Origin of the sequence: Burkholderia latens (assembly GCF_001718795.1) — a bacterium.
Taxonomy (GTDB): Bacteria; Pseudomonadota; Gammaproteobacteria; order Burkholderiales; family Burkholderiaceae; genus Burkholderia; species Burkholderia latens_A.
The window spans coordinates 1-115,343 of sequence record NZ_CP013438.1 but is presented as its reverse complement, the minus strand read 5'-3'; the positions used below and the strand labels follow the sequence as shown (position 1 = coordinate 115,343).

The following is a 115,343-nucleotide window of genomic DNA, read 5'->3' as shown; positions in this document are numbered from 1 at the left end:
AGCACGGCTGCTCGGCGGGAAGATTCAGACGGCCGGACGCGCCCGTCGTGGGTGCCGACAAGACGTCGGGCTGCCGGAGATACTGCTGCTGCAGTTGATCGAGTTGCTGCTCCTGGCCGCGGTTCGCGACGGGAGGCCGTGCGCCCGGACTCGCAGGCTGAGCGTGGATGGCCAAGCTGAACCACAACAGGTTCGCGGCACACAGGGTGCGCGCCGCGCGGATCGAGAGAAACATTCCGAATACGTCTACGTGCTGGTACAACGGGAAGGAAAGGTGTCGATGGATCCGCCACCCCGTCACGCGTGCCTGGCATACGATCCGCGACCCGTGTTGCTGATTCGCCGAGCACCGGGTGAACGATCTGAAAACGTCTCACGGTGGCAGCCGTTTTTTACGGTCCGACCATCCGCCGATGGGGCGAATTTTATTTTCCAATTCTAACGATTTGGCCTATGCGCGAATATGGGACAACGACTCGAAAATTTATTGATTAATAGAACTCGTATTATGTTTTTTCTTTTTTTAATATTTCTTTCGTTCGTGTCCTATGCAACCGCGAGCAATACTCGAGCGAGGTCGACCGCTACCGCGTTCGACGTTTCGAAGTGCGGTTACTTCTGCTGACTCCGCTCGCAGGCGAACAGGTAACCCAAGAACCGTCGCAATCAGCGAACGGCGACCCAGGCCATGCGCCTGGACCAACGTCGAAATTCACGCGTGCAGCAAAGCGGGCCCGTAAGCTCGATCGGGCTGTTGCGGCGCTGGATTGACGGTCCCGGCGCTGCGATCCGCAAATTTGCCGCCGCCAATCGCCGCCCGGCCGATCAGGTGGTGTCAACTGGCAGACAGGTGCTATCAATACCGCGTCGCGCTGATGGCGCCCTCGTCGCGACACACACCGCTCGCTTGAGTCACGCGGCACGTCGCAACAGCTTCGCATGACCTGTAGCTCACATCCCCGCTCCGCCGCATCACCGCCGATCCTTTTTTGCAGATTTGAGACTTGTCATATTAGAAAATCAACATACGTACGTTTAATTACTTTTTTGCAACATTAATTAAAAGATAATTAGCGATATATCTACTTTTTTATCACCCATACAGACATCAAGGCAAATATCGACTATTGCGTTGAATATTAACCACACTCATGCAATACTTAATTTAAGAACCGACCTCGTCGATCCGCTTACATTAGTAGTACATATCTGCAAAAACACGGAATTGATTACCCGCGGCACGCATGGCATAGCGTTCGATGCGGCACGGCTCGCCTGTCAGCGCGCCTTCCGCCGATCAAGTGCTCGGCTCGCAACCGGGCCCGCCCCGCCGTAAGCTCCGAGCGAACAATCGGGCATGCGGAACGGGCCGATGACACTTCGAATACGGAACGACCCAACTCGGAAAGAGACGCGATATGGATACACAACTGCACGGTCAATTTAGCTGCGTTGTCAGAACGGTGTTTGTCGGCGTGGCCCTCTCGATGGCTTCCGAAACCGCGTGGTCCGTGTGTACGTTCAGCGTGCTCGGAGAAACCGTTTCATTCACTGAATGGAAGCTCCCACGCGACAAGTTTGTGGGAACGTCGCAAAAGAAGAATCTGCCGACGCAGAGTTTCCTTTGCGACTATGGGTACATTAAGACAACTGCGCGTGTTGTAGGCGGGACGCTCGCTCCGGGCTATACCAATGTGTATGAGACAGGGATCAGGGGACTAGGCATCCGATTCTATGGCTTCGTACCCACGCCGTCGCCGAGACCATTCGAGCCAAACCTATGGGCCACCGCAGTTGCCGCACCTTTCTCCCGGACAATCAACGCAGGATGGCCATTCACGAATAAATTCAGCGCGGCGGCCGAACTTGTCGTGATCGGTTCGCTTGGAACAGGCACCGCCACGAATCTCCCGCATATATCGGTTCAGATGGAGGCGGATCCTGGTAAGCCGATAGCGACATACAAACTGCGTGTCGATCCGCCAATCAAGATCGAAGCGCAGGCCTGCAGGGTTGCCACTCCCGACGTGAACGTGACGATGCCCAGAGGCGTCACGTACTTGCTCGATGGGCCAGGGTCCTCGGGTGGCGCCACGGGATTCAATATCGTGCTCGACAACTGCCCGGCCGGACTGGCCGTGCATGCGACGTTCGCCGATGCAAGCAACCCCGCGAACCGCTCGGACATACTTTCGCTCGCGCCCGAATCGACCGCCTCCGGCCTCGGTTACCAAGTGTTTTTCCGATCGAAGGCCGTCCGTTACGGCCCCGACACGTCAGCGGCAGGCGCGGATAACCAGTTCATGATCACCGATTCCGCGACGCCGTCGATCACCGTGCCGCTGGCGGCCAAATACGTGAAGACGTCGAACGATGTCCAACCCGGCACGGCAATCGGCCGGATTTTCTTCAACATGTCCTATCAATGACGAGATGTCCGTGCTTCGTTGGATACGCACTTGTGATCATTCAGCGCCGAGCCATGCATGACGGTATTCACGCACCACATTTGACCCAGCGGGAGTTGAGCTGAAGCGAAATGCTTGTAGTCGATTCGATCCGGCATCGTCCGGAGGCCCGCTCAGCCCGAATCCGATGCAGAGCGCTTCGCCATTGCAACGGGCTGCGACCGGACCGCCGACGCCAGTTGCGTGCGCGCATCACGGGCCACGCGGTTGAACGCCACACGCTGCGCGCCCTTCAGCTTCGTGGCTTGGGCTGCTTGCACGAGTTTGATCGGATCGACCAGGCGCGCATGCCGGCGAACCTCGAAGTGCAGGTGCGGGCCGGTGGCGCTGCCCGTGCTGCCGACCGCGCCGACGCGTTGACCACGCACGACGCGCGCGCCGGTTCGCAGTGTCGGCTCGAATGCCGACAAGTGCGCGTAGTACGACGTGTAACCGCCGTCATGGCGAATCACCACGTACTTGCCGTAGCCGCGCGGCTCGGTGCCGATGAACGTCACGACACCGCGCTCCGACGCACGAACCGCGCGCCCGGCCGGCGCCGCGAGATCGACGCCCGAATGCATGTGACGCACACCGCTCACCGGATGCACGCGTGCGCCGAACCGGGAACTGATACGCGTCGCGGCGACCGGCATCGCGAAGCGCGAACCGGCGAGCGGCATGCCGTCAAGGTCGTAATAGGCGCCCGGCGATCCGGGATGAGCGGCGAACCACACGGCCGTGACCCGCTGGCCGCGAAAGCGGATGTCGAGCGCCGTCACGCGCACGCGGCCCGCCCGCTTTGCATCGCGGTTTGCCTCGAATGCCACGCGGAAAGTGTCGCCGTCCGTGCCGCGCTGCTTCGGATCCATCCGGCCGGCCAGCACACGTACGATCTGTGCGGCGACGCCGGCCGGCAGATCGGCGCGCGCCAGCGAAGCGCGCAGACTGCCGACGATCGCTCCGGCGTACGCGCCGCGATCCGGCTGCGGCAACGTGAACGGCTCCGCGGATGCCAGATCGGTCGCAGCTTGCGAGAACACCTGCTTTGAACCCGTCGCGGGCAATGCAGACGCCAGCCCGTAGTCGAACCGCGACGCATAGCCGCGTTCGACCGCATCGCGCGCGGTATCGCACAGCACGCGATATGCAATGCAAGCACCGAAACGCATCGCCGGAGCATCGTGCTCGCCGCGTGCGGGCACGTTCAACGCATGCGACATATAGGCGATGTCGAGCGGCACGGCGGACGATGCATGCAGCCCGCCCCACGTCGTGCGCGCGGAATTGAAGAAAGGCACGTCGCCAAGGTCGGGGGCTTCCGTCGTTGCGGGCGCCACATGCGCGGCATCGTGAAACGCCAGTGCTGCCGCCTGCGCACCGGCCACGCAGACGGCCGTGACAATCCCGCACAGTAACGCAGCGTGTATCGGGAAACGGCGAACGCCGCGTGATGCGGGGTGACCTTGCTCGCGTGCGACACGGAAACGCAGGTCTGACCGCATGACGTCGTCACTCGCTATTCAATGAAAATCAAAAAAACCGGATATCGCTGACGATCGATCGTCGCGGTCCGGCTACACGAAAGCGAGTGTATCGGCGTGGCCGCAACGGATGAATAGGACGTGTCTGATTTGATTTCAAAGCGATCTAATACCCCTACCAAATCAACTCAGCCCGAACGCGATGCATTGGCGCAATAGCCGCCGTGCCGTGTACAGTCGAGGGTTGCCGGTATGCGACACGTGCCGAGCTCCGTATCTCCAAAACCGAAATCCCGTCATGTTCTCCGACACTCTTCATCCGGAACGCTGGACGTTCCTGTGGAACGCGTTGTCCACCCTCTCCGTCAAGCTGTCCGCCGCGGTGGCGCTCCTCGTCGCCGGCTGGTGGCTGTCGAAACGTATCGGCAACTGGCTCAACCGGCTGCTCTCGAACAAGGAGCGCGTCGACGATACGCTGCGGCCGATCCTCTGCGACGTCGCCGTGTGGGGCATCCGCATCATCGCGATCGTCGGTGCGCTGTCGCAGCTTGGCATCGAAACTGCCAGCATCGTCGCGGTGCTCGGCGCGGCCGGCCTCGCCATCGGGCTCGCGCTCCAGGGCACGATGCAGAACATCGCGGCCGGCATCATGCTGTTGCTGCTGCGGCCGTTCAAGGTCGGCGACTACATCGACGGCAGTACGGGCGTCGCGGGCACCGTCGAAGAGGTCGGCCTCTTCATGACGCGGCTGACGAAGCCGGACGGCATCTGCGAATACGTGCCGAACAGCGCGCTGTGGGGCAGCCCGATCCGCAACTACACGCGCAACACGACGCGCCGTCTCGATCTCGAAGTGGAAGTGTCGGTGCACGACGACATCGACCGCGCACTGGACGCACTGCGTGCGCTGGCCGAAGCCGATCCCGACGTGCTGAAGGATCCCGCCCCGGACGTGATGGTGATGCGCTTCGACGACAGCACCGCAATCGCCAACATGCGCGTGTGGACGCACACCGACAAGTTCTGGGCGATGCGCTGGCGCCTCGCGCGCCAGGTGCGCAAGACGCTCGACGATGCGAATTGCGCGCTACCCATCCGCACGCGCGAACTGCATATCGTGCACGAAGCCGAACCACAGATACGGCTCGGCAATCCGCGCCGCACGACGGCATCGTAACGGCACCGCGCACGGCCGCGCGGCATCGCGTTGCTGTACTCGGGCCTGCGCCGTTATATCGCGACGATAATCACGCAGCGCATTGTCGCCGGTCTGTACGTGAACACCGAGATTGCTCCGTGCGGCGTAAAGCACCTTTCGCCGATCGCACCGCGCTGATGAGGGCCGTCGGAAACGCGGTCCGCCGATATCTTTGCTTTTCGCTTATTCGTTTCATACGACGCTCGCGGCATCCGCCAAGCGGCGAATCGGCGCTCCGCTCGCTCCTTTGGTACATCCGTTGTCTTAGCTGCCACGGGCTGGCGAACGCCGAGCGTGTGCTTTCGCACCGCAGCGCTTTCCTCGCCGTTTTTCCCGTTCCGCGCTCCGTCGTTCCGGGTTTCCGGACGCGCAAAAACCCCACGAAAACAAGGATATTTCGCGCGTGCGACACGGCTTTCGAGTTCGGTTATATTACGCGCCCCTTGCCGTCCCGCTCCCGCCAGACGCATCGCGCGCGGCCCATGTCGACTTCGGCTGAAATGCCGCCCGGCGAAGCTTGCCGCACGGGCCGGAACGCGTTGCCCGCGACCGCGGTGCACGCATCCGCATGACCGCACGGAGCCGATCCGAAGGTGTCCTTCGCAATGGCTTCCCGTGCGCAAATGCGACGGTGCACGCGACCGATCCGGAATTCCGGATTCGCGGTCCGGATCTCCGGATACCGAAACCGGCCGCGATTCGGCACGTCCGGACGAGATGGCAAACCGATGCATCCAAGTTGAAAAAGGGATCTGCTGTGATCAAAACGTTACGGGTAATACTGTCGGCGATTGCGCTGTGCGTCGCCGCGTCGTCCGCGCACGCCGCCGATACGAAGAAGGTCGACGTCCTGCTGGTGGGCGGCGGCATCATGAGCTCGACGCTCGGCGTGTGGCTGCACGAGCTTCAGCCCGACTGGTCGATGACGATGGTCGAGCGCCTTGACGGCGTCGCGCTGGAAAGCTCGAACGGCTGGAACAACGCCGGCACCGGCCACTCGGCGCTCGCGGAACTGAACTACACGCCGGAGAAAGCGGATGGCAAGATCGACATCTCCAAGGCGATCGAGATCAACGAGTCGTTCCAGATCTCGCGCCAATTCTGGGCATGGCAGGTCCGCCAGGGCGTGCTGAAGAACCCGCGCTCGTTCATCAACTCGACGCCGCACATGAGCTTCGTGTGGGGCGACGACAACGTCCGCTTCCTGAAGAAGCGCTACGACGCGCTGCAGGCGAGCCCGCTGTTCCGCGGAATGCAGTATTCGGAAGATCACGACCAGATCAGGCAGTGGGTGCCGCTGATGATGGAAGGCCGCGACCGTTCGCAGAAGGTCGCCGCCACGTGGACGCCCATCGGCACCGACGTGAACTTCGGCGAGATCACGCGCCAGTTCGTCGGTTACCTGAAGACGCAGCCGAACTTCACGCTGTCGCTGTCGAGCGAAGTGCGCGAGATCGCGCGCAACGCGGATGGCACGTGGCATGTGTCGTGGGTCAAGCTGCATTCCGACGAACCGCCGCAGGCCGTCGACGCGAAGTTCGTGTTCATCGGCGCAGGCGGCGGTGCGCTGCACCTGCTGCAGGCGTCGGGCATCCCCGAGGCGAAGGACTACGGCGCGTTCCCGGTCGGCGGCTCGTTTCTCGTCACCGACAACCCCGAGGTCGTGAAGCGGCACCTCGCGAAGGCGTACGGCAAGGCGTCGGTCGGCTCGCCGCCGATGTCGGTGCCGCACCTCGACACGCGGATTATCGACGGCAAGAAGATCATCCTGTTCGGGCCGTTCGCGACGTTCTCGACCAAGTTCCTGAAGAACGGCTCGTACTTCGACCTCGCGAAGAGTACGAACCTGCACAACGTCGCGCCGATGATGCGCGTGGGCGTTGACGAATTCCCGCTCGTCCAGTATCTGGCCGGCCAGTTGATGCTGTCCGACGACGACCGCTTCAACGCGCTGAAGGAATACTTCCCGGATGCGAAGAAGGAAGACTGGCGCCTGTGGCAGGCCGGCCAGCGCGTGCAGATCATCAAGCGCGACCCGAAGAAGGGCGGCGTGCTGAAGCTCGGCACCGAGATCGTCAGCTCGCAGGACGGAAGCATCGCGGGGCTGCTCGGCGCATCGCCGGGTGCGTCGACGGCGGCGCCGATCATGCTGAACCTGATGCAGAAGGTGTTCAAGGACAAGGTCGCGACGCCCGAATGGCAGCAGAAGATCCGCCAGATCGTGCCGAGCTACGGCACGAAGCTGAACGACAGCCCGGCGAAGGTCGTCGAGGAATGGACCTACACGAGCGACGTGCTGCAGTTGTCGCCGCCGCCGAAGATCGACCTGACGGCGCCGTCGCAGGCGACGGGCGGGGCGCCGGCGCGACCCGCGAAGGCATCGGCCGACATGGCGCTGTAACGGATCCGGCTGCGTTTCGCCGCATCGGACGGCCGCCCTTCGGGGCGGCCGTTTTTCATGGCGAATGCGTGCGGCGCCGCACGCAGCCGGTCGCGGCGCTCCCACCGGCTGCACACGGACGTTCGTGCGCAGCCGGTCCGCGCACCGTGCCGCCCACTGGCGCCCCCCGCATCCGCTAGAATTGCGGGCACGCGCGACGCCGTCGCCACCCGATCCACCATCCGCATCGCCGCGGTCCACGCGACCGCCGGTGCGGCCCGCGCCCGAGCCGCGCGAGCGCCGCGCCTCGCTGCCGCGCCCGCCGGGCGCGCCACCAACCGAATTCAGCTGGAGAATGACCGTGTTTACCTGCCGAAACCAGAGCTGCGGCACGCAGTGGGAGACGTCCGACGTCGTCATCAAGGACGAGGGCCAGGGGCTGCTGTTCCGCTGCCCGCTCTGCGGCGCCCGCAACTATCTCGAGCGCTTCGAGGACGACGAAGGCAATGTCGTCTACGAGCAGATGGAAGGCCGCCCCTACCTCGGAGACCTGTCTTGACGCAACCGACCGCCACGCCGTTCAGCGCGCTGCCGCTGACGCCCGCCGCGCTCGCGAACCTCGCGCAGCTCGGCTATGTCGACATGACGCCGATTCAGGCCGCGAGCCTGCCGATCGCGCTCGCCGGCCATGACCTGATCGCGCAGGCGAAGACGGGCAGCGGCAAGACCGCCGCGTTCTCGCTCGCGCTGCTCGCGCGCCTCGACGCGCGCCGCTTCGACGTGCAGGCGATGATCCTGTGCCCGACGCGCGAACTCGCCGACCAGGTCGCACAGGAAGTGCGCCGCCTCGCGCGCGCAGAAGAAAACGTGAAGGTGCTGACGCTGTGCGGCGGCACGCCGATGCGCCCGCAGGCGCAGAGCCTCGAACACGGCGCGCACATCGTCGTCGGCACGCCGGGCCGCATCATGGATCACCTCGACCGCGGCAACCTGAAGCTCGATGCGCTCAACACGCTCGTGCTCGACGAAGCCGACCGGATGCTCGACATGGGCTTCTTCGACGACATCGCGAAGGTCGCGCGGCTGTGCCCGACCACGCGCCAGACGCTGCTGTTCTCGGCGACCTATCCGGACGGCATCGCGAAGCTGAGTCAGCAATTCCTGCGCAATCCGAAGGAAGTGAAGCTCGAGGAGCGCCACGACAACAGCAAGATCCGCCAGCGCTTCTACGAAGTGACGGAAACCGAGCGGCTGCACGCGGTCGGCCAGCTGCTGAATCACTACCGGCCGATCAGCACGATCGCATTCTGCAACACCAAGCAGCAATGCCGCGACCTGCTCGACGTGCTGCACGCGCAGGGGTTCCATGCGCTCGCGCTGCACGGCGAACTCGAACAGCGCGAACGGGACCAGGTGCTGATCCAGTTCGCGAACCGCAGCTGCTCGGTGCTGGTCGCAACCGACGTCGCCGCGCGCGGGCTCGACATCGCGCAGCTTGAAGCGGTGATCAACGTGGACGTGACGCCCGACCCCGAAGTGCACGTGCACCGCATCGGCCGCACTGGCCGCGCGGATCAGGAAGGCTGGGCGCTGAGCCTCGCCAGCATGGACGAGATGGGCCGGGTCGGCGCGATCGAGCAGGCGCAGAAGCGCGAGGTCGAATGGCATTCGCTCGCGGAACTGAAGCCGACCGGCACCGACACGCTGCTGCCGCCGATGGAAACGCTGCAGATTCTCGGCGGCCGCAAGGACAAAATCCGCCCGGGCGACGTGCTCGGCGCGCTGACCGGCGACGCCGGGTTCGACGGCAAGCAGATCGGCAAGATCAACGTGACCGAGTTCTCGACCTATGTCGCGATCGAGCGCGGCGTCGCGCGCGATGCGCTGCGCAAGCTCAATGCGGGGAAGATCAAGGGCAAGCGGGTCAAGGTCCGGTTGATGGACGACGAGTGATCGCAAGCGGTGCGGCCGTCACGGCGGCCGCGCCGCCTTTACGCCAGCTCGGGATATCCGTGCGCGGCGGCGTCGCGCGCGAGCCGCTCGATCGCGTCGTATGCACTCGGCAGCAATCGTGCGAAGCCCTTCAGCCGCAGCTCCACCGCCCGTTCCGCATCGACCGCGACTGCATGGTCGAGTGCATCCTGCAACGCCTCCACCCGACTTTCCTCTAGCGTCTTCGACGCAATGAGCGGCAACCCCGGCGCCGAAGCCGTCGCGCCGATGACGCGGATCCCGTTCAACCATTCCGGCAGCGCGTCGCGCACATACGCGAACGTCACGCAGTCGATCGCCGCGCAGTCGGCATCGCCGTCGGCCAGCGCGCGCAACACGTTCGCGTGCGAGCCGAACGACTGTACCGAACCGAAGAAACGGCCGCCGGACGCATGCGGCGCAACCGCGTGCCGCAACGCGTTCATCCCGCTGTGCGAATCCGCGCCGTTGAATGCAGCGCGCAATCCTCGACAGGCTGCCAGCGTCGTCGCGCCTTCCGCATGCACGTGCGCCGACACGACCAGCACGCTGCTGTAGCACGCACCGTCGCAGCCGGGCGCATCGAAGGCCGGCGTTGCAATCAGGTGCACGGCATCGCGCAAGCCGAGCATCCGGTACGGATAACCGCACGTCTGCGATAACAGCAGATCGTTGCGCCGCCACAGTGCGTGCAGATCCCCGAACGGCTCGTCGAGCAGCGCCACGCCGCCGGGGCCACCGGTGCGCTCGAACGCAGCGAGCGCGTCATGCAGAAGCGCGCGCCACGGCGCGGCGTGGCGCGGCGTCACGTTGTACATCGGCAGGGCGGCGATCCATTGGCTCATGCGCGCATTCTACGCATCGATCCCGGATTCGACGAGGACGGTTCGGGCATTTCGCGCCGAATCCGGCTTCCAGTCGCGGCTTCCCATGCTTATCGACCGCGCAGCGATAAGCAAATGCAAATTGCTTGGTTGGCGCGACCGACCGGCACGGTTAGCGTTCCAGTATCGCGATCGTCTTGCGCGAGTCGCGATACCCGTCGGCCAATCGCATCGCGTCCTGCACCAGGGCGCGATCGTCCGCTGTCCGTATCACCCGTACCGCCCGATTTGTCCCGCCTGAGCATCATGGCCGAATACTTCGACGTCGACCACGCGCGCGCGATCGCTACGCTCGGCGCCCGCCTCACCGCCCGCACCGAGTGGCCGACCTGGCTGCTGGTTATCGCGATCTACGGCGGCTGGCTCGCCGTGCTGCTGCTCGTGCGTCGCGCGCACTTGTCGCTCGGAGCCGCAACACCGCTGCTGATCGTGCTGGGCGCGTGGCACATGTCGTTGCAACACGAACTGCTGCACGGCCATCCCACGCGCTCCGCGTTCGTGAACCGGTTGCTCGGTTTTCCGCCGTTGACGATCTGGTATCCGTACACCCTCTATCGCGACACACATCTCGATCATCACCGTGACGAGGATCTCACCGTTCCCGGCGTCGATCCTGAATCGAACTACGTATCGCGTGCACAGTGGGGGCGATTGCCGACCTGGCGCCGTGCGCTCGTCGTTGCGCGCACAACCTTCATCGGACGATTCGTATTCGGGCCGCCGACGAGCATCGCTGCGATGTTCGCCGACGCATTGCGCACGTTCCGGCGCGGCGACTTCCGCTATTTGCCGATGTGGGTGACGCACGCCGTATGCGCGGTCGCGCTGCTCGCGTGGCTGCAGCGGGAAATCGGCGTACCGTGGTGGTACTACCTGCTCGCGGTCACATGGCCGGCGCTGTCGATCGCGATGATCCGTTCGCTGTTCGAGCATCGCGCCGCGCGACATCCGAAGGCACGCATCGTGATCAACGAGGCCGGCCTCGCGATGCGGCTGCTGTACCTGAACAACAACTATCACCTCGTTCATCACGACCTGCCGAAGCTGCCGTGGTACGACCTGCCGCGCGCGTACCGGATGCGGCGCGACGTGTATGCGGAAAAATGCGGCGGCTTCGTGATTCGCGGCGGCTATCGCGAACTGCTGACCCGCCATGCGTGGACACCGACCGACGCACCGGTGCATCCGTTCGACCACGGCACCGCGTCGCTGTCGACCGGGAAAGGCGTGAAGGTCGCCGCAGTCGACGGTTGCCTGCAGATCAGTACTTGAACCGATCGCTCCGTTTTGCTTCGCCGTGAAGCCGCCCGTTCCGTTGGCGGCGTTCGCATGGCCGCGACGCAGATTTCGCGCGCGCTCCTTACGAAAACCTGACAGCGAAGCAAGATCGGCGAATTGCCAATTGCGCCGGCAATGTCCAGAATGACCGCTCGTCCGGAGCTTGCGACAACGGTTCGCGCCGGGTCCCGCGGCCGCGCCGCCCTTCCCCATACGACGATGCAACCGAATCCCTCGCCCGGCGCAATTCGCTCGATGGGCAACGACTGGTCCGTCTCCGCGATCACCGCCGGCTTTCTGGCGGTGCTGATTTCGTATGCGGGCCCGCTCGCGATTTTCTTCCAGGCGTCACAGGCCGCGCATGCGTCCAACGAAATGGTCACGTCATGGGTCTGGGCGATTTCGATCGGCGCCGGCGTGTCGGGGCTGTTCGCGAGCTGGAAACTGAAAGTGCCGGTCGTGACCGCGTGGTCGGCGCCCGGCACCGCGCTGCTCGTCGGCCTCTTTCCGCAATTGACGCTCAACCAGGCCGTCGGCGCGTACATCACCGCTGCGCTGATCATCCTCGCGATCGGCGTCACCGGCTATTTTGATCGGCTTGTCCGGCACATTCCGCGCGGCCTCGCATGCGGGATGATGGCCGGCATCCTGCTGCCGTTCGGCATGCATGCGTTCCTGGCCACGACCGCGCAGCCGGTGCTCGGCTTCGGGATGATCGCCGCGTACGTGCTCTTCAGGCGCCTCCTGCCGCGCTACAGCATCGTGCTCGTGCTGCTGACGGGCGCCGCGCTCGCGACGCTGCTCGGGATGACGCACGTCGGCAACGTGACGCCGAGCTTCGCGCGGCCGATCTTCATCGCGCCAGCGTGGACGCTCGGCACCACACTCAGCCTCGCGCTGCCGCTCGTCGTCGTGAGTCTTACCGGCCAGTTCCTCCCGGGGATGACGATCCTGCGCGTGTCCGGCTATCACACGAGCGCGCGGCCGATCATCGCGGCAACCGGCGTAATGTCGCTCGTCGTCGCGTGCTTCGGCGGAATCACGATCGTGGTCGCGGCGATCACGGCCGCGCTGTGCACCGGCAAGGATTCGCACGAGGATCCGGATCGCCGCTACGTCGCAGGCATCGCGAGCGGCGCGATTTATCTGATCGGCGGCTTCTTTGCGGGGACGATCGTCACACTGTTCTTCGCGCTGCCGAAAGCGTTCGTCGCGATCCTCGCCGGACTTGCGCTAATTGGCGCGATCGGCGCGAACGTGCACGGGATCTTCGAGGACGAGGACCATCGCGAAGCGTCGGTGATCACGTTTCTCGCGACCGCGTCGGGGATGACGTGGCTCGGGCTCGGTTCGGCATTCTGGGGGATCGCGATCGGATCGGTTTCGTATGCGGTGTTGAGCAGGGTAAGGGCGCGGCGGGCGAACTGAGCGGGTGCAACGTCTGCCCTCACACGGGCACCGAGCCGCATAAGTGCCGTCAGAACGCGATCGGGCCATGCACGCGTCGGCAGATCCGGCGCGTGCCGACCTCGTCTATCGATATCGACGCATGATCGACGCCGCGCGCATCGGGCTCGCATTACGCGTGCGCCGCACGCGCGCGCACCAGCGCAGCGAGCGCCTCCGCCGGCCCGGTCGCACCATGAACCTGCTCCGACACGCCAGCCTCCACATCGATCTGCCCGGCGTTGTGCGCGTCGTACAGATCGACGATCAGTTGCGCATGACGTTCGCTGAGCCCGGCGCGCAACAGCGTCGCGGTCCAGGCGTCGCGCGGAAGCGCTTGCGCGACGATCCGTCGACCCGCCGCCGCGCCGAGCATGTCCGCGATGTCCTGCACGCTCACGCGCTGCGGCCCCTCCACGCTGACGATACGCAGCCCGCTTCCGGATTCGGCCCGATCCGCCAGTAACCGCGCTGCCGCGATCCCGACATCGGGCGCCCAGACCGCCGGGAATACCTTGTCGACCGGGTGATGAAAGCTCGGCAGCACGCCGGTTGCGAGCGCAACCGGCAGCACACGCGCCCAGTTTTGCAAGTGCTCGGCCGAGCGGAGCAGCGTGAGCCGCGTCGGAACAGTCTTCAGCTCTTCTTCCAGACGACGAAAGAGCCGCGTGATGCCCGTGTTGCCGTCACGCTCCGCGCCATAGTCCGACAGCGCAAGTAGCGCCCGAGGCGGGTTCGCCGCGAGGGCGCCCGTCACGACGTCGATCGTGTGGGTCATCGTCGCGGCCGGGTCGCTGTCGGCGTCAGGCACCGGACACAGCATTTGCACGGCCTGCGCGCCGTCGATCGCCGCCGCGACCGCACGTGCGTCGGCGAGGTCGGCGATCGCGACGTCGCAGCCGAGTTGCGCGAAGCGCTCGCGCTGGCGTGTGTCGCGCAATACCGCGCGCACGGGTTGGCCTGCGTGACGCAGTGCCGTCACGGTCGACAAGCCGACGTTGCCGGATGCTCCGAATATCACGAACACGATCCGCTCCCGGGGGATGAAGGTGACGTGATTGTCGGCGCTCACGGCCGACGCGACGCACACGGATGGATGATCCGGACAGGAACGGATGACGGAACAGCAGGCTTGCGCGCAGCGTGCGGCCGGCCGGGGCATTTCATCGGCAAGCCGTCGGAAGATGGCGTCCGTGCCCGGGCCCGCCTTCACCGCACACATCGACGCGCGGGGAACGATGCGCGCCGGACATATCGCCGATCGCGGATGGATCAGCCAAGCGCCCGCCGACGCCGTGCATCGATCGTGCTCAACGGCCGATCAATCGTCGTTACCGCCGTATGCGAGCCTCAGCCCGCCGCGCGCGCCGGAGCGCGCGATCTCGGTTGGCGTCGCGCCCAGCACGCGGTTCATCCAGTTCGCCATGTGACTCTGATGCGCAAAGCCGGCTTCGAGCGCGATCTGGCTGATGCTCAGACGCCCCTCGAGCAACAACGTCTTCGCGCGCTCGATGCGGCGCCGCACGACATACTGATGCACCGGCATCCCGAGCGTCTCGCGAAACAGCACCTTGAAGTGCGGCACGCTGATCGACACGAGCGCCGCGAGTTCGGCCAGCGTCATCCGCCGTTCCAGATTGGCCTCGACATAGTCGATCACGCGCGCGGCGGCCTTCGGCGCAAGCGTGCGCCTGCGCTCGCGGAACGCCGGCTGGCTGTCGACGAGCCGCGCGACGAGCGCCGTGCACAGGCTCTCCGCATAGAGCGGATCGGAGGCGTCTTCCGCTTCGAGCTCCGCGGCCATCGCCCAAGCGATGTGCTGCAGCCGGGGATCGCGCACCTGCAGCCGCCGGCGGATCTGCGCCTGCGCCGGCTTCAATTCGAGTTGCTCGAACGTGCGCCGCACGAAGGTGTCGCTGAGCGCGATGTGCAAGATCCGGCAATCGGCGCTGTCGGTCCACTGGCCCGGCAGCCCGGCGGGAATCACGTCGACGTCGCCGTGCGCCTGGATGCGCGACACGCGCTCGCCGTCGCACACGCAATCCGCGCGAACCGGCGAGCCGATATGCACGCCGATGCGGTGATGGTCGGCAGCCGGAATCCGGTAGGTGCCCGCGCGGATCTGCAGCAGCGACGCACCGAAACCACGCCAGCCGAGCCCGCGGCTGGAGCGCAGGCTGACCGGTACGCCGTTGTCGGCCGGCGCCGCGAGAATCGGATCGCTCATGGTTCCCCTCCACCAGATCGGGTGTCGAACGCGCATTGTGACGCTTTTTCGGCGCACTTGCCGAACCCGCGCGGCCGCTGCGGCACCGGCCCGAAAAAGATCATCCGTTTTTGCTCACGCCGATCCGGGCATGCGCGCCGGCGGCCGCCGATACGCGTACGCTGGCTTCATCCGACACCTACGGAGCCTGCCATGCCCGATTGCTGCCCGCGTCGCGCGCCGTTCACCGCACCGCCGCCGTCGCGCGCGACGCCTGCCGCGTCACGTCCGCGCGCGCTTTCCGATTCCCGTTTATGGCGCATCCGCGGTGCAGTTGCCGGATGGTGCCTTCGCACGATCGGCTGGTACCGGCTCGAGCGGCTGCTCGCTTCGATTCCCGACAGCAACGACGATTTCGGCATCGCGTGAGCCGGAAAACGCGCCGGGGCACACGCAAATCTCGTCCAGCTACTTCCGACGCCGCTCGTGCGGCGTTACCGATGCGCCGTCGATCACCGGCGCGCCCTGCCTGATCAGAAAATCGCGGAACAGCCCCGTCACCTGCGAGATGCGCCGGTCGGCGAGCGTGATCACGTACCACTCGCGCACGATCGGGTTGCCGGCAAACGGCAGCTGGCCAAGCAGTCCGGTACGCAGTTCGAGTGCACACGCGTGCAACGACAGGAACGCGACGCCGAGGCCCGCTTCTGCCATCTGCTTGATCGCCTCGTTGCTCGACAGTTCGGATCCCACATGGAAGCGGTAGCCGGCCGTCTTGAACAGACTCTCGACGGTCGAGCGCGTGCCGGCGCCGCGCTCGCGCACGAGCAGATGCGCCGATTCGAGATCCTTCAGCGCGACGCGCTTGCGCTGCATCAGCGGATGGCCCGGCGCGGCGACGAACACCATCGGATGCTTCGCGAACTCGACCGCATGCGTGCGCAGTTCTTTCGGTGCGCTGCCCATCACCGCGAGATCGATTTCATGCGTCGCGAGCATGCGGATGATGTCGTCGCGATTGCCGACCTTGAAATACGTCTTCACGTGCGGACGCGTCGCGGTGAATTTCACAAGCAGCGGCGGAATCAGGTACTCGGCCGTCGTGATCGCACCGATCCGCAACGTGCCGCCGAGATCGCCGGTCAGCGCCGCCACTTCGTCGCCCGCCTCGCTCCACAGATGGAGGATCTCGCGCGCATACCGCGCGACGATTTCGCCGGCGGCGGTCAACTGCACGCCGCGCCCCACCCGCTGCAGCAGCGCCGCGCCCACGGCCTCTTCGAGGAGGCGGACCTGCAGCGAAACCGCCGGCTGCGTCAGGTTCAGCTCCTCGGCGGCACGCGACACGCTGCCCAGCCGCGCGATCATGTCCAGCGCCTTCAGTTGCCGAAACGTCGCAGTCTTTCCTATAAGTGAATACATATGAGTCGCTTATAAACATTAAATTGTTCGCGTAGGTTCGAAACTATATCGTCGGTTCTTGAGCAATGTCATCCGAATCGTCATCAGCGGGAGCCACAACATGGACACCATCACGCCTACCCTTGCCACGGAGCGCGCAGCGCGCGCGCCGCGCATCGTGATCGTCGGCGGCGGCGCCGGCGGCCTGCAGCTCGCCACGCGCCTCGGCGACACGGTCGGACGCCGCGGACAAGCCGACGTCGTGCTCGTCGACCGCTATCCGACGCACTTCTGGAAGCCGCTGCTGCATGAAGCCGCATCGGGCCATCGCGACCCGGCATCCCACACGATCGAATACGCTGCGCAGGCGAAGCGCCACGGCTTCCGCTTCGTGCAGGGCGCGTTGGAGCGGGTCGACCGCGCAGCCCGCACGGCGACGATTGCCGCGGTCCATGATGCGGACGGCACGGAGATACTGCCGCAGCGCGAACTCGGCTACGACGATCTCGTGCTGGCCGTCGGCAGCGTGACGAACTTCTTCAACGTGCCGGGCGCCGCGCGCCACGCCTTGCCGCTGGAGAACCTGGATCAGGCGGAGGACTTCCGTCGCAAGTTCCTCGCGGCGTGCACGAAGGCGAACCATGCGGCCGAGCAGCAGCCCGCACGACGCGCCGCACCGATCTGCATCAACGTGATCGGCGCGGGCGCGACGGGCGTCGAACTGGCTGCGGCGCTGCGTCACGCGATCCAGCAGCTGACGACGTATCGCTTCAAGGCGCTCGTATCGGCGCGCGACGTGCACATCCGGCTGATCGAAGGCGGCCCGCGGATTCTGCCGGCGCTCGACGCGCGGCTGTCGGCGAAGATGCACGCGCAATTGCGCACGCTGAACGTCGACGTGCTGACGGATACGCGCGTCGCAGAAGTCGGCGCGGAAGCGGTCACGACGGCAACCGGCAAGCGGCTGCCGAGCGACATCACGATCTGGGCGGCCGGCGTCGCGGGCCCCGCGATCCTGCGGGAACTGGGGGACATCGCGCTCAACCGGTCGAACCAGGTGATCGTGACCGATACGTTGCAAACGCCTGACGATCCGCACGTGTATGCGTTCGGCGACTGCGCCGCATGCCCGTCGGCCGACGCGAGCGGATTCCTGCCGCCGCGCGCGCAGGTCGCGCACCAGCAGGCCGTGTATCTGGGCGATGCGCTCGCGCGCCGCCTCGCCGGCAAGCCCGTCGCGCGCTTCACGTTCCGCGATGCGGGCACCGTCGTGTCGCTCGGCCACGCTGGCGCCGTGTTTCAAGGCGATCTCGGCATGCGTTCCCGCTCGTTGATCGTCGACGGGCTGGCCGCGATCGGCCTGTACAAGTTCCTGTACCGCAAGCATCTGTTCAGCGTGTACGGGCTCAAGCGCGCGCTGTTCCAGTCGCTGAGCCACTGGCTGCAAAGCCGCAACCAGCCGTCGATCAAGCTGCACTGAGCGCGGCCGATACGCGGCGCCTTCGTCACGGCATATCGGGCACGTATCGCCCGATATGCCGTTTTTATGTCCGCGCATGGACGGTGCATTCGTATCGTGCGCGTCTCTGGTGCATCGCATTGAAGCGAGGCGATACGACATACAACGCGCGCGATCCGCGCATCGCGCCGTAACCCGCGCGCACTCGGGCTGGGTGCATGACTCATTAGCCCGAGCGTATGAGTCACATATAAATATTAATTAGTCGTATTTTCGGGATCGACGCTAAGGTGTGTGGCATTCCCGTCCGCGAACGGATCGTCACGTGTCAGGAGAGGAATCACCGTGGTCATTGAAGCCATCGTCACCCGTCTCGATGCCGCATTCGCGCAGATCGAGGCGACACCGGATTCACATGAATCGCGCAATCAGCGCGATGCGATCATCCAGTGGCTCGACAGCGCAGCGGAGCAAGGATATCGGCTCGGCCTCGTCACGACGCTGCCGGCCGCCCGGCTCAGCGACATGTTCGAAGGTCAGTTCGGCCGCGCTAACCTCGACCGCTTCTCGGTCGTCGTGACGGACGCTCATCAGCAGGACTCCATGACAAGGCAGCATCCGTTCGACGTCGCGCTGCAGGCGCTGGGCGTGCCGCCCGAGCGCGCGGTAGCCGTGGCAAGCAGCGAACCCGAGCGTCGCGAAGCGGAGACGTTCGGCCTTTCGCGATGCGTGCGCATCACCGATACGGTGCGCTCGATCGCCTCGGCGGATCTGCACTGATCGTCGCGCGTTCGTCCGGGCCGGGTCGCACCGGCCACCTGACGCACGCCCGCGAAGCTGCGCTTCGCGCAGGCTTGCTTGCCGCTCAATGCTGAACTGGCGTGCTCGCGCGTGCGAGCGGGTTCGCCTTCGGCTGCGCGGCGACGCGAGCCTGTGTCGTGGCGACCGCCGCATGTTGAACCGTGGGCGCCTTTGCGCTGGCGGTTGCCGGCTGCGATTTTGTCCGGGCCGTCGCGTGGGCACGTGCGACGGCCGGCATGCTCGGCTTCGAGCGAACGCGGTGCAGCGCGGGTTTCACGGCGACCGCATGGCTCGCTGCGACAGGCGCTCGCCTGGTTTGTTCGGCGTATGTCTTGACATCATGGTCGCTCATCCACGATTCGGTGTATGCGGCCGATGCCGGATGCGACAGCATGAAACAGGCAATCGATGCGACGAGAAAAGCACGAATATGCGTGCGACGATTGAATGCGGTAATGACGGATGCTCCTTGCGATCTGGCCTGACGCGCGGTGTCGGCGCGGTCGTGGCCGCACGATAAATGACGGCATTCGCGATCGCAAGCGTTCAAACGGCCAGTCGAACGATTCTTAACGTTTGAAACATCACGTGCGCATTTGGTCTGTTGCCGCGCGATCTCGCAGCAGCCGCACGGCCGATAACGGTCGCGGCCCGCGAATTTCGTGCACGCTTGAAACGGCATCGTTCAAGTGTGGCATCCGCCGGCCGTTAAACCTCGAATGCAGATCCGTTGCGAACCGCGAACTCCGATCCGGCGACGATGTCGAACCAGCATCGTCGGAGAGCGCCATGAAACACGCCGTATCGTTCGCGATCCTGATTCTGTTCGCTGCTGCGAGCTTGCCGGCCGCTGCCGGCACGACCATCGGCGGCACCGCCACGCAGGCACCGCAGCAGTTGAAAAACTGCGTGCCGTCGCGTACGTCGTCCGGCAACACGTCCGACACCCGCGGTGCATCGAAAGCCCCGCCGATTCGCGTATGTGCAGGCGATTCCGACACACAGCTGAACCTGCCGTGGTTCATCACCGACGTACTCACCGCCGTGGATACGCATCAGTCACCGCGCGACCTGCTCCGCAAAATGCGCGACGACTTCTGAACCGGCGCCGCCCGGCACCCCGCATCTGTCCGACACGCCCGTCAACAAAAGCCGCTCCGCGCGCTGCTGAACATCGCTGGCGCCGATTCGGCGCAACGGCGAGCTCGGTCGCTGGAGGTGACGTGCTACGCAAATATTTCCTGTTGAGCATCAATCGGCCACAGACACCATTTGTTGAATATTGTTATTTCGTAATCGAGCATCACGGCATATACTTGCCGCGCACCCTCCTCGTGCCAAGAGACGGTGTCTTGGATCCCGACCGTACAACGATGCGGTCGGGGTTTTTTTCGATGTGCGACGCCAATATACATGCATAATCGATGTATGTTAGGGAGAAACGCATCGACCTCGACGATTTCGCCGCGATGCCGCGTCATACGATGCGCGAGCGTGGAGTCGTCCCGCGCGCCAATTGCGGCGCGCATTACCGTGCCCCGGCCAGGTACGGCGAATGCTTCGCGTCCATCCATCGACCGGTTCGACCTGCATTCCCATGCGTACAACAACAAATACGACCCGAGGAACCTCCACGCCGACGCCGGGCTCGAAGCCGGCATTCGAGCGCAGCGGCGTGTGGCCGCATATCGTCTTGCTCGTTACCGTGGTCGCCTGCATGCTGGTGCTCGTGCTGGCGCTCATCGTGGCCGAGCGTCTGGCGCGCCAATCGGTTGCACGGCACGAACGGGTTGTAGCAAACGACATCGTCGTCTCCGTCAATCACATCCTCGACGGGATTCGCTCGCGGCATCCGGACGAATTGAATGCGCTGGTCGGCCGACCGTGCACGGCGATCTTCCGCACGCTGGCCGAAATGGGCACGCACCTGCGGTATCTACGCGCGGTCGCGCTCGCCAACGACGGCCGCGTCACGTGTTCGTCGGCGCTCGGGCCGATCGACGTGCCGCTCGACGCATACCTGCACGCTCCGGAGCCGGGAATGACGGCCGTCGCGCTGATTCCGCAAACGCCGTTTCAGCGTCAAACGCCGGTGCTCGCGGCATTTCGCGCGACTGCCCCCCGCTCGGGCGTGCTCTACCTGGTCGAAGGCGACTATGTCGCGGACATGCTCGCGCACGGCACGCGCTTCGGTGCGGAAACGGCCACGCTGACGGTCGACGGCGCGGGCGGCATCGATCAGCATGGCGGGTTCGTGCCGCCGTTCGGCGCGGCGCCGAACGGCGGCAGCGCGATCGCTTCGCGTACGTGGCCGTTTACGGTGTCCGTTACGTCGTCGCAGTCGTACGTATCGCAAGTGACCCGGCACTATCGGCTGACCTGCATCACGATCGCACTGCTGGTGAACGGGCTTGTCGCCGTGACCTACCTGCTCGCGATGGCGCCGCGCCGGCTGCTGCTGAAGGCCGTACGCAATGCACTGAACCGCAACGAATTCCATGTCGTGTATCAGCCGATCGTCGACGTGCGCACGCGACGCACCGTCGGCGTCGAGGCGCTGCTGCGCTGGCAGCACCCGAAATGGGGATCCATCAGCCCGGCCGTGTTCGTCCCGCAGGTCGAATCGAGCGCGATTCTGCCGAAGATCACCGAATTCGTGCTGCGCACGGCCGTCGCGGAGTTGACCGACATCGCACCGCCGATGCCGCTGCGCATCGCGATCAATATCGCGCCGAAGGATCTGGAACGGCCGCGCTTCGCATCGATCGTCGAAGACGCGATTCGCCGGCTTCCGCCAGGCTTCACGCTGGTGCTCGAAGTGACCGAGCGCATCATGCTCGAAAAGAATGCGCGCACCACGGCGCTCTTTGCCGCACTGCGCGCGGCCGGCGCGAAATTCGCGATCGACGACTTCGGCACGCATCACAGCAATCTCGACATGCTGTCGCGCTTTCCGTTCGACTACGTGAAAATCGATCGCCAGTTCATCTCACAGCTGACGACGGGCAACGCGCGGCTCATCGAAGGGATCGCCGCGCTCGCGCACCACTACGGCCTCAAGATCATTGCCGAAGGCGTCGAAACGGAAGAGCAGCACCGCGCGCTGCATGCGGTCGGCATCCAGTATGCGCAGGGCTATCTGTATCAGCGGCCGCAACGCGCGGAACACCTGAAGCGGGACGGCATCGCGATGCCGGTCTGAGCGACGCCCGGCGCGCCGCGCATCGCGGCAGCGGGATCGATTCGGCGATGTCGCGTCGGCAACGTCACGCGAATGCTCGAACATTGACGCCCACCGTCAGCGCCGCGCGCAAAGGCCGCGCATTGCCGCGCCGAACGGTTCCATCAACGTCCGTCACGCATGCCGGCCTGTGCCATTCGCATAAACCTTGCCGCCGCGTGTCCGCGTCGCGGCACGCCGCAATGAGGGCGCGTCCGCTTTGCTTCGCCGCTTCCGCGGCGCTCTTCTTTTCCGATCCCGATCGACGCACGACCGAGCATGAACCCCTGGCGCTGTCATGGAATTCGCAGCGCAATAGCTACGTAGAACGAGTTCTCCGATGACGCCAGACCAGCCGCTCCCCCCCGTTTCGAATCATCAGCCGGCCGCGCACGACCAGCCGCTGCTCGACCGTTTCGCCGAATTCCGCTTCCAGACGGTCGTCGCCTCGATCACCGACTACGCGGTATTCATGCTCGACCCGCACGGCAACGTCGCGACGTGGAATACCGGTGCGGAACGCATCAAGGGATACCGCGGGGACGAGATCATCGGCACCCATTTTTCGCGCTTCTATCCGGCAGATGCAGTCGCCGCCGGCGTACCCGCGCATGCGCTCGAGGCAGCAGCGGCATACGGCCACTTCCAGGACGAAAACTGGCGCTTGCGCAAGGACGGGTCGCGCTTCTGGGCCAGCGTGACCATCACCGCCGTGCGCGACGAGTCGAACGAGCTGCGCGGTTTCATCAAGATCACGCGGGACATGACGGAGCGCAAGCGCGTCGAGGAACTCGAGACGGCCACGCGACGGCTGGACGTCTTCATCGCGACGCTCGCGCACGAATTGCGCAACCAGCTCGCGCCGCTGCGGCATACGATCGGGATCCTGCACAGCCTGCCGCCGTCCGAACTGGGTCCCACGCTCACGCAATGCAAGGACATCGCCGATCGCCAGATCGGCCAACTGGTGCGGCTCGTCGACGATCTGCTCGACATTGGCCGCATCAAGTCCGACAAGGTCGAACTGAAGAAGGCGCCGCTGAACGTACGCGATATCGTCTATCGCAGCGTGCAGGGCATTCAGCCGAAAGTCGATGCGCGCGGCCAGCAGATTTTCGTGCGGCTGCCGCCGGCGCCCGTGATCGTGAACGGCGACGACGCGCGCCTCGTGCAGGTGCTATACAACCTGCTCGACAACGCGTCGAAGTATTCCGCGAACGGCGAGCGCATCGAAATCCACGTGCGCACCGAGGCAGATGCGGCGGCGATCGATGTGGTCGATCGCGGGATCGGCATCGTGCCCGGCGCGCAGGAGTCGATCTTCGACCTGTTCGAACAACAGAGCGGCGCGGGACGCTACGCGGCCGGCGGGCTCGGCGTGGGCCTCGCGATTTGCCGGAAATTCGTCGAACTGCACGAAGGCAGCATCACGGCGCACAGCGCAGGCATCGGCAAGGGATCGTCGTTTACCGTTCGGCTGCCGATCGCGCGGCAGCACGAAGGTGTGGACTCGAGACCGGCTCCGCCGATTGCTTCGGCAGCGCACCCGTTGCGAATCCTGATCGTCGACGACAATCACGAAGCGGCCGATACGCTCGGCATCCTGCTGCAGATCAAAGGGCACACGACCCGCGTCGCATACCACGCGCGCGAGGCGTTGCCGCTGGCGCGCGAGTTCGCGCCGCACCTGATGCTGATCGATTTGAGCATGCCCGACGTTACCGGGTTCGAGCTGCTGCACGAGTTGAAGGCGACCGGCGCCGCGCCTGATGCGATGTATGTCGCGCTGTCCGGCCACGTGCGTTCGTCGGATCGCAAGGATACCGAAGACGCCGGCTTCCACGATCATTTCGCGAAGCCGATTCCGATCGATTCGCTCGACGGCTTGCTTGCGCGGGTCGAGGACGATGCGCGGCGCCGCGGCACGCTTTGACGATGCGCGCGCCCATTGCGATCCTGCTGCGCGCCGCGCATTGGCATCTGCGTACCGGCAGTATCGTCACGGGCGGGAACGTACCGGCGCGCATCCCGCACGACGCGCGCCGCGGTGATCGAATTCCCGGATGGACAAGACACAACGGCGACGCTGTCGCCGCTCGAAGGCAACGCACACGAACTTGCTGCCGACGGATACGTCACCTCCGTGCGCCATCCGGTCACCGTGCGCCGCCGACGCCTTCGTGCGGTCGACCATTCCCGCACCGCGGCGCAGGGCGCGCGGCGACTTCCTGCCGCCTGATGCCATCGACGCCGCGTTCGGCGGGATCGGGGCGCAGGCGCTAAAATCCGCGGCCTGGGCATCCATGACGAGCAAGCGTTTTGACGGAGTTCGAGCAGGGTTTCATTCTCACCCGCCACTGGCGGGACACCGCATCCGGCATCGAGATCGAGTTCTGGCTGGCAACCGAACACGGCCCGCGCCGCGTACGGTTGCGCCCGCAGGAAGCCGTCGCGTTCGTGCCGGCCGACCAGCAGGCGCTCGCCGAACACGCGCTGGCCGGCGAACGCGATGCCGAGTTGCGCCCGCTCGCGCTACGCGACTTCCGGCAGCGCCCCGTCGTCGGACTCTACTGCCGCCGCTATCGCCATCTGTCCGGGCTGCAGAAACGCCTGTCGGCGGCCGGCATCGACGTCTATGAAGCGGACATCCAGCCGCCCGACCGCTACACGATGGAGCGCTTCATCACCGCACCGGTGCTGTTTCGCGGCACGGCGAGCCGCGACGGCACGCTCGTCGACGGCGAACTGAAACCCGCGACCGGCTATCGTCCGACGCTGCGCTGCGTGTCGCTCGACATCGAGACGAGCGTGCACGGCGAGCTCTATTCGATCGCGCTCGAAGGCTGCGGGCAGCGGCAGGTCTACATGCTCGGGCCGCCGAACGGCGACGCGCGGCGCGGGATCGACTTCCGCCTCGACTACTGCGACAGCCGCGCCGAGATCCTTACGCGGCTCAACGACTGGTTCGCGGAACACGATCCCGATGCGGTGATCGGCTGGAACCTCGTACAGTTCGATCTGCGCATCCTGCATGCGCACGCAGAGCAATATGGCGTGCCGCTGAAGCTCGGGCGCGACGGCAGCGTGCTCGAGTGCCGCGCGCACGGCCAGCAGCCCGACCACTTCTTCGCGGGCGCGGCCGGCCGCCTGATCCTCGACGGCATCGACATGCTGAAATCGGCGACGTGGACGTTCCCGTCGTTCAGCCTCGAATACGTGTCGCAGTCGCTGCTCGGCGAAGGCAAGTCGATCGACAATCCGTATCAGCGGATGGACGAGATCCAGCGGCGCTTCGATCACGACAAGCCCGCGCTCGCACACTACAACCTGAAGGACTGCGAACTCGTCACGCGCATCTTCGACAAGGCCGACCTGCTGTCGTTCGCGCTTGAACGCGCGACCGTCACCGGCCTGGCGGCCGATCGGACCGGCGGCTCGGTCGCCGCGTTCACGCACTTGTACCTGCCGCGCATGCATCGGCTCGGGTATGTCGCGCCGAACCTCGGCGACGTCGTCGGACAGAACAGCCCCGGCGGCTTCGTGATGGATTCGCGGCCCGGCCTGTACGACTCGGTGCTCGTGTTCGATTACAAGAGCCTCTATCCGTCGATCATCCGCACGTTCCTGATCGATCCTGCCGGGCTCATCGAAGGGCTCGCGCATCCGGGCGACGATGCGTCCGTGCCCGGCTTTCTTGGCGCGCGCTTCTCGCGCACCGCGCATTGCCTGCCCGACATCGTGCGGCGCGTGTCGGAAGGCCGCGACGAAGCGAAACGGCAACGCAACGCGCCGCTGTCGCAGGCGCTCAAGATCATCATGAACTCGTTCTACGGCGTGCTCGGCTCGACCGGCTGCCGGTTCTTCGATCCGCGCCTTGCGTCGTCGATCACGATGCGCGGCCACGAGATCATGCACCGGACGCGCGAGCTGATCGAGGCGCAGGGTTACGAAGTGATCTACGGCGACACCGATTCGACGTTCGTGTGGCTCGGCCGCGAGCACGACGACGACGCAGCGGCCGCGAAGGGGCGCGCACTCGTCGAACACGTGAATCGCTGGTGGCGCACGCATCTGCGCGATCGCTTCGGGCTCGAAAGCGCGCTCGAACTTCAATACGAACGCCATTACCGCCGCTTCCTGATGCCGACCGTGCGCGGTGCGGAGGAAGGCAGCAAGAAGCGTTACGCCGGCCTCGCTCGCGCGGCGAACGGCGGCGACGATCTCGTATTCAAGGGGCTCGAAACGGTGCGCACCGACTGGACGCCGCTCGCGCAGGAATTTCAGCGCGAGCTGTACCGGCGCGTGTTCAAGCGCGAGCCGTACCAGGATTTCATTCGCGACTACGTGCGGCGCACGCTCGCCGGCGAATACGATGCGCAACTGATCTACCGCAAGCGGCTGCGGCGGCCATTGAGCGAATACCAACGCAACGTGCCGCCACACGTGCGCGCCGCGCGCATCGCGGACGAGTTCAACCACGCGCACGGCCGGCCGCTGCAATATCAGCGCGGCGGCTGGATCAGCTACGTGATCACGACGGCCGGCCCGGAGCCGCTCGAAACGATGCGCTCGCCGATCGACTACGCGTTCTACGTGAGTCGCCAGTTGCAGCCGGTTGCCGACGCGATCCTGCCGTTCCTGCGCGACGACTTCGAACGCGTGATTTCAGGGCAAGGGCAGTTGTTCTGACGCCAACGGCCGGCCCGCGCCCGGCTTGCGGCCCGCCGCTTGAAGCCGGGACGTAAACGGCCACCGTGCCGGCAGCACGCCCGTCCAGCTAAAATACCGCGCTGCCGCGCCTCCCGCCGCGGCCGGAGGACACTCACATGACCGCACGTCGCGGTGCCGCGGTCACGATCGCGCCCGGCCACGAGACAGCCAGCCTGTCCCAGGCCCAGAAAACGTTCAACACGCTCGTCAAGCACATCGAAAAGCGGCGCGAGCGGCTCGGCGCGTGGGAAGCGGTAACGCCGGCGTTCCAGAAGAAGTTCGTCGACACGCTGCTGCCGCTCGAACGGGAATCGACGGCGCTGCGGATCAAACTGATCCAGCTGCTTGACGACGCGTTCCTGCGGAAAGGCTTGAGCAAGGCCGAGCAACGCACGCTGTCGGACCTGATCGCCGACATGGCCGGCGACTTGCTGAACGTCAGCGACGACCCGGCGCTAAAGGCCGTCTACGACCGGCATCGCGCGGTCGAGCACGGCGGCAACGCGGCAATCGATGCCGAACCGGCAAAGCCGGCGCCTGACGCGGATCCGGAACCGGCCGAGGATCTCGACTCGCTGTCTCCCGACGAACTCGCCGCGCGGATGCAAGCGGAACTCGACGCGCAGTTCGAACGCGACATGGCCGCCCACGCGGCCCGCGAAGCGCAGCGCGCGCAACGCAAGAAAGCGCCGAAGCAATCGGCGGCACAGGCCCGGATCGAAGCCGAGCGGGCCGAATCGAACAAATCGATCCGCGCGATCTATCGCAAGCTCGCGAGCGCGCTGCATCCCGATCGCGAATCCGATCCGAACGAACAGGCTCGCAAGACCGCGCTGATGCAGCGCGTCAATCACGCTTACGACAACGGCAAACTGCTGCAGCTGCTGGAATTGCAACTGGAGATCGAACAGATCGACCGGCGTGCGATCGACGGCCTCAGCGAAGCCCGACTGATGCGCTACAACGGGATCCTCGACGAACAGCTGCGCGAACTGGATCAGGAGCTTCAGCACGTCGAGAACGATTTCCGGCGCACCTACGGCATCGCTTCATCCACCAAGGTCGCACCCGACACCGTGATGCGGATGCTCGCGCGCGACATCGCCGGCATGCAGCGCAGCAACCAGGATCTGGCCGTCGCGCTGCGAGAATTCGAGGATCCGGACAACGTCCGCCAATGGGTGAAGGACATGAAGCGGCGGCCTGCATCGTCACGCTTCGACGACGACGCGTATTGACCGGCCGCGCATGCGTCACCGCACGTCGCCGATGCCGCCCATCAGCATCATCAACTGCTCGCGCAGCCATTGGCTGCCCTGATCCTGATCGGCGCTGCGATGCCAGTAGCAGAAATATTCGAGCGCCGGCATCTCGAACGGCAGTTCGAGAATCCGCGCCGGATAGCGCTGCAGCAGCCGGAGCGGCGCGGTCAGCGCAAGATCGCTGCGCATCGCGATCAGCGGCGCGACCATGTAATGCTGCACGCGCATCTGGATCGTGCGGCGCAGCGCGAGCCGCGTCAGCTCCGCATCGACATGCCCGCTGCCCTTGCGGCGGCTCGACACGTGGATGTGCCCCATCGACAGGTAGTCGCCCATGGTCAGCGTGTCGCCGTCGAACGGATGGTCGTCGCGGATCATGCACGCGTAGCGGTCGCGCACGAGCAGCGCCTGGTGCAGGTGCGGATCGCCGATCAGCGGCGCGTCGATCGCGATGTCGACGGAGCCGTTCGCGAGCGCGGTGGCCACTTCGCGGCGGTCCATCGTGTAGCTGCGCACGTGCATGCCGGGTGCGTGCGCGAGCAACAGCTCGCCGAGTGCCGGCAGAAGCAGCGCTTCGGTCAGGTCGCTCATGCTCAAGCGGAACACGCGCTCGGACGACGCCGGATCGAACACGTCGCCTTCGTGCGCGCTCGAATCGAGCAGTTGCAGCGCTTCGCGCACGCGGCCGACAATGTTCTCGGCCAGCGGCGTCGGCATCATCCCGCCCGGTGTGCTGACGAACAGCGGATCGTTCAGTGTCTTGCGCAGCCGCGCCAGCGCGTTGCTGACGGCCGGCTGCGTGAGGTTCAGCACCTCCGCCGCGCGCGTCAGGTTGCGCTTGTTGTAGATCGCGTCGAACACGACGAACAGGTTCAGATCGATCTTGGATAGCCGCATCGCCGGATCTCCTGGAGCCCGCGCCGCTCAACCGCGCGGCGGCCGCGTCAGGTACGGTTCCGTCGAGCCGCGCACCGCGTCCTTGATCTCCATCCGTGCAATCGCCTGCAGGTGCACTTCGTCCGGGCCGTCCGCGAAGCGCAGCGCGCGGCCCCAGGTCCACAGATCGGCGAGCGGCGTGTCGGGGCTCAGGCCCATAGCGCCGAACACCTGCATCGCGCGGTCGCACACGTCGGTGTACACGGTCGGCACGAGCGCCTTGATCATCGAAATTTCCTTGCGCGCCGCCTTCGCACCGACCTTGTCGATCATCCATGCGGCCTTCAGCACGAGCAGCCGCGCCTGGTCGATCTCGATGCGCGAGCGGGCGATCCATTCGCCGATCGTGCCGTGCCGGTTCAGCGGCTTGCCGAACGCCTCGCGCGACTGCGCGCGGTCGATCATCAGTTCAAGCGCGAGTTCCGCCGCGCCGATCGAGCGCATGCAATGATGGATGCGGCCCGGGCCGAGGCGCGCCTGCGCGAGCGCGAAACCGCTGCCTTCTTCGCCGAGCAGGTTGCGCGCCGGCACGCGCACGTTGTCGAACGTGATTTCGCAGTGACCTTCCGGTGCATGGTGATTGACGACCGTGATGTTGCGCACGACGGTCACGCCCGGTGTGTCGCGCGGCACGAGGATCATGCTCTGCTGCCGGTGCGATTCCGCTTGCGGATCGGTCTTGCCCATCACGATGAAGATCTTGCAGTTCGGGTGCGCGGCGTTCGTAATGAACCACTTGCGGCCGTTGATCACGTAGTCGTCGCCGTCGCGCTCGATGCGCGTCGTGATGTTGGTCGCGTCCGACGATGCGACGTCGGGCTCCGTCATCGCGAACGCCGAACGAATCTCGCCGCGCAACAGCGGCAGCAGCCACTGTTCGCGCTGCTCGGGCGTCGCGAACATGTGCAGCAACTCCATGTTGCCGGTGTCCGGCGCGTTACAGTTGAACACCTCCGACGCCCAGCTCACGCGGCCCATGATCTCTGCGAGCGGCGCATATTCGAGATTGGTCAGCCCCGTGCCCGGCTCGTCGTCTTTCAGGTGCGGCAGGAACAGATTCCACAGTCCCTCGCCCTTTGCGCGTTCCTTCAGCGCTTCCATGAACGACACGGGATACTGCCCCGCATGCACTTCGTCGTTCCACTGCCGGATGCGCGGCACGACGTGCGCGTCCATGAATGCACGCACGCGTTCGCGCAGTTCTTCTACTTTGGGGGTGTAGCCAAAGTCCATGATCGACTCCTCGAGATTCCGTGTTTCCGTTCGTTCAGATCGTCAGGCCGCCGTCGACGACGATGCATTCGCCGGTCGTGTAGCTCGCCGCATCCGACACGAGATACAGCACGGTGCCGGCCATCTCGCGCGGCTCCGCGTGGCGGCGCAGCGGAATCCTGGTCATCCAGGTTTCGTAGATGTCCTTGTCGGCGAACAGCGCGCCCGCGAATTTGGTCTTCGTGAGGCCCGGCAGCAGCGCGTTCACGCGGATGCCCAGCGGCCCGCATTCCTTCGCGAACGCCTTCGTCATGTTGACGACCGCGGCCTTCGTGATCGAGTAGATGCCCTGCCGGTCGCCCGGCTGCAACGCATTCACCGACGCAGTGTTGACGATCGCGCCGCCGCCCTGCGCCTTCATCAGCTTGCCGGCTTCGACCGACATGAAGAAGTAGCCGCGAATGTTCACGTCGACGGTCTTCTCGTACGCGGCGAGATCGGTGTCGAGGATGTGCCCGAAATACGGGTTCGCGGCCGCGTTGTTCACGAGGATGTCGAGCCGGCCGTGCCTGGCGCGGATCGCCTCGAACGTCGCGGCGATGTCCTCCAGACGCCCGACGTGGCACGCGAGCGCCTCCGCGCGGCCGCCCGTCGCGACGATCGCATCTGCGACCGCCTGGCAGTCGTCGAGCTTGCGGCTCGACACGATCACGTGCGCGCCCTGCTGCGCGAGCAGCTTCGCTATCTCCTCGCCGATGCCGCGGCTCGCGCCCGTCACCAGCGCGATCTTGCCCGTCAGGTCGAACAGGTTCGTTGCCATGTTGCTGTGCTCCTCCATTGATGTGTTGTCGTGTCGCGGCCGCGCGACGCTGGCGACGCTGCCGATGTCCGCGCGTTCAGCGATGCGGGTCGATCACGCCGACGGCCATCTCGGCCAGCCGGCCGGCCATTGCGCCGACGCGCAGCGCTTGCTCGCTCGATGCGTTGCCTTGCAGCGCACGCGCCTTCACGCCCTGCGCGATCGCGGCGAGCCGGAAGAAGCTGAACGCGAGATAGAAATGCCAGTCGCGAATCGGCTCGATCCCGCGCAGTTCGCAATAGCGGGCGACGATCGCCGCTTCATCCGGAATCCCGAGTTCCGCGCGATTCTGGCCCGCGAGACCGCGCACCTGCCCGCCCGACGGCAGCCGCAGGCACATGCAAAAATATGCGAGATCGGCGAGCGGGTTGCCGAGCGTCGACAGTTCCCAGTCGAGCACGGCCTGCACGCGATAGTCGTCGCGCGCGAACATCAGGTTGTCGATCCTGAAGTCGCCGTGCACGAGCGCGGGGCGGCCCGTGTCGTCCGGGCAGGCTTTCGGCAACCAGTCGATCAGCGCCTCCATCGCATCGAGGCGTTCCGTCTCCGCCGCGCGATACTGCTTCGTCCACACGCCGATCTGGCGCTCGAAGTAGTTGCCCGGGCGGCCGTAGTCGGCAAGACCGACCGCGTCGACGTCCACGTCGTGCAGCGCGGCCATCGTGCGGAGCAGCGCGTCGTAGCAAAGCGCGCGATCGGCCTTCGGCAACTCCGGCAGCGCCGGGTCCCAAAAGATCCGGCCGTCCTCGAAGCTCATCACGTAGAACAGGCTGCCGATCACGTCGCGGTCTTCGCACAGGTGATACGGACGCGCGACCGGCACCGCGGTGCCCGACAGCGCGCTCAGCACGCGGAATTCGCGATCGACAGCATGCGCGGACTTCAGCAGCTCGCCGGGCGGCTGGCGGCGCAGCACATAGCGGCCGCTCTTCGCGTGCAGCAGAAACGTCGGGTTCGACTGGCCGCCGGCAAACTTCTCCATGTCGAGCGGGCCTTCGAAACCCGGCACGTGCGCTTCCAGATAGCGCGTGAGGCGGGCTGCGTCGAGGGGTTGGGAAGCGTTTGTCATCGTCGCGATCGTTCGTAGGATCAGCCGTACGTGCGCCATGCATGTCGTTCGGGATCCTCGAGATGCGGGATGCCGTTGAACGACGCCAGGTGGAACGCGTCGGCGTTGAAGAAAAACTGCGAAAGACTGCTGTTGCGGATCTGCAGGTTCAGCGCGATCGCGCTCGACGGCGGTGCGGCAAGCACTTGCTGCACGGTCACCGCGATCGGGCCGCCCGAACTCACCGCGAGCACGCGCTGGCTGCCGCCGGTGCGGATCGCGGCGCGCGCGTCCGCCACGCGCCGCTGGAAGTTCGCCCAGGTTTCGGGCGCGGCGTTGCCAAGCTTGTCGTCGGCCCACAAGTGCAGCACCTGCCGCAGCGCGCGAAAATGCTCCTTCATCGAGCCGCCCGCGAGCCGCGCAATCTCCGGATAATCGCTCGCCGCGGCGGCGAACAACCCGTGGAAGTCGTATTCGTTCAGGCCCGGATGGCGATCGACGTGCACGCCTTTGCTGCCCATTCCGCGCAGGATCGCGGCGATCGTCTGCGCGTGCCGGTTCATCGTCCCGCAAATCACGCGGTCGAACGTCAGCCCCTGCCGCGCGAAGTATTCGCCGAGCCACGCGCCCTGCTGCTCGCCGGCGGCGGACAACCGGTCGTAATCGTCCGTGCCGAACGACGCCTGCCCATGCCGTACCAGAAAGAGTTCAGCCATTTGCCTGCCTGCCGCGTGAGTAAACCGAAGACCCAGCATAGCGACCCAGTCCACATTTTTGAAATTTATTTTCTGAATCGTTTGGTATTCATCCTGTGAATTGGCAGGTTGGAGCGTATTCAGACAATGCGCTTGCAGTTCCTTTCGGCATCTCCGCGTCGCGGCACGCGAATTGCGACATTCGCCCCCGTCATGTCACCACGTTCAGGAGGGATGCGATGCTCGGTACGATTCTTATCATCGTTCTGATTCTGCTGCTCATTGGAGCGTTTCCGGCGTGGCCGCACAGCCGCGAGTGGGGCTACTGGCCGTCGGGCGGCCTCGGGCTGGTCGTCGTCATCGTCGTGATACTGGTGCTGATGGGGCGGATCTGACGGCTTCCACCACCGGCAGGCGGTGAGAGACGAGCAGCTCGCGCCGTGTCGCCCGCGCTTCCCTGCCGAACCTTGCGTCGTGGCTTCTTTACACGACAGGGTCGGCAAGGATACGCAGCTTACCGCACGCCCCTGCCCGTCACTGACCGCCTTCCAGCCGCAGTTGGAGCCGGCTCTTCACCGAGGTCACGCCCGCCACTTGGCGGGCCGCCTCGACCGCAGCGCGGTCCTGCGCTTCATCGGTGATCAGCCCGGCCAGCGTCACGTCGCCCGTTCTCGCCCGCGCGAACACCGTGATCTCGGCGTTGCCGAGCCCGGGCGCCTTCATCACGGCCTGACGTACCTTCTTTGCGAACGCGCGATCGGCAGCCCGCTCGGCCTTCTTTGCTGCGCGCGGCGACGCGTTCGGCGTCGACGCGGACGCAACGGCGGCGGCGGTATCGGACTGTGCATGGCCGAGCATCGGCGACAGCGCCACAAAACCTGCAACGACGATGGCAAAACGGTGCGTCATCTGATTTCTCCTCAACGGTAACAAACGGAAAATGGCAGATCGCCAGCGTTCAGGCGGCGGCGCCTGTCAACGCGTGCACGCGGCCGCGATCCCGGCCGCGCGGCACCGCGAGCGCAGTCAGCGCGCGTTCGTCGGCGTGCAGCGCGAGCGCGAGCGTCGCGCGCACGTGATCGACAAATGTGCGGACCTTCGCATCGACGAAGCGGCGCGATGCATACATCACGTACACGTCGAGCATCGTCAGCCGATAGTCGGGCAGCACGCGCACGAGCCGGCCGCTGCGCAGATCGTCGATGACCGAATAGATCGCGAGCGACCCGATGCCGAGTCCGGCATGCAGCGCAATCGACAGCGACTCCGGCGCATTCGCCTGGAACGGCGCATCCGGCACCGTATGTGCGATCGTATCGCCCGCCGTGCCGTGCAGCCGCCATTCGCCGTGTGCCTCGGCGGGCGTGTCGAGACGCAGGCAGGTATGGTTCGCGAGATCGGCCGGTGTCGCCGGCGCGCCGTAGCGCTCCAGATAGGCACGCGACGCGACCAGCACACTGTGCGACGTCCCGCACGAATGCGCGATATAGCCGGAGTCGGGCAGGCTCGACGCGGTAACGATCGACACGTCGTAGCCCTCCTCGACGAGATTCGGCATGCGTTGCGAATAAGTCATCTCGATCGCGACTTCTGGAAAATTCCTCTGATACGCGATGGCTGCCGCGGTCACATGGCTCTGCCCGAGGCCGGGCATCGTATGCACGCGCAGGCGCCCGTATGGACGCACCAGCGCGTTGCGCGCCTCGTCGTTGGCGCGATCGACGTCGCCGAGGATGGCCAGCAGACGTTCGAAGTAGCGGCGCCCGCTGTCGGTCAGCGCGATCTTCCGGGTAGTCCGGTGTAACAGGCGGATCCGAGCGTACGCCTCCAAGCTCGCGATGGCCCTCGACACCTGCGCGGTGGCGACGTCGGTCTGCTTCGCCACGGCCGTGAAGCTGCCGGCCTGCACGACGCGCACGAACGTCCGCATGTTCTCGAGCATGTCCATTTCGACCCATCGTCCTTACGGCGCCCACGCGGCGCGCTGCCGCCGGAGCGGCGACGCATTCAGTGGTACCGATTGTCGGGCAATCCGTGCCGCATCTTCAGCCCCCCGAGCGGGGGGCTGAAGTGTGTGCACGTCACGTGGAATGCTTGACGTTTGCATCGACGGCGGCCTGCAGCGATGGCTCCGCCGCGGGCGTCACCAGAACGATCTTGCCGATATGACGACCGGAATCCATCAGTTCGTGCGCGGCACGCGCATCGCGCAGCTCGAACAGCCGGAACACCTGCGGCTTGACGACGCCTTGCCGGATCAGCGGCCACACGGCGTGCTCCAGCTCGCGGATGATCTGCGCCTTCTCGTCGTAAGTGCGCGAGCGCAGCGTCGAGCCGATGTGCGTCAGCCGCTTCGTCAGCATCGGGAACAGGTCCAGTTCCTTCGCCGGGCCGTTGATCACGCCGATCTGCACGATGCGGCCGTTCAGCGCGGCCGCCGCGAAATTGCGCGCAACGTAGTCGCCGGCGATGATGTCGACGATCACGTCGACGCCGCGGCCGTCGGTAAAGCGCGCGACCGCATCGACGAAATCCTCGCTGCGGTAGTCGATCGCATGATCGGCGCCGAGACGCAAGCTCGCGTCGCGCTGCGCGTCCGCGCCCACGGTCGTGATGATCTTCGACGCGCCGAACGCCTTCGCCAACATCGTCGCCGTCGTGCCGATGCCGGACGCGCCGCCGTGAATCAGCACGCTTTCGCCGGCCTTGAACCCGCCGCGCTGAAACAGGTTCAGCCACACCGTCATGAACGTCTCCGGCATTGCCGCCGCCTCCGTCATGCCCAGCCCCTCCGGAATCGCAAGCGTATTGCTTTCGTTCGCGACGGCGTATTCCGCGTAGCCGCCCCCGGGAATCAGCGCGCACACGCGATCGCCGGCCGTGAAGCGCGTGACGTCGCGCCCGACCGCAACTACTTCGCCCGCGACCTCGAGGCCGGGAATGTCGGAGGCGCCGGGCGGCGGATCGTACAGCCCCTTGCGCTGGAACACGTCCGGGCCGTTGACGCCAGCCGCGTGAATGCGGATCAGCACTTCGCCGGCACCGGGCGACGGCACCGCACGGGTAGCCGGCACGAGCACTTCGGGGCCGCCGGGACGCACGATCTCGATCGCAGTCATGTCGGTGGGCAGCGGTTTCACGTCATCAATCACGATATGATCCTCAATGTTCGTCGATGCGCGCTCGGTTCACGGGCCTTCCCGGAATCGCGGCATCGCAAGGTGTGTGAACGGAGTCTAGGGGCGATGCTGCGCGCGCACACGCAGCGAATTGCCGGTCGGGGAATGCAAAAATGCATCAGTCGGGACATACGATGAACTGGGACGATGCGCGCGTCTTTCTCGCGATTCATCGCGAGCGCACCCTGCGCCGCGCTGCGCAGACGCTCGGCATCGATCAGGCAACCGTCGGGCGACGGCTCGCGACGCTCGAGCACATGCTCGGCGCGACGCTGTTCCTGCGCTCATCGAAAGGCTATCTGACGACGCCAGTGGGCGAACTCGCATTACGCGCCGCCGAAGCGATGGAGCAGCATGCGCACGAGCTGGTGCGATTGACACACGGCGTCGACCGCAGGCTCGCAGGCGAAGTGAAGATCACGACCACCGACGCACTCGCGCTCGAATTCGTGATGCCGTCGATTGCGCGACTGCACGCGAAGCATCCGGACGTATCGGTCGCGTTGAACACGTCGACGCAGATCCTCAACCTCGCAACGCGTGAAGCCGATATCGCGATACGCACGGTGCGGCCCGCAAATCCCGATCTCGTCGCCCGCCGGCTCGCACGCTGGGACATGGGTCTGTTCGCGTCGCACGACTACCTGCACCGGCATGGCGAACCCGAGCGCGGCAACGCGTTCGCGGGGCACGACCTCGTCGTCTACCAGCCGTACATCGACGCGAGCCGAACCCCGACGATCGCAGGCGAGCCGATCCGCGGCGGCCGGATCGTCGCGCGCACGACCTCCAACCTGATGATGCGTGCCGCACTGCGCTCGGGCCTCGGGATCGGCGAGATTCCGGTTCACATGGGCGCGCGCGACGGTCTCGCGCGCGTGTGGCCGGAGCGCGTTCGCGCGGCGCCGTACGAAGTGTGGCTCGTCACCCATCGCGACCTGCGCCACACCGCGCGGATTCGCGCGACGATCGACGAAATCTCGGCGTCGTTCGCCTAGCATCGCTGACGCCGGCCGCGCACGGACGGTGGCCGCTCATTCATCGTCGGGCCGCACGCGCGACGCATCGAGCGCTAGCCCGCTGCGTACGGCCTGGATGCGCGACGTGACGTTGAGCTTTTCGAAGATGTTCTTCAGATGCCACTTGATCGTCTCGGGCGCGACGCGCAGCGCTCGCGCGATTTCCTTGTTCGACAGCCCGCGCGCCACGTAGTCGAGGATCTCGGCCTCGCGCACGCTGAGGTTGCCGGCCGCGCCCGGGCGGCCCGCCGGTGTCGCGCTCGCGGCGCGCTGCGCGTCGAACGCGCGCAACAGTTCGCGCGGATACCATGCGCCGAGCGCAGGAAAGCGGTCGATCTGCTTCTGCACCCGCGCGAGCATCCGCTCTACCGCCGCGCCTTCGTCGACGAAGGTGTGCACGAGCCCGTTGCCCTGGCCGTATTCCAGTGCGCGGGCGAGCGTCGCGAGCGCCGCTTCCTCGTCGCCTGCCAGCTCGCATGCCACCGCGCGCAACACCGCCGCCTGCGCCGCTTGCCAGTCGAATCCGCGTGCGGCGAGCACGTCGTGCACGTCCGCCATGACCTGCGCGGCTTCGTTCGCGCGGGCGTCGGCGAGCAGCAGCCGCGCATGCGCGGATCGCGCCATCTGCCACGTCTCGACCTCGCTCGACGTCTCGTCCGGCGCCGTCGCGGGCACCAGCGATGCGAGCGCACGCCCCACGCGATGTGCCTGCGTCGGCTTTCCCGCGCTTAGATGCAGACGCACACCGGTCGCCATACAACCGACACGCAGCCGCAGCCATTGCCGACTGCATGCGATGTGATCGGCCTCGTCGAGTAGCTCATGTGCACGCGCGTCGTTCCCCGACTGGAACTGCAGCAACGCGGCGGTCTGCACAAATCGCAGCAGCGGCCCGAGCGAGCACGCCTGCATCGCGATGTCGAAGCGGTCGGCCTGCGCGCTGCGCACTTTCGGCCAGTCGTTCCACTCGTAGTAGATTGCCGACAAGTAACCAGCCGACAGTGCCGTGGCCGCCGACAGGCGTCCCGCCGCCCGCTCCGCGGCACGCAGCGCGGCTTCGAACGTCTTCGACGCGTTGTGCAGGCGACCCGCGACGAATTCCGCGAGACCGGACATGTTTTGGCGATACACGTTCGCGAACAACGGCTCGTGGCCGGACGCCGCGCGCTCGGCGCGTGCGCGGAGCGCCAGCGCGTCGTCGAGGCGTCCTGCGTAGGCGAGGCCGAAACTCAGTGTCGTCTGCCCGATTTGCTCGATCCACGAGCCCGCCGGCGGCTCGGCCGCAAGCACGCGTTCGCCGAGGTGCAGCGCGGCGGTGCTGTGGTCCGACAGCGCAGTAACGAGCGAGCGCACCGCCAGCAGCTCGGTTGCGGTGACGGCGTCGGTATCGAGCCGCCCCGCGCCGACGTCGCTCTCCAGCGCCTCGAGCGCGCGGCGCGCGTCGATCATCTGCATCGACAACGCGAGCGCCCACGCGTGCGCAATACGCAGCCGCAGGCGGCCGGCGAGCGCTGCAACAGGCAGGCGCGACACCCAGTCGAGCACGGTGCGCACGTCGCTCGATGCGATGAGCTTCATCGCACATGCTTCGACCCAACCGGCGGCCGTGTCGAAATCGCCGGCCGCGAGCGCGTGGCGGACAGCGTCCGGCCACTGCCGCTCGGCTGCGTGCCACGCACTTGCGCGGCGATGCAGGACGGCAACCGCTGCAGGCTCGCGCAGCGCAAGTTCGTCGCGCAGATACTGCAAAAACAGCGCGTGATAGCGATAGCGCCGGCGATCGCCGTCGATCGACCGGATGAAGAGGTTGCGTGCGCTCAGCCATTCGAGGCAGTCGAGCGCATCGTCTCGGCCGGTCAACGCGTCGCACAATGCCGGCGTGAGCCGATCGAGCACGGCCGTATACAGCAGAAAGTGCCGGATCGTGTCCGGCACCTGCGTCATTACGTTCTCGTTCAGATACGTTGCGATGCCCGCGCGCGCGTGGCTCACCTGTTCGGCGACGCGCGCCGCGTCGCTGTCGCCTTGCAGCGCGAGCGCCGCCAGTTGCAAGCCCGACACCCAGCCTTCGGTGGCCACGCGCAGGCGTTCGACGTTTTCCGCGTTGAGCGGCTTGCCGGCGATCCGCTCGAAGAAGGCGCGCGTCTCCGTATCGTCGAAGCGCAGATCGTTTTCGTCGATACGCACGAGCTGGTCGCGCGATTCGAAGTAGCTGAGCGGCAGCGCCGGAAGCGATCTGCACGCCAGCACGACGTGCAGGTTCGACGGCGCATAACGCAGCAGTTCGAACATCGCGTCGTGGACGACCGGCGATGACAGCCGATCGAAGTCGTCGAGCATTACGAACAGCTCGATGCCCGAATGCTCGAGCTCGTTGAGCAGTTCGTCGAATACGGTCTTCAGCGGAATCAGCGCGCGGTCCCGCAGCAACCCCTGCGCGCGCACGCCGACGCCGCCGGTCGCATCGACGATCGCCGCCACCACATACGACGAGAAGATGGACGCATTGTCGTCGTCCCGGTCAAGGCTCACCCACGCGACCTTCGTGTCCGATGCGACGAGCGCGCCGCGCCATTCCGCGAGCAGCGTCGTCTTGCCGTAGCCGGCCGGCGCGCAGACGAGCGTCAGCCGGCGGTCGAGCGCGCGCTGGAGCCGTCCCAACCGCGCGATGCGCGACACGATGCCTCGGGCGGACGCCGGCGCGAGCTTGGTGCGCACCAGTACTTCAATGGTGTCGGCGTCCGCGCGGGCGGCCGGTTGACTGCGGTTCCTCGGCGTCATGCTGTTCCCGTTCTCCTCGCGCTGTGCGCATGTGCGTCGACCCGGAAAGCGGCGCCCGCGGCGCGGCCGGATGCCCGGCCGAGGTGCGCTGCACGCCGAAACAGCATAGCGATTCGGCCCCGCCCGTCATAAGTAGGTGATGCCCGGACCGGGGCGCGCTGCTCGCGCCGCGTCACGAGCCACGGTAAAGGACCCGCATTGTTCTCGAACGAATGCCGGTTGTTCAGCCCCCCATTCGGGGGGCTACCTTGCGTGGAGAAGTCGCTTCATCCTCGACGCACCACACACGGTAGTGGCCGGCGCTGGCCACCGTCGCCGTTGCAGTACTTTCCGTTCGGGAGTTGCCATGAACCGTCGCAACGTCGTCACCGCGTTTTTCGATCGATATCGCCAGCATGACGTCGACGGCATGCTCGCGCTGTTCGCGCCGGATGCCACGCTCGACTACGTGCCGATCGCCGTGACCGGCCCGGCAGTATTGGAAGGCAAAGCCATCTGGGCAGCGCTGCTCGATGCGTTTCCGGACCTGAGCAACGAGGTCGATGCGATCCATGCGGACGAAGCCGGCCGTCATGCCACCGCGGAAGTGACAATTGGCGGCACCCAGGCGCGAGAATTCGCCGGGATCCAGAACCGCCGGCGGGCGTTCTCGCTCCGACATGCGTTCGTGTTCGAGTTCGATGCCGACGGCCGCGTCACGCGGCTTGCCGCTTACTGGGACAACGTGCGGCTGTTCGAGGATCTCGGCAAGACGTCGCTTGGGTAAGGACCTCCGGATGACGCACTTCAGCGTGGCGCACACCGGAAAGCCCGACGCGCCGCCAGCTGCGCCATGCGGGTGCGCGCGGCCGGCGCGCGCGCTCCGCGCTGGCCGCTCACTCCGGCTGGTAGCGCTCGCGCAGTGCGCGCTTGTTGATCTTGCCCACGCTCGTCTTTTCGATCGAGTCGACGATCATCAGGCGCTCCGGCACCGCGTAGCGCGAAATCAATCCGCGATCGGCCACCTGCTTCACATGCGCCTGCAACTCCGCCGGCTCGACGCGGCCTACATGCTCGTCAACGAGCACGACGAGCGCTAGCGGCCGCTCACCCCAGCGCGCGTCCTTCACGCCGATCACCGCCGCTTCCCGCACGGCGGGATGGCGCGACAGGATGTCCTCGAGTTCGAGCGACGATACCCATTCTCCGCCCGTCTTGATCACGTCCTTGATCCGGTCGGTGATCTGCAGCCGGCCTTCGGAATCGATGACGCCGATATCGTTCGTATGCAGGTAGCCGCCCGCCCACAGCGCTGCAGACGCCTGTGCATCGCCGAGATAGCCCTGGGTCGCCCAAGGCATCCGCACGACGACCTCGCCCGCCGATCGCCCGTCGTGCGGCACGTCGCGAAACTGCGCGTCGACGATACGCAGGTCGACGAGCGGCAATGGCAACCCTGCTTTCGTCCGGCGCGCGATATCGTCCGCGGGCCCGTCGGCGGCTGCACGCGGCGGATCGATCTGTGCGATCGTCATCAGCGGGCACGTTTCCGACATTCCGTATCCGGTGTAGACCTCAATACCGCGCGCGAGCGCCGCCCGTGCCAGTCCTTCCGGCAACGGCGAGCCACCGACGATCACCTTCCACGACGACAGGTCCGTCGCCGCCGCCGCCGGGCTGTCGAGAATCATCGCGAGCAGCGTCGGCACGCAGTGCGAATACGTCACTGCTTCGCGCGCGATCAAGGCGAGCAGGCCCTCCGGCGAATAGCGCCCCGGGTAAACCTGCTTGAGGCCGAGCGCGGTCGCGATATACGGCATCCCCCATGCATGCACGTGAAACATCGGCGTGATCGGCATGTAAACGTCGTCCCGGTGCACGCGCCCGCGATCGCGAGCGCTCGACAACGCGGCCATGCCGGCCAGCGTATGCAGCACGAGCTGCCGATGCGTGAATGCGACTGCCTTCGGTAGCCCGGTGGTGCCCGTCGTATAGAACGTCGTCGCACGAGTCTGCTCGTCGAAGTCGGGGAACGAGAAATCGGGCGAACCGCCCGCGACGAGTCGCTCGTATTCATCGGCGAAGCCATCGGGCAGGTCGATGTCGTCGCCGTCCGCGATCAGCACGAAGTCCGTCACGGCGGTCAACCGGTCGCGCATGCCCGCCAGCAACGGCAGAAAATCGCGGTGCACCAGCACGACACGCGCGTTCGAATGATTGAGCGTGTACAACAACTGATCCGGGGACAGCCGGACATTGGCCGTCATCAGTACCGCGCCCATCATCGGAATCGCGTGGTAGCACTCGAGGTAGCGGTGGCTGTCCCAATCCATCATGGCCACGACGTCGCCAGTGCCGACGCCGAGCGCCGCGAGCCCGCTCGCGAGCTGACCGATGCGATGCCGGAACGTCCAGTAGTCGTGCCGGACCCGATCGCCGAACACGATCTCCTGCTCGGGCCGCGTCGCGAGCGGCGCATGCAGCAGTTGCTTGATCAGCAGCGGATATGCCTGCGCAGCCGGGACCACCGCATCGTCCGGCGTCTGGTATGACGAATTCATGAATGCCTCCATAAGCGACCTGGCCGGTCGTCACGATTGCGGCCACGATACCGGACGGGTCGGGTTTCGCGCCCCCCCTGTTCAGGGGGAGGGGCGTCCGCGAAATGGCTCCGCGTTTGGCCTTTCGTACGAACATCGCGGCGGCCGCGGCGAACGCCCCACCTGTTCGGGGGGGCGTTCGCCGCACCACGGCGTTGTACGATTCATCGCAGCGTGTAACCGCGTCGCGGGTTCCGTTCGCACGTCGGCGCATCAGCGGAAGGCCGACGCGGCCGGCTCGGCCATGCGCATCGAGACCGCACGCCGCCTACCTGGGCCGCGCCCTGCACCCATCCCCGAAAAGGAGCAACCATGACTTCCGAGACGACGCAGATGGACCGAACGCCCGCTCCCGACCCCGCCGAGAACAATGCGTTCTTTCCGTCGCCGTATTCGCTGTCGCAATACACGTCTTCGAAGACGGATTTCGACGGCGCGAATTACCCGAACCCGTACACCGGCGGCAAGTGGAAGGTTCTGATGATTGCGACCGACGAGCGCTACGTGCTGATGACGAACGGCAAGATGTTTTCGACCGGCAATCATCCGGTCGAGATGCTGCTGCCGATGCATCACATGGACCAGGCCGGTTTCGAAGTCGATGTCGCGACGCTCTCGGGCAATCCGGCGAAGCTGGAACTGTGGGCGATGCCGAACGACGACGAAGCCGTCCAAAGCACGTACCGGAAGTACCTGCAGAAGCTCAAGACACCGCTGAAGCTGTCCGACGTGCTCGAGAAGAACCTCGGCAAGGATTCGCCGTATATCGCGGTGTTCATTCCCGGCGGCCACGGCGTGCTCGCCGGCATTCCGTACAGCAAGGACGTCAAGCGCACGCTCAATTGGGCGCTCGACAACGACCGGTACATCGTCACGCTGTGCCACGGTCCCGCGTGCCTGTTGTCCGCCGCAATCGACGAGGCGCCGGACCACTACCCGTTCAAGGACTACGAGATGTGCGTGTTTCCCGATGCGCTCGACACCGGTCCGAATCTCGACATCGGCTACATGCCGGGCCCGCTGCCGTGGCTCGTCGCAGACCGTCTGCAGAAGCTCGGCGCCAACGTGCTGAACAAGGACATGACCGGGCGCTGCCATCAGGACCGCAAACTGATCACGGGCGACAGTCCGCTCGCGTCCAACGGTGTCGGCAAGCTCGCCGCCGCCGCGTTGCTGAAGGAGGTGGGGAACTGACGTCGTGCGCCGCGCGCCGGGGCGGTGTTCCGCCCGGGCGCGCGGCTTGCCGCTCGTCGGCGCGCGACGCGAGGATGGCACTCCTGCCATCCGCGATCGGCTGCCGTAAAGCCGCACCGCGCACGATTTGGGCCGCCGAACCCATTAAACCGAACACCTCCGGTTATCAATTGATCGAAAAGATTCAATAGACGATGTGTCGTCCGGCGCCCGATGCTGGGCCGGCCCGTGAACTCGGCGTCATTGCAACGCCGCGCACGAACCCGGAGCGAGACACATGCCTACCGATCACCGTCAACGACGCCACACGCGTTAGCTACTGTGCGCGCTGTCGTTCATCCTCTACGACGACCGCGTCAACCTCGCAACCGCAGCCGGCGCGATCAAGGCCGAACTCGGGGTGTCCAACACCGAGCTCGGCATCGCGTTCTCCGCGTTCGCGTATTCGTATGCGATCTGCCAGATCTTCGGCGGATGGATCGCCGACCGCTTCGGCTCGCGCATCACACTGATCGGCTGCGGGCTGATCTGGGTCGCATCGACGTTCATGACAGGGCTCGTGCACAGCCTCGCGCTGCTGTTCGCCGCGCGCTGGCGGCAGGCGCGCGGCAGCGGCGCGACGTTCATCGCATGGTTGCGCGCAAGCTGGGCCGTGCTGTCGGTGCTGACCGGCCTCGTCACCCATACGTGGCAACTCCTGACGCTCCGGTTCATGCTCGGCGTCGCCGAAGGCGGAATGCTGCCCGTCGTGCTGACGATGGTCAGCCAGTGGTTTCCCGATCGCGAGCGCGGCCGTGCGACAGGGCCATGACATCGGCGAAGCCGTGCTGCGCCACCTGATGACCGACGCCGCACGCGCGCACGTACCCGTATCGCTCGCCGTACTGCACGGCAATCCCGCACGGCGGCTTTACGCGCGCGTCGGCTTCACCGTCGTATCGGAAACGGAAGCGAGCGCAAGCATGATCTGGCGTCCGTGAAGCCGTTCTGCGTTTCGACGCCGCGCCGTCGCATGCGCCGACGCGCTCCGCCCCGTCACGGCGTCCACCGATAAACGGTGATGCTGTTCCCCTTCACATTGTTCTTCGTCACCACGTATTCGCCGTTCGCACGCCGATACGCTCGGACGCTGTACATCGCGTCGATCGCGCTGCTCGTATCGACGGTCGCGGGACTCGTGTTGACGAGCGTCGTATCGAGATTGCCTGTATCCAGATTGAACGCATCGATGTTCGGCCACAGCGGCCCGCTGCTGCTGAACCAGTAGCCGACGAACAGATGATTGCCGGCCGCGTCGATCGCTTTCGCGCCGCCGTGCGGCAGCGTGATCACCGGATTCGGATTCGTCGTGTTGCCCGCGAGCCAGCCGTGATACACCTCGATGCGCGTGCCGATCGACGTCCAGTCCGTACTCCCGACGACGCCCTGCGCGAGCACCATCGTGTCGCTGTCCGCGAGATAGACGATCCGCGTCAGCGGCTGCATGCTCGCCGGAATCGGCGTCGGCACGCCGGGCCCCCACGACGGCTTGCCGCTCGCATCGAAGCCGGTCAGCGGATAGTGGTAAATGGCGCCGGTCTTGTCGAGGCCGGCCCATACACCTCCCTTGCTGTCGACGCTGAAACCGGCCGACACGCGCCGCGTCGTATTGAACGCGGCGCCGGGGATCGATCCATCCGGAATCGCGACGTAGCCGTTGGCCGCGTTGAAGTGGAAGAAGTAGTAGACGGGCGGATTCTGGCCGGCCGCAACAAGAATCCGGTTCGCGCCGACCGCCGTCAGCAGCCCGAAGTGCTCGTCGCGCTGCGTGTCCCTCATGTTGATGCGCGGGTCCGACGGATACGTGAACGGATCGACGGTGTTCGCGACGAATGTGCCTCCCGCGGCGCCGCCATATATGTGCGTGCCGCTGTAGAACAGCGCGCCGTCGGTGACCGGATCCGGCGCGGCGATCCCTTCGAAGTTGAGCGACTGCAGCGTCCAGCGCAGGTTTCCGGTGCTGCTGTATGCGTGAATGTCGGTTGCGCCGTTGCGGCCGAGATCCCAGCTTCCGCCCCACGGGTTGTTGAGCACGTACAGGTTGCCGCCGGTGTCCTTGCCGATGCCGGCAATCCGCGTGAAGCGCTGCGCGCCGACCTGCCCCTTGGCGCCCGTCGTCGTGTCGAGATAGCCGCCGCGCACGCCGAACGTGCCGGCAAGTGCCGGCCGGCCCGACACCGTATAGCGCTTGATGTTCATGTCGGGGCCTTCGTCGCCGATCAACAACTGCGCGGCCGCCGCATCGTAGAAGAGCGCCGACGGCCGCGCCCCGGCGGCCAGCCGGATCGTGTTCAGCAGCGCACCGGAAGGGCTGAACTCGACGATCGAACCCGTGCTCTTCTGTGCGACCCACACGTTGCCCGCGCCGTCGACGGCCAACGCGCCCGGCGACGACACGCCGATGTCGCGCTGCCACACGCCATCGGTCGTGAACACCCGCACGCGATTGCCGTAGAAATCGCTTGCATAAAGCAACGAGCCAGCCGTCGCGAGCCCGGTGACGACATCGATGCGCGGCTGGTTGGTCGCCGCGGTGATCTGAATGAGCTTGTCGCGGTAATGGGTCGCGCAGTTGTAGCGCCCGACCGCACCGCTGCCGTAACCGCTGCCGGGCTGCAGCGCGACGAACAGCGACGTCGCATTGCCGGTGATCGCGCTGCCCTGGAATTCGGAGTGCGTGCCGATCGAGCCGGCGCTCTTGCCGTTCTGGTAGATCGCAACGCCGCCTTCAAACTCGTCCCACATCGACGCGGTGTAGATCACGCCTTCGGGCGCGACCCACATCGAGCGCGCGACGTTGCCGACGTGCGCGGCGAGCGTGCCGTAGGTGTTCGCGATCCAGTCGGTCGTGTTGCCGGCGTTTCCGGCCGGCGCGATCACCGCAATCGCCGCGGCCAGCAGCACCGCCTGAAGCGCTTTTCTGACGACCATGGCTGAGACTCTCCTGAATGGTGAAGTCATTCACACGAGACGCGTCCGCACGATCCGGCAATCGGCGATACGCAAATACTTCCGGTCGATCATGCGGTGCGGTCGGTATTACATCGACATCGCGCGTTAGTCCGGTAACCGCACGGCCGACAATAACTTCATATAAATCGAAAAAAATTGCGGAGTGCTCGCGTAGCAGCGAGTGCCGCGACACGACAGTGAATGTTCACTCACGCATATCGGCCGATATCGGGAAGACCGGGCTTTAGCGCGGGGATTGATGCCACCGGCTCAAATGCGGTGCGACTGGAAGGGCGGAGGAGATGTCGGCGAAGCGGAAAATCGCCGGAAAAGGGTAACGAAATACCCACGTGAAAATATCGCGCCGGCCTGAATCGCTGTCGAATTCAGGCCGGCAAACATCATTTACACGCGAAAATCACGCGGACGTCGCCGTGTCGCGCACCTCCACCTGCTTGATCCCGCCGCCGCCCGCGTCCGCGTCGTCGCGCGAATCGCCGAGCTGGCCTTCCCACTTCGCAACCACGGCCGCCGCGATCGAGTTGCCAACCGCGTTGGTCGCAGAGCGGCCCATGTCGAGGAACATGTCGACGCCCATGATCAGCAGCAGCCCGGCTTCCGGCAGATGGAACTGGTTGAGCGTCGCCGCGATCACGACGAGCGACGCGCGCGGCACGCCGGCCATCCCTTTCGACGTGACCATCAGCATCAGCAGCATCGTGATTTGCGTGCCGAGCGGCAGGTCGATCCCGTACACCTGGGAAATGAACAGCACCGCGAACGTGCAGTACATCATCGAGCCGTCGAGGTTGAACGAAAAGCCGATCGGCAGCACGAAGCTCGAGATCTTGCGATTCACGCCGAACCGGTCGAGCGCGTCGAGCAGCTTCGGATACGCGGCCTCGGAGCTCGCCGTCGCGAACGACAGCAGGAACGGCTCGCGAATCAACCGGATCAGCGTGAACGCGCGCTTGCCGAGGAACGTCACGCCGGCGAGCGTCAGCACGCCCCACAGCAGCGCGAGTGCGAGATAGAAGCTCGCCATGAACTTCGCGAACGTGAGCAGGATGCCGAGCCCTTCCGTCGTGACCGTGGACGCCAGCGCGGCGAACACCGCGACCGGCGCGAAGCCCATCACCGCGCCGGTCACTTTCAGCATGACCTGCGCGAGATCGTCGATCACGGCAGTCAGCCGCTTGCCGGCTTCGCCGAGCGCCGACAGCGCGGTACCGAAGAAGATCGAGAACACGACGATCTGCAGGATCTCGTTGTTCGCCATCGCCTCGGCGATCGACTTCGGCACCAGATGGACGACGAAGTCCTTCAGCGTGAATGCGCTCGTCTTCAGGTTGAGCGTGGCATCGGCGGCCGGCAGCGGCAGGCTCAGGTGGCTGCCCGGCTGCAGGACCGTCGCGGTCACGAGCCCGAGCACCAGCGACGTGGCCGATGCGATGAAAAACCAGCCGAACGCCTTCACGCCCACGCGGCCGACCGACCCGCTGTCGCCCATCTGCGCGATGCCGACCGTCAGCGTCGCGAACACCAGCGGCGCGATGATCATCTTGATCAGGCGCAGGAACACGTCGGACAGCAGCGACACGTAGCCGGCGACTTCCTTGGCCATTTTCGGGTCGGGAAACGCGCTATGACAGGCGTAGCCCACGGCGATACCCAGCACCATCGCGATGACGATGTACCGGGTGATGTTGTGCTTCTTCTTCATTAGCAATCCAGATTACAGAACGTGTGTTTCCAACGGCAGGTCAATCGCCGGTATTGAATTGGGCGGAATGCCGCGCGCGGCGCGGGCCGCGTCAAGTACCGGAGCTCGTCGGTGGGCAGCGCCAACGCGAACAGGGTCGGCATTCTATCGCAAACGCCGCACAATCTTTCAGACATGAAAGCGACAAGTGGGGAGTGGCCCCGGAAAGAGATCAAGCGCGACGGCAGGAGGCTGCCCGCGACACCGGGCGGCGACGCGTCACGCCGCAGGCGAGCCCGTTCGCGGCATGAACCGGCACAGGCACAGCGGCACCACGACCAGCGCGGCACCGGCGATGAACGTGGCCGATGCACCGTAGCGCACCCATAGCGTGCCGGCGATGCTGCTCGCAAGCAGCATGCAGATGCCGCCGATCAGGTTGAACACGCCGAATGCGGCGCCGCGCAAGGCGGCGGGCGACGTTTCCGACACCATCGCGGCGAGAATGCCTTGCGTAAAGCCCATGTGCAGGCCCCACACTGCCACGCCCGCGAACATCGACAGCGTAGACGCGCCGATACCGAGCAGCAGGTCGGCCACGATCAGCAGCAGCATGCCGACGGCGAGCAGCACGCGGCGATCGAGCCGGTCCGACAGGATGCCGACCGGCCATGCGGACAACGAATACGCGACGCTCATCGCAACCATCACGGCCGGGATCCATGCGGCATCGAGCCCAGTCTGCTGCGCGCGCAGCACCAGGAACGCCTCGCTGAAGCGCGCAAGCGTAAAGGTCGCGCCGGCCGCGACGACGAACCAGTAGTTGCGCGGAAACCCGGTCAACGCGCGCCAGCGCAGCGGCGAGCGGAATCCGCGCGCCGGCGTGTCGCGGTCGGGTTCGCGCACGCCGAAGACAATCAGCGCGATCGCGATGAACGCGGGCACCGCGGCGAACCACAGCACCGTCCGAATGCGGTCGCCGAACCACAGCATCAGCCCGATCGCGAGCAGCGGGCCGAGAAACGCGCCGACGGTATCCATCGACTGGCGCAGCCCGAAGCACGCGCCGCGGATTTCAGGCGGGGCAACGTCGGCCACCAGCGCGTCGCGCGGCGCGCCGCGAATTCCCTTGCCGACACGATCGAGCAGGCGAGCCGTCACGACGACGCCCGGCGTGGAGGCCAGCGGAAACAACGGCTTCGTCAACGCCGCGAGCCCGTAGCCGAGCAGCAGCAGCCCCTTGCGGCGCCCGAGCCAGTCGCTGATCGCGCCGGAGAACACCTTGACGATCATCGCAGTAGCTTCGGCCGCGCCCTCAAGCACGCCGAGGGCGGCGACGCTCATGCCCATCGTCGTCACCAGATAGATCGGCAACAGCGCATGGACCAGCTCGGACGACAGGTCCATGAACAGGCTCACCAGCCCCAGCGCCCATACGGTTCGTGGAATCGGCGGCTTTCCGGCACTCCGCGACGGTGTGCTCATCATGGAGTCAGTCCGTCGTGTCCCGCGCGAGCTTTGCATGCCGCCGCGCGCGGTCGTTCACGATCTGATGGCGCTTGTGATCCGTCATCTTCTTCCAGCCGCGCGCTTCTTCGCGCGTTCGCAGGCACGCGACGCAGTAACCGGTGCGGCCGTCGAACGAACAGACGTCGACGCAAGGAGACTTGACCGCCATGCTCATCGCTCCCGCGCCGTTCGCACGACTTCGACAGTGACGTGCGACAGGTTCCGGAATCGCTGCAGCACGCCGTGATAAAAGCGCGCGTCCCGCGCCGGATCGTCCGTCGTCACGGACACCACCGCACTCATGTGTCCCGGTCCGAGCCGCCACACGTGCAGGTCGCCGACGCGGTCGCCGTGGCCTTCAATTGCGCCGCGCACGTTGTCGGCGAGACGCCGGTCCGGGTTCGTGTCGAGCAGGATGGCGCCCGTGTCGCGCATCAGCCCGTACGACCAGTTTGCAATCACGAGCGCGCCGATGATGCCGGCGAGCGGATCCATCCACACCCAGCCGAACGCGCGCGCGAGCAGCAGCCCGACGATCGTCAGCACGGACACGGCCGCATCGGCGATCACGTGGACGTAGGCCGAGCGGATGTTGTGATCGCGTGCTGCCGCCGCGGTCGCGCCGTGGTCATGGTCGTATTCGTCGAACGCCAGCTCATGCTCGCGGCCGTTCACGCGGACGATCGCATTGAATGCGTGCGGCTCGGGAATCGCTTCCATCGATTCCAGGTAGCCGCCGCGATCGCGCATCGCGAACGTCTGGCGCGTGCCGTCGGCACGGATCGTCGTCACCGACACAGCGCTCGCATCGACAGGCTTCGTGTCGTGCGTCGCGGGCGCGATGCGAAATACGGGCGGCACGCCATCCTCGAACACCGATACGACGAACGCACCGTGCCGATCGAAGATCCGATGCGTCTCGGCTTCATCGTCGTGGTCGTGATGATTTTCATGCGCGTGCCCGTGGTGATGACCATGGCCGTGGCTATGGCTATGGCCGTGATGGTCGCCGCTCAGCAGCCACACGCTGGCGATGTTGACGAGCAGCCCGGCAATCGCGAGCGGAATCGCCTCGCCGAAGTGGATCGGCACCGGCGCGAGCAGGCGCGCGACGGCCTCGTAGCCGATCAGCAGCGCGATCATCGCGAGCACGATTGCGCTCGTGAAGCCTGCCAGATCGCCGAGTTTGCCGGTGCCGAACACGAAGCGCGGGTCGTTCGCATGCTTGCGCGCATAGGTATAGGCGAGCGCGGCGATCAGCATCGCGCCGGCATGGGTCGACATGTGCAAACCGTCGGCGATCAGCGCCAGCGAGCCGAAAATCGACCCGCCGGCGATCTCGGCCACCATCATCGCCGCACACAGCGCAATCACCATCCAGGTCCTGCGTTCGTTCTGCTCGTGCGCGGCGCCGAGAAAGATGTGATCGTGCCCCGCGCCGAAGGCGTCGTCGCTGAAATTGCTCATTCCGCCCTCGGTTACTTGAAATAGCTGTGAACGACTTCGATCAGCTGCTCGGTCGCGCTGCCTTCGTCTTCGTGATGTTCGGCATCGACCAGATGGCTGCGGATGTGATCCTCCAGCACGACCGCGAGCAGGCCGTTCATCGCGCCGCGGCCACTCGTGATCAGACGGAGGATTTCGTTGCAACCGCGCTCGTCCTCGAGCGCGCGTTCGATCGCTTCGACCTGTCCCTTGATGCGGCGGACACGATTCAGCAGCTTCTGCTTTTCCTTGATGGTGTGGCTCATGGGGATCCCTTCATATACCGGGGGGGACTATATCGCAATTTGCGCTTCCGTATAGGGGGGAGGGGTATATCCGCGTAAATTGGACGAATGCGAGTCGCGTGCAGTCCGCGGGGCCGCTGGGTCCACGTCGCGCGCACGATCAACGCAATCTTGTAGAAGTCATCACTCATGAGTAGCATTTGCTACATGGATATACTGACGACCTGGTCGCTGCTCGTGCTGACCCTTCCCACCGAAAACGCCACGGCGCGGATGCGGTTCTGGCGTGCGCTGAAGTCGAAGGGCTGCGCGGTGCTGCGCGATGGCGTGTATCTGCTGCCGTGCACCGAAACGCACGACGACACGCTTCGCGAGCTGGCCGCCGCGATTGCCGAGAGCGGCGGCGCCGCGCATCTGTTGCATGCACCGAGCCTGGACGCGTCGCAGGAGCGGGAATTCCGCACACTGTTCGATCGCGGCGACGACTACGCCGCCTTCACGCAGGCGCTTGCAGACGCCCGCAAGACGCTCGCGGGACAGTCCGCGCCCGAGCTTGCCCGGCTGCTGCGCCGCGTACGCAAGAATTTCGACACGCTCCGCGCAATCGACTACTTCCCCAACGATGCGTCCACCCGCGCGGAAGTCGCCCTGCAGGATTTCGCCGCGCTCGTCGACACCGTGCTGTCGCCGGGCGAACCGCACGCCGCCGAGCGCGCGATCCGTCCGCTGGCGATCGCGGACTACCAGGGGCGCACGTGGGCGACGCGCCAGCGCATGTGGGTCGATCGCGTGGCCAGCGCGTGGCTGATTCGCCGCTTTATCGACGCGCAAGCACGGTTCGTCTGGCTCGCATCGCCGGCGGACTGTCCGGCCGACGCGCTTGGCTTCGATTTCGACGGCGCGGCGTTCACCCATGTCGGCGAGCGCGTGACGTTCGAGGTTCTGCTCGCGAGCTTCGGGCTTGCCCAGGATCCAGCCCTGCTCAGAATCGGACAACTCGTGCATTCGCTCGACGTAGGCGGCCCGGCCGTGCCCGAAGCGGACGGCTTCGAGGCCGTGATGGCCGGCACGCGTCAACGCACGGACAACGACGATCAACTGCTCGACCAGATGAGCGCGGTGCTCGATGCGCTTCACGCGCATTTCGCAGCGAGCGCAAAAAGCGAAACCGGAGGACGGTCATGACCACGACGGTAACGGCACAGGCGCCCGGTTACTCGCTGGGCCAACTGGTCAGATACATGTTGCGGCTCGGTGCGCTCGGCTTTGGCGGCCCCGTCGCGCTGGCCGGCTACATGCGGCGGGATCTCGTCGAGCAGCGCCGATGGATTACCGAAGCGGACTACAAGGAAGGCCTCACGCTCGCGCAGCTCGCACCGGGGCCGATGGCCGCCCAACTCGCGATCTACCTCGGGTTCGTCCACTATCGGGTGCTCGGTGCGACGCTGGTCGGTTTCGCGTTCGTGCTGCCGTCGTTCCTGATGGTGCTCGCGCTCGGATTTGCATACTCGCACTTCGGCGGTCTGTCGTGGATGCAGGCCGTCTTCTACGGTGTCGGCGCGGCGGTGGTCGGAATCATAGCGATGAGCGCGTACAAGCTCACTACCAAAACCGTCGGCCGCGACAAACTGCTGTGGACGATTTTCCTGACGCTTGCCGCCGTGACCTTCATCACGGAATCGGAAATCGCGTGGCTGTTCATCGTCGCCGGGCTCGTCGGCTGGCTGTGGCGCGCGCCGCCCAAATGGCTGAACAAGGGCGGTTTGAATGCGGTCGCCGCCGCGAACCTGCCCGCAGCCAGCGGCCTGCTGGCCGGCATCGACGTGCCGCAGCTCGTGCAGATCGGCGCGTTCTTCATGAAGGCCGGCGCGTTCGTGTTCGGGTCGGGGCTCGCGATCGTGCCGTTCCTGTACGGCGGCGTCGTCACCGAGCATCACTGGCTCAACGACAAGCAGTTCGTCGATGCGGTCGCCGTTGCAATGATCACGCCGGGGCCGGTCGTGATTACCGTCGGCTTCATCGGCTATCTGGTCGCGGGCCTGCCCGGCGCGATCGTCGCGGCGCTCGGCACGTTTCTGCCGTGCTACCTGTTCACCGTAATCCCCGCACCGTACGTGAAGAAGTACGGGCACTTGCCCGGCGTCAAGGCGTTCGTCGACGGCATCACGGCGGCGGCCGTCGGCGCAATCACGGGCTCCGTGCTGGTCATCGCGAAACGCTCGATCGTCGACGTGCCTACTGCCGTCGTGGCCATCGCAACCGTGTTGCTGTTGTGGCGCTTCAAGAAGCTGCAGGAGCCGGTCATCGTCACGGCGGCCGCGCTGTTCGGGCTCGTCGCATATCCGATGCTGCATCACTGATCTGCATCGGCGGCGATGTTCGCCGGTGCCGGACGCCGTTCGTTCGGCGGAGAGCGCGGACAGCGGCTTCCGGGCGGGCGCGGTATCGCGGTCAACCCGTCGCTCGGCGCGCACGTGGTGACCCGCGGCGATGAGATGTGCGAAGAACGGATTGCGCGTGAGCGGGCCGAGTTCGCCCGGATCGCGTCGGCGTGACCGGCTGCCCGGCCGATCGCGGTGCGCACCAGTTTGCTGCGTCTTGGCCGCGGACGCCTTGCGCGCAGCCAAACGCCCGGCGCTTGCGTCGTGGCGTTCGGCCCGGACGCGCACCCGTTGTACTTTCCGCTGACGAACGTTCACGTCCGCGCCGTTCCGCGCGGCGCCGTGCTGACTACACGGCGCCCGCGCCAGTACACCCGATCGGGAACACCCGCGAACGAAACTTGCTCCGTCACTGCCACGAACGGCCTCGGCGTGCGGCCGCGACGATCGCGCGCTCCGCGCGAAAAGGGGGCAATTTGAAGCCGCTCAGCCATCGTGTGCCGGTCATGCCGGCACTCCCGGTCGTCCTCGTTCATTTTCGCGACGACGAGGCCGACCATGTCGGCCATGTCGCCGACACGCTGCGGCAACTCGGTGCGCAGATCGCCGAACTCAAGGGAACGCGGCTTGCGGGCGTCTTCCGTCCGACGCAGCGTTACCCTGCACACCGATACATGATTCCGGACGATACGCTCACACTGGCCCAGGCGCACACGCTCGGGGTGAAATCGGTACGCGATCTGTTCGGGGGCGTCGTCCCGTTTCCGTTCGTCGCGACCAAGGTCATCGCGCATCGTCTCGTCGAAGGCGCGCAAGCGAAGCCCCCCGGCTGGTCCGCTGCATTCGCCAAAAGCACTGCGTCGCTGACGCTGCCGGGTTACTCGGCGTTTTCGCGCGACGATGCGCGCACCGCCGTACGGCTGCTGCTGAACGACGGGCGTGTACGGATCAAGCGGCCCGATGGGATCGGCGGAACGGGCCAGGCGCTCGTGACCGACATGGCTGAAGCGGAAACCCAGCTTGCCGCGCTCGACGACCGCGCGCTGCGTACCGGCGGCGTTGTCGTCGAGCGCAATCTCGACGCGATCGAGACGCTGAGCGTCGGGCAAGTCATGCTGGACGATCTGGTGGCGAGTTACTGGGGCGTGCAGCATCTGACCGTGAACAACCACGGGCATCACGTCTACGGCGGCACCGATCTCGTCGTCGCGCGCGGCGGCTTCGACGTGCTGGCACAGCTCGACGTCACGCCCGACGTGCGCGACGCGATCGGGCGAGCATGCGCATTCGACGCCGCGGTGCAGCGCGATTACGCGGGATTTTTCGCGTCGAGGCGCAACTACGATGTCGCGTTCGGCACCGATGTGCACGGCGTGCGGCACTGCGGCGTGCTCGAGCAATCGTGGCGGATCGGCGGCGCAACCGGTGCGGAGATCGGCGCGCTGCGCATGTTCAGGGCGGATCCGCAGGTCGACGCCGTGGCTGCATCGACCCGCGAGATCTACGGCGACAATCCGGCGATACCGGCTGGCGCGCGCGTCGTCTATCGCGGAGTCGATCCCCGGGCGGGCGCGATCACCAAGTACTACACGGTCGACCGCCATCCGATACGAAGGAGCAGCAAGACATGACAGCGGAGCACTATCGCGTGCAGATCAAAGTCCAGAACGGCTACCTCGACGGTACCGTGCTCGCGCCGAAGACCACCGTGGCCGGCGTTCTGTTCGTGCACGGTTGGGGCGGCAGCCAGGAACAGTATCTCGAGCGAGCGCGGCAGGCGGCGGCGCTCGGTTGCGTCTGTTTGACGTTCGATCTCACCGGGCACGGGCGCACGTTCGAGCAACAGCAAAACGTCACGCGCGAGACCCATCTTCGCGACCTGCTCGCCGCTTACGACACGCTGGTCGATCATCCGCTGGTCGATCGCGACGCCGTCGCCGTGGTCGGCAGCAGCTACGGCGGCTACCTCGCGACCATCCTGACGGAACTGCGTCCCGTACGCTGGCTGGGGCTGCGCGTACCGGCGCTCTATCTCGACGACGGCTGGAATACGCCGAAGCGGGCGCTGCACGTGGAACACGACCTCGTCGCATATCGCAAACGCATCGTGCCGGCGTCGGACAACCGCGCGCTGCGCGCGTTGGCCCGATTTGCCGGCGACGTCCTGCTCGTCGAATCCGAGCATGACCAGATCGTGCCGCACACGGCGATCGCCAGTTATTTGCAGGCGTGTCTGTCTGCCCGCTCGATGACGTACCGCATCATCGAAGGCGCCGATCATGGGCTGTCGGATACGGCGAGTCAGCACGCGTATACGGCGCTCGTGGAGAAGTGGCTGGCCGAGATGATCGGCGGGCGGCGGGCGGGGGTACGCGGTGCGGCTGAGGCTGGGCCGGTGGGGGGGTAAGGACGTTCCATCGGCTCGATCAGCGTACTTGTCAGCTTCGTTCGAAATTCAGTTACGAAACCCAATTTCTGGTCGTTCCTGCGCCTGCAAGACGTGACGGCTCCGGCGCCGTCACATGCCGCCTGCGCCGAATACCATCACCATTCGCATCAAGGAAAACATCCGAAATTAGTCGATCTGCCGGACCGCTGCCCCCTGTGCCAGTCGTCTTTTGACGCCCGCGAACGCCAAGCCGGCCAGAGCGATGGATCCACAATAGAACAGCAGCGCCGTAACGTCCGTTCCGAGGCGCGAGAACACGAACCCGACCACCAGCATGCCCAATCCGAGGCCGGTGCGCTCGGCAACGTACGAGATGCCGATTACGCGATCGCGCGACGCGGCCGGTGTCGATTGCAGGAGCGAATAGTAGATTGTCTCCGTGGCGGCGTCGAAAATGCCTGCCAGCAAGACGAAGCCCAACATTCCCGGCATGCCGCCCACTTCGAACACGCCGAGGAAGCATGCGAAGGTCAGGATTAGCAATACGATGAAGTACGGCTCGAGCGGCTGTTGACGCGATTCGAGACGCTCCAGCAAGCGCGGCGTCACCGCCGCGGAGACGAGCCGTCCGACGCCCCACACCGCCATCAGCCAGCCATACAGAAACGCGGGCTGATTCGCGTCGAACAGCTGCGACTTGATCGGGAAGCCGACATTGTGCGTACCGGAGCCGAACGCTTCGACGAAGCGCGCGCCGATCACCAGCATCACGACGACCGGCAGATAACGTGCCGCGCGTGGCAGTGCGCCCGCCTCGGCAGCAGCGTGTGTCTCCTCGGTCGGTCGATGTCGGCGCGGCATGTTGCCCACCAGCATCAGAAACGCGATGGCGGAGATCGCGAACGTGATCGAATCGATCAGGAAGACGCTCTTGTAGGTCAGGTACTTCGTGATCACCGACGCAAGCAGGCTGCCGCCGACCACCGACACGCCGTCGGTCGCACTGAGAATCGCGTTGAAACGATGCCGGCCCGCCTGCCCGACCATTTCCGGAACCTCGGACATGATGGATACGCGGTATATCCCCTGGAAAAGGCCGATGAAGAAAGGCACGAAATAGATGAGCGACGCGTCGGCAGCCCGCGAGGACGTAGCCAGCATGCCGATCGCCAGCGCACTGCCCGCTTCCGCGACGAAGATCAGGGTACGGCGCGAGAACCGGCTAAGCCGCGGCACCGCGGCGCCGCCCACGACCGCACCCAGCAGGCGCGACGCCATCGTCAAGCCGAGCAGCGCGGCGGAGCCCGTGACCTCGAGCGCGTAGGTCGCCAGAACGATGCTGATCATCGTCGAACTGATGTCCGAGATCGTCTTGAACGACAACCACACATACAACTGCGCCAACGAAGACGAAGCGCGTTTTTCTAGAACCAGCTCGGATTTCATGACAGCTTATCTCGCTGAGGAAAAGGAAATCAGCAACATGTCCCGGAATGCGGGTTCGTCAGGGTCGGCTTGCTGAACGGCATTGGCACTGTGGTACAGCACGGCGTCGTTCACAACCACGGTATCGAGGAAATCCGTCAGCGGCCGTGCGAACAACGGAACCGCGGAATCCTTCGACGCGTGGATCTCCGACACGACCGGGCGAATATTGCGACTGTCGATGAAATGCATGAAGACCCAGTCCAGCCCGTCCTGGTGAATCCCGGACGTGGTCGGACTGACCTCACCTCGTTCCGCAATGATCCGGAACAGATGAACATCAATCTTGTATTCCCGCCCGACAATCAACCGATCCCCGAGAATGGCGATGTCGACGTCCAGCAACTGGTGGAGAATCGCACTGTCGATGAAGGAGTCCTCCGCGTAGGTCAGGCGATTGACACCGGGCACGTAGTCGACGTCGTAGGTCGCGGCTGGTTCGAAATTCGTGTTCCGGTCAACTTCCAGCGGCTGGCCCGGCGTGAAGCGATACAGCAGGAAGCGCCGCTCGCGTCGCGTGTAGCGCTTGTAGTTCTCGTCGACGACAAGGCGCTCCCAGTGACGCTTGAACGCGACGGCCTCGTCGTCATCGTAGAGGATCGCACCGTGGAGGCGCGGCGCATGGCAATAGCCGTTGCGATTCAGATCGTCGATGACTGTATCGATGGACATGGTGTCTTCCGTGCGTCGAGCCATTCGTTCACGAAACGATTTCCGGCTCGAGCTCGCGCACGATCCGATCATAGAGGTCGATCGCATGAGCGCGTCCATTCACTGCCGCCCAGCCCTTCAGCAGATAGTTTTCCTCGATGTCCGCTCGAACCTGGCTACCTACCGGGCAAGCGACCTTGCATTCGATGATCGCGGGATCGGCGACTACGGAATCGAGCCCGTGGATTCCGTTGAAGGTTCCGCTCGCCTCTGGAAACAGCGCGAACATCGAGTAATGCTGACGCCCGTCCGCCACGCGCGCGCAAGCGCTGCGCATGCGTTCGTGCAGCCCGGACGCCTGTGTCAGCATCAGCAGATAGAGCTCGTACGGATCGAGGCCGGCGATGTCCTTAAGCGCCGCGTTCACATAAAGTCCGCCGAGCCGCGGATTGATCTCGATGACAATCGGGCCGGCGGCCGACAGGCGGAACTCGAGGTGCACGATCGCGTTGCGCAAGCCGATCGCTTCGAGACAATCGACCGCATACCGATTGATCTCGGCGATCGCGGGCGCCGGAAAGGACACCGGCGGCGAGATCAGCAGATTTTCCAGCACAGTGCCGAGCTTCTCGGTCAGGATCAGCTTTTCGTTGATCAGCACCGGATAAACCTTATCGTCCACGATCACGCATTCGACGCTGCCTTCGACGCCGTCAATGTACTGTTCAAGCAGGATGCTCTTGCCCGGCTCATAGTGAACCGGGGCACCGTCACCGGCGCGGACGTCGTGCGGCATGCCGTAGTAGTCCGAGACCACTGCCTGACCATGTTGCGCCGTGAATCGCTGATAGTGATCGCGCAATTCGTCCCAGTCGCGGCATTTGGCGGTAAAGGCCGAGCCCGCGCCGTACGGCGGTTTCGCGATCAGCGGATAGCCCACTGCGTCGGCGGCTTCGCGCAATGAGTCGATATCGCTGCACATTGCGTGCCGAATCGACCGTACCCCCCGTTCGTGCAGCGTCGCACGCATCAGGAATTTGTTGTTGCAGGCGGCGACGGCCGCCGGCGGAGAATGGACTCGGCCGGTCATCCTGCAAACCTCGGCGACCACCGCGCCGACTTCGCCATAGGCCGACGCCTGCCCGGCATAACAAAAGACCGCCTTCACGTCATAGTGCGCGTCGAGACGCTCGAGCAACCTCAGCAGCGATTCGACGGAAAGTGAATCGAGCCGCCACGTGTCGTCGTGCCCCGCGCCTGCATCGCCGTCCGCCTGCACGTGCTGGCACACGACAGCCGTCAGGCACGCGAGCCCCATCTTGCGAGCGACCTCGAAGTGATAATCGCGATAGCTGGTCAACGACAGCAAGGAGCCCTCGATTTGCACAAACAAAACCGCGTCTTGTCGCATGTTTTCACCTGGATGAGGAGTCAGTCCGCACACCGCCTGGCGCCCGTTCAACTGTCGATCCAGTCGCACGTTTCGCCCTGCCAGTTGACGAACCGGTAGATGCGTTGTTCGCCGGTTTCCACAAACTGCGGGATGTCGCCCTCGTCTTCGAACAGCGGCACCGTAAACTTCCCTTTCGCATGAGGCAGCACGTACTCCGGCATCGCGACGTTCGAAACGCGCCGCTTCAGTCGGTTCATGATGCGAATGGCGTCGCGGATCGAGGCCTTGTAGACCGACGCGCCCGGCGAGAACGGCATGAAGTGATACAGGTAGTACGGTTTGACGCCTCGGCGATACAGTTCGATGAAGAGTCGATGCAGCGTCTCCTCGTCATCGTTGATGCCGCGCAGGAACGGCATGTTGGAAAAGACGATCGGCACCGCCGAGCGAATCCGCTTCACTGCGTCCGTGAAGGCCGGGCTAAGTTCGTCCGGATGGCAAACGTGAACGCCGAACGAGTTCACCCGATACCGTTCGAGCATTGCGACCAACTGATCGGTGACCCGGTACGGATTGAAGGTGAGCGATCTGGAATGAATCCGGATCAGGAGATCGCGTCCGATATCGCGGAGGGCGGAGAGATGCTCGTCGAGCTTGGCGTCGGAGAGCATCAGCGGATCGCCGCCACTCAGAATGACCTCCTCGATCGCCGGATTCTGCTTGATATAGGCCACGCTTTCGCCGAACGTGTCCCGGCTGGCCTTGGTCTTTTCGCTATTGACTTCAAGCGTGCGGAGCGCCTCGAAGCAGAACTGGCAATACGAGTTGCACGTATTGACCATGCGCAAAATAACGCGATTGTCGTACTTGTGCTGACAGATCGGCGTCTTCATTTCATGCGCGAGTTCCCAATTTTCCGATTCGCCGTCGTAACCGCCGACAATTTCGTCGCTCCAGAAGGGGACGACCTGGCGCCAGAGCGGATTCCGGATGATGTCCGTGTCGCCCTGCGAGTCGCGAATCAAGCGGAGGTAATAGGGGGTAATCTGGAGCTTGCGGCCGTTCAGATTGTTCTGAATGTGTGAACTCAGTTCGTCAGACCAGCCGCCGCAGGCCTCGCGCAGCGATGCTTCCTCGCGGATGGTGTTTCGTTGCTGCCAGCGCCAGTCGCGCCATTCGGCCGACGCGACGTCGAAACCCCGATAGTTATCCGAATATTTTTTTTCGCCATCAGAAATCTCAATCAACATTTTACTCGGCCCTCTCTAGACCAACGAAATGCGATCAACGCGTCGCTCGGCTCACGAATTCGACGCAGCTCATAATCCGAGCGCCATCAGAAATCCACCCGACACCACATTCAATCGAAATGAGGCCTATACATTAATCATAAATAAAGGTCGAGCGCCCATATCGTCATCATTCCGCCAGCCGCCGCGAACACATTTATGCACACGGAATTCCATTCAGTCGTGGATATTCATACATACGGTAGCGGCAGAAGACGCAACGCACGGCGCTACCCAATAGCTTAATATGGCCGTTACACTGCCTGCCCTGCTCGCGGACATAGATGGGTATCGATTGAAATAAAATGCTTTCCGAATTCGAGAAACGGCAGTTCCCGTCTCACGCTCAGTCGCGATTCCCGGGAACAATTTCATCCATACAAAACCATTTCTCGTCACCGCCTCGCCGAATAGATTTGAAAGCTTTTCCGTCCCCGATATAAACGCCCGCTATCAACGAGCCTCAATCCTAAGTTAACAAAATTAAGTAGCGCAAGAAAAATTTTGCCCGCCATCCATAACACGTCGGGTGAATTCGCGTTTTTTACAATTACCAATCGGCATCAATTCGACACTTCAAGTATTACGCACCTCGCAAAAACGTCAGGTTAAATGCATCCGTCGACGCTAGAACAATTAATCCTTCCCAAATTATGAAGACACCCGTCATCAAGATGAATTTGCATTAATACCCATGTCGAGGATTTCACGGCAGCCTCTCTTACAGTTTGATAGCAAAATCACCGTACTCCGATGGTCGATCGCGATGCCATCGCCGTGGTCGGCAGCAGCTACGGCGGCTACCTCGCGACCATCCTGACGGAGCTGCGCCCCGTACGCTGGCTGGGCCTGCGCGTACCGGCGCTCTATCTCGACGATGGCTGGAATACGCCGAAGCGGGCGCTGCACGTGGAACACGACCTCGTCGCGTATCGCAAACGGATCGTGCCGGCGTCCGACAACCGCGCGCTGCGCGCGTTGGCCCGATTTGCCGGCGACGTCCTGATCGTCGAATCGGAGCACGACCAGATCGTGCCGCACACGGCAATCACCAATTATCTGCAGGCGTGTCTGTCTGCCCGCTCGATGACGTACCGCATCATCGAAGGCGCCGATCATGGGCTGTCAGATACGGCGAGCGGGCCTCGCGGGCCTGTTTGAAATCCCGATGCGCCACCGGGATCCTCGCGGCACGCTCGGATCGGCCGGGACCTTGCTCGGCGATTGCGGCACGATGGCGGGTGGATCGGGATTCGCTTGCGCATCCGGCAAGTCGAAAGCGCGCAACGCACTCACGATCCCGGGATGCGCTGCGACGCGATCCATTTCGGCCTCTGCCGCCGCTTCCGCTGCGGTGACGCCAAGGATTGCGCGGCGATGATCGTTGCACGCATGATCATTCACGCGGACAACGTAACGAGAATCGGGACGGGTATTTCGAGGAGCAACCATACTTGTCGGGCTCTCGGAAAGGGTGTCGATCCGAATTGCCGCTTCACGCATCCAGCCATGTGCGCAGCGTATACGTTTCTACGACTCAGCCTCGGTGGTCAGGCAGAGGCCGCGAAAATCTATCGGTTCTCGTATTTGTCCAACTGTGGGATCTGCGAACAGGTGTTCGGTGCAGCGCTTCAACTGCGGGGAATACTTTCGATTTCTACTTGGCTAAAGAAGGGCAAATTCAGCGAGGCGGCCGAAGCCGCACGCATTGCAGGACTTTCCTGATGCAATCAAACACCGCGCGCCTCCGCACCATCGATAGTGAGCGGCATGTTCAGTCTTATCACCCAGCCATGCATCGTGCCCCCTCATATCCGTGCTCCTGCGCGCCACAATTTCTGGTAGAAGTCGTCCTCCAGCAAGCGCCGCCTCAGAAACGAACCGCCAATCTGGATCAGAAACAGGAACACAAACCCGGCTAGGCACGCCCAGAACCATCCAGAGGAAGCGCCCAGAGCATTCAGCGCCACCATGATCAGGAGAAGGCAGCAGGATCCGCCCACTGTGACCGACAGGCTGAGCGAGCGCATATACTCCGCCTCGACGCGAGGCACGGGCGCAGGCTGTGTACCGACCAGATTCAACCGCACCTTGTGCGCAGTCGGCGTAGCGACCATCTGCGCGCCCTGTCCGTGCGCCACCATCTGCGCCGCGAGCGCCTGGAGCAACAGCGCATTCACCGGCCCCGGCTTGCCGATTGCGCGATCGACATCGTGCGCCGACAGTTCCAACTCCGTTTCCTTGACCGCACCGAGCGTCGCATGCCGGCCTTGGGGCGGCAGATCACTCAGCCACAGATGCCGGATACGCGCGCGCGGCGTCTGTTCCGCAGCCAGCAGCGTTTCTACCGCGTCCAGCACGGAATCGGACGGCATCGCAATCGGGCGAAACAGCCGCGCTTGCGGACGCAGCTTTCCCTTGAAGCTCTCGAGCACGTGCGGCAAGGTCAGCAGCATCGCCACGGCCGCCTCCGACCAAACCGGCTCCTCACCGTCTGCATGCAGTTGACAGGCCAGCACCAGCCGGAAATCGCATTGCCAGCTCTTGCCGAACCAGGCATCAATTTGCGTTTGCTGCGCACCGAACGGCACCCAAACGAACTGCACAAGATCAGGCAGCTTCAGTTTCCGCCAGACCGCTCGCAGCTCCGTCAGATCATCCTTGTCGTTCGATTGCAGGATCACATCGACGACCCGGCGCGGCGCATGGCGCGAGAGGCTGGCCGAGAACGGCGTTACCAGCTGCTCGAGGATCGGCCCGAGCCGCGCCCCACCCGCCGCATCCTCGGTCTCGGGCAAGGCCAGAATCTTGCCGGGATGCATCGGCGCGCTGCCTTCGAGTCCCAACAGACGCTCGGCCAGTTCCGGCTCCGGTGTCAGCGTGATGCTGTTGACGACGACCACGTGAGCCTGCGTCCATTGCCGCCACGCCGCCCGCTCACTGCGGCATAGGAAATTCCACCAGTCGACGCGCTCGATCCAGTCCTCGTAGCCCGAATAGATCACCGCGCACACGGCTCCCGACACCAGCAGCGGCAGCAGCAAGGCACGCGCGAAGAACAGCTCGGACATCACCGGCTTTCCCTGCGGCCAAGTGAGTGCCGTAATGACGATGCCCCCGGTCTGAATGACGGCGATAGCGAGCACGCACCACCAGATTGACGGTGGCTTGCCGTACCGGTACTCCTCCACGCTCGGGATCACCCACGTCCGGCTCATGCGATTTTCATCCCCGTGCTGTTGGCGATCACGTGACTGCCGCAGTGTGTGCGGCACATATGCATGACCCATTTGCGGTCGCCTTCGCTGTAACCCTCGCTGCATTCGACGATCGGATTGTCGCCATGCTCGGGACACGTGACGACGTCATGCAGCAGCGCAACCTTGCGGCCGTCGAGGTCGAATGTCGACGATGCGGTCTTGACGACGCCGCCATGCGTCGTTGCGTCGCCCAGGCATACGGCCGGTCTGGCCCGGACCAGCGAACGGCTTGGCCAGGCGCATCGGACAGCTTTGCAGGCCCGGCACACGTTTGTCGCGATCCATATGGAGGTCGACGACGTAATCGCCGTCCTTGCCCAGATAGGGATCTTTCCAGCCGCCCGGCGACGCGATCGTTCCGGTGATGACCCCGTCGATCCTGGGCCAGGTTTCCTCCTTCAACGGCATCCGGTACTGACGATCGGATGGGATTGCGTCGAATTCGACGTGATAGGCTTGCTTGCGCGACGCGCGGCAGGTTACCCGCACCACGACCAGCCCGTGCTTCGCGTCAGGCAATGCCCGGTTCGACAGCTTCAGCACCGAGCCGGGCGTGAGATCCAGCATGTCGCATTCGCCGTGATACTCGACCTGCTCGGCCAGCGCCGCCTCGCGACGCAGCTGCGCCTCTTCCTTCGCCTCGTCCTCACTCAGGTTCGGCGTCCCCCACGCATACGCCTCGCCATACGTGGTGCGGTCCTCGTGGATCTGGCTGCCCGTCTCGATCGGCTCGGATACCGCCGTCTCGGCGCTGAACGTGCGCACCGTGTAGGTCGCGGGCAAGGTCTTCGCGCGCATTTCGAGTACGCTGACCGACTCGACACTGCGGGTTTCCAGTCCGCTGTGCGGCCGGTATGCGGCCGTCAGGCGGTCGGGGTCGCGACGATAGTGCGCATAGTCATCGCCGAAACGCACCAACTCACAGCGCTCGCCTTCCTCACACACAAACCAGATACCGGAACGACGGCACAGCCGTGTGATAAACGCCAGGTCATCTTCGCCCCATTGCATCACGAAGCTGCGCTTGCGATAGGTCCGGTGCAGCTTGAATGCAAAGCCGGCGAAGATCTTGTTGAACTCGTGCTCCCGCAGAATCTGCTCGATGATCTCCGGAATGGTCATATCCAGAAAAAATCGGCATTTCGGCACGTTGCGCAACAGTGCGAGCCGCGATTCCAGCACGATCTCGTAGAGTGACTGGTCTCGGTTGGTGTCCTTCAACGCAAACGCCGTCACCACGCCTTGCACGCGTCGCGCGCCTTCGGGCTGACTCCAGCGGTCACGCGGCGGCGGCTGGATCACGAAGGCGCCGATCCGATTCAGGAACTCATTACGCGACAGGTCATGCCGAGGATGAGTGAATTGAATCGTGTACCGGGTTGGCTCGCCGATGCCGCGCGTGCCGTCAAACGCGTAGATGTCGGCGAGCGCCGCATCGGGTGTACCCACCAGGTCCAGACTGTAAAACTGATGGATGTTGACACCCGCACGCGCGGTCGCATTGGAAATCACCGTACTCACCGACATGAACTGTCTCTATGGAACGTTTACGGAATACTCCGCGCGATCCTATTCGACCGGTGGACGGATTAACATTGGACTAGTATGAAATCCGCGTTGTGTGGGGCCAACCGAATCAGTAGCTGCGCGGCCTCGTCGGCGAGCGTCTTTCCTGAAAAGCTCGCGGAACACGTCCCAGAGTCGGGAAGGACAGGTTTTTATTCAACGACAACATATCGAGGCTGCGGACAACTTTCCTGGGAGCCAATGCCTCACTTCCCCTCATTCGCCCCCTCCCGTACCGGCAATCGTCAATCCAACTGTACCGGTACTGTACATAAAACCGTCGCTACACTGAACTCCATCCCGGTCTAGAACACGAATGGAGCCTCGCGATGGAATTCCTCACCCTCAGCGCATTGCCTGCCGGCATGCTGTTCGCGCTCGTCACGTCGATCACGCCCGGCCCCAACAACACGATGCTGCTCGCGTCGGGCGTCAATTTCGGATTCCGCCGCACGATGCCGCACCTGTTCGGCATCAGCGTCGGCGTCGCGATCTTGATGCTGTGCGTCGGCTTCGGCCTCGGCGAAGCGTTCCGCCGCGTGCCCCTGCTGTACACGATTCTCGAAGTGGCAAGCGTCGCCTACCTGCTTTACCTGGCCTGGCGCATCGGCACGTCCGGCGAAGTGAAGGCACACGGCGCCAAGCCGCGGCCGATGACGTTCATCGAAGCCGCCGCGTTCCAGTGGGTCAATCCGAAGGCATGGATGATGGTGCTGACTGCCGCCACGACGATCCGCCTGTCTGCTGATTACGGGATGAACGCCGCGTGGATGGCCGTCGTGTTCATCCTGATCGGCTTCCCCTGCATCAGCCTGTGGGCCGCGTTCGGCCAAGGCCTGCGCCGCTTCCTGTCGAACCGACGCGCGCTGCGCATCTTCAACGTGACGATGGCCGTGCTGCTGATCCTGTCGCTGTATCCGCTGGTCGCGCACGTACTGCCGCAGTGAGCACTCACAAGCGTACCCGTTGAGCTTCATCCCATGCAGGCGTACCCTTTCGGGACGGGCGCGTGCAATCGCTTCGGCGCTTGCACCGCTGCTCTGCACGGAGATTGCCGATGAAGCCATTGCTGAAAGCCGGCGAACGCATCGAGGGCATGCACTGGGTCGCCGAGTACCGCCCGCTCACGCACGACATCCGCGTGCTGCGCGAAAACGTGGAAGTGGGTACGTACTGCGCGCCGCCCACGCTGTTTGGCGACGAGGAAGAACTGGGCGCCGCGAACCACGACGATCATCGCAGTCAGGAAGCGGCGCTGCGCGCGTACCTGCGCAGCTTCGTCAAGGAACACGACACGGAGGAGTAGCGGCGCCCGTAGCGCGGCGGCCGCAATGGCAACGGGCCGCTGAAGCGGCCCGTGCCGACGTTGCGTATTGACCGGATTGGCAGGCAGCAGCCACCGCGACGATCGCAACACTTGCAGGGCCGGTGCATCGCCCAGCCCTGCTTTCGCTCAATGCCCGAGCGATTCCATCTTGCCGGCCGGCTGCGCGACGCCGTGCGGCCGCGCCATCTGCTTGATCAGCAACGCGACGCACGCGAGCAGGCCCGCGACGGCGATCGTCGCGAACACGCCCGCGAACGAGAAGTGCCGGCGCGTCAGCTCGGCAACGAGGAACGATCCGGCGATCCCGCCGAAGCGGCCGACACCGAGCATCCATGCGACGCCCGTCCCGCGCCCTTCTGTCGGATAGAACGCCGCTGCGAGCGCCGGCATCGACGATTGCGCGGTGTTCATCAGCACGCCGGCGATGAACACGACGAGCACGAGCAACCCCACATTCCCGGCCGCCTGCCCGATCGCATACACGCTGATCGCAGTCAGCGCATAGCACACGGCGATCACGCGGTTCGCGTTGAAGCGGTCCATCAGCACGCCGCACAGCACTGCACCGACGCCGCCGAGCGGGAACAGCGCGGAGATCAGCGTCGCGCTCTTCGGCGTGAGCCCGGCATCCTTCAGCAGGATCGGCATCCAGTTGATCGATGCGTAGAAGATCACGAGGCCCATGAAGTACGCAATCCACAGCATCACCGAGCCGACGATGTAAGAGCGCGACAACACGACGCCGAGCCCCTTGCCGCCGGTCTGCGGCGCGGCTTCGGTCATCGCGAACGAGCCTGCGTTCAGCGCGTCGCGCGAGATCCGTGCCAGCGTCCCGCGGATCCGGTCGACGCTCTGGCCGTGCGCGACCATGAAGCGCACCGACTCCGGCATCTTCAGCAGCAACAGCACCCCGAGCAGCAGCGGCGTCACGCCGCCAAGCATCAGCACGCTGCGCCAGCCGAAATGCGGAATCATCCAGGCCGCGAGAAAACCGCCGAACGCGGCACCGAGCGGGAAGCCGCAGAACATCAGGTTGATCACGGTCGCGCGGCGCTTGTCCGGGCAGAACTCGCCCATCATCGTGACCGCGTTCGGCATCGCTGCGCCCAACCCGACGCCGGTGATGAAACGCAGGACCGTCAGGTGCCCGATCGTGTTCGCAAACGCCGACACGAAACACGCGACGCCGAACAGGAACACCGAGCCGAGCAGCAGCGCGCGGCGTCCGAGGCGGTCGGACAACGGGCCCGACACGAGCGCGCCGCACGCAAGGCCGAACAGCGCGGCACTGAGCACGGGCGCGAGATCGGGTTTCGTGAGGTTCCACTCGCCGAGCAGCGACGGCGCGATGAAGCCGATCGCGGCCGTATCGAAGCCGTCGAGCAGGACGATCACGAAACACATGAGGAATACGAGCCATTGAAAGCCGCCGAACGGCTGCTCGTTGATGAAGGTCTGGACATCGACCACGGGGGTGCGGTTCATCGCTAGTCTCCTTGTCGGCCGGAACGGGCGCTTCGGCGCCGGCTCCGGTCGCATCCAACATTGATATATGCAACAAGCGCGGCCTCGTGGCCGCGCCTTCCTTCGTTCGCGCACCGATTCGCTGCCGGTGCGCGGTCGATCGTCACGGGCCGCCGGCATTGGCGGACCGCTTGACCGGATCAGTGCCGGTACTCAGGCGGCCGCGCCTGCGCGGCCCCGTCCGGGCGACTGCATCTAAGCGGCCGCATCCTGTTCCTTGAAGATCTTGTCCGCGAGGTGGAACGCCGAATTCGCGGCCGGCACGCCACAGTAGATCGCGGTCTGCAGCAGCACTTCCTTGATCTCGTCGCGCGTTACGCCGTTGTTGCGCGCGGCGCGCAAATGCAGCGCAAGTTCCTCGCCGCGGTTCAGCGCGACCATCATCGCGATCGTCAGCAGGCTGCGCGTATGGCGCGGCAAGCCGTCGCGCGTCCAGATCTCGCCCCACGCATAGCGGGTGATCAGGTTCTGGAATTCCTCCGTCACCTCGGTGCGGTTCTCGATCGAGCGGTCGACGTGTGCGTCGCCGAGCACCGCGCGACGCACCTTCATCCCTGCTTCGTAACGTTGCTGGTCGTCCATCTTCGAAACCTCACGCGGTCAGGAAGTCGAGCAGCGCACGGTTGAACCCGTCGGTGCACTCGATGTTCGAAATATGCGCGGCGTCGAATTCGACGTGACGCGCGCCGGGAATCGCCGCAGCGAGCGCACGGCCCTGATCGGGCGGCGTCGACATGTCCTTCGCGCCGGTCACGACGAGCACCGGCAATCCGATGCCCGTCACTTCGTCGCGCAGGTCGGCGGCGTTCAGCGCGTCGCAGTTCGCGGCATAACCGTCCTTGTCGGTATGCACGAACGTGTCGCGGATCGCATCGAACAGGCGTGGCTCGCGTTCGACGAACGCGTCGGTGAACCAGCGCGGCAGCACCGCATCAGCGAGCGCGCTCATCCCTTCGGCGCGGGCCTTCTGCGCACGCGGCGCCCATACTTCGGGCGAACCGATCTTGGCCGACGTGTTCGCGAGCACCGCACGCACGATGCGCGACGGGAAGCGTGCGGCGAGCGCGGCGCCGGTCAGGCCGCCCATCGAAATCCCGCAGAAATGCGCGCGCCCGATGCCGACGTGATCGAGCAGGCCGATCACGTCGGCCGCCAACTGATCGATGGTGTACGAACCGGCCGGCGCTTCGGAATGGCCGTGACCGCGCGTGTCGTAGCGCAAGATGTTGAAATGCTGCGAGAGCGGGCGAATCTGCGGCGCCCACATCTGAAGGTCCGCGCCGAGCGAGTTCGAGAAGACGAGCCACGGCGCATCGTCGCGCGCGGCACGGTCGATCCGGTAATGCAGTTTCACGCCGTTGACAGTGGCGAAGGGCATCTCAAGGTTCTCCTGGTTAATGCGCGCCCGCGTGCAGCGCGAGCACGGCGTCGACGTAGGCCTGCGCCTCGCCGACGTAATGTGCGGGATCGAGCAGCCGCGCAAGCGCTTCGCGCGACAGGTGGGCCGATACGGTCGCATCGGCGGCGAGCACGTCGAACAGCGTCGCGCCGGTGCGCACGGCCTCCTTCGACGCATGTTCGACGACGTGATGCGCATCGAGCCTGCCGATCCGGTCGCCGAGCGCGAGCATCACCGCTTCGCCGAGAATCAGCCCGTGCGTCAGGTCGAGGTTCGCGGCAAGGCGTTCGGTGTTCACGTCGAGGCCCGCGACGATCTGCGCGATCTGCGCGAGCGCGCCGCCGGTCAGCCGCGCGAGATCGGGCAATGCGTCCCATTCGGCCTGCCAGCCGCCGAGCGCGCGCTCGTGCTCCTGCACCATTCCCGCGAACACGGTCGCGACAAGGTTCGGTGCGCGCACTGCGGCAGTCAGCACGGCGGCGCAGCCGACCGGGTTGCGCTTGTGGGGCATCGTCGACGAGCCGCCCTTGCCGGCGGCGGCCGGTTCGCCGAGCTCGCCGACTTCGGTCTGCATCTGCAGCGACACGTCACGCGCGATCTTGCCGAGCGTGCCGGTCAACATCCCGAAGCACGACGCGGCTTCCGCGATGCGGTCGCGCTGCGTATGCCATGGCACGGCCGGCAACGCGAGCTTCAGGTCGGCCGCGAGCGCGGCGCTCACGCCGGCCGCGTGCTCGCGCAGGCTCGCCAGCGTGCCGGCCGCGCCGCCGAACTGCAGCACCAGCGCACGCGCGCGCAGCTCGGCGAAGCGCGCCCGATGACGCAGCAGCGCATCGAGCCATTGCGCGAACTTCAGGCCGAGTGTGATCGGGAGCGCCTGCTGCAGCCACGTGCGCCCGATCATCGGCGTCGCGCGATGCGTTCGCGCGAGCATCGCAAGCGACGCGCATGCTTCGTCGAGCAGCGGCTCCAATACGTCGAGCGTGTCGCGCAACTGCAGCACGGTCGCGGTGTCGATGATGTCCTGGCTCGTCGCGCCCCAATGCACGAACTTCGCGGCCTCGGGGTCGTCGGCCTTGACTTGCGCGGTGAGCTGCTTGACGAGCGGAATCGCGAGATTGCCGCCGAGCGCCGCGCCTTGCGCGAGCGCGTCCGCGTCGAGCCGGGCAGCGTCGCACGCGCGTTCGATCGGGGCGACCGCGGCGGCCGGAATCACATGCTGCGCGGCGAGCGCACGCGCAAGCGCGGCTTCGACGTCGAGCATCCGCTGGATCGTCGCGCGAGGCGACCAGATCCGGTTGAGCGGCTCGGTGCCGCAGATCAGGGAGGTCAGGCGAGCGCTGTCTTCGAGCATGGCATCGGAATGGGGAAACGGCGTGCGCCTATTGTCTACCCAAGCGGGCCGGTGTGCAGTCGATCAGACCGATCGGCCGATTGCACCCACCGGCACGCTTGCCGTTCAGGCGGCGGCCCTGCGCGTCGCGTCGATCAGCGGCACGCCGGTCAGCTTTTGCAGTTCGTCGAACGACAGGTCGGTGAAAATCTCGCTCACCGCGAGGCCGTCGGACGTCACGTCGAGCACGGCGAGATCCGTATAGATGCGGCTCACGCACTGCACGCCGGTGACCGGATACGAGCACTGCGCGACGATCTTGCTCTCGCCCTGCTTCGTCAAGTGCTCCATCATCACGAACACCTGCTTCGCGCCGATCGCAAGATCCATCGCACCGCCCACCGCCGGAATCGCATCGGGCGCGCCCGTATGCCAGTTCGCGAGATCGCCGTTCGCCGACACCTGGAATGCGCCGAGCACGCAGTAATCGAGGTGGCCGCCGCGCATCATCGCGAACGAATCGGCGTGATGGAAATACGCGCCGCCGGTCAGCAGCGTCACGTGCTGCTTGCCTGCGTTGATCAGCTCGTCGTCCTCGTCGCCGGGCGCGGGCGCCGGGCCCATGCCGAGCAGGCCGTTCTCGCTGTGCAGGAAGATCTCCTTGCTCGGATCGAGGTGGTTCGCCACCAGCGTCGGCACACCGATGCCGAGGTTCACGTAAGCGCCTTCGGGGATGTCCTGCGCAACGCGCCTGGCCATTTCATCACGGGTCAATCGTTTCATTTCGGGTCTCCGGTCGACCGGAGCGGGCGCGTCGGCGCTTGGCTCCGGTCCGATACAAGTTCACGCGGCTTGCGATGCACGTTCGGCGGCCAGCTCGGCCGCATGCGCGGCCTGCGGCACTTCGACGACGCGCTGCACGAAAATGCCCGGCGTCACGATGTGTTCCGGGTTCAGCCCGCCGAGCGGCACGACTTCCGACACCTGCACGATCGCGACCTTCGCGGCGCTGGCCATGATCGGCCCGAAATTGCGCGCGGTCTTGCGATAGACGAGGTTGCCCCAGCGATCGCCCTTGTATGCCTTCACCAGCGCGAAATCGGCGTGGATCGGCGTCTCGAACACATACGACTTGCCGTCGATCACGCGCGTTTCCTTGCCCTCCGCGAGCTTCGTGCCGAAGCCCGTCGGCGTGAAGAAGCCGCCGATGCCGGCGCCGGCCGCGCGAATCCGCTCCGCGAGATTGCCCTGCGGCACCAGTTCCAGCTCGATTTCGCCCGCGCGGTACAGCGCGTCGAACACCTGCGAGTCGCTCTGGCGCGGGAACGAGCAGATGATCTTGCGCACCCGCTTCGCCTTGAGCAGCGCCGCGAGGCCGGTCTCGCCGTTGCCCGCGTTGTTGTTGACGATCGTCAGGTTGCGCGCACCCTGCTCGATCAGCGCGTCGATCAGCTCGGACGGCATCCCTGCCGTGCCGAAGCCGCCGATCATGATGGTCGCGCCGTCGTGGACGTCCGCGACCGCCGATTGAAGCGATTCGAAAATCTTGTTGACCATGTCTCTTCCTGATACGAACCCGCGGCACGATGCGCGGCCTGTCGAGGGGACACGCGCGTGTCGCGTGCCGCGCCGGAAGGCCGGCGTCGACCTTCGGTTTGTTCGCTACTCGAACCTAGATTCGATTAGCGAACGATGGGCCGATCATAGAGTCGCGCAGAGCGCGTTGTCAAGGCGGGATCCCTCGGGGGTCGGCTGATCGTCGAACGGCAGACCGACGTAGTTTTCGGCCAGCGACTGCGCGGCCGCTCGCGAGCGCGTCACGTATTTCAGCTCGGCAAACTTGAGGCGATTGACGAACGGCGAGTCCTCCGGCGACGAATGCAGCATGTTCGTCATGAAGTACGAGAAGTGCTCGGCGCGCCACACGCGTTCGAGGCAGGTCGCAGAATAGCGCTCCAGCGGCGTCGTGTCGCCGTTGCGATAGCGTGCGCCGAGCGCTCGGGACAGCGCGCGGACGTCGGCCACCGCGAGATTCATCCCCTTCGCGCCGGTCGGCGGCACGATGTGCGCGGCGTCGCCCGCCAGGAACAGGCGGCCATGCTGCATCGTCTCCGACACGAAGCTGCGCATCGGCGTCACGCTCTTCTGGGTGATCCGGCCCTCGGTCGGCGTCCAGCCGGTGTCGTTCGAGAAGCGGGTGTGCAGCTCGTCCCAGATCCGCGCGTCGGACCATTCGGCGAGGTCTTCGTCGGGCTTGCACTGCAGATAGAGACGCGTGACCGTCGGCGAGCGCATCGAGAACAGCGCGAAGCCGTTGTCGTGATGCGCGTAGACGAGTTCGTCGAGCGACGGCGCCGCATCGGCGAGGATGCCGAGCCATGCGAACGGATAGACGCGCTCGAACGTGTTCAACCGTTCGGCGGGAATCGTCTGGCGCGCGATACCGTGGAAGCCGTCGCAGCCGGCGATGTAATCGCAATCGATGCGGTCCGGGCGGCCGTCCGCGTGTTTGAACGTGACGAACGGGTGCTCGCTTTCGACATCGTGCAGCGCGACGCCGGTGACTTCGAAGTGCATCTGGTGGCCGTGCGCGTCGCCGGCCGCGATCAGGTCGCGCACGACTTCATGCTGGCTGTAAACCGTGATCGCCCGCCCGCCGGTGAGCGCGCTCAGGTCGATGCGATGCCGCTGGCCGGAGAACAGTAGCTCGATGCCGTGATGTTCGAGCCCTTCGCGGCGCATCCGGTCGCCCAGACCCGCTTCGTTCAGCGTATCGACGGTGCCCTGCTCGAGCACGCCGGCACGGATCCGGTTTTCGCAGTATTCACGTGAGCGCGCTTCGACGAGGATCGAATCCACGCCTTGGAGGCGCAGTAGATGGGAAAGCAAAAGGCCGGACGGGCCGGCGCCGATGATGGCGACCTGAGTGCGCATTGTTCGTCTCCAGAACTTTGGTTCGAGTAATGGAAACAATTTGAGCGCTTTCCCGACTATGCGGCAACGCGATTTTGGAGATAAGTTGTATGCGTTTTCTGGATACTGGCCTGCTGCGATGAACCCGCTCGACCTCAACCTGATTCCGTACCTCGTCGCGCTCGACGACACGCGCAACGTCAGCCGCGCGGGCGACCTGCTCGGCGTGAGCCAGCCGCGCGTGAGCACCGCGCTCGGCCGGCTGCGCGAGTACTTCGGCGATCCGCTGTTCGTGCGCACGTCGCGCGGGATGGAGCCGACGCCGCGCGCGCTCGCGCTGCTGCCGGCCGCGCGCGACGCGCTCGCGCAGATCGAGCGCGGCCTGGTCGCGCCGCACGACTTCGAGCCTGCGGCAAGCACGCACACGTTCTCGATCGCGCTGTCGGACGTCGGCGAGATCGTGTTCCTGCCGAAGCTGCTGCAGGCGTTCGCGACGCACGCGCCGCACGCGAACCTGCGCTCGGTATCGCTCGCGCACGACGAACTCGGCCGCGGCCTCGAAGCGGGCTCGATCGATCTTGCGGTCGGCTACTTTCCCGATCTCGACGGCAACAACTTCTTCCAGCAGCGTCTGTTCACGCACCGGTTCGTCTGCCTGATGCGGCGCGGCCATCCGCTCGAACAGGCCCGCCCGTTCACGGCCGAGCAGTTTCTGTCGTGCGGGCACGCGGTGGTGCGCGCCGAAGGACGCAGCCAGGAGGTGCTCGAAAAATACCTCGCGAAGCAGCGCATGCACCGGCGCGCGGTGCTCGAGACGCCGCACTTCATGAGCTTGCCGTTCATCCTGAGCCGCACCGACCTCATAGCAACGGTGCCGCATGCGATCGGCTACGCGTACGCGGCCGAACACGCGTTCATCGTGCCGGTCGAACCGCCGCTGCCGCTGCCGCGCTTCGACCTGAAGCAGCACTGGCATCGCAAGTTCCACAACGATCCGCGCACCGCATGGCTGCGCGGCGTGGTCGCGTCGCTGTTCAACGACGAGCAGGACGAATGGCCGAAGTAAATGCGGCCGAATGGCCGGCGAACGGCGTCCGCACGCACGACCCGCGAAAGCATGAAACAATGACCGGATATCCGCGCCGCCGCAGGCGGCCGCATTCGATGGAGCGACTAGATGGGTAAAAAAAACGCGCGGCCCGAGCCGGCCGCATCCCGCCCGAGCCGGGAGGAAGCGGAGGATGCCGTTCGCGTGCTGCTGCGCTGGGCCGGCGACGATCCGAACCGCGAAGGGCTGCTCGACACGCCGGCGCGCGTCGTGCGCGCATATGAAGAGTTCTTCGCCGGCTATGCGCTGGAGCCGCGCGACATCCTCGCCCGCACGTTCAGCGAGGTCGACGGCTACGACGAGATGATCGTGCTGAAGGACATCCGCTTCGAGAGCTACTGCGAGCATCACATGGTGCCGATCATCGGCCGCGCGCACGTCGCGTATCTGCCGAACCATCGGGTCGTCGGCATCTCCAAGCTCGCGCGCCTGGTCGACGCGTTCGCGAAGCGCCTGCAGATTCAGGAAAAGATGACCGTGCAGATCGCTGACACCCTGTTCGACGTGCTTCAGCCGAAGGGTGTCGGCGTGATCCTCGAGGCTGCGCATCAGTGCATTTCGACGCGCGGCGTGCATAAGCCGGGCGTCGAGATGGTTACGTCGCGCATGCTCGGCACGTTCCGCACCGATCCGTCGACGCGACGCGAATTCCTGTCGATCGTCGCGAATCCTTCTTCAGTCAACCTGACGAACACGTAATGCAGTCCACGAAGCAAACGGCGGACGCGCCGGTCGTGCTCGTGACCGGCGCCGCGCGCCGGGCCGGGCGCGCGTTCGCCGAGTATTTCGCCGCGCACGGCTATCGCACCGCGGTGCACTACGATCGCTCGGCCGATGCCGCGCACGCGGCGGCACACGCGATTGCCGAGCGCGGGCCCGATTCGGCCGCACTGCGGGCCGACCTGTCCGACGCCGCGCAAATCACCGCGCTGATCAATGAAGTCTATGCGCGCTTCGGCCGTCTCGACGTACTGGTCAACAATGCGTCGGTGTTCTGGCAGGACCATTTCCCGAGCTTCGATCTGGCAGCGTTCGACCAGGCGTGGGCAGTCAACTGCCGCGCGCCGATCGTGCTCACGCGTGCATTCTACGAACGGGCGCGCGCGGCCGGCACGCAGGGTGTCGTCGTCAACGTGGTCGACCAGAAGATCAAGGAAAACTTCCACCGCGACCACTTCAGCTACACGGTCGCAAAGGCCGCGCTCGGCAACCTCACGCAGATGCTGGCACTGTCGTCCGCACCGGTATTGCGCGTGAATGCGGTGTTCCCCGGGCTGATGCTGCCAAGCGACGACCAGACGCAGGCCGACTTCGAACACGCGAGCCGCGCCTCGACGCCGCTCGCGCGCATCGCGGGGCCCGACGACGTCGCGAGCGCGATCCTGCTGCTGACGGGCAGTGCGTACAACGGCGTCGATTTCGTTGTCGATGCGGGGCAGAATCTGATTCGTGTCGACCAGGACGTGCTGTACAAGCATCGTTCGCCGGACGGCAAGCACTGACCGATCGGGCGTCGAAAGGCCCGCCCGCGCGGTCGCTTTCGTGCGTCGGTGTGCGGTGCGTCGGTGTGCCGTGTGGCGCGATCGCGTCGCACACGACGGACGGCGCCGGCCGCGCAGCAGCCGCCCCATCTTGCGTCGCCGGCCGCGCGCCGGTCGGAATCGCGTCGCACGTGAAGCAGCACGACGCGCTTCGCCTCCGTCTTCAATCGCTCGGCGCCAACGGCATTCGAGCCGTTTGCGCGCCGCCGTTACGCCGCCCGCCACGCGCAGGCCGCGTTACGGCTTGTCCGCACTGCCGCCTTCGCGAACCTTCCCTTGCGCGACGCTCGTGCCGGGCGGCACGCTGTGCGTGAGCCACACATTGCCGCCGATCACCGAGCCGCGCCCGATCGTCACCCGGCCGAGGATCGTCGCGCCCGCATAAATCACGACGTCGTCCTCGACGATCGGATGGCGCGCATTGCCCTTGACCAGCGCGCCGTCGCCATCGGCCGGGAAGCTCTTCGCGCCGAGCGTGACGGCCTGGTACACGCGCACGCGCTCGCCGATGATCGCGGTCTCCCCGATCACGACGCCGGTGCCGTGGTCGATGAAGAAACTCGGGCCGATCTGTGCGCCCGGGTGGATGTCGATGCCGGTGGCCGAGTGCGCGATCTCGTTGATGAAGCGCGCAAGCAGCGGCACGCCGAGCCGGTGCAACGCGTGCGCGAGCCGATGGTGCATCATCGCGAACACGCCCGGATAGCACAGCAGGATCTCGGTGATGTGCTGCGCGGCCGGATCGCCGGCATAAGCTGCCTGGATGTCGCTGACCAGCAGCGCTCGAATCGCCGGCAACTGCCGTCCGAATTCGCGCGCGATCTCGAATGCGCGTTCGTCGAGTTCCGCGAACGGCGTGTCCGCGTGCTCCGGCAGGAACGGCAGCGCCCGGCGAATCTGTTCGGACAGGATCCGCAGTGTGCTTTCGAGCGTATGGCCGACGTAATAGTCGACGCTTTCGTCGGTCAGATCCGGCGCGCCGTAGTGCGTCGGAAACATCGACGCGCGCAGGCCGGTGACGATCTTGCAGATCGCGTCGCGCGACGGCAATTCGCGGATGCCGCGCGGATGACGCGTGCGATGAAGTTCCTCGCGCGATTCGCGCAAGCCGGCGACGATTTCTTCGAGGCCCCACTGACGGGCGGGTGATGTCGACATATGCCAATGCAGGCAGCCGCGCGCGTTCGCACGGCCGCTAATAAAGTGACGGGTTCCACAAGATTACCGCGTTTTCGTGCGGCAGCGGCACACCGGAGGATCGGCCGGACGGCCGATCTTGTCCGTGCGCGCCGGCGTCAGATCGTGATGCTGCTTGCGTCGATCCAGCGCACGGCCCAATCGCGCGCGTGCGCAATCGCATCGCCTTCGTCGTTGAACTGGAGCTCGGTCGGAAAAAACCGGTTCGCGACGAGTTCCCCGTCGCTCGATCGCGAGATCACGACGTAGGGCTTGAACGAACCGTCACTGGCGCGCGCGGGCGCGCAATTCAACAGATATCCGCGGTGCGTGAAGGCAGTAGTCGCTTGCATGAGTCCGCCACCTTTAGTCCCTTGCTTTGTTGTTCGCTACCCGTCTTTAAGGGTGCTGCGGCGCCCCGGCGCGGGCAGAGGCGGCGAGACTGCATCCCCTGTCGCCGCTTCGCAGGAAAAGAATCATACTCTGTAGAAAACGGGTGTTCTAGCTGAAATAAATCAGGACAAATCAGCGCGCGCCGCGCGACCGCGGCGATTGCCCCGCGCGCCGTTCCCCGTCGTGCCCGGAACGGGACTTGCTTGAATCCGGAGCGCTTCGCCGCCAGGAGAGCCGTGATGGAAACGTCAGCTCATGCGCGCGCCATGCACCCGCGCAGCATCGAACTGGATAACGAAGACACGCACGACAGCACCGTCGACACCGACGGCAAGCATCGAGAGGCGGCGCGTCTCGCGAGCGGCCATGCGTTCTCGCCCGACCAGATCACGCGCAGCAACGCGTCGCTGGTCAACGCGATGCCCGAGGCCGGCGACGGCTTTGCCGGTTTCGACAGCCGCCCCGGGGGGAACCATCCGGCGTTCGCGCTGCGGGCCGGGTACATGGTGATCGAGAAGGGATTCGACGCGCCGCCGCAGGTGGCCGACGAGCTGCTCGGCCCCGTTCACCGGATGCACGGCAGCGCGTACTGGCCCGTCCACGGACGGCGCCCGGAACGCGTGATCGAAATCACGACGGTGCCGAGATAGCTTCCGCGGCGTTTGAATCGGGCGTTCGATTGCTTGGCCGGGTTCGAACGTAGCCCGCGGTGACGCGTGCAAACCGGCCAGCGCGGGCGCGCGTTGCGTGGCCGGTCCGGACGCGGGTGATCCGTCGTAGCGGCGCGACCGTCGATAACGGCGTCGGTTCCCGTTCGGCACCATGACGCGATACAGCGACGAGCACCGCATTCCGCACGGCATCGATGCGCGAGGATTGATCGACGTCACGTCGTCGCGATGCAATTGCGATTCAATGGACGCGACGGCGCGGCGCGGCACGCATTCGTCGCCAGCCTTCCATGCGGCGCGTGCTCGGGTGGTGCGCGGTCGCGAGCCGGGCCGCCGCCCGAATCCGCAAGCGCAGTAACCGACGATGATTCGAGATATCCACCCGTCGCGCGCGGCGACGGGTGCGATCAGCCGTGTCGACGGCCGGCGCGAACATCGCATGCGTCGCGATCCGGCGTGGCGATCGCTCAGCTCAGCATGCAGCGCGCGCCTGGCCGGGCGATCGCCATGCGCCGCGCAGTCGGAACGGCCGAGGTGCAGCGGCCCGGCAACCGGGGCGTCGCTGCAAAGTCCCGGCCGTTGGTTTACTCTGCCTCGCAGCAATGCATGGCATGCGGCCATTCGGCCGGCTTTCGTTCAACCCGCCACACGGAGACACTATGTACAAGCGCATTCTGGTTGCCATCGACGGCAGCGACACGTCGCGCCACGCGTTCGACGCCGCACTCGCGCTCGCGAAGGAGCACGGTGCGGAGCTGCAGCCGTTCTATGTCGTCGAGAACGCCGCGATCTATTACAACGTGCCGGGCTACGATCCGTCCGTGCTGCGCGATCAGCTCGTCGAACAGGGCAATGCGCTGGCGGCCGATTTCACGGCACTGATGCAGGCGGCCGGCGTGAAAGGCAAGACGTTGATCAGCGAGGCATCGTCGCTCCACGACGTGTCGACGCTGATCCTCGATGGCGCGAAGGCATTCGGAGCCGATCTGCTGGTGCTCGGCACGCATGGGCGCCGCGGGTTCCGTCGGCTCGTCCTCGGCAGCATCGCCGAGCAGTGCGTGCGGCATGCAACGCTGCCCGTGCTGCTGATTCCGGCCGCCGCGCATACGGACGAGCAGGAAGGCTGAGCGGCAGCGGTGGTGGCGCGCCGCGACGCGGTGCCGTGCAATGCGGCGCGCACGCGCGCTCGCCCTGCCTGCACGCCGCTGCGCCTGCCGCGGCATGTACGCGCGGTCGCGACGTTTTGTCACCCGACAGTCGCAACTTGCGGTGGGACAATGATTCCGTCGATTCAACGCCGGAGTAACTCATCATGCTGACGCCCGTCGCCACACGTCCCGCCGTCTCGTCCCATGCAGGCAACTGGGCTCCCCGCCAGGCACCGCACTGCTCGTCGTGCGCGATGCGGCATCTGTGCATGCCGCAGGGCCTCGCACCCGAAGCGCTCAGCCGCCTCGAATCGGTGATCTGCGCGGCGCGCCCGGTCAAGCGCGGCGAAGCGCTGTTCCGCGAAGGGGACGCGTTCGACAACCTGTACGCAGTGCGCTCCGGTTCGCTGAAAACCGTCGCCACGCGTCACGACGGCCGCGAGCAGGTCACGGGCTTGCATCTCGCGGGCGAAGCGCTCGGTCTCGACGGCATCTGCGACGACACGCATCCGCGTACCGCAGTCGCGCTGGAGGACAGTTCCGTCTGCGTGATTCCGTACAGTGCGCTCAAGGCGCTGTGCTCGGAAGCCGGCTCGATGCAGCTGCGCATGCACAAGCTGATGAGCGAGCAAATCGTGCGAGAAACGACGCAGACCATGCTGCTCGGCTCGCTGAACGCCGAAGAGCGCGTCGCCGCGTTCCTGCTCGACGTTTCGTCGCGCTACCTGAAGCGCGGCTACTCGCCGTCGGAATTCAACCTGCGGATGACACGCGAAGACATCGGCAGCTACCTCGGCATGACGCTCGAAACGGTCAGCCGCACGCTGTCGAAGTTCCAGAAGCGCGGCCTGATCGAGATGCACGGCCGCCTCGTGCAGATCGTGGACTTCGACGGCCTGCATCACGTGTGACGCCGCGGCGCATACCTCGGCGCCGCCCGTGTCTCCACCCCGTCCGCTCGATCAGTCGAGAAATAGCGCGGCGCGCGCCTTCAGCGCCGCGCTGAAATCGTCGAGCCAGCCGATCGACAGACGCCAGCTCTGCCAGTAAAGCTCGATATCGACGGTCCGTCCGCGCGACATGTCGACCAATTCGCCGGCCGCCAGCTGGCGATCGACCATCCGGTCCGGACACATTCCCCACCCGAGCCCCGTTTCGCATGCGCGCAGGTAGCCCGCGACGTGCGGAATCCAGTGTTGCGGCGGATCGAGATCCGCGCGCGTCACCCGCCGGATGAACCGCGCCTGCAGGCCGTCCTTCGGATTGAACATCACACACGGCGCCCGGCGCAGCGCATCGCGCGTGATGCCCGTACCGAAATAGCGCTCATAAAACGCAGGCGAACACACCGCGCGATAGCGAATGCGCCCAAGCCGCGTCGACCGGCATCCCTGGATCGGCTCGGCCTGCGCGGTCACCGCACCTTGCACGCTGCCGTCGCGAATTCGGGCGGCCGTGTAGTCCTGGTCGTCGATCACGAGGTCGAGCAGCGTTTCGCGCTCGGTGCAGAACGGTCCGACCGCATCGATGAACCAGGTCGCGACGCTGTCGTCGTTGACGGCCACGCGCAACGTCGGCCACGCACTCGCGATCTGGCCCGGCAACGCCGGCATCCGGCCGCCGAGTTCCGCCTCGAGCAACTGCACGCGCTCGGTGTGCCGGCACAGCAGCGCGCCCGACGTCGTCGCGACGCACGGCTGCCCGCGCTTGACGAGCACGCTGCCGACACGCTCCTCCAGCAGTTTCACGCGCTGCGATACCGCCGACGGCGTGACGTTCAACTCCTTGGCCGCCCGCTCGAACGAACCGTGCCGGATCACGGCCGCGAGGGCATCGAGCAACGCATAGTCGAGCATTAGATTTCCTTAATCTGCATTAGACGAATTAGCTTCTCTTATGTCCACTCTGCCCGCAGACTAGCGCTAACCGTTTGCTTCGTCTACTGCTGCCACGCTCCCCATCATGAACTGGATCGCCTTTTCCCACGGAGCCGCCCTGTGCGGTTCGCTCATCGTCACCATCGGCGCACAGAACGCGTTCGTCCTCCGCCAGGGCATCATGCGCTCGCATGTCGGCAAGATCGTGCTGCTTTGCGCGCTGTCCGACATGATCCTGATCGGCGCGGGGGTCGGCGGCGCGTCGGTGCTCGTCGAACGCTATCCGACTTTCGTGCACGTGGTGCTGTACGTCGGCCTCGCGTATCTCGCGTGGTTCGGTTTCAACGCACTGCGCCGCGCGTTCAAGTCCGCGCACGAAACACTCGACGTGCACGGCGACGCAGTCGCGCCGCCGCCGCAGAGCGCGATCGCGATCGTGCTGATGACGCTCGCGTTCACGTGGCTCAACCCGCACGTGTATCTCGATACGTTCCTGCTGATCGGTACGGCCGGTGCGCGCGAACCGCAAGGCGCGCGCGTCGCGTTCGCGATCGGCGCGATGTCGGTCAGCGTCGTGTGGTTCCTCGGGCTCGGGTACGGCGCGCGACTGCTCGCGCCGTGGTTCCGCAAGGCCATCGCCTGGCGCGTACTGGATGGCGCGATCGGCAGCATGGTGCTGTTTCTCGCGGCCGTGCAGTTGCGATAGCGCGTTGCGCTACCGATCGATCACGGGCGGCCGCGTGCCGCCCGTTTTTCGCTTCGGCCCGGCGTTGAAACCTACATGCGCGCCGGTCGGCACCGTGCCGGCTGTCGCGCACCGGCGACGCGAAATTCGGCTCCAGATCCAACCGAACCGCACGGCCTGCCTATGTAACGAGCGCCGCATCTGCTATGCGGTGCCATCTTTCAGCGTTCGCGGCCGCACGCCGCCTGCACGATTCCGGGCGATGCGCGAGAATGATCCGGCGTCCCGCGACAACGGCGCACGTGCTTGGCCGAACCGCCGTCCCGTCGCATTCGTCTCGACCCATCACGTCGTTCGATTCCTTCTCCTCGCAGACATCGGAGCGAAACATGGCACTACGCACTCTCGGCACGTCAGACATCCGGGTTTCACCCCTCGCATTCGGCGGCAACGTCTTCGGCTGGACCGTCGACGAGCATGCATCGTTTGCGCTGCTCGACGCCCTTGCAGATACGGGCATCAACTTCATCGACACCGCCGACGTCTATTCGGCCTGGGCGCCGGGCAACAACGGCGGCGAATCCGAAACGATCATCGGCAAGTGGCTCAAGCGCTCCGGCAAGCGCGAACAGGTGGTGATCGCGACCAAGGTCGGGATGCTGCAGGCGCGCGCGGGCCTGACGAGGGAGAACATTCTGAAAGCCGCCGACGATTCGCTGCGCCGGCTGCAGACCGACTACATCGACCTGTATTTCTCGCATCGCGATCTCGCCGACACCGCGCCGCTCGAAGAAACGCTCGGCGCGTACCAGACGCTGATCGACGCGGGCAAGGTGCGCATCATCGGCGCGTCGAACTACAGCGGCGCGCGTCTGCGCGAAGCCGCCGACATCAGCCGGCGCAACGGCCTGCCCGCGTACCAGGTGATTCAGCCTGAATACAACCTGGTCGACCGCGCCGAATACGAACGCGACCTCGAACCGGTCGTGCGCGACCTGAAGCTCGGCGTCGTCAACTATTACGCACTCGCGAGCGGCTTTTTGTCGGGCAAGTACCGCAGCGAAGCCGACCTGAAGAAGAGCGTGCGCGGCGACCGTGTCGCCCGCTATCTCGATGCGCGCGGCCTGCGCATCCTCGCGGCGCTCGACGACGTGTCGGCGAAGCACGGCACACAACCGGCCGCGATCGCACTCGCGTGGCAGATCGCCCGGCCGACGATCACGGCACCGATCGCGAGCGCGACGTCGCTCGAGCAACTCGCGCTGCTCGGCGAAGCAGTCCGCGTGCGGCTGGACGACGACGATATCCGCAAGATAGACGCGGCCAGCGCGGTGTGACGCCGTTCGGCTACGGACCGGTGGCTTGACTCGCGACGATGCGCGGTTCCAACCGTCGGCCCGGGTCACGCGCCGCTTCGGCATCGGTTTCGCAGCTTCAACGGGCGTTGCGCAGCGCCATCGACGATGCACCGTAGTTCGCACCTCGCGGGGCTGAATTGCGCCCGACTCGAAAAACCCCGCGAAACGCGATTTCGCCGTTGCTCGTCGTGCGCAACCGCCCATCGGCCAGCGCGCGAACTACGAGCGTGTCGGTCGATCAACCATGAATTCCCGATGACAAGCGACCTCGAACGGCACACTACTGATAGTTGATCGTCATTGTCGCCAATGAATTCACGGTGCCACCGCCCGGACGCCCGTTTGTCGCGATGTACTCGGCCGCAAGGTTCAGCATCACGGAGTTGTCCGTCACCGGCATCGATGCCGAGTTTCCGATGCCGTTCGCGCCGAGCGTTGTATTGTCGTCGGCTTTCGACAACCGGATTGCCACGCCCTTCGCAGTGCCGGTATTCCGAAAAGCGCTCGGCATATCCGCATCCGGATCGCCGGTGAACGAGAAGCTCACTTGCTTGACGCCAACCGCACAGTTCTCCATCGCTACCGAAAACGTCTGGCGGCCGGCCGTACTACCGACCGCGGACAACCTGCTGGTCGAGACGCTCGGCAGCGGGACCACCCTGTTTCGATCGCCTACCCGAAGATCACAGGTACCGGGCGAGAAACGGATCCGCCCGTTGATCAGATGATTGAAATTCATGGCGGGTTGCGGATTGACTCCGTAACGGCCATCTAGTTGGAACACCGAATAGTTGTTTATCGAAGTTTCGCCGGTGGCAGGCGCGGCCCCTTTTCTCAAAAGAACCAATGAATAGCTGATGTCGAACTCCTGCTCGAACCAGAACCACATCGGCCGGTCAATTGTCAACCCGGTCGGAATCGATCCATCGCTCTGACGATACAGTTTCCCCTTGTATCGAATGGCGACCTCTACCCCCTCTCCCACCACCGCATTGCGCGGATTCACCCAGAAGGAAATGGGCTCCCTGATGTTGGACGAACAGTATATGTGCTGACTGATCACCCCGGATTCCCAAATGACCCCGCCTTCTTCCATTGATGCAAGCACGTAAAGATCGCCGGGCAACGTCGTAACGGCGGTTACAGGGCCATTCTCCTTGCCCTGCCAGCACGACAGGGCATGCGCATCCAGCGGCCCGATCAAACACATAACAGTGATCAATGTCGCCTTTATCAAGCTCATGCGGCACCCCGTGGTCAAAAACTGGATTGTCCGCACCGGGGCTCGCAGGATCTATAAGACGAGTACGATTTCTGTTAAAGAGCGTCAATATTGCACGGTCCGCAGCCCGGCTCGGCAGCGCAAATTTCCGGCATCCGCACACACATTGGTTCGCATGCCGCGATCCTTCAGCCTCACGAGACGCGAGCGTATGGCCGCGAATGCCGGTCATGCGCCCGCGCCGCAACGCCGGCACGGCGCAACACATCAGCCGAGCGGCGTCAACGAAATACTTGCGTTCGTCGAATCGGACACGCTGTCCGCGTTCATGACGACCCACTGCTGATTCGCGCCGAACAGCGGAATCGAGATCGACGACTCGGTCGTGACTTGGACCTTCGTGTTCGTGATCGCATAGGTATCGCCGGGGAACTGCGACACGTTGGCCGGATATTGGTCATCCGGCGCGTTCAGTACGTAGACGGCCACCTGTCCTGACGAATTGAACACAGCGAAGTAGAACGAATTGATGCCCGACGATACGTTCAATACATACCGCTGCGCACTCGGCACGAAGTAGTAGCGGCTGTACTTGTTGAACGCATAGCGCTCGCCGTTGGCCTGCAGGTTGGTGTTGTTCAGGCCCGACGTATTGGTCGGCATCGCCTGGCTGCCCAGCCACGCTTCGGCCTGCGCGCCGTTGCCGGCCTGCGGGTCGAGCGTCGCCGTCAGGCTGGCCGAGCCGCCGTTGCCCGGCCCGGAGAACGTCAGCAACGCGGCCGACCCCTGATTGCCGGTCGTTTGCGCGATCTTGACCTGAACGTAGTACTGGTTCGCGCCGACCAGATCGATCGGCACGTCCTGCGCCGCCTGCGTCGTGTTGTACAGAAATGCGACGTTGATCGGGTTCACGATCGAATTCACGGCCTGCAGCGGATTGCCTTGGCTCACCACCAGGCGATTGCCGCCGTTCCAGTTTTGCGTACCCATGATGAAGCTCCGTATCGATTACAGCAGATTGTCCAGAGACGCGCAGAACGCGCCGTTCGCGGCGTCGGCTGCGTCGTCGCCCTGTCGCCTCCGGTGGCGGAGCGCGTGTGGGCCCCGCCATCGGCGGCGAATGGCGTGACGACTGTCAGCACTTGCCCCACAGCACGATCGTGTAGACCGCGGTGCCGTTGAGATAGACGGTTGCCTTCAGTCCGGTCGGAATGAGGGTGCCGCACGTTTGCGCGCAGACCTTCAGTTGCCCGCCGACCGGAACCGGAATTGGCAGCGTGATGCAGTAGTTTCCGTAGATCGGAATCGTGAAACACAACTTGCGGGTCGCGGGATCGTAGGTCGCTCCCACGCATACCGACAGCTTGAGCGCTTCGACGCCCTCGAGCTGGACATTGCCTTGCCGGGAAACATCCCCGTCGAAACCCGTTGCGGCAAAATTCGGCACGTGTTCGTTCGTGCCGTTTTCCTGACATGAGCAGCCTGACATGATGACTTCCTCTCAGTGTGGATCCGTAATCGACGTGCACGAACGGATCCGTAATCCGCGCACCATGACGTCCGTCGGGTAATCCACTTGATCGCATCGTGACGCATCGATTTGCATGCCTAACCATCTGGCATCCGACACGCCGTCGATCATCCCGCCACACGCCGCCGGCAACCGAATCGATGGTGTCGGTGGTCCCCTCGCCTCACCGTCGCCTGGCCGCCCGCTGAAACATCAAGCAACGCCTATGCCAACGACGCATTCACGCATGCGTACGGTATTGGAAACCGATGCGGGGCCGAGAAGCGGACGGCGGCGTCCGCGGCGCGCACGCACCGTGGACGATTTCGTCCAGTCGCATGCGGATGCGCTCGCGGCACGGCCGATGACGGCACGCACGACGCGCGCGAGCATATCCGGCGTGCACGTGATGACGCACGCTCGGATTCGAATAAACGGGGAGTAAAACGGCGGCGCGTCGGGAAATCCGGTGCGATGCACGGTGTCGCACCGGAAGGGCGCCCGCGGGCCGGTCAGCCGCCGGCAGCGACTTTGCTGTACGTAAGCCGGCTTGGCCGCACGCGCATGCGCACCAGAGAGACGAGCAACGAGAAGCCCGCATGATTGGGATCGATCACCGGCACGTACGTGCCGATCGCTTCCTCGATCAGTACCGACACACGCGCCGCCACGTCGACGAAACCCGTGCAGCCGAGCAGGATCGATTGCGCGCCATCGTCGGAGATCGCCTTCATGGCCTGCTCGAAGGTTCGCGCGACCACCACGTCGACGTTGCCCAGCTGGTCCACCGGGCAGTCGATCGCGCGAATCGACGCGAACGTGTCCTGCAGGCCGTAGCTTTGCGGATGCCCGCGTTGCATCGCGAGCGTACTCGGCAGGATCGTGATGATCGAGAAGCGCTGGCTCAGCATCAGCGCCGAAAACGCCGACGTCGGAAAGCCGCCGATGATCGGGATGTCGATCGCTTCGCGCGCGGCCTCCACGCCGCACATGTCGAAATCGGTCAGCCAGATGCCGTCGAAGCCGTCGCGCTCGATTGCCCGTGCGAGCTCGACGACGGGCATGCCGTTCTCGAGCCAGTCGGTGCGGTTCTCGATGTCGGGATGGCCGGCCGCGATGTTGCGGATGTCGACCTCCACGTCGGGCGGCACGACCGGAGCGACCGCCTTCATGATTCGTTCGTTGAACCGGGCAGTCGCGACCGGCACCAGTACGCAGATCCGAAGCGGCTTCGTCATGATGCATCTCCGTGGCGGTTGGCCGCCAGCGATTCCACAGGAACGTACGGCCCGAGATACCCGAGCGACGCGAGCAATTGCATGAAGCTGTCGAGAATCAGCCCGCCAGGACGGGACAGCTCGGGGTCCGCGCGCCACGCGAGCAGTGTCACGGGACGCTTGCCGACGGCCGGGTTCAACGAGCCGTCGTCCATCAGCAGATCGCCGTTGGTGAAGATCGACTGGCCGTCGCCGCCGACGAAATAGGCGATGCTGTCCGGCGACAGCACGATGGGTTCAGGACGGCGACTATCCCATGCAAGCAGCGACTCGTTCTGGTAAAGCACCGTGTACATGTGCTCGCCCGCACGAATGCAGATCCTGCCAACGTCGAAGCCGCCGGTGGTGTCGACCTGGGCCGACACCAGCTCTCCCGGCTCGGACACCGCGCGTGCGGCGATCCCGCATTCTGCGGCCAGATACGCGATCATCTGCGACGCGCTGCGCACGTCCCCGCTCTTCACCGCACGGCCGAGTGCCAGCGCACGCGACAGCGTGGCGCGGATCGGCGTCGCGCGACGAATCTCCGGCGGCGTCATCACCCACATCGCGAGGCCGCCGAACTGGCCGAATTCCGGATCGGCAACCACCGGGCGCAACATCTGCTCGACGATCGCCGACACGTCGCGCTGGTGTGTCGCGTTGCCGCCATCGCCGTTGCGCGGCGTCACGTCGAGCTCGACGCACAAACCGCCTTGGCTGACGAGGAAGGCTGGGCGCGGATCGATTTCGGCGGCGGCGAACGTCAGCATCGGCAGCGACGGCACGGCGCGCCCGGCGCCATCCGCGTCGATCACCGCGAGGCCGAGCTTCGCGGCAACCAGTGCGGCCACGGTGAAGCCGAGCGCACCGCTCTCGGGCGGCATGACGTACGCGAGCTTGCGGCCCTGCGATGCAAGCCGCGCCTGGACGTTCTGCACTGCCATCACGGGCCCGGTCGGATACAGCGCCGAATTGATCGCCTCGGGCGCGCCGAGATAGGCGACCATCACGGCTTCGCCTTCAGTCGCCTCGTCGACCGGCACCACCGTGACCGTATCGACCGCGTAGTAGTCGCCGCGGCGAAACTGGCTGGCAAGATGGCTGGCGGAAATAGTGGTTCCGCCACCACCGCTTCCGAAAAACGCTGCGCCGAGCAGCAGCGAGGAGAGGTCTTCCTGACGCAGTTCATAGCTCATTTGCGAGTCCTTTTCTGGACGGGGTAGGGAACATGTCGCGGTGGAGTTCGGCAAGCAGAGCGCGCGCGTCCGCAAAGCGCGGCAGCGGATCGGGCGCAAGCGCGCGCAATGCGCGCTCCAGCGTATCCGCCGCTTCCGCACGGCGGTCGGTGTGCCGCAGCAGCTCGGCGAGATAACGGGCAGCGTCCACGCGCGCGGGTACCGACCCTAGCGCGAGCGCTGTCGACAACGCGGTGCGCAGACCCTGTTCGGCCACGACCGGATTGCCGAGCGCCCATTGCGCGCGCGCGCGTACGATCAGCAGTTCGCCAAGGTAGACGCGCTCCTGTCGGGCCAGCACCTCATCGAGCGCGATCGCCGTAACCACGTCGCATGCGTCGGGCCGGCCGGCGCGAAGCAGCAGCTCGCCATGTCGCCATGCCTTGAACGAATGGAACAACGCGCCGCCGTTGCAGACGACATGATTGTCGTAACCGTCCAGCATCATCTCCTCGGCTTCGCCGAACCGGCCCAGCGATTCGATGTGACAGGCGCGAAACACCTGACCGACCCCGCGATAGAACGCGAAGCCGTTTGCCATCGAGATCGATTCGAGCTGGCCTGCCAGCGGCCCGAGCCGCTCCATGTCTCCGAACAGGCAGGCGAGCCACGCCGCCCCTTGCAGGTTGACCGCGCGAGCGAATACATGCGACTCCTGCGCCCATGCGCGCTCGATCAGCATCTCCATCGCGCGCCGTGCCTGGTCGAACGCACCGACCTGATATGCCGCGAGCCCTTCGAACGTCAGCGCGAGACTGGCCAGATCCAGCCCCTGCGAACCGGTGCGCGTGTCGTCGCGCGCGATGCCGAGAAGGTTGCCGCGCGCGAGGCATGCCAGCGCTTCCTCGCTGTCGCCGAGCCAGAACAGCGTATTGCTCATCGCGACGTGCGCTTCGTCGAGCGCGTTTCGCGAGCCCGTAGCCTGCGCGCGCTGCAGCATGTCCTGCGCCGTCGCGCGCGCCTGCTTGAGTTGCAACGACGTCAGTTGAGTCGTCCACACTCCAAACTGGATCGACGCAATTTCCGCCGCATCGCACACGCCTTCGCCGATCGCAAGCGCCGCGGCATAACATGCGGTCGCCTCCGCATACAGCCAGCCATGCACGCTGCGCAGACACAGGGCGAGCAGCCGGTACGCGTCAAACTGCAGCCGGCGCACGTCGTCCTGCTCGTGGTTGGCCTGCAGCACGTCGAGGCAGCGGCGCAGCGGCGCGATCGCATCGGTAAAGCGCGAAGCATCGATCAGTGCGCTCGCGCGCTCCAGACATTTGCGCGCCTCGCGCCCGTGCTCCTCACGCGCTTTCAGACGCCGCTCGATCGTCTTGCGCCCCACTCCGAGCAGAACCGCCGCCGCGCTCTTGTTGTGTCCCGTGCGTTCCAGCGCACGATCGATCATCAGGTTCTCGGCGGCCGCGAGCTTGTCCCGCCCGTCCAGCTGCAGCAGCATGTCCGCAAGACTCGAGCGCGACACCGAGCCGGCCGTCTCGTTCGCGAGGAACGGCTCGAGCGTTTCGACGTCGACGTGCGTGCGCTCGGCGAGCACGCTCAGTTGACTGACCAGGTTGCGCAATTGCCGGATGTGGCCCGGCCATGCGTGCTGGCACAAACGCCGGATGGCGGCTGGCGAAAATTCGAGATGCCGCGGCTGCTGCGCGGCAAAGTGCGCGACGAGCGCCGGGATGTCGTCGACGCGCTGATCGAGACCGGGCACCGTGAGCACGAATACCGCCAGGCGGTAGAACAGGTCTTCGCGAAATCGGCCGTCGCGGGCCAGTTCACGCAGATCGCGATGCGTGGCCGCGACGACACGCCCCTCGAAGCGCAGGCTGGCCGACGCGCCGATCGGACGGAATGTGCGCGTTTCGAGCACGCGCAGGAGCTTCGGCTGCAGCGCCAGCGGAAGTTCGCCGATCTCGTCGAGGAGCAGCGTACCTTTGCCGACCGCCTGGAACAGACCGGACCGATTCTCGCCGGCGCCGGTGAACGCGCCTTTCACGTGCCCGAACAGCTCCGCTTCGACGAGATGCTCGGGGATCGCGCCGCAGTTCACGTCCACGAATGGCTGATCGCGATGCAGGCTGCGTGCGTGTACTCGCCGCGCGACCAGTTCCTTGCCCGAGCCGGTGGGGCCGACGATCAACAGCGCATGGTCGGTCGGCGCGACCCGGTCGATCATCTGCATCAGCTGGCGAAACGGCGGCGACGCTCCGATGGACGTGCGCTGATCGTCCTTGTCCGGGACGAACGGGACGAACGAGGTCGAATTCATCGGGGGAGGCGCGGCAGTGCAAGCGCGCTCACGGACCGGATGCGTCGTGGCAGCGCGGCCCCGGGGCGGCCCGTGCGGACCGCCCGCGTCGTGCGGCACGATTCCGTTTGCTGGGAATCGCAAGCAATGAATGCCGGCACGCGCAGCCGCCCGGCCGGAAAATCGCCTCCGAACGTGCAGCGCCTTTCAATTAAATTAAATGAAATCGATTTCCACGATGTTCCGTGCTTTTCCGCGAAACATGATTTCCCGATAGCGCGGAAGTCGGCTGACGCCATTTCCCCGACATGAATTCGCATCGCGGCCACTTTTTCGAAATAGTGGCGCGCAGAATGGCGAATGACGAAACGAATCGACACGACGCCCCCGGATCAGATGTTGGTCTCATTGTTTTGCCTGCAACGGCGCGACGTGCGGGACCATGCATGGCGCTGCGCCTTGCGGACGCGACGCCCAGCCTGCGGCCGGTCCAACACGGCGAGCCGCTCGCCGGCCCGGCGGAACGATCGACGGCTGGCACTGCGCCCACGGAAATCAGGCCGCTAATGTCCCACAGTTATTTGGTCTCGCGCTCACGACGTGTCGTCGCAGAGAAATATTACGAACTCGTCATTTAAGTTATTCACGAACGAACATTCCGTCATCCATATCGGAATATCGATGGCCAATGCTCAAAATGAAGCTACGGCCGAAGTATAGGATTTTGCATTCCGATATCTCCTCCTTCATAAAAAATTAATTGAACTCAGAACCCGGTAGTAGGGTAATACCCGTATATGGGTGACGCCGGTAATGAGTTTTCGACTGCGTGCCCGCAATAATGAATCGGAGTATTTCGAAAGCGTCGGGACGTCGCATGCACGCCCCATCGAGCCCCAATAAACGTCCTTGACACCCTATCTTTCGATATATATCTTTAGATATGTTTTCCGATATATAGGACTCGATCATGCGACACATCCCCTCCCGCGGCCATGTCCGATGCGACGGACATGGCGCGCATACGCGCGCCGACTGGTTCGTCGGTCTCTGGCACGCGATCGGCCGCCACCGCCGCGGTCACGACCCATTCGGCGGCGGCCCGTTCGGTGGCCGCGGCGGACGCGGCGGCTTTGGAGATTTCGGCGACGATGGCATGCCGCGCGGCCGCCAGTTCAGCTCCGACGATCTCCAGCTGCTGCTGCTCGCGCTGGTCGCCGAGCAGCCCAGCCATGGGTACGAATTGATCAAGGCGCTCGACACGCGCTCCAGCGGTTTCTACAGCCCGAGCCCGGGCATGGTGTATCCGGCGCTGACCTATCTCGAGGAAGTCGGCTTTGTCGTGTCGCAGGCGGAAGGCAACCGCAAGCGTTATGCGCTGACCGACGCGGGCCGCGCGCATCTCGACGCGCAGCGCGAGCGCGTCGACACCCTGTTCGCGCGCCTCACGCATCTCGCGCGCAAGATGGAATTCATGCGTCGCGCATTCGCCGGGGAATCGACCGGCGGCGACACGCAGGACGACGCGCAGTCCGGCTGGCTGCCGGAGTTCGTCGAGGCCCGTCTCGCGCTGAAGCGTGCACTGCTCCACAAGAGCGCTGCAGGGGCCGACGAACAACGGCGCATCGCGGCGATCATGCGCCGCGCGACGGCCGAAATCGAAGGCGGCACCGGCGCGTAACGCGCGCGCCCGTCCACACTCAAGGAGAACGGATTCATGCAGAACCCACCCGAACGCACCGTTACCCGCGTGCGCCATACGCTGAAGTTCCGCCTGCTGCAGGTCGTGCGCGTGCATGCGGTCACGCCGCATCTGCTGCGCGTCACGCTGAGCGGCCCCGACCTCGCGGATTTCGAATCGTCGTCGTTCGACGATCACGTGAAGGTGTTTTTCCCGGCGCCCGGTGCGGAACGGCCGACGATGCCGACGCTCGGTGCGAACGGCCCCGAGTTTCCGGAAGGCCAGCCGAAACCGGTTGCCCGCGATTTCACGCCGCGCCGCTTCGATCGCGCCGCGTGCGAACTCGATCTGGAATTCGTGTTGAACCATCCCGGCCCCGCATCGCAATGGGCAGCACAGGCGCGCGCGGGGCAATGGCTCGGTATCGGCGGCCCGCGCGGTTCGTTTGTCGTGCCGACCGATTTCGACTGGCACCTGCTGATCGGCGACGATACGGCGCTGCCGGCTATCGCGCGGCGTCTCGAGCAGCTGCCGGCCAATGCGCGTGTGGCCGTCGTGCTGGAAGTCGCGGATCGCACCGCGCAGATTGCGTTCGACACGCGCGCCGACGTGCACGAGATCTGGCGTTTTCGAGCCGAAGCCGATACCGCCGACGGCGACGCGCTGCTGAGCGCCGTGCGCGAACTGCCGCTGCCGTCGTCCGGCGACGGGTACGTGTGGGCGGCGGGTGAAGCGCAGTCGATGCGCGCGGTGCGCCAGCACCTGACAGGCGAGCGCGGCATCGACAAGTCGCGGATCCGCGCGGCAGCCTACTGGAAACGGGGCGCAACGGCCGTGCACGAAACGCTGGACGACTGAACGGACAGGGCCCCCCGTGCATCGGCGGGCTTGGCATCCGCGGGGCGGCTGGTATATATGTATGTCTGCGACGCCGCTGTCGGGCGACAGCCGCCGCAGCCCCCAGGAGCGCCAGGTCATGACAAAAGAAAGCCACGCTTCGCCGTTCCTTCGCAACCTGAAAATCGCCGGCTATTGCGGCCTGGCAGCGGTCGTGCTCGCGCTATTCGTCGCGATGTGCGCGATCCTGAAGGAAAGTTCTCTCGAGCGCGACGCCGCAAGGCAGCCGGGCGAAACGCCCGAACTGCACGATGCGGGCGGCGGCACTTCGGCATCGGCGGAGTCTGCCAAGACGCCCGGCTGACGGCGTCCGGCGCATCCGCTCCCGCGTCGTTCCCGCGCTCAGGGCATACGTTCGCGCCCCATCATCACCGCGTGCACGACGTCGCCGATCCGTTCGAGCAGTTCGACGACCCGTTGCCCATACACGTGTGCGCCGAGCGCACCGGCCGTGCCGACCAGCACGCCGCCGACCATGTCGAACGGCCAATGCACGCCCGCGTACACGCGCCCCCATGCAATCGCGATGGCCATCGCGATCATCACGTATCCGGTGAGCCGCGTGGTGCCGGCGAACAGCATGCCGATCGCAAGACTCCACGCGAACGTCATGTGATCGCTCGGAAACGAGCTGTCAGGCGCATGCGGGATCAGTTGCGTGCCGACGCCGGCCATGAACGGCCGCGGCGAGAACCAGAAATGCCCGATCACCTGCGCGAGTACGAGCGCGACGCACGTGCCGAGGCCGGCTTCGATCGCCTGGCGCCGCGTCGGCCGCTCACCGAAGATCCAGGTCGACAGCAACATCGCGGGCAACGCATAGACGAGCCAGTCGGCGGCGAAGATCGCGACGCGGGCGATGCCCTGGTGCGGCGCGTTGCCGGCATTGATCGCGGAAAACAGGATGAGATTGAGGTTTTGCATGAATCAGGTTGCGTGGGGCGTAAGGATGGGACAAGACCGGGCGGGCCGGTCGGACGCGAACGATGCTAGTGCTCACTCGCTTAAGCGCCGCTTAATGCGCAGCCCGATCGGCGATGTGGACTCCGACTTGCGCGCGAGCGCACTTAGATCCCGCACTGCAACACAAGTTCACACAATTGTCACACTGGCGCGTAGCCGTCTCCCGTAAAAGCTCACCAAGCGTCCCGTAAAGGCTCACCTTCTTCACATCATCGCGTCATCGAAGCGTGCGAGGATCGGGCGCTCCCCGGCCATCCGTGTCCTTCGTACCGATCGCCTCAACATTGCCCGGTAAATAATTCGAAATCGGCAACAATTAATTCCATATGCGGCATCGCACAACGGCATCGCACAGGCATAGGATTACGAGCTTGCGAGCATTCATCCACGAAGCGATCAACAAAGGAGTCCGCATGAAAACGAGCGATGTCCGATCGAAAGCGTTTGCGATGCCGTTGACCAGCCCGGCATTTCCAATGGGGCCGTACCGTTTCGTCGATCGTGAATTTCTGATCATCACGTATCGCACCGATCCGGACCGTCTGCGCGAAATCGTCCCGGAGCCGCTGCAGATCACCGAGCCGCTCGTCCATTACGAATTCATTCGCATGGCCGATTCGACCGGCTTCGGCGACTACACCGAAAGCGGCCAGGTGATCCCCGTCGAATACAACGGCCAGGCCGGCGGCTATACGCTCGCGATGTATCTCGACGATCACCCGCCGATTGCCGGCGGCCGCGAGTTGTGGGGCTTCCCGAAGAAGCTCGCGTCGCCGACGCTGCACGTGAACACCGATCACCTGCTCGGCACGCTCGACTACGGGAAGGTGCGCGTCGCGACCGGCACGATGGGTTACAAGCACAAGGAACTCGACATCGACGAGCAGACGAAGCGCCTCGCCGGCCCGAACTTCCTGCTGAAGATCATCCCGCACGTCGACGGTACCGCGCGCGTATGCGAACTGGTGCGCTACTACATGCAGGACATCAAGATGAAGGGCGCGTGGACCGGCCCCGCATCGCTGGAACTGGCGCCGCATGCGCTCGCGCCGGTAGCCGACCTGCCGGTGCTCGAGATCGTCGAAGCGCGCCACATCATCGCCGATCTCACGCTGGGCCTCGGCGAAGTCGTCTACGATTACCTCGCCCAGTAACCATACTGATACGTCGGCAGTCCTTTCTCCCTGTCAATCCTTTCACCACGGGAAATCCAAAATGAGCAACCTGAATGGCAAGACCGCAGTCGTCACGGGCGCCGCAAGCGGCATCGGCAAGGAAATCGCACTGGAGCTGGCGAAGGCGGGCGCGGCAGTCGCGATCGCCGACCTGAACCAGGACGGCGCGAATGCGGTGGCCGACGAGATCAACAAGGCAGGCGGCAAGGCGATCGGCGTCGCGATGGACGTGACCAGCGAAGACGCGGTGAACAGTGGCATCGACAAGGTCGCCGAGACGTTCGGCTCGGTCGACATCCTCGTGTCGAACGCCGGCATTCAGATCGTCAATCCGATCGAGAACTATTCGTTCGCCGACTGGAAGAAAATGCAGGCGATCCACGTCGACGGCGCGTTCCTGACGACGAAGGCCGCGCTCAAGCATATGTACAAGGACGACCGCGGCGGCGTCGTGATCTACATGGGTTCGGTGCACTCGCACGAAGCATCGCCGCTGAAGTCGGCATACGTGACGGCCAAGCACGGGCTGCTGGGCCTCGCGCGCGTGCTGGCGAAGGAAGGCGCGAAGCACAACGTGCGCTCGCACGTCGTGTGTCCGGGTTTCGTGCGCACGCCGCTGGTGGACAAGCAGATTCCGGAGCAGGCGAAGGAACTCGGGATCAGCGAAGAGGAAGTGGTGAAGAAGGTGATGCTGGGCAACACGGTCGACGGCGTGTTCACGACGGTGCAGGACGTCGCGCAGACGGTGCTGTTTCTGTCGGCATTCCCGAGTGCCGCGCTCACGGGGCAGTCGTTCGTCGTCAGCCACGGCTGGTTCATGCAGTAACGTCGCCGCGTCCGTCGCGGGAAGCAATTCCCGCGGCCTCGCTCATTTCCACGCGGGAGCGCCGTCGGCCGACGTTGCTCCCGGCGTCTCCGCCCTCCACGGCGGGATTTCTCGGAGCAACTGATGAAACCGCACGCGCGTACAGAAAAGCAGGCCGTCGATGCGGCGGACCTGCACCACGAAGCCGGCGCACCGGCCTCTGCGCGATCGCTGCCGTACGAAACGATCGCGCTCGTCCTGCAAGGCGGCGGCGCGCTCGGCGCGTATCAGGCCGGCGTATTCGAAGGGCTGCACGAAGCAGGCATTCCGCTCGACTGGATCGCCGGCATCTCGATCGGCGCGCTCAATACCGCGCTGATCGCCGGCAATGCGCCCGAGCATCGCGTCGAGCGGCTGCGCGAATTCTGGGAAACGATCTGCCAGCCGGCGTTCTTTCCCGCGATCCCGGCCGCCTTCGAATTCGCGCTGTTCAACAGCATTGACCAGATTCGCACATTCTTCACCGCGTCGCAGGCCGCGAGCGCGATGATGCAGGGCCAGCAGGGTTTCTTCGTGCCGCGCTTCCCGCCGCCGCTGCCGGGCGTGTCCGATCATCCGCAAAAAATCAGCTGGTACGACACGTCCGCGCTGCGCGCGACGCTGCTCAAGCTCTGCGATTTCGACCGGATCAACTCGGGCGAGACGCGTGTGTCGGTCGGCGCAGTCAACGTCGGCACGGGCAACTTCGTGTACTTCGACAACTCGCGGATCCGCCTGCTGCCCGAGCACTTCATGGCGTCGGGCGCGCTGCCGCCCGCGTTCCCGCCCGTCGAGATCGACGGCGAGTATTACTGGGACGGCGGCGTCGTATCGAACACGCCGCTGATGGAAGTGCTGCGCGCGCGGCCGCGCCGCGACACGCTCGCGTTCCAGGTCGACCTGTGGAGCGCGCGCGGCCCGCTGCCGCGCACGATGGCCGACGTCGCGGAACGCACGAAGGACGTGCAGTATTCGAGCCGCACGCGTTTCGTCACCGACACGCTGCAGCGCGAACAGCGCTACCGCAACGTGCTGCGCCACGTACTCGAGCAGGTGCCGGAAGAGCAGCGCAAGAACGACCCTTGGTGCATCGAGGCAGAAGCGATGTCGAGCGGGAAGAAGTACAACATCCAGCACCTGATCTATCAGCAGAAGGCGTACGAGCACCACTACAAGGACTACCAGTTCGGTTTGTCGACGATGCGCGACCACTGGAGCGCCGGTCTCGACGACATCCGCAAGACGCTCGCCGTCAAGGACGGCCTCGCGCTCCCCACCAATGACGCGGGCTTCGTCACGCACGACATTCATCGCCACCGGTAACGCCGCATGCAACGGGCCGGGACGCTCGCAGCGCCGGTCCGTTCTCTTTTCCGATTCGACATGCCGATTTTCATTGCGCTGTTTGCGCTCATCGCACTTGGATGGGGCGCCGTTCATCTGTTTCACGTCATCGCCGCGCAGTTCGGCCAACCGGTGGCGATCGCGGCCGCCGTGCTCGCGGCCGCGATCGTGCTCGCACTGGCCGCGTGGTGGATCAGGCGCCGCCGCGACATCGCCCCGAACACGAAGGAACAAGGCTGGACGCATATCGTCCATCGCGCATGGGGAGAACTGCGCGTGTCCGCGACACAAGGCCTGCTGTGGATGTCGCACGACGGCGCGGACGGCCGCTATACGCTGTCGCAGCTCGCTGGCTGCGAAGCCGCGCCGATCGATGGCCGCTGGCATCTGGTCGTGCGTGTGCGCGACACGGAGCGCGGCGAATGGAAACTGCCGATGATGGACAAGCGCGACGCGCAGCGCTGGGCCCGCGTGCTGATGCTTGCGAAGGACAACCGGCTGTAACGGCCGGCCACGGCGGCGCGTCCGATGCGTCGCTATCCGGCGCGATTTTCTATCGCACGCCGAGCGCCCACAACGCGTCGAGCACGTGCTGCGTCGACCGCTCGACCGGGCCGGCCCGATGCGCGATACCGAGTTCCCGCCACAGCGCCGGGCGCAGCGGCCGCGTGACAATGCGCGCATCGGGCAGCGGCGCGCCGGCTTCGTGCGGCAACAACGTCGCGCCGTAGCCCGCGGCAACCAGGCTCTTGATCGCATCGTTATAGTTGAGTTCGATGCGCGGCTCGGGCCGGTGGCCGCCCAGCGCGAACCATTCCGTCGTCAGCCTCGACAGGCGGGTGGTCGCATCGTTGAGAATCAGCGGACGCGCAGCCAGATACGCCGGTGTCACCCGGGCCGGCAGTTTCCAGTCCGCCGGCAGAAAGGCCAGCACCGGATCGCGCCGCCACGCGCGGATCGACAAGCCCGCGACCGCCGGCTGCGGCAGCGCGACGAGCCCGACGTCAAGCGTGCCCTGTGCAAGGCGCGCGAGCGTGTCTTGTGACGTGAGCACCGCGATCTGCACGTCGATGTCCGGATGCCGTTCGCGAAGCCGGGCCACTGCCTGCGGCAACAGATGAGCGATCGCGCCGGTCGATGCGCCGAGGCGTACGCGCCCCGTCAGCCCCTGCACTTGCCGCTCCACGTCGTCGAGCGTCGCTTCGACTTCGGCGAGCAGACGGCGCGCGCGCTCCACCAGCACCGCGCCGATTGCCGACGGCCGCACGTTGCCGCGCGTGCGCGACAGCAACGGCGCGCCGATGCGGCTTTCGAGTTCGGCAACATGAAGGCTGACCGTCGGCGGCGCAAGATGCAACAGTTGCGCGGCGGCGACGAACGAGCCCCGATCGGCGATCGCGACCAGCGTACGCAGCCGATCCAGACTGATCTCGCGCATTCCCACCTCTCGTTCAGAAAAGCTGAATCCTCTAATCAGGAAATTCAACTTTTCCTATTCTATGCGTTCGGTGGACGATACGGCTTTCCCGATCTCCGACACGAGGAACGCGACGATCATGAGCCACGCCACTGTCTATATCGACGGCGACCAGGGCACGACCGGTTTGCAGATTCACGAGCGCCTGCGCGATCGCACCGATCTGCGGCTCGTCACACTGCCCGATGCCGCTCGCAAGAATCCCGCGCGGCGCGCCGAAGCGATCAACGCGGCGGATATCGCGATCCTGTGCCTGCCCGACGCCGCCGCACGCGAAGCGGTCGGCTTCATCCGCAATCCCGCGGTACGCGTGATCGACGCGAGTTCCGCCCATCGCACCGACGCCGAATGGGTGTACGGCTTTCCGGAGATGGCCGCCGGACACGCGCAGACCATCGCCGGCGCGCGGCGCGTGAGCAATCCGGGCTGCTATCCGACCGGCGCGATCGGCCTGTTGCGGCCGCTGCGGGAAGCCGGCCTGTTGCCGCGCGACTATCCGGTGAGCATTCACGCGGTGTCGGGTTACTCGGGCGGCGGCCGGGCCGCCGTCGACGCGTTCGAATCGAGCGACGCTGCCCGCGCGAAACCGCTGCAGGTCTACGGCCTCGCGCTTGCACACAAGCATGTGCCGGAAATCCGGCAGCATGTCGGGCTCGCGCATCGGCCGCTGTTCGTGCCGGCCTACGGCGCCTATCGGCAGGGCATCGTGCTGACCGTGCCGATCGAGCTGCGGCTTTTGTCCGCTAGCGTGACCGGTGAGATGCTGCATGCGTGTCTCGCGCACCATTACGCGGGCGCGCGCCACGTTGACGTCATGCCGCTCGCGGACACCCGCGCGATCACGCATCTCGATCCCCAAGCACTGAACGGGACGAACGACCTGCAGCTCGGCGTGTTCGTCAATGAAGAGCACGGTCAGGTGCTGCTGTCCGCCGTGTTCGACAATCTCGGCAAGGGGGCGTCCGGTGCGGCCGTGCAGAATCTCGACCTGATGCTGGGCGTGCAGAGCGTGGCGTAAGGGGCGTTAATGTGCGGTGTTGAACTTTGCGTCGCGGGCAGTGGGCGCGCAGCGTGGAGCTGCGCGCAGGGTGCCCGGCCGATACCATCGTCTACTTGAAAGGCGCTTCGCGGCGGGCAGTGCATCCCTGCCCACCGCAGGCCGTTGCACCGGCAACGCGGCGGCAAGTCGCAAAAAAACGGGCATGCGCCGATGCCAATCACGTGCCCCCGTAAAAGCTCACCTTTCCCCGATGTCAGCCCGCGTCGTCGCTTGCTGCGGCGTTTAGACCGGCGAGCGTCTCCGCCAGATAGTCGACGCATACGCGCACTTTCGCCGACGCCGCGACGCGCTCCGGATACACCGCCCATATGTTCGCCGGCTGAATCGCATCCGGCAGCACGCGACGCAGCTCGCCGCGTTCGATCAGCGGCCCCGCTTCCCAGATCGAACGCAACACGATCCCGCGTCCGGCGAGCGCCCATTGCACAGCCACTTCGCCATGGTTCGTGGACAACGCGCCGCCGACCTTCACCGTCGCCGTTTCTCCGCGCACGTTCAGCCGCCATACACCGAATGGATGATCGCGCTCCTTGATCGCAAGGCAGTCGTGCGATGCGAGATCGGCGAGCGTGCGCGGCGTGCCGCGGCGTGCGAGATAGCCTGGCGACGCGCACAGCACGCGGTAGTTCGCGGCGAGGCGACGCGCGATCAGATGGTCGGCGATTTCGTCGCCGATGCGCACGTCGACGTCGTAGCCTTCGCCCGCGACGTCGACGAGCCGGTCGAACAGATCGAGCCGCACGTTCAGCTGCGGATAGCGAGCGGAAAAGTCCTGCAGCGCCGGCGCGATCACATGCCGGCCGAAGCCGAAGCTGGTCGAGATGCGCAGCGTGCCGCGCGGCACCGTGCGCGTGGTCGACACGTCCTCGACGAGATGATCGACGTCGTCGAGAATCTTCTCGGCGCGCGCGAATACGCGTTCGCCGGCTTCCGTGACCGTCACGCGGCGCGTGGAGCGATGCAGCAGCCGCGTGCCGAGCTGCGCCTCGAGCAACGCGATGCGCTTGCTCACGTACGCGGGCGACACCGCGAGCTGCTCGGCGGCCGCGCTGAAGCTCGCCAAGCGAACGACAAGGCTGAACACACGCAGGTCGTCGAGATTCGGCGATTTATTCACGATTCGTGGAAAGTTGATTAACCTTTTCCGCGATTTTAATCCGAATGGAAATAAATAGAATGACGTCATGTTCCGCTGCGCACGCCGCCAGCGGCCCAACCAGCCAAGGAGACTCGCATGAGCGACAAGACGTACAAGATTGCCGTCATCCCCGGTGACGGCATCGGCCGTGAAGTGATGCCCGAGGGCCTGCGCGCGCTTGACGCCGTCACCGCGCGCTTCGGCATCCGGTTCGAGTTCGAGCAGATCGAGTGGGCGAGCTGCGACTACTACGCGCAGCACGGCAAGATGATGCCGGACGACTGGAAGGCGCAGCTGTCGGGCATGGACGCGATTCTGTTCGGCGCGGTCGGCTGGCCCGACACGGTGCCCGATCACATTTCGCTGTGGGGCTCGCTGCTGAAATTCCGTCGCGAGTTCGATCAGTACATCAACCTGCGGCCCGCGCGCCTGTTCGACGGGGTGCCGTCGCCGCTCGCCGGCCGCCGCGCCGGCGACATCGACTTCATGATCGTGCGCGAAAACACCGAGGGCGAATATTCGTCGGTCGGCGGCACGATGTTCGAAGGCACCGAGCGCGAAGTCGTGATGCAGCAGTCGATCTTCACGCGGCACGGCACCGAACGCGTGCTGAAGTTCGCGTTCGAGCTCGCGCAGCGCCGCGCGAAGCGCCTGACCGTCGCGACGAAGAGCAACGGCATCGCGATCAGCATGCCGTGGTGGGATGCCCGCGCAGCCGAAATGGCCGAGCGCTATCCGGAGATCGCCGTCGACAAGCAGCACATCGACATCCTGTGCGCGCGCTTCGTGCTGCAGCCGGACCGCTTCGACGTCGTCGTCGCGTCGAACCTGTTCGGCGACATCCTGTCCGACCTCGGCCCGGCATGCACGGGCACGATCGGCATCGCGCCGTCGGCGAACCTGAACCCGGATCGTACGTTTCCGTCCTTGTTCGAGCCGGTGCATGGCTCCGCACCGGACATCGCGGGGCAGTTCATCGCAAACCCGATCGCGATGATCTGGTCGGCGGCGATGATGCTCGACTTCCTCGGCAACGGCGCGGGGCCGGAACGCGAAGCGCACGACGCGATCGTCGCCGCGATCGAGGACGTACTGCGAGCCGGCCCGCGCACGCGCGATCTCGGCGGTCAGGCCGGAACGCAAGAAGTGGGCGAAGCGATCGCTGCGCGGATCGCCGGCTGACACTCGAACGGGAAAGGTGCGCGGCGGAGACGGCATCGATGCACGTTGTGTTCAGTAGTGTGAACACGACGGAGCGCCGCACACCTTTGTCGAATTCGATGCGCCGCGCGATGCCGGTTCTGCATGTCATGTCGTTCGGACGCGGCACGTCAGGTTTCGTCACGGTGATGCATCGATGTGAAACGCATCACGTCGAAGCCGAGCGGTGAGTTGCATCGCGCGTCGACACACACCGGTTGGACTTCATCGTGCATTCGGCATGCGACGCCATCGTGTCGCCTTCGATGCGGGTTCATACGTGCATGTTCGCGACGCGACAGCGCCCACGGCAATGCGCGGTGCTTTCATCAGCGCAATCGCGCCGTTTCCTGCGAAGAATGATCGGTGAGAAGCAGGACGCGAAGCGTCACACCGTTCCGTGCGAAACGCTGTTCTCCCGAAAACACTCACCTCAGCACGCGGCTCCCGTATTTCCTCACCATTGAACGCTGCCCCCGCGCACGGCGTGACATCGAGCGCGGTCGGGCGTCGTCATCGCGCACGTCAGAGGCCGAGATCGGACAAGCCCGGATGGTCGTCCGGACGACGACCGAGCGGCCAGTGGTACAGGCGATCCGCTTCGCGAATCGGCAGGTCGTTGATGCTCGCGTGGCGATGCGCCATCAACCCGTTTTCGTCGAACTCCCAGTTCTCGTTTCCATATGAGCGAAACCAGTTGCCGGCGTCATCGTGCCATTCGTATGCGAACCGCACCGCGATGCGATTGCCGCCGAATGCCCACAGCTCCTTGATCAATCGATAGTCAAGCTCGCGCGTCCATTTCCGCTGCAGCAGGCCGACGATCTCGTCGCGGCCCGTCACGAACTCCGCGCGATTGCGCCAGCGGCTCTGCGGCGTGTAGGCCAGCGACACGCGCTGCGGGTCGCGCGTATTCCATGCGTCTTCGGCGGCGCGCACTTTCTGGCGTGCCGTTTCGAGCGTGAAGGGCGGAACGGGCGGGCGAACTTCCGGGGAAGCGGACATGGAATGCTCCTGAGCAAGGTTCCGGCCGCGCACGCGCGCAACCGGTTGGGACGTGCTACTCCTTCTGCGCTCGAGACACCGCATCGAGCAACAGTTCGGCGGTGGCGCGCGCATCGCGCGCGGCGGTTGCGTCGCCGCTGACGAGCGCGACGCCGATCGCGCCATCGATCAACACCAGCCATTGACGCGCAATGCGAGCCAGCCCGCGGCGCTCGAGCGCGACTGCGTCGGCATACGCGTCGAACCGCTCGCGCACGAACGCCAGCAAGCGCGCCTTGTGCATGCGCGCGACGACGCGCACCGGATCGTCGGCGCGGGCAATCTCGCCGGACGCGTTCAGGAACGCGCAACCGTGAAAGTCCGGTTGCACGAACCAGTCGCGCAGCACGTCGAACATGCCGAGCAATTGCGCACGCGGCGACTTGCCCCGCGCAAGCGTCGCGTCGACGAACCAGCGCATCCAGCGTTCGTCGCGCCGCTCGAGCGCGGCCAAGACCAGCGCTTCCTTCGATTCGAAATGCGAATAAAAGCTCTTTCGCGCGGCGCCGGAGCGTTTCACGATCGCATCGACACCGGTCGCATGAATACCGCCGGAGTAGATCAGCGCTTCCGCCGCGTCGAGCAGCCGGTCGCGAACGACCGGTTCGGTTGAGGGATCGTCGTGTGAGTTCATGCGTTTACGGTAGAACGATCGTTCTCCCTCGTCAACGCGGATGTGTAAAAGCCCTGTCGGATGGAGGGCGAATGTCGGGCGGCGGCCTCATGCCCGAAGCGGTGACGTGAAGGCCGGGGCGCTTCGTCACCTCACGTTGCGGCCGCGGGGGCGCGTGCGGCACATAACGGGATGCGGCACGGCACGGACTCGCGACGGTTGCGTGTCTCTGCGGCAAACCGGTCAAGATCGGCTCGAGATGCCCGCAACCCCGGCGCGTCAGTGCATCGGGAGCCCGGACGATACGAGCTGAATGGTGAGCGGCTTCGATCGCCGACACCGCACCGACCGGGGTACATGCATGATGGAAAGGTGAGATCGCGAGTGATCGATAGCCTCACGTCGGAGGGTGCAATGCGATATGCATCATCCGTCGCTGTGTTGTCGCGGAAACACGTGTACGTCCGTCACGCGAGCCTCCGATCACGCGGCACGCGCTTGCCAGTCGAACGTGGCGAGCGGATACGGAAGGATGAGAAGAAAGACCCGCGTCAAAGGACGCGAGCGAAGCATCGGCGGAGCCCCGCTGACAGGTGAGCTGCGTGCGCGATGTGATGTCACCGATGGGTGCGGGCCGCTTTGGCTCGATCGCGCGCGTACAGTCAACGCGTAACCGTTCGCCGCCGATTGAGTGCCGCCGAAGCACGTCGCGACAGCGAGATCGAGCCTTCGTCGGGCGCGCAATCACGGCTCCCGAATATCCTCACCTCAAGCGCTTGCCGCAGCTGACAGCTCCGGCAAACACACGAGCCGATGCGAGCGGAACGGCCGGCAAAGAACGCCGGGCCGCTCCTTCGACACTCAGACCGTCCAGTCGAGAATCACTTTGCCGCTTTCGCCGGACAGCATCGCGGCGAAGCCCTTCTCGTAATCGTCGGCCGCGAAGCGATGCGTGATGATCGGCGACAGATCGAGGCCGCTTTGCAGCATCGCGACCATCTTGTACCAGGTCTCGAACATCTCGCGTCCGTAGATGCCCTTGATCTCGAGCCCCTTGAAGATCACCTGGTTCCAGTCGATCGCCGTCTGCGCGGGCGGAATGCCGAGCAGCGCGACCTTGCCGCCGTGGTTCATCGCCTCGAGCAGGCTCGTGAACGCGCTCGGCACACCCGACATTTCCAGGCCGACGTCGAAGCCTTCCGTCATCCGCAGATCGGCCATCACGTCGCGCAGCGATTCGCGCGCCACGTTGACCGCGCGTGTCGCGCCCATCTTCCGCGCAAGTTCGAGCCGGTAGTCATTGACGTCCGTGATCACGACGTTGCGCGCGCCGACGTGCTTCGCGATCGCGACCGCCATGATCCCGATCGGGCCGGCGCCGGTGATCAGCACGTCCTCGCCGACGAGGTTGAACGACAGCGCCGTGTGCGTCGCGTTGCCGAACGGATCGAAGATCGACGCCAGATCGTCGGAAATCTCGGGCGGAATCTTGAACGCATTGAACGCGGGAATCGCCAGATATTCGGCGAACGCACCCTCGCGGTTCACGCCGACGCCGACCGTATTACGGCACAAATGCCGCCGCCCGGCGCGGCAATTGCGGCAGAAACCGCACGTGATGTGGCCTTCGCCGGACACGCGATCGCCGATTTCGAAACCGCGCACCTCCTGCCCCATCTCGACGATCTCGCCGACGTATTCGTGACCGACGTGCATCGGCACGGGAATCGTCTTCTGCGCCCAGTCGTCCCACTTCCAGATGTGGATGTCGGTGCCGCAGATCGCCGTGCGACGAATCTTGATCAGCACGTCGTTGTGTCCGACTTCCGGGCGCTTCACGCGCGTAAGCGTGAGCCCCGGGCCGCGTTCGAGCTTTGCCAGTGCTTTCATGTTCGCGCCTCCGTCAGACGATGCCGAGCGACTTGCCGACGCGCACGAACGCGGCGACCGCCTGATCGATCTGTTCGGGCGTATGCGCGGCGCTCATTTGCGTGCGGATCCGCGCGCGGCCGCGCGGCACGACCGGGAACGAGAAGCCGATCACGTAGACGCCTTCGGCGAGCAGCTTGTCGGCCATGTTCGTCGCGAGCTGCGCGTCGCCCAGCATCACCGGAATGATCGGATGCGCGCCCGGTACGAGCGTGAAGCCCGCAGCGGTCATCTGCTCGCGGAACCGCACGCCGTTCTCGCGCACGCGTTCGCGAAGCTTCGCGCCTTCGTCGCTGCCGAGCAGTTCCAGCACCTTCAGCGACGCAGCGGCAATGCTAGGCGTGAGCGTGTTCGAGAACAGGTACGGACGCGAACGCTGGCGCAGCAGTTCGACGATCTCGCGCCGGGCCGCGACGTAGCCCCCCGATGCGCCGCCGAGCGCCTTGCCGAGCGTGCCGGTGATGATGTCGACGCGGCCGTCGACGCCGCAGTGCTCGGGCGTGCCGCGGCCATGCGCGCCGATGAAGCCGACCGCGTGCGAATCGTCGACCATCACGAGCGCACCGTAACGATCGGCGAGGTCGCAGATGCCTTTCAGATCGGCGATGATGCCGTCCATCGAGAACACGCCATCGGTCGCGATCAGCTTGTGGCGCGCGCCGGCGGCGTCGGCTTCCTTCAGCTTCGCCTCGAGGTCCGACAAATCGTTGTTCTTGTAGCGGAAGCGCTTCGCCTTGCAAAGGCGGATGCCGTCAATGATGCTCGCGTGGTTCAGCTCGTCGCTGATCACCGCATCGTTCTCGTCGAGCAGCGTCTCGAACAGGCCGCCGTTCGCGTCGAAGCAGCTCGAATAGAGAATGCTGTCCTCGGTGCCCAGAAACGACGCGAGCGCGCTTTCGAGCTGCTTGTGCACGGTTTGCGTGCCGCAGATGAAGCGCACCGATGCCATGCCGAAGCCGTCCTGATCCAGCCCGGCCTGCGCCGCGGCGATCAGGCGCGGATCGTTCGCCAGACCCAGATAGTTGTTCGCGCAGAAATTCAGCACGCCGGCACCGCCGGCGAGCCGCACGGCCGCCGCCTGGGGACTCGCAATCTCGCGCTCGGTCTTGTAAAAACCGTCCGCGCGGATCTGGTCGAGCGTCCCGCGCACCTGGGCGAGAAAGGCATCACGCATCGCAAAGCTCCTGACAGGGATTCGCATGCCGACGCGCGCCGCTCGTGGCAGCGGCGCGGCGGCCTGCTACTGTTATAGTCGGTCGTTCGATTGACCGCATTTATCCGATATTCCGAACTAGAATTCGGAATATCGAACAACTCTAAGCGAACGGAAACCAAATGGCAAGTTCCTCCGCGTCGCGGCGCACGCCCGCCGGCGCCGCACCGCAGCCGCCGGGCGTGACGCCGCCTCGCGTCGGCGAGCAAATCCAGCGCCTGCGCAACGAGCGCAAGCTGACGCTCGACGACCTGTCGCGCGCGGCCGGCGTGTCGAAGTCGATGCTCTCCGAGATCGAGCGCGACAAGGCAAACCCCACGATCGCCGTTGCGTGGCGGCTCACGAACGCGCTCGGCATCACCCTCGACGAACTGTTCTCGCAGCCGAAAGCGCCGGAGACGATCCGCGTGGACGGCCCGCACGACATCCCGACGCTCGCCGGCCACGACGGCCGCTACCAGCTGCGCGTATGGGGCCCGATCGACCTGGCCGGCAAGTTCGAGTGGTACGAGCTGACGCTTCCGGGCGGCGGCGCGCTCGTATCGAACGCGCACGAGCCCGGAACACGCGAGCACCTGACCGTGCTGCAAGGCGCGATGGAAATCGAAGCCGCAGCGGCCAGCCGACGCCTGAAGGCCGGCGATACCGCGCGCTACCCGGCCGACACGCCGCACGCGATCCGCAACCCCGGCAAAGCCGAGGCGCGTGCACTGCTGATCGTGATTCATCGTTGACGCGGCGCCTAGCTGGCCGAACGGCCAGTTGCGGAAATAACTGTATATTTGTACAGTATACGGACATTCCGCCATGCATTGGCCGCTGCGGCGCACCGAGGCGCTGCGGCGGTCGACAGGAGCCTGCAATGACAGAAGAACAAGATTTGGCCGCGCTCAGCTTCAAGGCTGCCGCGCACGACCTCGAACTGATCGTTCGCCACATTGCCGCGCGCTACATTCGTCAGCGCGTGCCGCTGTCGTGGCGTCTGCTGCACGCGATCGAAGCCGAAGCGCTCGCCGATCTCGGCTTTGCAAGCCGGCACGACGCGGGCATGCGCCAACTGTTCGAACGGCCGTCGGACATGACTTTCCCCGAAACGGACGATCCGATCGACTTCGGCCGGTCGAATGCGCTGCCCGCCGTGTTCTCGTTCGCGGTTCTCGCGTATGAAGCGGCCGCGGATTCGCAAGAAGCTGCGCCCCGCGAGCGAACGCATCGTCCGTCGAAGGCTTGGGGCGACTGACGCCGCGCGTCGACATTCCCAAAACCGGCGGCGGACCGTTGCAGTGTCGCCGCCCGCGATGTTGCGCAAAGGGCTACCATATACGCAACTAACGGAATAAATACCATGTCCCCTCCTACGTCACTCGACACGCCGGCTCGTCCAGAAGAAAAAGATCTGTTCGACCGCGGCGCCTCCGACTGGATCTTGTCGCCGGAAACCGCATTCGATGCGTGGCTCGCGATGCAGGACTACCGCCGCTCATCGGCCGACGTCTACCGCGCCCAATGGGGGGCGTTTCTCGCGTGGCTGCGCGCGCATCAGAAGAATCTCGCCACGGTCGACACCGCGTCAATCGCGAACTTCGTCGCCGAGCTTCCGATCCGGAAAACCCAGCGCATGCGCTATCTCCGTTTGATCGAGCGCGTTCTCGACCATATCCGCCGCACCGAGCTCGCATCCACCAACCCTGCGCGCTTCATTGCTCAGGATGGCGAAGCGAACTGGCGTCAGGCGCGAGACAACGAGCCGACCGGCTTCCTCACGCCGGCCGAGCGCGCGAAATTGCTGGCCTACTTGTTCTCGCCGATCGGTGTATCCGGCGCCGCGTACTGGAAAGAACGCCGCGACCGTGCGCTCGTCGCCGCGTTTCTCGGTGCCGGCGTGAAAACCGGCGAAGCGCGCGTGCTCACAATTAGTTGCATCAATACGAGTGGAACGTCGCTGCAGATCCCGTCGACGCATCCCGATTTCGCGCGCGAAACCCATCTTGCTTCATTTGCGATCGCGTTGCTTGAAGCGTGGCTCGTTGAGCGCAAGCGCCAGGAGATTCCGGGAGAACTCGTGTTTCCGGCATCCCACACAGGGCGGCCAATGCACAAGGCAACGATGTTGCGCGCGATCGATGCGATCGTCGAATCCGCCGGGCTCACATCGTCGCGCACCGCACGCGCGAGCCCGCAAACGCTGCGTAACACCTATGCAGCCGAACTGTTTGAACACGACGTGCCGCCCGAACGCGTCGGCAAATGGCTCGGCTTCATGCGGCCGATCTCGTCGAACCGCCTGCACCGCGCATGGAAAAACTGGCGGGAAAGTCTCACGAACGGTGACGCACCGGATCTGGACGAAACTCACTGATGCGGCGTCGGCTGCTCACGACGACATGATCCGTGAGCAGCCTTGTGCGATGTGGCCTCACCGTTTCGCAGCTCCCGAAAAACCTCACCTCAAGCTTCCCGGAAAGTCTCACCTGTGTGATCGCTGTGCGCGTCAACGCGTCAGTCGTGAGTAAAGCGCGCGACCGCTTCGAATCGGGACGGCCAAGGTCCCGACGCATGTTCGCATTCGGGGCAAGACACTTCGAACCCGTCAGCGCCATGCGAAAGTTCTGGTTCGCCGTCACAACGTGGACATTGGTTCGGTACCGGCGTGTCGTGGTCCATCGACGTACCGATCGCTGCAAACGCTGCTGCGTCGAGTTGACCGGCGTCGGCCAGACGCCGAATCAGCGCCGAAATTTCCGGATTCATGCCGCGGCTGGCCTGCAGCGCATGGAGATCGCGCGTCGCGCGTTCGAGTTCGTCGCTCTGCGTGCGCAACTGTTCCTCGAGCCGGTCGGCACGTGTCTTGGCTGCGCTCAATTGCTGAAGAAAATCGAATTCCTTGCGTTGCACGTCGCGTAATCCGCTTTGGTAAGTCGACGCCATGCTGCGCAGCGAGTCCAGTTCGACAAGCATCGGCTTCACGCGGCGTTCGGCTTCGGCCACCGCATCCTTGATTTGCTGCGCGTAGTGCTCGGTTCGCTGTTGCAATTCGGCTTGCAGCGTATCGATTCGCTCGCGCAGCGCGGCATTCTGTGTCTGTTCGACGTCGACGCGGCCTGCCATCGCGGCCAGTTCCTTTTCGAGCCGGGCGACCGTGGTGAGCAGCGTTGCTTCGTTTGCCGAACCGTGCGTCGATTGCGACGCAAGCTGCACTTCGAGTTCGGTCACGCGGGCCTGCAGTTGATCGTTGCGGGTTTCACTGCGAGCCAGCGCCGCTTCAAGGGTTTCCTGGCGGACCGTGGCGTCGCGCAATCGCTGTTCCGCATCGGCTATGCCCGCGCGGACCTGCTCCCGGTCGACATCGAGACTTTCCCGTGCCGCCTTCAATGCTTCTTCATATAACGCGCCGAGCAATGCTCCCGCCTTTTCCTCTACCGCTTTCGGGATGGCCGCGCCGTCGAGCCGGACTTTAGACGCGGAACGAATCCGCTCCCAGAAGTGATCGATATCTTTCGGGATGTCGCTCGCACTGCCCGTCTGCGTGAGATCTCGAACGCTGGCGGCCGACGGCCGGATACCGAGGTCGAAAAACAGGCGCTTGCACGCATGGAGTGACAACTCCTGGCGGCGCGCGCCGCTTGCGCGCAGGGATTCGAGCTCACCACGGATAGCTTCCCGCATTTCATCCAGCGTCATGACAACACTCACAGACATTGAGATGTTGAGATCATAACGAAATACGTATTTTTTGATACCGATTGCCGTCGACTGTGGCGCATTTACGTCGCTGTGGCTGGAAACCGCATGCGTGAGCCGGTCCCGGCGATCCCATGGCCGGATTTCGTGAAACAAAGCGAAGAAAGTTGCCTAATCCATTGTTCCCAAAGGATTTTCTGGCAAGCACGAAAAAAGGGCATTTGTTTCACATCGCGATCGTCATCGTAGCCGATCGGTGTTCAGGCGTTGGGGTATCTGTGGAAAACTCGGTGACCGATGTCTTGAGAGTATTAGAAGTAAACACCCTTGAACCCTTAGTTAAAAACGTTAACGCCACGGCACAGCCTTACGTATCAAGGGTTTCCAGCCGATAAGGTGAAGTTTTACGGGAACCAAGGTGATCTTCTGCGGGAGCTGAAGTGATGGGGTTCGGGAAGTTGCGTGAGCCGATACAGGAAAGGTCGTGAGCGGATTCGGGATCACAGTAAAACACGAGATTCCCGAACGGTGAGGGTTTACGGGACACCACAGCCGTACAACCCGCGCTGTGCCTACGCGCACAGTTTTCTGCCTGTGCAGACATAGGTGAGAATTTGCGGGACCTCCTTCGTGCCCCGATTCTGCCTATCTTTTGGGCACTTTAGGCCAAAGGTGAGGTTTCGCGGGACTGGACCAGGATTTGCTGTGAGGATTTCCGGGAACGGACCGCCATTTTGCACAGTAAAAGTGCAGTGGAGGTCCATCGACGGCAGGAAGGTGAGGGTTTTCGGGAGATAAACTGCCCGTTCGCCGAGGCCGGTTTCACTAGGGTGAGCTTTTTCGGGAGGTAGATCACAGCGCGCCGTTCGGTTGAAAGGTGAGGGTTTTCGGGGGACCTCTGTGCGCAAAAATTGTGCACAGGTGAGGCTTTACGGGAGCACCGACCAGTCGAATTCGCTGAAAAGCCCGCCGGAAGGGGCAGAAATCCAATTTCCGCTGTGCCACTCTTGGGCACAGGTGAGGATTTTCGGGAATCCTCGCACAGGTGTTGCGTCGCTGTGGATGCCGCAAAGGTGAGGCTTTTCGGGGAGAGAAGCGCCGGGCCCGCGTCGCGGCCATCCGCGCATAAGTATCGGATGCGATTGACATTTTTGATACCGCGCCGGTTACGGTGAGATTTTTCGGGAGTCGTTTCTCGGGCTGCTACGGCGCCGTTTTTTCCAATAAGGTGAGCTTTTTCGGGAGGCCAGCTGTGCCGGCACCGCGTGCGGCGCGGGATTCCGGGTGCTCGCGTCACAGCTTATCGAGCCGGTAAGGTGAGAATTTTCGGGATTGGCTGCTTGCTAGGCGCTGTACAATGCGCGCCGGCGCGCGAAATCGCTGTCGTCCCTACGGCCAACGGCTTTTTGAGCCTGTGTTCGTACACGGCAAACCTGGCCGCAATCGCGGGCACCATCCTGCCTGTACATGCATACAGGACGGCACAGACGAGTGACGGCATGCGATGGCCGGCGTGTCGCCGTACAGTCGCAAAATTACGACAAATCGAAAGGTGAGCTGATACGGGAGCAAGTTCCGCACGGGTCCGGCACAGGCGAAAATCTGTGAATCCGCGCATCCCGCGACACGTCTGGATGCGTCGGAAACGCCGTAAATCCGGACCGGTGAGGATTTTCGGGAGTGGGTTGGGGTGAGCGCTGTTTCGCACGCGCACTTCACCGGCAACGGTGAGCATGTCGTTCTGGACGCACATCACCACAGGCGCTATCCTTCCGTGAAACTTCTCCTCCGACCCGACGCATGGCCACGAAGCGCGCCAAGAAGACCGATGTGGATGTGGTGAGTGCCAGTTCAGCCGAATTGCGGAAGGCCGTCGAGGCGATCGCAATTCAGCCGAAGAGCGGCAAGATCACGCTCCTGACCCGCAAGCTGTTCAACGTGCTGCTCGCCGTCGCGCAGCAGGCCGACGACTCGGGCGACACCTATCGCGCGCTGCTGTCGGACATCGTCGCCAATTCCGCGTTCGATTCGAATGACACTGCACTGGTGAAGGAACACCTGCGCCGCATGGTGTCGGTGCAGGTCGAATGGAGCACCGGCACGTCGAGCCAGAAGCCTGGCCGCAAGTGGGGGATCTCGACGTTGATCGCCGATGCGGAAATTCTCGAGGACCCGGCTACTCGTCGGGTATGGGTTGAATTCTCGTTCGCGCCGAAGATCAAGAAGAAGCTACTCGATCCGGTTCAATACGCGCGTCTGAGCCTGCAGTTTCAGAGCCAGCTGCGCAGCAGCGCCGGCCTCGCGCTGTACGAGATCTGCGTGCGCTATCTGACGAACCCGAGCCACCTGACGATGCGCGAGCCGTGGGAATGGTGGCGGCCGATCCTGTCGGGCACGCCCGATACTGAAGCAGGCGACGAGGCGAAGCGCGAGTACAAGTATTTCAAGCGCGACTATCTGCGCCCGGCGATCGCCGAGGTGAACGCGGTCACGAACATCTTCGTCGAGTTGATCGAGCATCGCGAAGGGCGGCGAGTCGCGGAGATCCAGTTCCGTGTGACCGAACGCAAGCAGCCGATGCTCGCGCTCGACGAGCATCCGAACGTGTTCGACAGTACGTTGGTCGACCGGATGGTGAAGCTCGGGATTCCGCTCAAGGAAGCGCAGACGCTCTACGCGGACAGCGAGGAAAACCGGATTCGCGCGGCGCTGCAGATGACCGAGCAGCGGATGCGTAGCACGACGCTGCCGCCGGTGCGCAGCGCGCCCGCGTTGTTCAAGGATGCGCTGAAGAAGGGGTATGCGCCGCCGGTCGAGTCCGTCGATGCGCTGCCTTCCACGCCGTCGGCAAAGGCGGTGTCGGCGCAGCCGGACGATCTGAAGGCACGGTTGTTGAGCGAATTCGCTGCGTTCCGCCGCAAGGAAGCGAAGGTGCTGTACGAGGAGCAGGGCGACGCGGAGCGCGAGGTGGCGCGCGAGTCGTTCGAGTCGGAAGTGTTGCCGACAATGGGCTCGCATCTGCGTGACGACTGGCGCAAGCGCGGGCTCGAATCCAAGCTGGCAGAAACGGCGTTTTTCGACTGGCTTGCGCAAAAGACCTGGGGCGAGCCGACCGATGGCGACCTGCTTGCATTCACGCTGAATCAATCGCGGGCGGCCTGA

At 65.0% G+C, this 115,343-nt stretch carries 103 protein-coding genes and 2 pseudogenes (1 of these 105 running past the window's edge); 52 read left to right on the top strand and 53 right to left on the bottom strand.

Features of this window, described 5'->3' with window-relative positions; all coding sequences use genetic code 11:
* A protein-coding gene (locus tag WK25_RS20035) for a ShlB/FhaC/HecB family hemolysin secretion/activation protein (protein ID WP_069242542.1) crosses the window boundary here: on the bottom strand, positions 1–235 show its start. It extends 1,436 nt beyond the left edge of the window; only the first 235 of its 1,671 coding nucleotides appear in the window; it begins with the start codon at positions 233–235; its stop codon lies off the left edge, out of view.
* 1,183 nt (positions 236–1,418) lie between these two features.
* On the opposite strand from WK25_RS20035, the gene WK25_RS31365 reads away from it, so the two are divergent.
* Entirely contained in the window at positions 1,419–2,429 is a 1,011-nt protein-coding gene (locus WK25_RS31365; protein WP_156789067.1) for a fimbrial protein, read from the top strand.
* Between the two features lie 152 nt (positions 2,430–2,581).
* Here the strand turns inward: WK25_RS31365 and WK25_RS20025 are convergent, their stop codons facing one another.
* A complete protein-coding gene (locus WK25_RS20025; protein ID WP_069242540.1) occupies positions 2,582–3,952 on the bottom strand; it encodes a M23 family metallopeptidase in 1,371 nt (456 codons plus the stop codon).
* 277 nt (positions 3,953–4,229) lie between these two features.
* On the opposite strand from WK25_RS20025, the gene WK25_RS20020 reads away from it, so the two are divergent.
* The 4 genes from WK25_RS20020 (at position 4,230) to dbpA (ending at position 9,462) form a co-directional block, all read left to right on the top strand.
* Complete coding sequence (locus tag WK25_RS20020) at positions 4,230–5,108, top strand: mechanosensitive ion channel family protein (protein ID WP_069242539.1); 879 nt, start codon at positions 4,230–4,232, stop codon at positions 5,106–5,108.
* A gap of 778 nt (positions 5,109–5,886) precedes the next feature.
* Complete coding sequence (gene mqo, locus WK25_RS20010) at positions 5,887–7,530, top strand: malate dehydrogenase (quinone) (RefSeq protein ID WP_040139046.1); 1,644 nt, start codon at positions 5,887–5,889, stop codon at positions 7,528–7,530.
* 340 nt (positions 7,531–7,870) lie between these two features.
* Positions 7,871–8,068, top strand: coding sequence for a hypothetical protein (locus WK25_RS20005; protein WP_040140903.1), 198 nt, complete (start codon positions 7,871–7,873; stop codon positions 8,066–8,068).
* A complete protein-coding gene (dbpA, locus tag WK25_RS20000) occupies positions 8,065–9,462 on the top strand; it encodes an ATP-dependent RNA helicase DbpA (RefSeq protein WP_069242537.1) in 1,398 nt (465 codons plus the stop codon). Before WK25_RS20005 ends, dbpA begins: the two co-directional genes overlap by 4 nt.
* A gap of 38 nt (positions 9,463–9,500) precedes the next feature.
* Here the strand turns inward: dbpA and WK25_RS19995 are convergent, their stop codons facing one another.
* Positions 9,501–10,325: a phosphate/phosphite/phosphonate ABC transporter substrate-binding protein gene (locus WK25_RS19995; protein ID WP_069242536.1), complete on the bottom strand. Its 825-nt coding sequence runs from the start codon at positions 10,323–10,325 to the stop codon at positions 9,501–9,503.
* A gap of 285 nt (positions 10,326–10,610) precedes the next feature.
* Here WK25_RS19995 and WK25_RS19990 point away from each other — a divergent pair, with 285 nt between their 5' ends.
* Entirely contained in the window at positions 10,611–11,636 is a 1,026-nt protein-coding gene (locus WK25_RS19990) for a fatty acid desaturase (RefSeq protein WP_069242535.1), read from the top strand.
* 225 nt (positions 11,637–11,861) lie between these two features.
* Positions 11,862–13,070, top strand: a complete 1,209-nt coding sequence (locus tag WK25_RS19985; protein ID WP_069242534.1) for a benzoate/H(+) symporter BenE family transporter — start codon at positions 11,862–11,864, stop codon at positions 13,068–13,070.
* 151 nt (positions 13,071–13,221) lie between these two features.
* On the opposite strand, the gene WK25_RS19980 is transcribed toward WK25_RS19985, so the two are convergent.
* Positions 13,222–14,115, bottom strand: coding sequence for an NAD(P)H-binding protein (locus WK25_RS19980; RefSeq protein WP_069243475.1), 894 nt, complete (start codon positions 14,113–14,115; stop codon positions 13,222–13,224).
* 294 nt (positions 14,116–14,409) lie between these two features.
* The gene (locus tag WK25_RS19975) at positions 14,410–15,315 is read right to left on the bottom strand and encodes an AraC family transcriptional regulator (protein WP_069242533.1); all 906 of its coding nucleotides are present in this window, start codon (positions 15,313–15,315) and stop codon (positions 14,410–14,412) included.
* 192 nt (positions 15,316–15,507) lie between these two features.
* Between WK25_RS19975 and WK25_RS19970 the strand changes: the two genes are divergently transcribed.
* Positions 15,508–15,723, top strand: a complete 216-nt coding sequence (locus WK25_RS19970; protein WP_069242532.1) for a hypothetical protein — start codon at positions 15,508–15,510, stop codon at positions 15,721–15,723.
* A gap of 39 nt (positions 15,724–15,762) precedes the next feature.
* Here the strand turns inward: WK25_RS19970 and WK25_RS19965 are convergent, their stop codons facing one another.
* Positions 15,763–16,716: a LysR family transcriptional regulator gene (locus WK25_RS19965; protein ID WP_040139039.1), complete on the bottom strand. Its 954-nt coding sequence runs from the start codon at positions 16,714–16,716 to the stop codon at positions 15,763–15,765.
* Between the two features lie 100 nt (positions 16,717–16,816).
* On the opposite strand from WK25_RS19965, the gene WK25_RS19960 reads away from it, so the two are divergent.
* The 8 genes from WK25_RS19960 (at position 16,817) to WK25_RS19920 (ending at position 28,123) form a co-directional block, all read left to right on the top strand.
* Positions 16,817–18,175, top strand: coding sequence for an NAD(P)/FAD-dependent oxidoreductase (locus WK25_RS19960; protein ID WP_069242531.1), 1,359 nt, complete (start codon positions 16,817–16,819; stop codon positions 18,173–18,175).
* Positions 18,176–18,499: 324 nt separating this feature from the next.
* Positions 18,500–18,934, top strand: a complete 435-nt coding sequence (locus WK25_RS19955) for a phosphatase (RefSeq protein WP_040139037.1) — start codon at positions 18,500–18,502, stop codon at positions 18,932–18,934.
* A gap of 597 nt (positions 18,935–19,531) precedes the next feature.
* Positions 19,532–20,056, top strand: coding sequence for a hypothetical protein (locus WK25_RS32120; protein ID WP_226209186.1), 525 nt, complete (start codon positions 19,532–19,534; stop codon positions 20,054–20,056).
* A gap of 454 nt (positions 20,057–20,510) precedes the next feature.
* Complete coding sequence (locus WK25_RS19940; RefSeq protein WP_069242530.1) at positions 20,511–22,157, top strand: EAL domain-containing protein; 1,647 nt, start codon at positions 20,511–20,513, stop codon at positions 22,155–22,157.
* 358 nt (positions 22,158–22,515) lie between these two features.
* Positions 22,516–24,108, top strand: a complete 1,593-nt coding sequence (locus WK25_RS19935; protein ID WP_069242529.1) for an ATP-binding protein — start codon at positions 22,516–22,518, stop codon at positions 24,106–24,108.
* A 114-nt stretch (positions 24,109–24,222) separates the two neighbouring features.
* Entirely contained in the window at positions 24,223–24,414 is a 192-nt protein-coding gene (locus tag WK25_RS19930; RefSeq protein ID WP_069242528.1) for a hypothetical protein, read from the top strand.
* Positions 24,415–24,494: 80 nt separating this feature from the next.
* Positions 24,495–26,864, top strand: coding sequence for a DNA polymerase II (locus WK25_RS19925; RefSeq protein WP_040139032.1), 2,370 nt, complete (start codon positions 24,495–24,497; stop codon positions 26,862–26,864).
* A 137-nt stretch (positions 26,865–27,001) separates the two neighbouring features.
* Positions 27,002–28,123, top strand: a complete 1,122-nt coding sequence (locus WK25_RS19920) for a J domain-containing protein (RefSeq protein ID WP_069242527.1) — start codon at positions 27,002–27,004, stop codon at positions 28,121–28,123.
* 15 nt (positions 28,124–28,138) lie between these two features.
* On the opposite strand, the gene WK25_RS19915 is transcribed toward WK25_RS19920, so the two are convergent.
* The 5 genes from WK25_RS19915 to WK25_RS19895 all read right to left on the bottom strand — a co-directional run bounded on the left by WK25_RS19915 (position 28,139) and on the right by WK25_RS19895 (position 32,918).
* Positions 28,139–29,044 carry a LysR family transcriptional regulator gene (locus WK25_RS19915; protein ID WP_069242526.1) on the bottom strand — a complete coding sequence of 302 codons (906 nt, stop codon included), beginning with the start codon at positions 29,042–29,044 and terminating at the stop codon, positions 28,139–28,141.
* Between the two features lie 27 nt (positions 29,045–29,071).
* Positions 29,072–30,316: an acyl-CoA dehydrogenase family protein gene (locus WK25_RS19910; RefSeq protein ID WP_040139029.1), complete on the bottom strand. Its 1,245-nt coding sequence runs from the start codon at positions 30,314–30,316 to the stop codon at positions 29,072–29,074.
* Between the two features lie 34 nt (positions 30,317–30,350).
* Positions 30,351–31,115 (bottom strand): SDR family oxidoreductase, encoded by a 765-nt coding sequence (locus WK25_RS19905; protein WP_069242525.1) that lies wholly within the window; start codon positions 31,113–31,115, stop codon positions 30,351–30,353.
* Positions 31,116–31,191: 76 nt separating this feature from the next.
* Positions 31,192–32,223, bottom strand: coding sequence for a phosphotransferase (locus WK25_RS19900; protein WP_069243473.1), 1,032 nt, complete (start codon positions 32,221–32,223; stop codon positions 31,192–31,194).
* Positions 32,224–32,243: 20 nt separating this feature from the next.
* Positions 32,244–32,918, bottom strand: a complete 675-nt coding sequence (locus WK25_RS19895; RefSeq protein WP_069242524.1) for a histidine phosphatase family protein — start codon at positions 32,916–32,918, stop codon at positions 32,244–32,246.
* 218 nt (positions 32,919–33,136) lie between these two features.
* Here WK25_RS19895 and WK25_RS19890 point away from each other — a divergent pair, with 218 nt between their 5' ends.
* On the top strand, positions 33,137–33,292 hold the full coding sequence (locus WK25_RS19890; RefSeq protein ID WP_040139026.1) for a DUF3309 family protein: 156 nt from the start codon (positions 33,137–33,139) through the stop codon (positions 33,290–33,292).
* 139 nt (positions 33,293–33,431) lie between these two features.
* Here the strand turns inward: WK25_RS19890 and WK25_RS19885 are convergent, their stop codons facing one another.
* From WK25_RS19885 to WK25_RS19875, 3 genes are all read right to left on the bottom strand, one after another.
* Positions 33,432–33,806 (bottom strand): BON domain-containing protein, encoded by a 375-nt coding sequence (locus WK25_RS19885; protein WP_059548969.1) that lies wholly within the window; start codon positions 33,804–33,806, stop codon positions 33,432–33,434.
* Between the two features lie 49 nt (positions 33,807–33,855).
* Entirely contained in the window at positions 33,856–34,845 is a 990-nt protein-coding gene (locus tag WK25_RS19880; protein WP_069242523.1) for a LysR family transcriptional regulator, read from the bottom strand.
* A 133-nt stretch (positions 34,846–34,978) separates the two neighbouring features.
* Entirely contained in the window at positions 34,979–36,016 is a 1,038-nt protein-coding gene (locus WK25_RS19875; RefSeq protein WP_059548967.1) for an NAD(P)H-quinone oxidoreductase, read from the bottom strand.
* Positions 36,017–36,210: 194 nt separating this feature from the next.
* Here WK25_RS19875 and WK25_RS19870 point away from each other — a divergent pair, with 194 nt between their 5' ends.
* Positions 36,211–37,074 carry a LysR family transcriptional regulator gene (locus WK25_RS19870; RefSeq protein ID WP_040140895.1) on the top strand — a complete coding sequence of 288 codons (864 nt, stop codon included), beginning with the start codon at positions 36,211–36,213 and terminating at the stop codon, positions 37,072–37,074.
* 36 nt (positions 37,075–37,110) lie between these two features.
* On the opposite strand, the gene WK25_RS19865 is transcribed toward WK25_RS19870, so the two are convergent.
* On the bottom strand, positions 37,111–39,876 hold the full coding sequence (locus WK25_RS19865; protein ID WP_069242522.1) for a LuxR C-terminal-related transcriptional regulator: 2,766 nt from the start codon (positions 39,874–39,876) through the stop codon (positions 37,111–37,113).
* 346 nt (positions 39,877–40,222) lie between these two features.
* On the opposite strand from WK25_RS19865, the gene WK25_RS19860 reads away from it, so the two are divergent.
* A complete protein-coding gene (locus WK25_RS19860; protein WP_059548965.1) occupies positions 40,223–40,642 on the top strand; it encodes a nuclear transport factor 2 family protein in 420 nt (139 codons plus the stop codon).
* Between the two features lie 109 nt (positions 40,643–40,751).
* On the opposite strand, the gene WK25_RS19855 is transcribed toward WK25_RS19860, so the two are convergent.
* A complete protein-coding gene (locus WK25_RS19855; protein ID WP_413464101.1) occupies positions 40,752–42,416 on the bottom strand; it encodes a fatty acid--CoA ligase in 1,665 nt (554 codons plus the stop codon).
* A 351-nt stretch (positions 42,417–42,767) separates the two neighbouring features.
* On the opposite strand from WK25_RS19855, the gene hchA reads away from it, so the two are divergent.
* The 3 genes and pseudogenes from hchA to WK25_RS19840 all read left to right on the top strand — a co-directional run bounded on the left by hchA (position 42,768) and on the right by WK25_RS19840 (position 44,629).
* Positions 42,768–43,649: a glyoxalase III HchA gene (gene hchA / locus WK25_RS19850; protein WP_069242520.1), complete on the top strand. Its 882-nt coding sequence runs from the start codon at positions 42,768–42,770 to the stop codon at positions 43,647–43,649.
* 319 nt (positions 43,650–43,968) lie between these two features.
* Positions 43,969–44,448 (top strand): annotated as a pseudogene (locus tag WK25_RS32355) (MFS transporter); the annotation flags it as partial.
* On the top strand, positions 44,444–44,629 hold the full coding sequence (locus WK25_RS19840) for a hypothetical protein (protein ID WP_413464100.1): 186 nt from the start codon (positions 44,444–44,446) through the stop codon (positions 44,627–44,629). The pseudogene WK25_RS32355 and the gene WK25_RS19840, both read left to right, overlap by 5 nt.
* Before the next feature lie 55 nt (positions 44,630–44,684).
* Here the strand turns inward: WK25_RS19840 and WK25_RS19835 are convergent, their stop codons facing one another.
* The 6 genes from WK25_RS19835 to WK25_RS19810 form a co-directional block, all read right to left on the bottom strand.
* Complete coding sequence (locus WK25_RS19835; protein WP_069242518.1) at positions 44,685–46,619, bottom strand: SMP-30/gluconolaconase/LRE-like region family protein; 1,935 nt, start codon at positions 46,617–46,619, stop codon at positions 44,685–44,687.
* A 439-nt stretch (positions 46,620–47,058) separates the two neighbouring features.
* Positions 47,059–48,363: a dicarboxylate/amino acid:cation symporter gene (locus WK25_RS19830; RefSeq protein ID WP_069242517.1), complete on the bottom strand. Its 1,305-nt coding sequence runs from the start codon at positions 48,361–48,363 to the stop codon at positions 47,059–47,061.
* Between the two features lie 258 nt (positions 48,364–48,621).
* On the bottom strand, positions 48,622–49,827 hold the full coding sequence (locus tag WK25_RS19825; protein WP_069243472.1) for an MFS transporter: 1,206 nt from the start codon (positions 49,825–49,827) through the stop codon (positions 48,622–48,624).
* Positions 49,828–49,834: 7 nt separating this feature from the next.
* The gene (locus WK25_RS19820; protein WP_174554691.1) at positions 49,835–50,020 is read right to left on the bottom strand and encodes a DUF1289 domain-containing protein; all 186 of its coding nucleotides are present in this window, start codon (positions 50,018–50,020) and stop codon (positions 49,835–49,837) included.
* Positions 50,021–50,022: 2 nt separating this feature from the next.
* Positions 50,023–51,318 carry a CDF family Co(II)/Ni(II) efflux transporter DmeF gene (gene dmeF, locus WK25_RS19815; RefSeq protein WP_069242516.1) on the bottom strand — a complete coding sequence of 432 codons (1,296 nt, stop codon included), beginning with the start codon at positions 51,316–51,318 and terminating at the stop codon, positions 50,023–50,025.
* 11 nt (positions 51,319–51,329) lie between these two features.
* Positions 51,330–51,602, bottom strand: coding sequence for a metal/formaldehyde-sensitive transcriptional repressor (locus WK25_RS19810; protein ID WP_069242515.1), 273 nt, complete (start codon positions 51,600–51,602; stop codon positions 51,330–51,332).
* Positions 51,603–51,788: 186 nt separating this feature from the next.
* Between WK25_RS19810 and WK25_RS19805 the strand changes: the two genes are divergently transcribed.
* From WK25_RS19805 to WK25_RS19785, 5 genes are all read left to right on the top strand, one after another.
* Positions 51,789–52,766, top strand: a complete 978-nt coding sequence (locus WK25_RS19805) for a chromate resistance protein ChrB domain-containing protein (RefSeq protein ID WP_069242514.1) — start codon at positions 51,789–51,791, stop codon at positions 52,764–52,766.
* On the top strand, positions 52,763–53,941 hold the full coding sequence (locus tag WK25_RS19800) for a chromate transporter (RefSeq protein ID WP_069242513.1): 1,179 nt from the start codon (positions 52,763–52,765) through the stop codon (positions 53,939–53,941). Before WK25_RS19805 ends, WK25_RS19800 begins: the two co-directional genes overlap by 4 nt.
* Before the next feature lie 15 nt (positions 53,942–53,956).
* Positions 53,957–54,136, top strand: coding sequence for a hypothetical protein (locus tag WK25_RS19795; protein WP_069242512.1), 180 nt, complete (start codon positions 53,957–53,959; stop codon positions 54,134–54,136).
* Between the two features lie 332 nt (positions 54,137–54,468).
* Positions 54,469–55,593, top strand: coding sequence for a DUF3182 family protein (locus WK25_RS19790; protein ID WP_040139008.1), 1,125 nt, complete (start codon positions 54,469–54,471; stop codon positions 55,591–55,593).
* Positions 55,590–56,369: an alpha/beta hydrolase family protein gene (locus WK25_RS19785; RefSeq protein WP_069242511.1), complete on the top strand. Its 780-nt coding sequence runs from the start codon at positions 55,590–55,592 to the stop codon at positions 56,367–56,369. The genes WK25_RS19790 and WK25_RS19785 overlap by 4 nt, the downstream gene beginning before the upstream one ends.
* Positions 56,370–56,537: 168 nt before the next feature.
* Here the strand turns inward: WK25_RS19785 and WK25_RS19780 are convergent, their stop codons facing one another.
* From WK25_RS19780 to WK25_RS19765, 4 genes are read right to left on the bottom strand one after another with little or no spacing between them, the layout of a single operon-like run.
* Positions 56,538–57,797, bottom strand: coding sequence for an MFS transporter (locus tag WK25_RS19780; RefSeq protein WP_069242510.1), 1,260 nt, complete (start codon positions 57,795–57,797; stop codon positions 56,538–56,540).
* Positions 57,798–57,803: 6 nt separating this feature from the next.
* Entirely contained in the window at positions 57,804–58,508 is a 705-nt protein-coding gene (locus WK25_RS19775; RefSeq protein ID WP_040139005.1) for a 2OG-Fe dioxygenase family protein, read from the bottom strand.
* A gap of 28 nt (positions 58,509–58,536) precedes the next feature.
* Positions 58,537–59,949: an ATP-grasp domain-containing protein gene (locus WK25_RS19770; RefSeq protein ID WP_226209182.1), complete on the bottom strand. Its 1,413-nt coding sequence runs from the start codon at positions 59,947–59,949 to the stop codon at positions 58,537–58,539.
* Complete coding sequence (locus WK25_RS19765; RefSeq protein ID WP_040139003.1) at positions 59,946–61,130, bottom strand: KamA family radical SAM protein; 1,185 nt, start codon at positions 61,128–61,130, stop codon at positions 59,946–59,948. The genes WK25_RS19770 and WK25_RS19765 overlap by 4 nt, the downstream gene beginning before the upstream one ends.
* A 789-nt stretch (positions 61,131–61,919) precedes the next feature.
* Between WK25_RS19765 and WK25_RS19760 the strand changes: the two are divergent.
* Together WK25_RS19760 and WK25_RS31355 are read left to right on the top strand one after the other, a co-directional pair.
* Positions 61,920–62,309 (top strand): annotated as a pseudogene (locus WK25_RS19760) (alpha/beta hydrolase family protein); the annotation flags it as partial.
* Positions 62,310–62,474: 165 nt separating this feature from the next.
* Positions 62,475–62,894: a hypothetical protein gene (locus WK25_RS31355; protein ID WP_156789065.1), complete on the top strand. Its 420-nt coding sequence runs from the start codon at positions 62,475–62,477 to the stop codon at positions 62,892–62,894.
* Between the two features lie 83 nt (positions 62,895–62,977).
* On the opposite strand, the gene WK25_RS19755 is transcribed toward WK25_RS31355, so the two are convergent.
* The 3 genes from WK25_RS19755 to WK25_RS19750 are packed head-to-tail and all read right to left on the bottom strand — an operon-like array spanning position 62,978 to position 65,956.
* Complete coding sequence (locus tag WK25_RS19755; protein ID WP_069242508.1) at positions 62,978–64,387, bottom strand: hypothetical protein; 1,410 nt, start codon at positions 64,385–64,387, stop codon at positions 62,978–62,980.
* Positions 64,384–64,623 carry a PAAR domain-containing protein gene (locus WK25_RS30645; protein ID WP_226209192.1) on the bottom strand — a complete coding sequence of 80 codons (240 nt, stop codon included), beginning with the start codon at positions 64,621–64,623 and terminating at the stop codon, positions 64,384–64,386. Before WK25_RS30645 ends, WK25_RS19755 begins: the two co-directional genes overlap by 4 nt.
* Positions 64,535–65,956 carry a type VI secretion system Vgr family protein gene (locus WK25_RS19750; RefSeq protein ID WP_226209180.1) on the bottom strand — a complete coding sequence of 474 codons (1,422 nt, stop codon included), beginning with the start codon at positions 65,954–65,956 and terminating at the stop codon, positions 64,535–64,537. Before WK25_RS19750 ends, WK25_RS30645 begins: the two co-directional genes overlap by 89 nt.
* A gap of 368 nt (positions 65,957–66,324) precedes the next feature.
* On the opposite strand from WK25_RS19750, the gene WK25_RS19745 reads away from it, so the two are divergent.
* Positions 66,325–66,942, top strand: coding sequence for a LysE family translocator (locus WK25_RS19745; protein WP_069242507.1), 618 nt, complete (start codon positions 66,325–66,327; stop codon positions 66,940–66,942).
* A gap of 110 nt (positions 66,943–67,052) precedes the next feature.
* Positions 67,053–67,301, top strand: coding sequence for a hypothetical protein (locus WK25_RS19740; RefSeq protein WP_069243471.1), 249 nt, complete (start codon positions 67,053–67,055; stop codon positions 67,299–67,301).
* Positions 67,302–67,448: 147 nt separating this feature from the next.
* On the opposite strand, the gene WK25_RS19735 is transcribed toward WK25_RS19740, so the two are convergent.
* The 7 genes from WK25_RS19735 to pobA all read right to left on the bottom strand — a co-directional run bounded on the left by WK25_RS19735 (position 67,449) and on the right by pobA (position 74,512).
* Positions 67,449–68,807, bottom strand: a complete 1,359-nt coding sequence (locus WK25_RS19735) for an MFS transporter (RefSeq protein WP_069242506.1) — start codon at positions 68,805–68,807, stop codon at positions 67,449–67,451.
* 234 nt (positions 68,808–69,041) lie between these two features.
* Complete coding sequence (gene pcaC / locus WK25_RS19730; protein WP_040138995.1) at positions 69,042–69,428, bottom strand: 4-carboxymuconolactone decarboxylase; 387 nt, start codon at positions 69,426–69,428, stop codon at positions 69,042–69,044.
* A gap of 10 nt (positions 69,429–69,438) precedes the next feature.
* Entirely contained in the window at positions 69,439–70,224 is a 786-nt protein-coding gene (gene pcaD, locus WK25_RS19725; protein WP_069242505.1) for a 3-oxoadipate enol-lactonase, read from the bottom strand.
* Between the two features lie 16 nt (positions 70,225–70,240).
* Positions 70,241–71,599 (bottom strand): 3-carboxy-cis,cis-muconate cycloisomerase, encoded by a 1,359-nt coding sequence (locus WK25_RS19720; RefSeq protein ID WP_040138993.1) that lies wholly within the window; start codon positions 71,597–71,599, stop codon positions 70,241–70,243.
* 105 nt (positions 71,600–71,704) lie between these two features.
* Positions 71,705–72,361: a CoA transferase subunit B gene (locus WK25_RS19715; protein ID WP_040138992.1), complete on the bottom strand. Its 657-nt coding sequence runs from the start codon at positions 72,359–72,361 to the stop codon at positions 71,705–71,707.
* A 60-nt stretch (positions 72,362–72,421) separates the two neighbouring features.
* The gene (locus tag WK25_RS19710) at positions 72,422–73,135 is read right to left on the bottom strand and encodes a 3-oxoacid CoA-transferase subunit A (RefSeq protein WP_040138991.1); all 714 of its coding nucleotides are present in this window, start codon (positions 73,133–73,135) and stop codon (positions 72,422–72,424) included.
* 144 nt (positions 73,136–73,279) lie between these two features.
* Entirely contained in the window at positions 73,280–74,512 is a 1,233-nt protein-coding gene (pobA, locus tag WK25_RS19705; RefSeq protein ID WP_040138990.1) for a 4-hydroxybenzoate 3-monooxygenase, read from the bottom strand.
* Between the two features lie 118 nt (positions 74,513–74,630).
* On the opposite strand from pobA, the gene WK25_RS19700 reads away from it, so the two are divergent.
* The 3 genes from WK25_RS19700 (at position 74,631) to WK25_RS19690 (ending at position 77,101) form a co-directional block, all read left to right on the top strand.
* Positions 74,631–75,557, top strand: coding sequence for a LysR family transcriptional regulator (locus WK25_RS19700; protein ID WP_069242504.1), 927 nt, complete (start codon positions 74,631–74,633; stop codon positions 75,555–75,557).
* Positions 75,558–75,668: 111 nt separating this feature from the next.
* Positions 75,669–76,298 (top strand): GTP cyclohydrolase I FolE, encoded by a 630-nt coding sequence (gene folE, locus WK25_RS19695; protein WP_040138988.1) that lies wholly within the window; start codon positions 75,669–75,671, stop codon positions 76,296–76,298.
* Complete coding sequence (locus WK25_RS19690) at positions 76,298–77,101, top strand: SDR family oxidoreductase (protein ID WP_069242503.1); 804 nt, start codon at positions 76,298–76,300, stop codon at positions 77,099–77,101. The genes folE and WK25_RS19690 overlap by 1 nt, the downstream gene beginning before the upstream one ends.
* Before the next feature lie 276 nt (positions 77,102–77,377).
* Here the strand turns inward: WK25_RS19690 and epsC are convergent, their stop codons facing one another.
* The gene (gene epsC, locus WK25_RS19685; protein WP_040138986.1) at positions 77,378–78,298 is read right to left on the bottom strand and encodes a serine O-acetyltransferase EpsC; all 921 of its coding nucleotides are present in this window, start codon (positions 78,296–78,298) and stop codon (positions 77,378–77,380) included.
* Positions 78,299–78,435: 137 nt separating this feature from the next.
* Positions 78,436–78,669, bottom strand: a complete 234-nt coding sequence (locus WK25_RS19680) for a hypothetical protein (RefSeq protein ID WP_011659947.1) — start codon at positions 78,667–78,669, stop codon at positions 78,436–78,438.
* Positions 78,670–78,948: 279 nt separating this feature from the next.
* Here WK25_RS19680 and WK25_RS19675 point away from each other — a divergent pair, with 279 nt between their 5' ends.
* The 3 genes from WK25_RS19675 to fnr all read left to right on the top strand — a co-directional run bounded on the left by WK25_RS19675 (position 78,949) and on the right by fnr (position 81,439).
* On the top strand, positions 78,949–79,359 hold the full coding sequence (locus WK25_RS19675) for a DUF3005 domain-containing protein (RefSeq protein WP_069242502.1): 411 nt from the start codon (positions 78,949–78,951) through the stop codon (positions 79,357–79,359).
* 680 nt (positions 79,360–80,039) lie between these two features.
* Positions 80,040–80,507 (top strand): universal stress protein, encoded by a 468-nt coding sequence (locus WK25_RS19665; protein ID WP_069242501.1) that lies wholly within the window; start codon positions 80,040–80,042, stop codon positions 80,505–80,507.
* Between the two features lie 185 nt (positions 80,508–80,692).
* Positions 80,693–81,439: a fumarate/nitrate reduction transcriptional regulator Fnr gene (gene fnr, locus WK25_RS19660; protein ID WP_040138982.1), complete on the top strand. Its 747-nt coding sequence runs from the start codon at positions 80,693–80,695 to the stop codon at positions 81,437–81,439.
* Between the two features lie 51 nt (positions 81,440–81,490).
* Here fnr and WK25_RS19655 read toward each other — a convergent pair whose 3' ends face one another.
* Positions 81,491–82,384 (bottom strand): LysR family transcriptional regulator ArgP, encoded by an 894-nt coding sequence (locus WK25_RS19655; RefSeq protein ID WP_040138981.1) that lies wholly within the window; start codon positions 82,382–82,384, stop codon positions 81,491–81,493.
* A gap of 106 nt (positions 82,385–82,490) precedes the next feature.
* Between WK25_RS19655 and WK25_RS19650 the strand changes: the two genes are divergently transcribed.
* Both WK25_RS19650 and WK25_RS19645 read left to right on the top strand, forming a co-directional pair.
* Positions 82,491–83,111, top strand: coding sequence for a LysE/ArgO family amino acid transporter (locus WK25_RS19650; RefSeq protein WP_069242500.1), 621 nt, complete (start codon positions 82,491–82,493; stop codon positions 83,109–83,111).
* Between the two features lie 368 nt (positions 83,112–83,479).
* Complete coding sequence (locus tag WK25_RS19645) at positions 83,480–84,427, top strand: aldo/keto reductase (RefSeq protein ID WP_069242499.1); 948 nt, start codon at positions 83,480–83,482, stop codon at positions 84,425–84,427.
* A gap of 301 nt (positions 84,428–84,728) precedes the next feature.
* On the opposite strand, the gene WK25_RS30640 is transcribed toward WK25_RS19645, so the two are convergent.
* The 6 genes from WK25_RS30640 to WK25_RS19610 all read right to left on the bottom strand — a co-directional run bounded on the left by WK25_RS30640 (position 84,729) and on the right by WK25_RS19610 (position 91,943).
* Positions 84,729–85,691, bottom strand: coding sequence for a fimbrial protein (locus WK25_RS30640; RefSeq protein ID WP_083253051.1), 963 nt, complete (start codon positions 85,689–85,691; stop codon positions 84,729–84,731).
* A 246-nt stretch (positions 85,692–85,937) separates the two neighbouring features.
* Positions 85,938–86,660 (bottom strand): hypothetical protein, encoded by a 723-nt coding sequence (locus WK25_RS19635; protein WP_040138978.1) that lies wholly within the window; start codon positions 86,658–86,660, stop codon positions 85,938–85,940.
* Positions 86,661–86,805: 145 nt separating this feature from the next.
* Positions 86,806–87,159 (bottom strand): hypothetical protein, encoded by a 354-nt coding sequence (locus WK25_RS19630; RefSeq protein ID WP_040138977.1) that lies wholly within the window; start codon positions 87,157–87,159, stop codon positions 86,806–86,808.
* A gap of 533 nt (positions 87,160–87,692) precedes the next feature.
* Positions 87,693–88,418, bottom strand: coding sequence for an aspartate/glutamate racemase family protein (locus WK25_RS19620; RefSeq protein ID WP_069242497.1), 726 nt, complete (start codon positions 88,416–88,418; stop codon positions 87,693–87,695).
* Positions 88,415–89,635: a DUF917 domain-containing protein gene (locus WK25_RS19615; protein ID WP_069242496.1), complete on the bottom strand. Its 1,221-nt coding sequence runs from the start codon at positions 89,633–89,635 to the stop codon at positions 88,415–88,417. Before WK25_RS19615 ends, WK25_RS19620 begins: the two co-directional genes overlap by 4 nt.
* A complete protein-coding gene (locus tag WK25_RS19610; protein WP_069242495.1) occupies positions 89,625–91,943 on the bottom strand; it encodes a sigma 54-interacting transcriptional regulator in 2,319 nt (772 codons plus the stop codon). Before WK25_RS19610 ends, WK25_RS19615 begins: the two co-directional genes overlap by 11 nt.
* Before the next feature lie 949 nt (positions 91,944–92,892).
* Between WK25_RS19610 and WK25_RS19600 the strand changes: the two genes are divergently transcribed.
* The 3 genes from WK25_RS19600 (at position 92,893) to WK25_RS19590 (ending at position 94,804) form a co-directional block, all read left to right on the top strand.
* Positions 92,893–93,603 carry a PadR family transcriptional regulator gene (locus tag WK25_RS19600; RefSeq protein WP_069242493.1) on the top strand — a complete coding sequence of 237 codons (711 nt, stop codon included), beginning with the start codon at positions 92,893–92,895 and terminating at the stop codon, positions 93,601–93,603.
* Positions 93,604–93,639: 36 nt separating this feature from the next.
* Positions 93,640–94,461: a siderophore-interacting protein gene (locus WK25_RS19595; protein WP_059548909.1), complete on the top strand. Its 822-nt coding sequence runs from the start codon at positions 93,640–93,642 to the stop codon at positions 94,459–94,461.
* Positions 94,462–94,579: 118 nt separating this feature from the next.
* Entirely contained in the window at positions 94,580–94,804 is a 225-nt protein-coding gene (locus WK25_RS19590) for a hypothetical protein (protein WP_040140887.1), read from the top strand.
* 38 nt (positions 94,805–94,842) lie between these two features.
* Here the strand turns inward: WK25_RS19590 and WK25_RS19585 are convergent, their stop codons facing one another.
* Positions 94,843–95,424, bottom strand: coding sequence for an undecaprenyl-diphosphatase (locus WK25_RS19585; protein WP_040138970.1), 582 nt, complete (start codon positions 95,422–95,424; stop codon positions 94,843–94,845).
* A 452-nt stretch (positions 95,425–95,876) separates the two neighbouring features.
* Here WK25_RS19585 and WK25_RS19580 point away from each other — a divergent pair, with 452 nt between their 5' ends.
* The 4 genes from WK25_RS19580 to WK25_RS19565 all read left to right on the top strand — a co-directional run bounded on the left by WK25_RS19580 (position 95,877) and on the right by WK25_RS19565 (position 99,330).
* Positions 95,877–96,617, top strand: a complete 741-nt coding sequence (locus tag WK25_RS19580; RefSeq protein ID WP_069242492.1) for an acetoacetate decarboxylase — start codon at positions 95,877–95,879, stop codon at positions 96,615–96,617.
* 61 nt (positions 96,618–96,678) lie between these two features.
* The gene (locus tag WK25_RS19575) at positions 96,679–97,464 is read left to right on the top strand and encodes a 3-hydroxybutyrate dehydrogenase (RefSeq protein WP_011881120.1); all 786 of its coding nucleotides are present in this window, start codon (positions 96,679–96,681) and stop codon (positions 97,462–97,464) included.
* A 123-nt stretch (positions 97,465–97,587) separates the two neighbouring features.
* The gene (locus tag WK25_RS19570; protein ID WP_040138968.1) at positions 97,588–98,805 is read left to right on the top strand and encodes a patatin-like phospholipase family protein; all 1,218 of its coding nucleotides are present in this window, start codon (positions 97,588–97,590) and stop codon (positions 98,803–98,805) included.
* 60 nt (positions 98,806–98,865) lie between these two features.
* Positions 98,866–99,330: a hypothetical protein gene (locus tag WK25_RS19565; RefSeq protein ID WP_069242491.1), complete on the top strand. Its 465-nt coding sequence runs from the start codon at positions 98,866–98,868 to the stop codon at positions 99,328–99,330.
* Between the two features lie 49 nt (positions 99,331–99,379).
* Here WK25_RS19565 and WK25_RS19560 read toward each other — a convergent pair whose 3' ends face one another.
* A complete protein-coding gene (locus WK25_RS19560; RefSeq protein WP_040138966.1) occupies positions 99,380–100,264 on the bottom strand; it encodes a LysR family transcriptional regulator in 885 nt (294 codons plus the stop codon).
* Positions 100,265–100,382: 118 nt separating this feature from the next.
* On the opposite strand from WK25_RS19560, the gene argC reads away from it, so the two are divergent.
* Positions 100,383–101,321 carry an N-acetyl-gamma-glutamyl-phosphate reductase gene (gene argC / locus WK25_RS19555; RefSeq protein ID WP_069243470.1) on the top strand — a complete coding sequence of 313 codons (939 nt, stop codon included), beginning with the start codon at positions 100,383–100,385 and terminating at the stop codon, positions 101,319–101,321.
* Positions 101,322–101,556: 235 nt separating this feature from the next.
* On the opposite strand, the gene WK25_RS19550 is transcribed toward argC, so the two are convergent.
* Positions 101,557–102,480 carry a LysR substrate-binding domain-containing protein gene (locus WK25_RS19550; protein ID WP_069242490.1) on the bottom strand — a complete coding sequence of 308 codons (924 nt, stop codon included), beginning with the start codon at positions 102,478–102,480 and terminating at the stop codon, positions 101,557–101,559.
* Positions 102,481–102,597: 117 nt separating this feature from the next.
* Between WK25_RS19550 and WK25_RS19545 the strand changes: the two genes are divergently transcribed.
* Positions 102,598–103,683, top strand: coding sequence for a tartrate dehydrogenase (locus tag WK25_RS19545; RefSeq protein ID WP_040138964.1), 1,086 nt, complete (start codon positions 102,598–102,600; stop codon positions 103,681–103,683).
* Between the two features lie 543 nt (positions 103,684–104,226).
* Here the strand turns inward: WK25_RS19545 and WK25_RS19540 are convergent.
* The 4 genes from WK25_RS19540 to WK25_RS19525 form a co-directional block, all read right to left on the bottom strand.
* Entirely contained in the window at positions 104,227–104,706 is a 480-nt protein-coding gene (locus tag WK25_RS19540; RefSeq protein WP_027781811.1) for a DUF1348 family protein, read from the bottom strand.
* Between the two features lie 55 nt (positions 104,707–104,761).
* Positions 104,762–105,379, bottom strand: coding sequence for a TetR/AcrR family transcriptional regulator (locus tag WK25_RS19535; RefSeq protein ID WP_069242489.1), 618 nt, complete (start codon positions 105,377–105,379; stop codon positions 104,762–104,764).
* Between the two features lie 840 nt (positions 105,380–106,219).
* Positions 106,220–107,248 (bottom strand): L-threonine 3-dehydrogenase, encoded by a 1,029-nt coding sequence (gene tdh, locus WK25_RS19530; RefSeq protein ID WP_040138962.1) that lies wholly within the window; start codon positions 107,246–107,248, stop codon positions 106,220–106,222.
* 13 nt (positions 107,249–107,261) lie between these two features.
* Positions 107,262–108,461, bottom strand: a complete 1,200-nt coding sequence (locus tag WK25_RS19525; RefSeq protein WP_059548511.1) for a glycine C-acetyltransferase — start codon at positions 108,459–108,461, stop codon at positions 107,262–107,264.
* Positions 108,462–108,622: 161 nt separating this feature from the next.
* Between WK25_RS19525 and WK25_RS19520 the strand changes: the two genes are divergently transcribed.
* The 3 genes from WK25_RS19520 (at position 108,623) to WK25_RS19510 (ending at position 110,859) form a co-directional block, all read left to right on the top strand.
* Positions 108,623–109,234, top strand: a complete 612-nt coding sequence (locus WK25_RS19520; protein WP_040138960.1) for a helix-turn-helix domain-containing protein — start codon at positions 108,623–108,625, stop codon at positions 109,232–109,234.
* A 128-nt stretch (positions 109,235–109,362) separates the two neighbouring features.
* Positions 109,363–109,740 (top strand): DUF2471 family protein, encoded by a 378-nt coding sequence (locus WK25_RS19515; RefSeq protein WP_040138959.1) that lies wholly within the window; start codon positions 109,363–109,365, stop codon positions 109,738–109,740.
* A 105-nt stretch (positions 109,741–109,845) separates the two neighbouring features.
* On the top strand, positions 109,846–110,859 hold the full coding sequence (locus WK25_RS19510) for a tyrosine-type recombinase/integrase (protein WP_059548510.1): 1,014 nt from the start codon (positions 109,846–109,848) through the stop codon (positions 110,857–110,859).
* A gap of 140 nt (positions 110,860–110,999) precedes the next feature.
* Here the strand turns inward: WK25_RS19510 and WK25_RS19505 are convergent, their stop codons facing one another.
* On the bottom strand, positions 111,000–112,181 hold the full coding sequence (locus tag WK25_RS19505; RefSeq protein ID WP_069242488.1) for a DNA-binding protein: 1,182 nt from the start codon (positions 112,179–112,181) through the stop codon (positions 111,000–111,002).
* A gap of 1,800 nt (positions 112,182–113,981) precedes the next feature.
* On the opposite strand from WK25_RS19505, the gene WK25_RS19500 reads away from it, so the two are divergent.
* Positions 113,982–115,343, top strand: a complete 1,362-nt coding sequence (locus tag WK25_RS19500) for a replication initiation protein (protein WP_040138956.1) — start codon at positions 113,982–113,984, stop codon at positions 115,341–115,343.

Bases quoted from the DNA above. Each gene is read 5' to 3' on its own strand.
- WK25_RS31365 (WP_156789067.1), top strand. From the start codon at position 1,419: ATGGATACACAACTGCACGGTCAATTTAGCTGCGTTGTCAGAACGGTG.
- WK25_RS20025 (WP_069242540.1), bottom strand. From the start codon at position 3,952: ATGCGGTCAGACCTGCGTTTCCGTGTCGCACGCGAGCAAGGTCACCCC.
- WK25_RS20020 (WP_069242539.1), top strand. From the start codon at position 4,230: ATGTTCTCCGACACTCTTCATCCGGAACGCTGGACGTTCCTGTGGAAC.
- WK25_RS19995 (WP_069242536.1), bottom strand. From the start codon at position 10,325: ATGAGCCAATGGATCGCCGCCCTGCCGATGTACAACGTGACGCCGCGC.
- WK25_RS19990 (WP_069242535.1), top strand. From the start codon at position 10,611: ATGGCCGAATACTTCGACGTCGACCACGCGCGCGCGATCGCTACGCTC.
- WK25_RS19985 (WP_069242534.1), top strand. From the start codon at position 11,862: ATGCAACCGAATCCCTCGCCCGGCGCAATTCGCTCGATGGGCAACGAC.
- WK25_RS19975 (WP_069242533.1), bottom strand. From the start codon at position 15,315: ATGAGCGATCCGATTCTCGCGGCGCCGGCCGACAACGGCGTACCGGTC.
- WK25_RS19970 (WP_069242532.1), top strand. From the start codon at position 15,508: ATGCCCGATTGCTGCCCGCGTCGCGCGCCGTTCACCGCACCGCCGCCG.
- WK25_RS19965 (WP_040139039.1), bottom strand. From the start codon at position 16,716: ATGTATTCACTTATAGGAAAGACTGCGACGTTTCGGCAACTGAAGGCG.
- WK25_RS19960 (WP_069242531.1), top strand. From the start codon at position 16,817: ATGGACACCATCACGCCTACCCTTGCCACGGAGCGCGCAGCGCGCGCG.
- WK25_RS19940 (WP_069242530.1), top strand. From the start codon at position 20,511: ATGCTTCGCGTCCATCCATCGACCGGTTCGACCTGCATTCCCATGCGT.
- WK25_RS19935 (WP_069242529.1), top strand. From the start codon at position 22,516: ATGACGCCAGACCAGCCGCTCCCCCCCGTTTCGAATCATCAGCCGGCC.
- WK25_RS19920 (WP_069242527.1), top strand. From the start codon at position 27,002: ATGACCGCACGTCGCGGTGCCGCGGTCACGATCGCGCCCGGCCACGAG.
- WK25_RS19915 (WP_069242526.1), bottom strand. From the start codon at position 29,044: ATGCGGCTATCCAAGATCGATCTGAACCTGTTCGTCGTGTTCGACGCG.
- WK25_RS19910 (WP_040139029.1), bottom strand. From the start codon at position 30,316: ATGGACTTTGGCTACACCCCCAAAGTAGAAGAACTGCGCGAACGCGTG.
- WK25_RS19905 (WP_069242525.1), bottom strand. From the start codon at position 31,115: ATGGCAACGAACCTGTTCGACCTGACGGGCAAGATCGCGCTGGTGACG.
- WK25_RS19900 (WP_069243473.1), bottom strand. From the start codon at position 32,223: ATGACAAACGCTTCCCAACCCCTCGACGCAGCCCGCCTCACGCGCTAT.
- WK25_RS19895 (WP_069242524.1), bottom strand. From the start codon at position 32,918: ATGGCTGAACTCTTTCTGGTACGGCATGGGCAGGCGTCGTTCGGCACG.
- WK25_RS19890 (WP_040139026.1), top strand. From the start codon at position 33,137: ATGCTCGGTACGATTCTTATCATCGTTCTGATTCTGCTGCTCATTGGA.
- WK25_RS19885 (WP_059548969.1), bottom strand. From the start codon at position 33,806: ATGACGCACCGTTTTGCCATCGTCGTTGCAGGTTTTGTGGCGCTGTCG.
- WK25_RS19880 (WP_069242523.1), bottom strand. From the start codon at position 34,845: ATGGACATGCTCGAGAACATGCGGACGTTCGTGCGCGTCGTGCAGGCC.
- WK25_RS19875 (WP_059548967.1), bottom strand. From the start codon at position 36,016: ATGACTGCGATCGAGATCGTGCGTCCCGGCGGCCCCGAAGTGCTCGTG.
- WK25_RS19870 (WP_040140895.1), top strand. From the start codon at position 36,211: ATGAACTGGGACGATGCGCGCGTCTTTCTCGCGATTCATCGCGAGCGC.
- WK25_RS19865 (WP_069242522.1), bottom strand. From the start codon at position 39,876: ATGACGCCGAGGAACCGCAGTCAACCGGCCGCCCGCGCGGACGCCGAC.
- WK25_RS19860 (WP_059548965.1), top strand. From the start codon at position 40,223: ATGAACCGTCGCAACGTCGTCACCGCGTTTTTCGATCGATATCGCCAG.
- WK25_RS19855 (WP_413464101.1), bottom strand. From the start codon at position 42,416: ATGAATTCGTCATACCAGACGCCGGACGATGCGGTGGTCCCGGCTGCG.
- hchA (WP_069242520.1), top strand. From the start codon at position 42,768: ATGACTTCCGAGACGACGCAGATGGACCGAACGCCCGCTCCCGACCCC.
- WK25_RS19835 (WP_069242518.1), bottom strand. From the start codon at position 46,619: ATGGTCGTCAGAAAAGCGCTTCAGGCGGTGCTGCTGGCCGCGGCGATT.
- WK25_RS19830 (WP_069242517.1), bottom strand. From the start codon at position 48,363: ATGAAGAAGAAGCACAACATCACCCGGTACATCGTCATCGCGATGGTG.
- WK25_RS19825 (WP_069243472.1), bottom strand. From the start codon at position 49,827: ATGAGCACACCGTCGCGGAGTGCCGGAAAGCCGCCGATTCCACGAACC.
- WK25_RS19820 (WP_174554691.1), bottom strand. From the start codon at position 50,020: ATGGCGGTCAAGTCTCCTTGCGTCGACGTCTGTTCGTTCGACGGCCGC.
- dmeF (WP_069242516.1), bottom strand. From the start codon at position 51,318: ATGAGCAATTTCAGCGACGACGCCTTCGGCGCGGGGCACGATCACATC.
- WK25_RS19810 (WP_069242515.1), bottom strand. From the start codon at position 51,602: ATGAGCCACACCATCAAGGAAAAGCAGAAGCTGCTGAATCGTGTCCGC.
- WK25_RS19805 (WP_069242514.1), top strand. From the start codon at position 51,789: ATGGATATACTGACGACCTGGTCGCTGCTCGTGCTGACCCTTCCCACC.
- WK25_RS19800 (WP_069242513.1), top strand. From the start codon at position 52,763: ATGACCACGACGGTAACGGCACAGGCGCCCGGTTACTCGCTGGGCCAA.
- WK25_RS19795 (WP_069242512.1), top strand. From the start codon at position 53,957: ATGTTCGCCGGTGCCGGACGCCGTTCGTTCGGCGGAGAGCGCGGACAG.
- WK25_RS19790 (WP_040139008.1), top strand. From the start codon at position 54,469: ATGCCGGCACTCCCGGTCGTCCTCGTTCATTTTCGCGACGACGAGGCC.
- WK25_RS19785 (WP_069242511.1), top strand. From the start codon at position 55,590: ATGACAGCGGAGCACTATCGCGTGCAGATCAAAGTCCAGAACGGCTAC.
- WK25_RS19780 (WP_069242510.1), bottom strand. From the start codon at position 57,797: ATGAAATCCGAGCTGGTTCTAGAAAAACGCGCTTCGTCTTCGTTGGCG.
- WK25_RS19775 (WP_040139005.1), bottom strand. From the start codon at position 58,508: ATGTCCATCGATACAGTCATCGACGATCTGAATCGCAACGGCTATTGC.
- WK25_RS19765 (WP_040139003.1), bottom strand. From the start codon at position 61,130: ATGTTGATTGAGATTTCTGATGGCGAAAAAAAATATTCGGATAACTAT.
- WK25_RS31355 (WP_156789065.1), top strand. From the start codon at position 62,475: ATGCGCTGCGACGCGATCCATTTCGGCCTCTGCCGCCGCTTCCGCTGC.
- WK25_RS19755 (WP_069242508.1), bottom strand. From the start codon at position 64,387: ATGAGCCGGACGTGGGTGATCCCGAGCGTGGAGGAGTACCGGTACGGC.
- WK25_RS19750 (WP_226209180.1), bottom strand. From the start codon at position 65,956: ATGTCGGTGAGTACGGTGATTTCCAATGCGACCGCGCGTGCGGGTGTC.
- WK25_RS19745 (WP_069242507.1), top strand. From the start codon at position 66,325: ATGGAATTCCTCACCCTCAGCGCATTGCCTGCCGGCATGCTGTTCGCG.
- WK25_RS19740 (WP_069243471.1), top strand. From the start codon at position 67,053: ATGAAGCCATTGCTGAAAGCCGGCGAACGCATCGAGGGCATGCACTGG.
- WK25_RS19735 (WP_069242506.1), bottom strand. From the start codon at position 68,807: ATGAACCGCACCCCCGTGGTCGATGTCCAGACCTTCATCAACGAGCAG.
- pcaC (WP_040138995.1), bottom strand. From the start codon at position 69,428: ATGGACGACCAGCAACGTTACGAAGCAGGGATGAAGGTGCGTCGCGCG.
- pcaD (WP_069242505.1), bottom strand. From the start codon at position 70,224: ATGCCCTTCGCCACTGTCAACGGCGTGAAACTGCATTACCGGATCGAC.
- WK25_RS19720 (WP_040138993.1), bottom strand. From the start codon at position 71,599: ATGCTCGAAGACAGCGCTCGCCTGACCTCCCTGATCTGCGGCACCGAG.
- WK25_RS19715 (WP_040138992.1), bottom strand. From the start codon at position 72,361: ATGAAACGATTGACCCGTGATGAAATGGCCAGGCGCGTTGCGCAGGAC.
- WK25_RS19710 (WP_040138991.1), bottom strand. From the start codon at position 73,135: ATGGTCAACAAGATTTTCGAATCGCTTCAATCGGCGGTCGCGGACGTC.
- pobA (WP_040138990.1), bottom strand. From the start codon at position 74,512: ATGCGCACTCAGGTCGCCATCATCGGCGCCGGCCCGTCCGGCCTTTTG.
- WK25_RS19700 (WP_069242504.1), top strand. From the start codon at position 74,631: ATGAACCCGCTCGACCTCAACCTGATTCCGTACCTCGTCGCGCTCGAC.
- folE (WP_040138988.1), top strand. From the start codon at position 75,669: ATGGGTAAAAAAAACGCGCGGCCCGAGCCGGCCGCATCCCGCCCGAGC.
- WK25_RS19690 (WP_069242503.1), top strand. From the start codon at position 76,298: ATGCAGTCCACGAAGCAAACGGCGGACGCGCCGGTCGTGCTCGTGACC.
- epsC (WP_040138986.1), bottom strand. From the start codon at position 78,298: ATGTCGACATCACCCGCCCGTCAGTGGGGCCTCGAAGAAATCGTCGCC.
- WK25_RS19680 (WP_011659947.1), bottom strand. From the start codon at position 78,669: ATGCAAGCGACTACTGCCTTCACGCACCGCGGATATCTGTTGAATTGC.
- WK25_RS19675 (WP_069242502.1), top strand. From the start codon at position 78,949: ATGGAAACGTCAGCTCATGCGCGCGCCATGCACCCGCGCAGCATCGAA.
- WK25_RS19665 (WP_069242501.1), top strand. From the start codon at position 80,040: ATGTACAAGCGCATTCTGGTTGCCATCGACGGCAGCGACACGTCGCGC.
- fnr (WP_040138982.1), top strand. From the start codon at position 80,693: ATGCTGACGCCCGTCGCCACACGTCCCGCCGTCTCGTCCCATGCAGGC.
- WK25_RS19655 (WP_040138981.1), bottom strand. From the start codon at position 82,384: ATGCTCGACTATGCGTTGCTCGATGCCCTCGCGGCCGTGATCCGGCAC.
- WK25_RS19650 (WP_069242500.1), top strand. From the start codon at position 82,491: ATGAACTGGATCGCCTTTTCCCACGGAGCCGCCCTGTGCGGTTCGCTC.
- WK25_RS19645 (WP_069242499.1), top strand. From the start codon at position 83,480: ATGGCACTACGCACTCTCGGCACGTCAGACATCCGGGTTTCACCCCTC.
- WK25_RS30640 (WP_083253051.1), bottom strand. From the start codon at position 85,691: ATGAGCTTGATAAAGGCGACATTGATCACTGTTATGTGTTTGATCGGG.
- WK25_RS19635 (WP_040138978.1), bottom strand. From the start codon at position 86,660: ATGGGTACGCAAAACTGGAACGGCGGCAATCGCCTGGTGGTGAGCCAA.
- WK25_RS19630 (WP_040138977.1), bottom strand. From the start codon at position 87,159: ATGTCAGGCTGCTCATGTCAGGAAAACGGCACGAACGAACACGTGCCG.
- WK25_RS19620 (WP_069242497.1), bottom strand. From the start codon at position 88,418: ATGACGAAGCCGCTTCGGATCTGCGTACTGGTGCCGGTCGCGACTGCC.
- WK25_RS19615 (WP_069242496.1), bottom strand. From the start codon at position 89,635: ATGAGCTATGAACTGCGTCAGGAAGACCTCTCCTCGCTGCTGCTCGGC.
- WK25_RS19610 (WP_069242495.1), bottom strand. From the start codon at position 91,943: ATGAATTCGACCTCGTTCGTCCCGTTCGTCCCGGACAAGGACGATCAG.
- WK25_RS19600 (WP_069242493.1), top strand. From the start codon at position 92,893: ATGCGACACATCCCCTCCCGCGGCCATGTCCGATGCGACGGACATGGC.
- WK25_RS19595 (WP_059548909.1), top strand. From the start codon at position 93,640: ATGCAGAACCCACCCGAACGCACCGTTACCCGCGTGCGCCATACGCTG.
- WK25_RS19590 (WP_040140887.1), top strand. From the start codon at position 94,580: ATGACAAAAGAAAGCCACGCTTCGCCGTTCCTTCGCAACCTGAAAATC.
- WK25_RS19585 (WP_040138970.1), bottom strand. From the start codon at position 95,424: ATGCAAAACCTCAATCTCATCCTGTTTTCCGCGATCAATGCCGGCAAC.
- WK25_RS19580 (WP_069242492.1), top strand. From the start codon at position 95,877: ATGAAAACGAGCGATGTCCGATCGAAAGCGTTTGCGATGCCGTTGACC.
- WK25_RS19575 (WP_011881120.1), top strand. From the start codon at position 96,679: ATGAGCAACCTGAATGGCAAGACCGCAGTCGTCACGGGCGCCGCAAGC.
- WK25_RS19570 (WP_040138968.1), top strand. From the start codon at position 97,588: ATGAAACCGCACGCGCGTACAGAAAAGCAGGCCGTCGATGCGGCGGAC.
- WK25_RS19565 (WP_069242491.1), top strand. From the start codon at position 98,866: ATGCCGATTTTCATTGCGCTGTTTGCGCTCATCGCACTTGGATGGGGC.
- WK25_RS19560 (WP_040138966.1), bottom strand. From the start codon at position 100,264: ATGCGCGAGATCAGTCTGGATCGGCTGCGTACGCTGGTCGCGATCGCC.
- argC (WP_069243470.1), top strand. From the start codon at position 100,383: ATGAGCCACGCCACTGTCTATATCGACGGCGACCAGGGCACGACCGGT.
- WK25_RS19545 (WP_040138964.1), top strand. From the start codon at position 102,598: ATGAGCGACAAGACGTACAAGATTGCCGTCATCCCCGGTGACGGCATC.
- WK25_RS19540 (WP_027781811.1), bottom strand. From the start codon at position 104,706: ATGTCCGCTTCCCCGGAAGTTCGCCCGCCCGTTCCGCCCTTCACGCTC.
- WK25_RS19535 (WP_069242489.1), bottom strand. From the start codon at position 105,379: ATGAACTCACACGACGATCCCTCAACCGAACCGGTCGTTCGCGACCGG.
- tdh (WP_040138962.1), bottom strand. From the start codon at position 107,248: ATGAAAGCACTGGCAAAGCTCGAACGCGGCCCGGGGCTCACGCTTACG.
- WK25_RS19525 (WP_059548511.1), bottom strand. From the start codon at position 108,461: ATGCGTGATGCCTTTCTCGCCCAGGTGCGCGGGACGCTCGACCAGATC.
- WK25_RS19520 (WP_040138960.1), top strand. From the start codon at position 108,623: ATGGCAAGTTCCTCCGCGTCGCGGCGCACGCCCGCCGGCGCCGCACCG.
- WK25_RS19515 (WP_040138959.1), top strand. From the start codon at position 109,363: ATGACAGAAGAACAAGATTTGGCCGCGCTCAGCTTCAAGGCTGCCGCG.
- WK25_RS19510 (WP_059548510.1), top strand. From the start codon at position 109,846: ATGTCCCCTCCTACGTCACTCGACACGCCGGCTCGTCCAGAAGAAAAA.
- WK25_RS19505 (WP_069242488.1), bottom strand. From the start codon at position 112,181: ATGACGCTGGATGAAATGCGGGAAGCTATCCGTGGTGAGCTCGAATCC.
- WK25_RS19500 (WP_040138956.1), top strand. From the start codon at position 113,982: ATGGCCACGAAGCGCGCCAAGAAGACCGATGTGGATGTGGTGAGTGCC.